Origin of the sequence: Aquimarina rhabdastrellae, assembly GCA_947387485.1 — a bacterium.
In the GTDB taxonomy this organism is placed as follows: domain Bacteria; phylum Bacteroidota; class Bacteroidia; order Flavobacteriales; family Flavobacteriaceae; genus Aquimarina.
Window position 1 is genome coordinate 173,014 of record CANDNT010000003.1, and the last position, 100,802, is coordinate 273,815.

General features: G+C 30.9%; 94 protein-coding genes (1 of these 94 running past the window's edge). 37 read left to right on the forward strand and 57 right to left on the reverse strand.

What is annotated here, in order from left to right:
- Positions 1-26: the 5' portion of a gliding motility protein GldC gene (gene gldC, locus ACYEKI_RS08215; protein ID WP_459210696.1), read on the reverse strand. It extends 313 nt beyond the left edge of the window; only the first 26 of its 339 coding nucleotides appear in the window; it begins with the start codon at positions 24-26; its stop codon lies beyond the left edge, outside the window.
- A complete protein-coding gene (gene gldB, locus ACYEKI_RS08220) occupies positions 26-988 on the reverse strand; it encodes a gliding motility lipoprotein GldB (protein WP_459210697.1) in 963 nt (320 codons plus the stop codon). Before gldB ends, gldC begins: the two co-directional genes overlap by 1 nt.
- A gap of 157 nt (positions 989-1,145) precedes the next feature.
- Between gldB and nadE the strand changes: the two genes are divergently transcribed.
- Both nadE and ACYEKI_RS08230 read left to right on the forward strand, forming a co-directional pair.
- Entirely contained in the window at positions 1,146-1,934 is a 789-nt protein-coding gene (nadE, locus tag ACYEKI_RS08225) for an NAD(+) synthase (RefSeq protein WP_459210698.1), read from the forward strand.
- Positions 1,935-2,081: 147 nt separating this feature from the next.
- The gene (locus tag ACYEKI_RS08230; RefSeq protein ID WP_459210699.1) at positions 2,082-2,714 is read left to right on the forward strand and encodes a response regulator; all 633 of its coding nucleotides are present in this window, start codon (positions 2,082-2,084) and stop codon (positions 2,712-2,714) included.
- On the opposite strand, the gene dnaG is transcribed toward ACYEKI_RS08230, so the two are convergent.
- Positions 2,711-4,792, reverse strand: a complete 2,082-nt coding sequence (gene dnaG / locus ACYEKI_RS08235) for a DNA primase (RefSeq protein ID WP_459210700.1) — start codon at positions 4,790-4,792, stop codon at positions 2,711-2,713. The two genes, ACYEKI_RS08230 and dnaG, sit on opposite strands and share 4 nt — an antisense overlap.
- An 89-nt stretch (positions 4,793-4,881) precedes the next feature.
- Here dnaG and ACYEKI_RS08240 point away from each other — a divergent pair, with 89 nt between their 5' ends.
- Complete coding sequence (locus ACYEKI_RS08240; RefSeq protein WP_459210701.1) at positions 4,882-6,846, forward strand: tetratricopeptide repeat-containing sensor histidine kinase; 1,965 nt, start codon at positions 4,882-4,884, stop codon at positions 6,844-6,846.
- A gap of 2 nt (positions 6,847-6,848) precedes the next feature.
- Here ACYEKI_RS08240 and ACYEKI_RS08245 read toward each other — a convergent pair whose 3' ends face one another.
- On the reverse strand, positions 6,849-7,220 hold the full coding sequence (locus ACYEKI_RS08245; RefSeq protein ID WP_459210702.1) for a VOC family protein: 372 nt from the start codon (positions 7,218-7,220) through the stop codon (positions 6,849-6,851).
- A gap of 201 nt (positions 7,221-7,421) precedes the next feature.
- Here ACYEKI_RS08245 and ACYEKI_RS08250 point away from each other — a divergent pair, with 201 nt between their 5' ends.
- Entirely contained in the window at positions 7,422-7,571 is a 150-nt protein-coding gene (locus ACYEKI_RS08250; protein ID WP_459210703.1) for a hypothetical protein, read from the forward strand.
- 80 nt (positions 7,572-7,651) lie between these two features.
- Here ACYEKI_RS08250 and ACYEKI_RS08255 read toward each other — a convergent pair whose 3' ends face one another.
- From ACYEKI_RS08255 to ACYEKI_RS08350, 20 genes are all read right to left on the reverse strand, one after another.
- Complete coding sequence (locus ACYEKI_RS08255; protein WP_459210704.1) at positions 7,652-8,695, reverse strand: porin family protein; 1,044 nt, start codon at positions 8,693-8,695, stop codon at positions 7,652-7,654.
- Positions 8,696-8,755: 60 nt separating this feature from the next.
- On the reverse strand, positions 8,756-9,556 hold the full coding sequence (locus ACYEKI_RS08260; protein WP_459210705.1) for a hypothetical protein: 801 nt from the start codon (positions 9,554-9,556) through the stop codon (positions 8,756-8,758).
- Entirely contained in the window at positions 9,537-10,106 is a 570-nt protein-coding gene (locus ACYEKI_RS08265) for an RNA polymerase sigma factor (RefSeq protein ID WP_459210706.1), read from the reverse strand. Before ACYEKI_RS08265 ends, ACYEKI_RS08260 begins: the two co-directional genes overlap by 20 nt.
- A 170-nt stretch (positions 10,107-10,276) precedes the next feature.
- A complete protein-coding gene (locus ACYEKI_RS08270; RefSeq protein ID WP_459210707.1) occupies positions 10,277-11,254 on the reverse strand; it encodes a polyprenyl synthetase family protein in 978 nt (325 codons plus the stop codon).
- 66 nt (positions 11,255-11,320) lie between these two features.
- Complete coding sequence (gene rlmN, locus ACYEKI_RS08275; protein WP_459210708.1) at positions 11,321-12,364, reverse strand: 23S rRNA (adenine(2503)-C(2))-methyltransferase RlmN; 1,044 nt, start codon at positions 12,362-12,364, stop codon at positions 11,321-11,323.
- Between the two features lie 99 nt (positions 12,365-12,463).
- Positions 12,464-13,405: a chalcone isomerase family protein gene (locus ACYEKI_RS08280; RefSeq protein WP_459210709.1), complete on the reverse strand. Its 942-nt coding sequence runs from the start codon at positions 13,403-13,405 to the stop codon at positions 12,464-12,466.
- Positions 13,406-13,804: 399 nt separating this feature from the next.
- Positions 13,805-14,854: a tRNA preQ1(34) S-adenosylmethionine ribosyltransferase-isomerase QueA gene (queA, locus tag ACYEKI_RS08285; RefSeq protein ID WP_459210710.1), complete on the reverse strand. Its 1,050-nt coding sequence runs from the start codon at positions 14,852-14,854 to the stop codon at positions 13,805-13,807.
- A 74-nt stretch (positions 14,855-14,928) separates the two neighbouring features.
- Positions 14,929-16,158: a 3-phosphoshikimate 1-carboxyvinyltransferase gene (locus ACYEKI_RS08290; protein ID WP_459210711.1), complete on the reverse strand. Its 1,230-nt coding sequence runs from the start codon at positions 16,156-16,158 to the stop codon at positions 14,929-14,931.
- 2 nt (positions 16,159-16,160) lie between these two features.
- Positions 16,161-16,409, reverse strand: a complete 249-nt coding sequence (locus ACYEKI_RS08295) for a hypothetical protein (protein WP_459210712.1) — start codon at positions 16,407-16,409, stop codon at positions 16,161-16,163.
- Between the two features lie 8 nt (positions 16,410-16,417).
- Entirely contained in the window at positions 16,418-16,744 is a 327-nt protein-coding gene (locus ACYEKI_RS08300; protein WP_459210713.1) for a nucleotide pyrophosphohydrolase, read from the reverse strand.
- 2 nt (positions 16,745-16,746) lie between these two features.
- Positions 16,747-18,765: a transglutaminase gene (locus ACYEKI_RS08305; RefSeq protein WP_459210714.1), complete on the reverse strand. Its 2,019-nt coding sequence runs from the start codon at positions 18,763-18,765 to the stop codon at positions 16,747-16,749.
- A gap of 22 nt (positions 18,766-18,787) precedes the next feature.
- Positions 18,788-20,695: a DUF3857 domain-containing protein gene (locus tag ACYEKI_RS08310; RefSeq protein WP_459210715.1), complete on the reverse strand. Its 1,908-nt coding sequence runs from the start codon at positions 20,693-20,695 to the stop codon at positions 18,788-18,790.
- Between the two features lie 17 nt (positions 20,696-20,712).
- Positions 20,713-21,165: a D-aminoacyl-tRNA deacylase gene (gene dtd / locus ACYEKI_RS08315; protein ID WP_459210716.1), complete on the reverse strand. Its 453-nt coding sequence runs from the start codon at positions 21,163-21,165 to the stop codon at positions 20,713-20,715.
- A complete protein-coding gene (rsgA, locus tag ACYEKI_RS08320; protein WP_459210717.1) occupies positions 21,162-22,112 on the reverse strand; it encodes a ribosome small subunit-dependent GTPase A in 951 nt (316 codons plus the stop codon). The genes dtd and rsgA overlap by 4 nt, the downstream gene beginning before the upstream one ends.
- A 112-nt stretch (positions 22,113-22,224) precedes the next feature.
- Positions 22,225-23,307 (reverse strand): chorismate mutase, encoded by a 1,083-nt coding sequence (locus ACYEKI_RS08325; RefSeq protein ID WP_459210718.1) that lies wholly within the window; start codon positions 23,305-23,307, stop codon positions 22,225-22,227.
- A 24-nt stretch (positions 23,308-23,331) separates the two neighbouring features.
- A complete protein-coding gene (locus ACYEKI_RS08330; protein ID WP_459210719.1) occupies positions 23,332-24,180 on the reverse strand; it encodes a prephenate dehydrogenase in 849 nt (282 codons plus the stop codon).
- A gap of 2 nt (positions 24,181-24,182) precedes the next feature.
- Entirely contained in the window at positions 24,183-25,340 is a 1,158-nt protein-coding gene (locus ACYEKI_RS08335; protein ID WP_459210720.1) for a pyridoxal phosphate-dependent aminotransferase, read from the reverse strand.
- Entirely contained in the window at positions 25,337-26,167 is an 831-nt protein-coding gene (locus ACYEKI_RS08340) for a prephenate dehydratase (RefSeq protein ID WP_459210721.1), read from the reverse strand. Before ACYEKI_RS08340 ends, ACYEKI_RS08335 begins: the two co-directional genes overlap by 4 nt.
- A 253-nt stretch (positions 26,168-26,420) precedes the next feature.
- A complete protein-coding gene (gene kbl, locus ACYEKI_RS08345; protein WP_459210722.1) occupies positions 26,421-27,611 on the reverse strand; it encodes a glycine C-acetyltransferase in 1,191 nt (396 codons plus the stop codon).
- A gap of 17 nt (positions 27,612-27,628) precedes the next feature.
- Positions 27,629-28,579, reverse strand: coding sequence for an NAD-dependent epimerase/dehydratase family protein (locus ACYEKI_RS08350; RefSeq protein ID WP_459210723.1), 951 nt, complete (start codon positions 28,577-28,579; stop codon positions 27,629-27,631).
- Positions 28,580-28,740: 161 nt separating this feature from the next.
- Between ACYEKI_RS08350 and ACYEKI_RS08355 the strand changes: the two genes are divergently transcribed.
- The 8 genes from ACYEKI_RS08355 (at position 28,741) to ACYEKI_RS08390 (ending at position 38,119) form a co-directional block, all read left to right on the forward strand.
- Positions 28,741-29,202: an Lrp/AsnC family transcriptional regulator gene (locus tag ACYEKI_RS08355; RefSeq protein ID WP_459210724.1), complete on the forward strand. Its 462-nt coding sequence runs from the start codon at positions 28,741-28,743 to the stop codon at positions 29,200-29,202.
- Positions 29,203-29,290: 88 nt separating this feature from the next.
- The gene (gene gldA / locus ACYEKI_RS08360) at positions 29,291-30,187 is read left to right on the forward strand and encodes a gliding motility-associated ABC transporter ATP-binding subunit GldA (protein WP_459210725.1); all 897 of its coding nucleotides are present in this window, start codon (positions 29,291-29,293) and stop codon (positions 30,185-30,187) included.
- 101 nt (positions 30,188-30,288) lie between these two features.
- On the forward strand, positions 30,289-30,810 hold the full coding sequence (locus ACYEKI_RS08365; RefSeq protein ID WP_459210726.1) for a YceI family protein: 522 nt from the start codon (positions 30,289-30,291) through the stop codon (positions 30,808-30,810).
- A gap of 103 nt (positions 30,811-30,913) precedes the next feature.
- Positions 30,914-32,047, forward strand: a complete 1,134-nt coding sequence (locus ACYEKI_RS08370; protein ID WP_459210727.1) for a DegT/DnrJ/EryC1/StrS family aminotransferase — start codon at positions 30,914-30,916, stop codon at positions 32,045-32,047.
- Between the two features lie 140 nt (positions 32,048-32,187).
- Positions 32,188-35,112: a DEAD/DEAH box helicase gene (locus ACYEKI_RS08375; RefSeq protein WP_459210728.1), complete on the forward strand. Its 2,925-nt coding sequence runs from the start codon at positions 32,188-32,190 to the stop codon at positions 35,110-35,112.
- A gap of 83 nt (positions 35,113-35,195) precedes the next feature.
- Complete coding sequence (locus ACYEKI_RS08380; RefSeq protein ID WP_459210729.1) at positions 35,196-35,975, forward strand: hypothetical protein; 780 nt, start codon at positions 35,196-35,198, stop codon at positions 35,973-35,975.
- 90 nt (positions 35,976-36,065) lie between these two features.
- A complete protein-coding gene (locus ACYEKI_RS08385; protein WP_459210730.1) occupies positions 36,066-37,346 on the forward strand; it encodes a metal-dependent hydrolase family protein in 1,281 nt (426 codons plus the stop codon).
- A gap of 11 nt (positions 37,347-37,357) precedes the next feature.
- Positions 37,358-38,119 carry a DUF5995 family protein gene (locus tag ACYEKI_RS08390; RefSeq protein ID WP_459210731.1) on the forward strand — a complete coding sequence of 254 codons (762 nt, stop codon included), beginning with the start codon at positions 37,358-37,360 and terminating at the stop codon, positions 38,117-38,119.
- 51 nt (positions 38,120-38,170) lie between these two features.
- Here the strand turns inward: ACYEKI_RS08390 and fabD are convergent, their stop codons facing one another.
- From fabD to ACYEKI_RS08405, 3 genes are all read right to left on the reverse strand, one after another.
- Complete coding sequence (gene fabD, locus ACYEKI_RS08395) at positions 38,171-39,052, reverse strand: ACP S-malonyltransferase (protein ID WP_459210732.1); 882 nt, start codon at positions 39,050-39,052, stop codon at positions 38,171-38,173.
- Positions 39,053-39,117: 65 nt separating this feature from the next.
- The gene (locus ACYEKI_RS08400; RefSeq protein ID WP_459210792.1) at positions 39,118-39,597 is read right to left on the reverse strand and encodes a dihydrofolate reductase; all 480 of its coding nucleotides are present in this window, start codon (positions 39,595-39,597) and stop codon (positions 39,118-39,120) included.
- Positions 39,598-39,669: 72 nt separating this feature from the next.
- Positions 39,670-40,095: a 2TM domain-containing protein gene (locus tag ACYEKI_RS08405; protein ID WP_459210733.1), complete on the reverse strand. Its 426-nt coding sequence runs from the start codon at positions 40,093-40,095 to the stop codon at positions 39,670-39,672.
- A gap of 99 nt (positions 40,096-40,194) precedes the next feature.
- On the opposite strand from ACYEKI_RS08405, the gene ACYEKI_RS08410 reads away from it, so the two are divergent.
- The gene (locus tag ACYEKI_RS08410; RefSeq protein WP_459210734.1) at positions 40,195-41,292 is read left to right on the forward strand and encodes an aminotransferase class V-fold PLP-dependent enzyme; all 1,098 of its coding nucleotides are present in this window, start codon (positions 40,195-40,197) and stop codon (positions 41,290-41,292) included.
- Positions 41,293-41,369: 77 nt separating this feature from the next.
- On the opposite strand, the gene egtD is transcribed toward ACYEKI_RS08410, so the two are convergent.
- The 8 genes from egtD to ACYEKI_RS08450 all read right to left on the reverse strand — a co-directional run bounded on the left by egtD (position 41,370) and on the right by ACYEKI_RS08450 (position 49,292).
- The gene (egtD, locus tag ACYEKI_RS08415) at positions 41,370-42,335 is read right to left on the reverse strand and encodes an L-histidine N(alpha)-methyltransferase (RefSeq protein WP_459210735.1); all 966 of its coding nucleotides are present in this window, start codon (positions 42,333-42,335) and stop codon (positions 41,370-41,372) included.
- An 8-nt stretch (positions 42,336-42,343) separates the two neighbouring features.
- On the reverse strand, positions 42,344-43,504 hold the full coding sequence (egtB, locus tag ACYEKI_RS08420) for an ergothioneine biosynthesis protein EgtB (protein ID WP_459210736.1): 1,161 nt from the start codon (positions 43,502-43,504) through the stop codon (positions 42,344-42,346).
- Positions 43,505-43,597: 93 nt separating this feature from the next.
- The gene (locus tag ACYEKI_RS08425) at positions 43,598-44,020 is read right to left on the reverse strand and encodes an energy transducer TonB (RefSeq protein WP_459210737.1); all 423 of its coding nucleotides are present in this window, start codon (positions 44,018-44,020) and stop codon (positions 43,598-43,600) included.
- A 20-nt stretch (positions 44,021-44,040) separates the two neighbouring features.
- The gene (locus ACYEKI_RS08430) at positions 44,041-44,865 is read right to left on the reverse strand and encodes a thymidylate synthase (protein ID WP_459210738.1); all 825 of its coding nucleotides are present in this window, start codon (positions 44,863-44,865) and stop codon (positions 44,041-44,043) included.
- 137 nt (positions 44,866-45,002) lie between these two features.
- On the reverse strand, positions 45,003-46,709 hold the full coding sequence (locus ACYEKI_RS08435) for a NupC/NupG family nucleoside CNT transporter (protein ID WP_459210739.1): 1,707 nt from the start codon (positions 46,707-46,709) through the stop codon (positions 45,003-45,005).
- A gap of 64 nt (positions 46,710-46,773) precedes the next feature.
- A complete protein-coding gene (locus tag ACYEKI_RS08440) occupies positions 46,774-47,379 on the reverse strand; it encodes a bifunctional nuclease family protein (protein ID WP_459210740.1) in 606 nt (201 codons plus the stop codon).
- 90 nt (positions 47,380-47,469) lie between these two features.
- Positions 47,470-48,435, reverse strand: coding sequence for an electron transfer flavoprotein subunit alpha/FixB family protein (locus ACYEKI_RS08445; RefSeq protein ID WP_459210741.1), 966 nt, complete (start codon positions 48,433-48,435; stop codon positions 47,470-47,472).
- A 110-nt stretch (positions 48,436-48,545) separates the two neighbouring features.
- Positions 48,546-49,292 (reverse strand): electron transfer flavoprotein subunit beta/FixA family protein, encoded by a 747-nt coding sequence (locus ACYEKI_RS08450; RefSeq protein ID WP_459210742.1) that lies wholly within the window; start codon positions 49,290-49,292, stop codon positions 48,546-48,548.
- Between the two features lie 166 nt (positions 49,293-49,458).
- Between ACYEKI_RS08450 and ACYEKI_RS08455 the strand changes: the two genes are divergently transcribed.
- The 5 genes from ACYEKI_RS08455 (at position 49,459) to ACYEKI_RS08475 (ending at position 57,510) form a co-directional block, all read left to right on the forward strand.
- Positions 49,459-50,436, forward strand: coding sequence for a pyruvate dehydrogenase complex E1 component subunit beta (locus ACYEKI_RS08455; RefSeq protein WP_459210743.1), 978 nt, complete (start codon positions 49,459-49,461; stop codon positions 50,434-50,436).
- A 68-nt stretch (positions 50,437-50,504) separates the two neighbouring features.
- A complete protein-coding gene (locus tag ACYEKI_RS08460) occupies positions 50,505-53,021 on the forward strand; it encodes a DUF5686 and carboxypeptidase-like regulatory domain-containing protein (protein WP_459210744.1) in 2,517 nt (838 codons plus the stop codon).
- A 193-nt stretch (positions 53,022-53,214) separates the two neighbouring features.
- Entirely contained in the window at positions 53,215-53,745 is a 531-nt protein-coding gene (locus tag ACYEKI_RS08465; RefSeq protein ID WP_459210745.1) for an inorganic diphosphatase, read from the forward strand.
- Between the two features lie 354 nt (positions 53,746-54,099).
- Complete coding sequence (locus tag ACYEKI_RS08470; RefSeq protein WP_459210746.1) at positions 54,100-56,391, forward strand: sodium-translocating pyrophosphatase; 2,292 nt, start codon at positions 54,100-54,102, stop codon at positions 56,389-56,391.
- Between the two features lie 117 nt (positions 56,392-56,508).
- Entirely contained in the window at positions 56,509-57,510 is a 1,002-nt protein-coding gene (locus tag ACYEKI_RS08475) for an App1 family protein (protein WP_459210747.1), read from the forward strand.
- Here ACYEKI_RS08475 and ACYEKI_RS08480 read toward each other — a convergent pair.
- Complete coding sequence (locus tag ACYEKI_RS08480; RefSeq protein WP_459210748.1) at positions 57,500-58,294, reverse strand: XRE family transcriptional regulator; 795 nt, start codon at positions 58,292-58,294, stop codon at positions 57,500-57,502. The two genes, ACYEKI_RS08475 and ACYEKI_RS08480, sit on opposite strands and share 11 nt — an antisense overlap.
- A 117-nt stretch (positions 58,295-58,411) precedes the next feature.
- Between ACYEKI_RS08480 and ACYEKI_RS08485 the strand changes: the two genes are divergently transcribed.
- Together ACYEKI_RS08485 and ACYEKI_RS08490 are read left to right on the forward strand one after the other, a co-directional pair.
- Positions 58,412-58,792, forward strand: a complete 381-nt coding sequence (locus tag ACYEKI_RS08485; protein ID WP_459210749.1) for an endonuclease domain-containing protein — start codon at positions 58,412-58,414, stop codon at positions 58,790-58,792.
- Positions 58,793-58,886: 94 nt separating this feature from the next.
- A complete protein-coding gene (locus ACYEKI_RS08490) occupies positions 58,887-59,282 on the forward strand; it encodes a hypothetical protein (protein WP_459210750.1) in 396 nt (131 codons plus the stop codon).
- A gap of 80 nt (positions 59,283-59,362) precedes the next feature.
- Here ACYEKI_RS08490 and ACYEKI_RS08495 read toward each other — a convergent pair whose 3' ends face one another.
- Both ACYEKI_RS08495 and ACYEKI_RS08500 read right to left on the reverse strand, forming a co-directional pair.
- Positions 59,363-60,322: a PorP/SprF family type IX secretion system membrane protein gene (locus tag ACYEKI_RS08495; RefSeq protein ID WP_459210751.1), complete on the reverse strand. Its 960-nt coding sequence runs from the start codon at positions 60,320-60,322 to the stop codon at positions 59,363-59,365.
- 170 nt (positions 60,323-60,492) lie between these two features.
- Positions 60,493-61,059 (reverse strand): nitroreductase family protein, encoded by a 567-nt coding sequence (locus ACYEKI_RS08500; protein ID WP_459210752.1) that lies wholly within the window; start codon positions 61,057-61,059, stop codon positions 60,493-60,495.
- 82 nt (positions 61,060-61,141) lie between these two features.
- On the opposite strand from ACYEKI_RS08500, the gene ACYEKI_RS08505 reads away from it, so the two are divergent.
- Both ACYEKI_RS08505 and ACYEKI_RS08510 read left to right on the forward strand, forming a co-directional pair.
- Entirely contained in the window at positions 61,142-61,837 is a 696-nt protein-coding gene (locus tag ACYEKI_RS08505) for a methyltransferase domain-containing protein (RefSeq protein WP_459210753.1), read from the forward strand.
- A 14-nt stretch (positions 61,838-61,851) separates the two neighbouring features.
- Entirely contained in the window at positions 61,852-62,280 is a 429-nt protein-coding gene (locus ACYEKI_RS08510) for a hypothetical protein (RefSeq protein WP_459210754.1), read from the forward strand.
- A 45-nt stretch (positions 62,281-62,325) separates the two neighbouring features.
- On the opposite strand, the gene ACYEKI_RS08515 is transcribed toward ACYEKI_RS08510, so the two are convergent.
- The 4 genes from ACYEKI_RS08515 to ACYEKI_RS08530 form a co-directional block, all read right to left on the reverse strand.
- Complete coding sequence (locus ACYEKI_RS08515) at positions 62,326-63,480, reverse strand: pentapeptide repeat-containing protein (protein ID WP_459210755.1); 1,155 nt, start codon at positions 63,478-63,480, stop codon at positions 62,326-62,328.
- 401 nt (positions 63,481-63,881) lie between these two features.
- Positions 63,882-64,529, reverse strand: a complete 648-nt coding sequence (locus ACYEKI_RS08520; RefSeq protein WP_459210756.1) for a helix-turn-helix domain-containing protein — start codon at positions 64,527-64,529, stop codon at positions 63,882-63,884.
- Positions 64,530-64,906: 377 nt separating this feature from the next.
- Complete coding sequence (locus ACYEKI_RS08525) at positions 64,907-65,659, reverse strand: LytR/AlgR family response regulator transcription factor (protein WP_459210757.1); 753 nt, start codon at positions 65,657-65,659, stop codon at positions 64,907-64,909.
- A gap of 39 nt (positions 65,660-65,698) precedes the next feature.
- Positions 65,699-68,617, reverse strand: coding sequence for a sensor histidine kinase (locus tag ACYEKI_RS08530; RefSeq protein ID WP_459210758.1), 2,919 nt, complete (start codon positions 68,615-68,617; stop codon positions 65,699-65,701).
- Positions 68,618-68,894: 277 nt separating this feature from the next.
- Here ACYEKI_RS08530 and ACYEKI_RS08535 point away from each other — a divergent pair, with 277 nt between their 5' ends.
- Positions 68,895-69,101, forward strand: a complete 207-nt coding sequence (locus ACYEKI_RS08535; RefSeq protein ID WP_459210759.1) for a hypothetical protein — start codon at positions 68,895-68,897, stop codon at positions 69,099-69,101.
- A gap of 62 nt (positions 69,102-69,163) precedes the next feature.
- Here the strand turns inward: ACYEKI_RS08535 and ACYEKI_RS08540 are convergent, their stop codons facing one another.
- Genes ACYEKI_RS08540 through ACYEKI_RS08550 form a run of 3 tightly spaced genes read right to left on the reverse strand, consistent with a single transcriptional unit; the run spans position 69,164 to position 73,276 of the window.
- Positions 69,164-70,951, reverse strand: coding sequence for a hypothetical protein (locus tag ACYEKI_RS08540; RefSeq protein ID WP_459210760.1), 1,788 nt, complete (start codon positions 70,949-70,951; stop codon positions 69,164-69,166).
- 12 nt (positions 70,952-70,963) lie between these two features.
- The gene (locus tag ACYEKI_RS08545; protein WP_459210761.1) at positions 70,964-72,784 is read right to left on the reverse strand and encodes a hypothetical protein; all 1,821 of its coding nucleotides are present in this window, start codon (positions 72,782-72,784) and stop codon (positions 70,964-70,966) included.
- Positions 72,785-72,790: 6 nt separating this feature from the next.
- Positions 72,791-73,276 (reverse strand): T9SS type A sorting domain-containing protein, encoded by a 486-nt coding sequence (locus ACYEKI_RS08550; RefSeq protein ID WP_459210762.1) that lies wholly within the window; start codon positions 73,274-73,276, stop codon positions 72,791-72,793.
- A 248-nt stretch (positions 73,277-73,524) separates the two neighbouring features.
- On the opposite strand from ACYEKI_RS08550, the gene ACYEKI_RS08555 reads away from it, so the two are divergent.
- From ACYEKI_RS08555 to ACYEKI_RS08575, 5 genes are read left to right on the forward strand one after another with little or no spacing between them, the layout of a single operon-like run.
- Positions 73,525-74,406: a nucleotidyltransferase domain-containing protein gene (locus ACYEKI_RS08555; RefSeq protein WP_459210763.1), complete on the forward strand. Its 882-nt coding sequence runs from the start codon at positions 73,525-73,527 to the stop codon at positions 74,404-74,406.
- A 9-nt stretch (positions 74,407-74,415) separates the two neighbouring features.
- The gene (locus ACYEKI_RS08560; protein WP_459210764.1) at positions 74,416-75,885 is read left to right on the forward strand and encodes a B12-binding domain-containing radical SAM protein; all 1,470 of its coding nucleotides are present in this window, start codon (positions 74,416-74,418) and stop codon (positions 75,883-75,885) included.
- Entirely contained in the window at positions 75,878-76,660 is a 783-nt protein-coding gene (locus ACYEKI_RS08565; protein ID WP_459210765.1) for a class I SAM-dependent methyltransferase, read from the forward strand. Before ACYEKI_RS08560 ends, ACYEKI_RS08565 begins: the two co-directional genes overlap by 8 nt.
- Positions 76,657-78,042 carry a B12-binding domain-containing radical SAM protein gene (locus ACYEKI_RS08570; protein ID WP_459210766.1) on the forward strand — a complete coding sequence of 462 codons (1,386 nt, stop codon included), beginning with the start codon at positions 76,657-76,659 and terminating at the stop codon, positions 78,040-78,042. The genes ACYEKI_RS08565 and ACYEKI_RS08570 overlap by 4 nt, the downstream gene beginning before the upstream one ends.
- Positions 78,039-78,800: a class I SAM-dependent methyltransferase gene (locus ACYEKI_RS08575; protein WP_459210767.1), complete on the forward strand. Its 762-nt coding sequence runs from the start codon at positions 78,039-78,041 to the stop codon at positions 78,798-78,800. The genes ACYEKI_RS08570 and ACYEKI_RS08575 overlap by 4 nt, the downstream gene beginning before the upstream one ends.
- Before the next feature lie 7 nt (positions 78,801-78,807).
- On the opposite strand, the gene ACYEKI_RS08580 is transcribed toward ACYEKI_RS08575, so the two are convergent.
- Together ACYEKI_RS08580 and ACYEKI_RS08585 are read right to left on the reverse strand one after the other, a co-directional pair.
- Positions 78,808-80,211, reverse strand: coding sequence for a B12-binding domain-containing radical SAM protein (locus ACYEKI_RS08580; RefSeq protein ID WP_459210768.1), 1,404 nt, complete (start codon positions 80,209-80,211; stop codon positions 78,808-78,810).
- A 61-nt stretch (positions 80,212-80,272) separates the two neighbouring features.
- On the reverse strand, positions 80,273-80,995 hold the full coding sequence (locus tag ACYEKI_RS08585; protein ID WP_459210769.1) for a class I SAM-dependent methyltransferase: 723 nt from the start codon (positions 80,993-80,995) through the stop codon (positions 80,273-80,275).
- A gap of 95 nt (positions 80,996-81,090) precedes the next feature.
- Here ACYEKI_RS08585 and ACYEKI_RS08590 point away from each other — a divergent pair, with 95 nt between their 5' ends.
- The 3 genes from ACYEKI_RS08590 to ACYEKI_RS08600 are packed head-to-tail and all read left to right on the forward strand — an operon-like array spanning position 81,091 to position 84,449.
- Positions 81,091-82,518, forward strand: a complete 1,428-nt coding sequence (locus ACYEKI_RS08590; RefSeq protein ID WP_459210770.1) for a hypothetical protein — start codon at positions 81,091-81,093, stop codon at positions 82,516-82,518.
- Positions 82,519-82,525: 7 nt separating this feature from the next.
- Positions 82,526-83,509, forward strand: a complete 984-nt coding sequence (locus tag ACYEKI_RS08595) for a polysaccharide deacetylase family protein (protein WP_459210771.1) — start codon at positions 82,526-82,528, stop codon at positions 83,507-83,509.
- A gap of 4 nt (positions 83,510-83,513) precedes the next feature.
- Positions 83,514-84,449: a GNAT family N-acetyltransferase gene (locus ACYEKI_RS08600; RefSeq protein ID WP_459210772.1), complete on the forward strand. Its 936-nt coding sequence runs from the start codon at positions 83,514-83,516 to the stop codon at positions 84,447-84,449.
- A 19-nt stretch (positions 84,450-84,468) separates the two neighbouring features.
- On the opposite strand, the gene ACYEKI_RS08605 is transcribed toward ACYEKI_RS08600, so the two are convergent.
- Positions 84,469-85,170: a hypothetical protein gene (locus tag ACYEKI_RS08605; RefSeq protein WP_459210773.1), complete on the reverse strand. Its 702-nt coding sequence runs from the start codon at positions 85,168-85,170 to the stop codon at positions 84,469-84,471.
- Between the two features lie 69 nt (positions 85,171-85,239).
- On the opposite strand from ACYEKI_RS08605, the gene ACYEKI_RS08610 reads away from it, so the two are divergent.
- The 6 genes from ACYEKI_RS08610 to ACYEKI_RS08635 are packed head-to-tail and all read left to right on the forward strand — an operon-like array spanning position 85,240 to position 91,415.
- Positions 85,240-86,286: a glycosyltransferase gene (locus ACYEKI_RS08610; protein ID WP_459210774.1), complete on the forward strand. Its 1,047-nt coding sequence runs from the start codon at positions 85,240-85,242 to the stop codon at positions 86,284-86,286.
- Complete coding sequence (locus ACYEKI_RS08615) at positions 86,279-87,442, forward strand: hypothetical protein (RefSeq protein ID WP_459210775.1); 1,164 nt, start codon at positions 86,279-86,281, stop codon at positions 87,440-87,442. The genes ACYEKI_RS08610 and ACYEKI_RS08615 overlap by 8 nt, the downstream gene beginning before the upstream one ends.
- Positions 87,402-88,280, forward strand: coding sequence for a class I SAM-dependent methyltransferase (locus ACYEKI_RS08620; protein ID WP_459210776.1), 879 nt, complete (start codon positions 87,402-87,404; stop codon positions 88,278-88,280). Before ACYEKI_RS08615 ends, ACYEKI_RS08620 begins: the two co-directional genes overlap by 41 nt.
- Positions 88,277-89,251 (forward strand): hypothetical protein, encoded by a 975-nt coding sequence (locus ACYEKI_RS08625; protein WP_459210777.1) that lies wholly within the window; start codon positions 88,277-88,279, stop codon positions 89,249-89,251. The genes ACYEKI_RS08620 and ACYEKI_RS08625 overlap by 4 nt, the downstream gene beginning before the upstream one ends.
- On the forward strand, positions 89,226-90,746 hold the full coding sequence (locus ACYEKI_RS08630) for a B12-binding domain-containing radical SAM protein (protein WP_459210778.1): 1,521 nt from the start codon (positions 89,226-89,228) through the stop codon (positions 90,744-90,746). Before ACYEKI_RS08625 ends, ACYEKI_RS08630 begins: the two co-directional genes overlap by 26 nt.
- A 3-nt stretch (positions 90,747-90,749) precedes the next feature.
- A complete protein-coding gene (locus ACYEKI_RS08635; RefSeq protein WP_459210779.1) occupies positions 90,750-91,415 on the forward strand; it encodes a methyltransferase in 666 nt (221 codons plus the stop codon).
- Here ACYEKI_RS08635 and ACYEKI_RS08640 read toward each other — a convergent pair.
- From ACYEKI_RS08640 to ACYEKI_RS08680, 9 genes are all read right to left on the reverse strand, one after another.
- The gene (locus ACYEKI_RS08640; RefSeq protein WP_459210780.1) at positions 91,412-91,570 is read right to left on the reverse strand and encodes a DUF5989 family protein; all 159 of its coding nucleotides are present in this window, start codon (positions 91,568-91,570) and stop codon (positions 91,412-91,414) included. The genes ACYEKI_RS08635 and ACYEKI_RS08640 overlap by 4 nt on opposite strands.
- A gap of 17 nt (positions 91,571-91,587) precedes the next feature.
- Positions 91,588-91,995, reverse strand: coding sequence for an SxtJ family membrane protein (locus ACYEKI_RS08645; protein WP_459210781.1), 408 nt, complete (start codon positions 91,993-91,995; stop codon positions 91,588-91,590).
- Complete coding sequence (locus tag ACYEKI_RS08650) at positions 91,982-93,730, reverse strand: carbamoyltransferase family protein (protein ID WP_459210782.1); 1,749 nt, start codon at positions 93,728-93,730, stop codon at positions 91,982-91,984. Before ACYEKI_RS08650 ends, ACYEKI_RS08645 begins: the two co-directional genes overlap by 14 nt.
- 3 nt (positions 93,731-93,733) lie before the next feature.
- Complete coding sequence (locus ACYEKI_RS08655) at positions 93,734-94,738, reverse strand: hypothetical protein (protein WP_459210783.1); 1,005 nt, start codon at positions 94,736-94,738, stop codon at positions 93,734-93,736.
- 98 nt (positions 94,739-94,836) lie between these two features.
- On the reverse strand, positions 94,837-95,526 hold the full coding sequence (locus tag ACYEKI_RS08660) for a DUF2490 domain-containing protein (RefSeq protein ID WP_459210784.1): 690 nt from the start codon (positions 95,524-95,526) through the stop codon (positions 94,837-94,839).
- A complete protein-coding gene (locus ACYEKI_RS08665) occupies positions 95,516-96,094 on the reverse strand; it encodes a hypothetical protein (RefSeq protein ID WP_459210785.1) in 579 nt (192 codons plus the stop codon). The genes ACYEKI_RS08660 and ACYEKI_RS08665 overlap by 11 nt, the downstream gene beginning before the upstream one ends.
- 13 nt (positions 96,095-96,107) lie before the next feature.
- Positions 96,108-97,211 (reverse strand): L-dopachrome tautomerase-related protein, encoded by a 1,104-nt coding sequence (locus tag ACYEKI_RS08670; RefSeq protein ID WP_459210786.1) that lies wholly within the window; start codon positions 97,209-97,211, stop codon positions 96,108-96,110.
- 78 nt (positions 97,212-97,289) lie between these two features.
- A complete protein-coding gene (locus ACYEKI_RS08675; RefSeq protein WP_459210787.1) occupies positions 97,290-98,159 on the reverse strand; it encodes a hypothetical protein in 870 nt (289 codons plus the stop codon).
- Positions 98,160-98,267: 108 nt separating this feature from the next.
- Positions 98,268-100,802 (reverse strand): T9SS type A sorting domain-containing protein (locus ACYEKI_RS08680; RefSeq protein WP_459210788.1); only part of this gene is annotated, 2,535 nt, incomplete at its 5' end.

Sequence of the window (100,802 nt, forward strand, 5' to 3'; positions counted from 1 at the left end):
ATCTCTGATTTATGTAAATCTTCCATTATCTCGCGGGTTTGTATTTAGATTTTTTAAATATCGTTTCGGCATCTGCCATTAATAATTGCTGCAAAGATACATCGTTATTTTTCATATACGAATTCACTATATGCCAACCTATAAATTGACCTAATCGATCTGGAGATTCATTATCTAATTCTAAATAAAATTTAGAAAATGGTCCAGGGTGTAAAAACCTACCTAACAAACTAGTATCTGTACTATACAATAATTCTTTCTCTATAAAGTATCTCCATACTTCTTCTTCGTTTGCTAATGCCCATTCGTATTTTTCTTTTGTATATCCTATTTTTTCTTCGTCTGGAATAGAAGGAATCAAGACATCTTTAAGATAAAGTTCTTTTCCGTAATAAATCATATTTGCTAGAAACGTACGCTGTTTTGGTCGCCCTATCAATTGCTTTGCATATATAGACACCACATCTGGTGTTAATTGTGCTATTCTAAAATTATCTTTTAAAAAGACTTGAATTCCATCATAAAAATGATGGTCTTTACCTAAATAAGTATCTAGCGATATCAATAACTTATCACTAGACAATACCACTTTATTATGGTAATCAACATCTGACGTCACTGTAATTATTCTAGGTACTTTTATCCCTGGGAAATAATATTTAAGGTGTTGATAAAATGAATACAACTCATTTTTTTGTTGAGAAAAATCAGGAAAAGCTTTAGCTACTTCTTCATTGACTTCTATTTGTATAGTATCATTTAATTTATCTAACCATACTTGATCTGGATATTGCTTAGGAAATAGAAACGGATAATCTTTTTTTAGGTCTGGTAAAGTTTCTGGTGTAACTTTTGAAAAATATTGATCAAATCGCTCTATAGTGATATCTACAGGAATTTGTGCAATCTCTTTCTCTAATTTACTTTCTTTACTACATGCAAAAAATAGTATACTTAGTAAAACTACTGTATAAATACTTCTATTCATCTATTATTACTTTTGTCTTCTTTTGTCTATTAATTATTTTTTTGATTTATATGCTAATCAAATTAGATATATTCAAAACGCTTTCATTTTTTTTTAATTTTACATAGTAACAAAAAACTATGGCCTGCAAAGGTACTATTTTAAGAAACTATACTTTATGCAAACAGAAAAAGTAATTACTCATATTGTTGAATGGCTTAAAGATTATGCCACAAAAGCTGGAATGAATGGATTTGTTGTTGGAATTAGTGGCGGTATTGACAGTGCTGTAACTTCTTGTCTTTGTGCACTAACTGGACTGGATGTGCTTTGCGTAGAAATGCCAATTCATCAAGCTCAAAGTCAAGTAAATCGTGCTCAAGAACACATTAAACAATTAAAAGATCGTTTTGCAAATGTAACAGATACTCGTGTTGATTTGACATCTGTTTTTGAAGATTTTAAAACGGTTACTCCTCCTACCGAGGCTGGAGCTACTCTTGATCTTGCATTAGCCAATACAAGAGCACGATTGCGTATGTCTACTTTATATTATTTTGCGGGTTTAAAACGACTTCTCGTAGCTGGAACTGGTAATAAGGTAGAAGATTTTGGTGTAGGTTTCTTTACCAAATATGGAGATGGTGGTGTTGATTTAAGTCCTATTGCCGATCTTTTAAAAAGCGAAGTATACGCCTTGGCAAAAGTACTTAATGTTCCGGAATCTATTCAAGTAGCGGCTCCTACAGATGGACTTTTTGGTGATAGTCGTAGTGACGAAGATCAAATTGGCGCTAGTTATGACGAATTAGAGTGGGCTATGAAAATGCAAGATGCTGGTAAAACTCAAGAAGATTTTAGTGGTCGAGAACAAGAAGTTTTTATCATTTATTCAAGATTAAACCGTATCAACCAACATAAAATGGTGCCAATTCCTGTTTGTAACATTCCTGTTGATCTTAAATAGAGCACCTTTTATCGATTATTTTATAAAAAAGCTACTAAGATACAAACTATCTTAGTAGTTTTGCATAAATATCAAAACCTACCCCGATTGATATTCATAATCATTATTTTTTACTAATCAGATTTTTATCAGTCAACCTTAACCACAATGATCAATGTATTAATTGCTGACCACCATCCTATTACTAGAAAGGGAATTACCTCTCTTTTACGTAATGCCGAAGAATATGAAATCATCGGTAAAGTAGGCAATGGTAATCAAATGTATGATGTGCTTAATCAAAACACTCCTGATGTTTTAATCATGGAACTAGATCTTCCCCAGATCAATGGTATTATGGCACTTAGAACGATAAAGAAAGAATATTCTGGTATTAAAGTCATTATCTTTAGTGCTCATCCTGAAGAGATGTATGCTTTGAGCGCTATTAAAGCTGGAGCTTCTGCTTATTTATCTAAAACCGTTGAAACAAAAATCCTTAAAAAGGCTATTGACCGAGTCGCTAGAGGAGGTATTTATCTTAACGAAGAACTTTCGCAACAATTAGCCAATGGTAACACTCGTGAAAGCAGTATGGTTTTAAAATATAAAAAACTCTCTTCTAGAGAGATAGAAGTTCTTAATTTACTTTCTGCAGGAAAACGAAATAAAGATATCGCAGCAACGCTATCTATTAATGAAAAAACTGTAAGTACTTACAAAACCAGATTACTTAAAAAACTTAAAGTAGATAATCTAGCTGATTTAATTCATCAATCTAGGTTATTACACCTTAGCTAGATTACTCTATTTAGTCTATTAGAAAGTAATCGTCTTAACGCGATATAATCCATAATGTCTTGTAGGGTTTCTTGATGGCTCTTTACAGTTGTTTCTTTTGTAATTTCAGACAATTCTTTGATTTTCTGATCTATTAAGAAACCTCGCAAGTTAAGAATGGTATCACTTGTTATTTGTGCAATTGTCATATCTTTCTTTTTTACATGAATCTCGTTACGTTCCCAATCATGTAATGTATAGCGCTCTTCATTCATCAATATTGCTGTGATTTGTGATGCTACTTCGCTTGAAAGATAGTTTATAAAAGTATCTACTTTAAAGTTTTCGTCTTGATTTAATTTATCAATTAACGTAAAGTAAATTTCTCTAAAGCTTGGATTTGTAAATTCAACTTCATCATCTTGTAGGTCAAGATAGATTTTTTCATAAACCTTAGCAGTATGTACTTCGGGTTCAAGAACTAATTCTCCATCATCATCTTCTTTAAGAATTAAATCTTCAAAATCTTCTTCTTTTTGTCCATATAAAAGTAGTATCTCTATGATTTTACGTTCTAATTCATATTGTCGATCTATCTTTTCTTTAGCTTTTGGCTTAGGTGTTGACGGAGCTCCTCCTCCACTCATAGTTGCTTCCATAGCCATCATATCCATATACGCCTCTATAGGAGGTTCATTAGGATCTTGATTAGCACTTGTGGGTGCTGATGGTGTTGTATTACGCTCTACCGTAAATGGCTTTTGCTTTTGCTTATTTCTCTTTTGTTGTTCTTTGGCTTCTTTATTTCTAATTTGAGCCAACGTATCAAACACTACTTCTTCAGAGATATCCATAATACGTGAACATTCTCGTACATAGACTTCTCTTTTAATCACGTCTGGTATTTTAGAAATACTTACAACAATATCTCTTATCAGCTCAGCTTTTTTTATCGGATCATTTTTAGATTCCTCTTTAAGAATGGAAGCTTTGAATTGTATAAAATCTTGAGCATTCTCATCTAGATATGCTTTTAATTCATCCAGTGTATTTTGCTTAGCAAAACTGTCTGGATCTTCGCCTTCTGGAAACGTACAAACTTTTACGTTCATTCCTTGTTCTAGAATCAAATCAATTCCACGAATAGAAGCTCTCATTCCTGCCGCATCACCATCAAATAAAACGGTTATATTATTCGTCAATCGATTAACCAATCGTATTTGATCTGCTGTAAGCGCAGTTCCTGATGAAGCTACCACATTACTAATTCCTGTTTGATTAAACTGAATCACATCGGTATAGCCTTCTACTAGGTAGCAATTATCTTCTTTGGCTATAGCTTGTTTTGCTTGATAGATACCATATAAGACTTTACTTTTATGATAGATATCACTCTCTGGCGAGTTTAAGTATTTTGCTGCTTTTTTATCTGTTTTTAAGATTCTTCCTCCAAATCCTAAAACTCTACCAGACATAGATTGTATAGGAAACATCACTCTGCCTTTAAAACGGTCAAATTGTTTATCTCCTTTAACAATCGTTAATCCTGTTTTTTCTAGATATTCTAGTTTATATCCTTTGTCAAGCGCTGCTTTGGTAAAAGCATCCCATGTTTCTGGAGAATATCCTAAACTAAATTTTTCTATCGTTTCATCTGTAAAACCTCGTTCTTTAAAGTACGATAATCCTATAGCTTTTCCTTCTTCCTTATTCAACAGTACATCCTTAAAATAGGTATTGGCAAATTCACTAACCAGATACATACTTTCTCTTTCATTTGCCTGCTGCTTTTGTTCGTCTGTTTGTTCAGTCTCCTCTACTTCGATATTATATTTCTTGGCCAAATATTTAATCGCTTCAGGATAGGTAAAATGCTCATGTTCCATCAAGAACGCTACTACATTTCCTCCTTTTCCTGTAGAGAAATCCTTCCAGATCTGTTTTACTGGAGATACCATAAATGATGGTGTACGTTCATCGCTAAACGGACTTAACCCTTTAAAGTTTGATCCTGCTTTTTTGAGTTGTACAAAATCACCTATAACTTCTTCTACTCTCGAAGTATCAAAAACTGCATCTATGGTATTTTTTGAAATCAAGCTATCTTAATTTATTTACTAGAAATCCTTCTTTTATCTATACTTAATTGTATAAATTTGAACTTACAAATTAACTAATATTTTATGATTTGAAAGGTTTAGCTCATATCAAATTCACTTTTATATCGTACCTCTTATATTTATTTGCATTTTTTGTTTCATTACACATTCATAGTCAAACTACTACCTCTCAAAAAGAATTAACAACTGAAGTTACTGGTTTTGGTAAAGTGTTTGATCATGCAAAAAAAGAGTTTTATCTACAATTAAAAACCGAAAAAACTCCTTTAAAACGTTATACTATTATTGATTCTATAACGCAGTATCACATAAAAAGCGGTCATATAGATTCTATTCTTTATTATGGTGATTTACTACACAAAGAAGTACTTCAACTCAAAGATTCTACTACTCAAAATGGAAATTTATTATTGCATGCTTATAGTGTAATTGCCATAGGTAAACGTAGTAAAGGGTTATTAGATACTGCTATTAAATGGAATCTAAAAGGAATATCGCTTGCAGAGAAACTTCAAAACAACGCTCTCTTATTTAAACACAAATTAGGTTTAGGTGTCGTTTATCTAAAAAAACGTAAACTTGATAAAGCTTCTTCTTTATTTGAAGAATGCTTGAAGTATAAAGAGATTTCTCCCAAAATGCAATATGCAGCTCAAAAATATCTAGGAGATATCGCTTATTACCAAAAAAACATAGGTGCTGCCAAACAACTTTATACTGATGCATTACAAATTTGTACTACTCATAATCTTATTAAAGAACAATTAATTGTCAAGCTAGGGCTAGGTGCTATTGCTCAATATAACAAAGATTATACAACTGCTTTTAATTTATATAATGAAGTAAAAGATATTGCTATACAATATAAATTTTATGATCTTAATATTGATGCTCAAATTAATATGGGAAGTGTCTATTATGATATGGAGCAATATCAAAATGCAGAATTGGTATATTCTACTGCGTATACTAATACCATATCATGGGATAATTTATACCTGCAAGAACGTGTTTTAAAGGCTTTAAAAGAATTATATATTACCAAAAAAGATTATAAAAATGTCTATGGTATTATGTCTCAACTCAATCGTATTTCTAATGAATTACTGATGAGACAAAATCAAAAAGAGATTAGAGATCTACAAATTAAATATGAAACAAAACAAAAGGAAGATCAAATCAATTTACTTAAAAAAGATCAAGAATTACAAAAAGCTGACTTAACTCGTGAGAAAGCCATTAAGATAGTCATGTTGATTGCTTTTGGTATTATTTTGATTCCGATAATTGTTTTATTATATGTCTATTTTCAAAAGTTAAGGACGCAACATAAGCTCAATCAAACACTAAAAAAAGTTAGTGCTCAAGAAATATCTTCTTTACTTAAGAAACAAGAATTAAAAATCATGAATGCAGTTCTTGAAGCTCAAAACACCGAACGTAAACGCATTGCGCAACGTTTGCACGATAGTGTAGGTGGTAACCTTGCCGGGATTAAACTATCGCTATCTAACTACGCAGAAAGGGATAAGAAATTAGCTTCGGTTTCTCATCGTATTGATGATACCTATCAACAAATTAGAGATATATCTCATAATCTTTTACCTCAAAAGTTCCATAATTTTGCATTTACTGCTTTAATCGACGAATATGTTTCACAATTAAGTGAGGCTAGTGATTTACAAATTACTTTTAGTCCTTTTCCTGAATTTGATTTAAATCAAACTCAAGAAGATATTCAAGTAGAAGTCTATACTATTCTACAAGAATTATTAACTAACATTATGAAACATGCTCAAGCTACAAATGTAGATATTCATTTAAATTTAATAGATGAAACTATACAGCTTATGGTTGAGGACGATGGTGTTGGTTTTGACACCTCTAAAACTGCAAAAGGTATCGGATTGCATAATATTAAAGAACGCGTACATAATCTCAATGGAGTTTTACATATAGATTCTGCTGTAAAACGCGGTACTATAATTAGTATTGACATCCCTACTTATCCACAAATAGGTGTTGCGCAATGAATTTAAACATGTTGATCAATTAGAATAGCATTACCATCTGGATCTAGTACCACAAAACTTGCTGGTCCAGAGGTATTTTCATCTGCTTCTGTTTCTAATTTGATACCTTTATCCTTTAATTCTTTTTGAATAGTTCTAACATCGTCAAAGTTTTCAAGTATCTGTGTATTTGAATCCCAGCCTGGATTAAATGTCAAGATATTATTTTCAAACATGCCTTGAAAAAGTCCGATTAAAGTTTCTTCATTTTTCATTATGAGATAATTCTTTTCTAGATCTCCAGCAAAAACTTTAAAGCCTAAAGTTTCATAAAATGCTTTTGAAGCTTTGATATTCTTTACGCTAAGACTTATTGAAAATGCACCTAATTTCATATCATTATCATTTTGGTATTTATGTTTAAAATACTCTTTTTTAATAAGATTAGCAAGGATGTCAATTGTATTTAAATAACCTTTACTCTTATTTTAAACTTGAATTAATAAAATACTTAATAAGAAATCTAAACACTTTTGATGATTGATTTTTACTAGAATTAATGTTTAGTTTGTGCTTTAATTTTTAAATACATTATTATGGCAGTAAAACATACACCTACTGGAATTGTTCATAAAGGTCAAAAAGGAGGAACAACTGGTTGCGGAGTAAATACTACAAATCATTATGATCATTGGTCTAATACAAATCAAACAATCACTTGTGACAAAAATGGATGTAAAAATTAAGATCTCTTTATTTTTATTAATCTGTCAAAAAATAGAACCTAAAATATTTAGGTTCTATTAAACAAATTAAATTAACACTTTTAAAGATCAAATCTTAGTCCTAGTGAAATATTATTAAGTTCGGTATTAGGATCTTTAAATATAGGATTCAAATCATATTTAAGATAAAGCGACATGTCTCCAAATCCGGCATAAGCTCCAAGTCCATAGACAAAATCGTTTGTATTGTAATCTCTTTTGATTTTATCTTTGATGCGATCTCCATCTTCTTTATATTTTAATTTTTGTCTTGTACTTATATTAGCTCCAACATATCCTCCTATTCCTAGTCTAAACTTTCTATCTATATAGTATCGTATTTTTTCTTCAGACTTAAATATTCTTGATGGGCCTATTTCTAAGTATAATGGCACAACTAGATGATCCATTCTAAATTTAGATTTATCCAATTCAACTCTAAAATCTTCTACTTCTGTAAGATCTCCATTTTCTACAAAATATCTATTATCTGTAAGTTTTAATCCATTAGATACATATGATATCCCATAATTTACTCTCAGCCAATTACTATTCTTAAAAACTCTAGTTTTCCATGACCATCCAATCTCAAAAAAGCGGCTTCCTAATATCTTAAAATCAGAATCACTTAACGATTGTCCATCTGCTAATGCATTATTAAGCCCAAAAGCTACTACTAAATCTTTGCGTGTACGTCTATCATATTTTATCTTTTTGCCTTCTTTACTATTAATTTTTATACCAAAAAGAATTACTTCTTTATCCTCTTCATTATCTTTTATAATAACATCTTCTTGATTACGCTCATACAATGCTATTTTATTATCAATAATCGCCAGTCGATTTTCTATGTTTAATGCATGTTTCTTTGCTGCTGTTTCTTTTAACTCTTGTGCTGTTGCTGCTGTAATTTCATTACGCTCTAATCTTTCATTGATAACTTCTACTGCTGCTTTAAGTTTATCACGCTCTTCTTTCTTAATTACTTCTTTTTTCTTAAGTAATTGTTCTATTGTTTTTTTATTGTCTTCGGTTACTTGTGCTTGTATCATTTGGGCACCACTAAGTAGGATCGTTAATACGACCATAAGTATTTTTGTTCTCATCTGTTTTTGATTTTTTGAGGCAATCTCTCTTGCCTTTTAACTTTCTGTTCGTGTATAAGATTAAAAGTCCTTTTCTGCTACAGCTGTTTTTACTCTTTTAAGTCCTGCTTTAAGCGCTTCAAAAACACGTTGCTTAAAAGTTTCATCTAGCTCTGTTTCTACGTCTAGTAACAATGCCATTGCATCAACTGTACCTGCTTTTTCGTATTGTGTTGTTGTTATATCTCGTTGTGCTTTTAATAATAAAGCATCTATTTCTTCTTCTGTTACGTCTTTCTGTTGTTGTAGTGCTGTAATTTGTGCTACTACTTCATTAACGCGTGCTGTCATTGCATCTTCTACTGGTACTGAGAGTTGTTCTTTATTTATAAGTTTTTCGACCTTATGAATAACCTTATTCTCTTCATGAGCTATTGCTTCTACTATAGATTTCTTTTCTACTTTTCTTTGTGATTTGGACAGCTTATTTGATTTCTCTTTTTCTTCTCTTTTTGAAGTTTTTATAGTTTTACTCGCTACACTTGTTTCTAATTCTTTTTGAATAGCAATTTGCTCTGTTGATATTATCTCTAGAGGTCGAGTTGTCTCTTCCTGCTTTATTTCTTCGTTTTCTTCAATACTTTCAACTATATCAATATGATTCTGTTTTTCTATGTCTATAGTATATACAGTGCTTAATATTAATATCCCTATAAAACATGCTGCTATAGCCATATATCGCAATATCGCCTTTTTTTTAGATTGTTGTAACGGTACTTCATCAAGACGTTCTGCCAATTGCTCCCAACTAGAAACTGATGGCTTAATCACTCTTTCATCTAACTTTTCTTTTATGTCTTCTTCAAACTTCAACGGAGCCATTATATGTCTTGTTTTGTTGGTTCAACTTCTTTTGCAGCAATTTTCTTGCTTTAAATAATTGCGTTTTGGATGTACTTTCTGAGATATTAAGCATCTTTGCTATTTCTTGATGCTTATATCCTTCTATAGCATATAACACAAATACCATTTTATATCCTTCTGGTAATTTATCTATTAAGTTTTGTATTTGAGCTACCTCTAAATCAATCTGTGTGTTATTCCAGGTTTCTTGAGCATATACAGTTACATCATCTGTAAAGAATAATTGGTTCTTCTTTCTTAAAAAACTTATTGCTTCGTTAATCATTATTCTTCTTATCCATCCTTCAAAGCTTCCTTGATGTTTAAACTTTTTTAAGTTGGTAAACACTTTAAAAAAGCCATTCATCATAATCTCTTCGGCATGATGGATATCTTTGACGTATTGCCTACAAACACTTAACATTTTGGGTGCATGTTTTTCATACAATAGACGCTGTGCTTCTCTATCATGAGCTACTGCTTTTTTTATAAGCTGTTTTTCGTCTTTATAAAATTGTATTACTTTCACCCTTTACTGTTTGTTTTTATCAATCACAATTTCTATTCCTAATTTTATAAATAGTCTTCAAAACTGCTTTCTATCTATATAGACGCAATTGTTTTAAAAATGGTTGTCCACTTTTTTATTTTTTTTCAAAAAAGCAGTTAACACTATGATTTTCAACAGTAAATTTAAGCTTATTTTTTTCGTTCGATAACGTAACGCACCATAAGTTCGAGTGAATCTCTATAAGGTGATTGTGGATAAGTTGATAAAATTGTTAATGCTTCGTCTTTAAATTCGTGCATTACTTTGGTTGCATAATCAAGTCCTCCACTTATTTTCACATAATTGATAATTTCTTTTACTCTTTTTTTATCTTTATTATGATTCTTAATGGAATTGATTAGCCATTTACGTTTTTCTTTAGGGCAGTTATTAAGTGTATATATTAAAGGAAGTGTCATTTTTTGTTCCTTAATATCTATTCCTGTAGGTTTACCTATTGCTGTTTCTCCATAATCAAATAAATCATCTTTGATCTGGAATGCCATCCCGATTAACTCTCCAAACTTACGCATTTGCTCTACAGCATCTGATTCTGGTGCTACAGAACACGCTCCTAAGCTACAACAAGCAGCTATAAGTGTTGCTGTCTTTTGGCGAATAATTTCGTAATAAATATCTTCGGTAATATCTAATTTTCTAGCTTTTTCTATTTGAAGTAATTCTCCTTCACTCATTTCTCTTACCGCAACAGAAATGATTTTTAGGAGGTCAAAATCGCCATTATCAATAGATAATAATAGTCCTTTTGATAATAGATAATCCCCTACTAAAACTGCTATTTTATTTTTCCATAAAGCATTAATAGAAAAAAATCCTCTACGCCTATTAGAGTCATCTACTACATCATCATGAACCAAAGTTGCTGTGTGAATCAATTCAATTACTGATGCTCCTCTATAAGTACGTTCATTAATTTGTCCACCTGAAACCATTTTGGAAACAAGAAAGACAAACATAGGTCGCATTTGTTTTCCTTTTCGATTTACAATATAATGTGTAATTCGGTTAAGCAATGCTACCTGTGAAGTCATAGATTGATAAAACTTCTTTTCAAAAAGTTCCATCTCTTCTATTATCGGCCGTTTTATTTGTTCGACTATCTTCATGGATTATGCGAAGATACTATAAAAGTTCTTTTTTGAAAGCTATTTTTAATGTCTTTACTTATTTCTTTATACTTGTTTATTAGCCAACTGACCACATGCTGCGTCTATATCTTTCCCTCTACTTCGTCTTACATTCACTACAAAACCTCTACTTTCTAATCCATGTATATATTTATCAATAGCTTGTGAAGATGCTTGTTGAAATTCTCCATCATCTATAGGGTTATATTCTATCAAATTAACTTTACATGGTATATAACCACAAAAACGTACCAAAGCATCTATATCTTCTTTACGATCATTAATACCTTTCCACACAACATATTCGTAGGTTACCCTGCTCTTTGTCTTACTATACCAATATTCTAAAGCTTCCCTTAATTGATCTAACGGAAATGTTTCATTAAATGGCATAATTCGCGTTCGCACTTCATCAATCGCCGAGTGTAATGACACTGCTAATTTAAATCGGACTTCGTCATCTGCCATTTTTTTAATCATTTTTGGTATTCCTGAAGTCGATAACGTAATTCTTCTAGGTGCCATTCCTAATCCTTCTGGAGAAGTAATTTTATCTATTGCAGCTATTACATTATTGTAATTCATAAGTGGCTCTCCCATACCCATAAATACAATATTAGATAACGGTCTATTATGATATAATCTACTTTCGTTATCTATAGCTACTACTTGATCATAGATTTCGTCTGGATTCAAATTACGCATGCGTTTTAGTCGTGCTGTAGCGCAAAATTTGCAATCTAAACTACATCCTACTTGAGAAGAAACACAAGCTGTTGTTCTTGTAGGTGTAGGAATCAATACTGATTCTACTATTAAATCATCATGTAATCGTACCGCATTTTTAATAGTACCATCTGTACTACGTTGCATTTGATCTACGCGAATATGATTAATCACAAAGTTCTCTTCCAGCATTTCTCGAGTTTTCTTTGAGATATTTGTCATATCTTCAAAACTATGCGCTCCTTTATTCCAGAGCCACTCGTATACTTGATTCCCTCTAAATGCTTTATCTCCTTGCGCTTCAAAAAATGCTCTCAATTGTTCTTTGGTAAGCGCTCTTACGTCCTTTTTCTTTGCTTTCATGATAGTGCAAAAATATAAAGTTTCTTCTTTACTATAAAAAAAGAATCATCCATAACTGTAATGAATGATTCTTTTGTATTTATTCTTTTTCGTACTTAATTATCTAACGCGTTTCCATTGTTGAGTTCCTCCACTACCTTTATACTTTACATTAAGAAGGTTTTGGTTATCCTCATCAATCCATATCTGACAAGAAGATACTTTTCCGTCTTCTATATTAGTAAAAGTTCCTCCAGAATATTTACTACCACTCTTTCTAAGTTTTTTGATAATAACTAATCCTTCAACTTCTTGGTTTTTATCTTCACCTTTACAGTCATAACAGATAGCATCTCTTTCTGATTCTCTTAACATTCTATCAATTACTCCATATACTTCTCCTTTAATCGTATAGATTTCGATAATTGATTTTGCTACACCTGTTTCTACATAGTAAGACTTCCATTTTCCAAAAATTGGATTATCTCCGCTATCTCCTAATAAACTAGTTTTTAATTCTGCATCAATAGGATCATCTCCTAACCACATACCGAAAATAGCTTTTTTAAATTCTAATCCATCTATCTTCCCTAGCTGTCTCATATTTTTGTAAACATATAAACCATCACCTTTTTTATAGATTAATTTATAAATTTCATGCTTACTAAATACTCCTCTGAAAAAACCTAAAAACTTACGAATATCATCTTCTATTTTATAGCTATTTCCTTCTGTTGATTTTTCTAAACCATTTCTCAACATTTCTTCAAACACAGGAGGTGTAATAATATTTGAAATTACTTTAATTGTAATTCCCATTGTAGCATCCATATTCGCTACCTTCATATCATCTTGCTTTCCTTCTACTTCAAAATCCACATATAATCCTGCTGCATATAATTTTGATGAAGCATCTTTTCTTACTCCTGCTCCATTTAAAATAAGCTCAATATCTCCTATTTTTTCGCTATCGTTAAATTGCATTCCTCCTACTCTTGTCTGGGCATTACAATTTATGATTCCAATTAAAAAAATTATTATAAGTGTAAAAATGTTTCTCATCGCTATATAATTAATACTTTCTGCTTCAATTCATTAAAAAAACTTCACTATCAATTTTTTACAAAGTTTTGATATGCAAAATTTAAGGGCGGGCAAAGATAACCAAGATTCGTAAATTTTAAACGAAAAATCTCATTTTTTTAAAGTTAACATTATCATAAAACTATGATAATTGTCATTTACATGTTAAATTATCTTTAAATATTAGATGTGGTTTTTCTTTTCACAGCCTGCAAAAATATAACATGATTCCATAATTAAGTTATTAAACATGTTCTTTTCTACATTTTCTAGATATAAAACATAAAAATCTGTTAAACTACATTATTTTAAATCTTATCATAACAAAAAAAAGAGTGCTTAAAGCACTCTTTTAATATTATTTATAGCTATAGGATCTTATAGAATTAACATAGCATCACCATAAGAGTAAAACTTATATTTTTCTTTTACAGCTTGCTCATATGCTTCTTTCATGAAATCATGTCCTGCAAATGCAGACACCATCATCAATAAAGTAGATTTAGGCGTATGGAAATTTGTAATCATACTGTTTGCTATACTGAAATCATATGGAGGGAAAATAAATTTATTTGTCCATCCTCTGAATTCATTAAGCGTTTTCTCTGAAGAAACTGAGCTTTCTAATGCTCTCATTACAGTAGTTCCTACCGCACAAATTCTTCTTTTATTTTGGATTGCCTTGTTGATAGTTTCTGTTGCTGCTAATGCAATATGAGCTTCTTCACTATCCATTTTGTGCTTAGATAAATCTTCTACTTCTACTGGACTAAAAGTTCCTAATCCTACGTGAAGTGTAACTTCGGCAAAGTTTAATCCTTTTATCTCAAGGCGTTTCATTAAATGCTTAGAAAAGTGTAATCCTGCTGTTGGTGCAGCTACAGCTCCTTCGTTCTTAGCATAAATTGTTTGGTAACGTTCTTCATCTTCTGGCTCAACACCTCTCTTGATGTATTTTGGAAGTGGTGTTTCTCCTAAGTCATTTAACTTTTGTCTAAACTCCTCATAAGAACCATCATATAAGAAACGTAATGTACGTCCTCTAGAAGTAGTATTATCAATAACTTCTGCTACTAAACTTTCGTCATCACCAAAATATAATTTATTTCCTATACGAATTTTTCTCGCTGGATCAACCAATACATCCCACAGACGCGTTTCTGCATTAAGCTCTCTTAATAAAAATACTTCAATTCTTGCTCCTGTCTTTTCTTTATTACCATATAATCTAGCAGGAAATACTTTTGTATTGTTTAAAACCATTACATCATCTTCGTTAAAATAATCTATTAGGTCTTTAAACATTTTATGCTCAATAGTTTGTTCTTTTCTATTTAACACCATTAAGCGAGCTTCATCTCTATTCTCTGCTGGATATTCTGCCAACAATTCACTAGGAAGATCGAAATTAAAATGCGATAACTTCATTCGTTTTATTTTTTTATAAGGCGCAAATATACAATCTCACATAGGGGGTTGTCAAGTAATTTGCTATTTATCTTTTATTTTTCAGTAAAAAGCTTGAATCCTACAGTTTCTAAATCTGTCCAAAAATCTGGATACGATTTTGAAACCACCTCTGCCTCTACTATATTCAAACTTGTCTTTAAGCCTAATGGTGCAAATGCCATTGCCATTCTATGATCTTGATACGTTGCTATAGCTACATCAGATTTTATTTTTTCTGAAGGCTTTAAGGTCAAGCTATTCTCTGTTATCATTACTGACGCACCAAGTTTTTCCAACTCAGTTTTTAGAGCTTCTAATCGATCTGTTTCTTTAATTTTTAATGTATGTAAACCTGTAAGATAGCATCCTATACCTAAACCAAAACACGTTACAGCTATTGTTTGAGCTATATCTGGTGAGTTTGATAAATCTAACTCTTTAGGTAATTCTAGGTTATCTGTAGCTATTTTTTGAAGCGTTATACGATCTGTTCCAAATGTAGTTTCAACTCCTAAATATTTATAGATTTGAACCAATGCAGAATCCCCTTGATAACTATCTTTTTTATAGCTTCCTAGTGTGATTTTTGTTTCTTTTGATAAAGCTACTGTACTATAGAAATATGATGCAGAACTCCAATCTGATTCTACAACTATCGTTTTCTTTTCTACAGTTTCTTTAGGTTTGATCATGATCGTATTTTCATTAAAAACGCCTTCTACACCTATTGCTCTTAACAAACTTAATGTCATATTGATATATGGTATAGAAGTTACTTTTCCTTCTAAGTTAATGATTAACCCCTGTGGTAAAGAAGGTGCAATTAACATTAATGCCGATATATATTGACTACTTACATTTGCTTGTAAAGTAACTTCTTGAGTAGTGATCTTTTTTCCTGAAATCTTTAATGGAGGATACCCTTCATTTTTTTCATATTGAATATCACAACCTAATTGACGTAAGGCTTCTACCAAAATTTTTATTGGTCGTTCTTGCATACGCTTACTACCAGTAAGGGTAACTTCTCTACCTTCTCTTGTAGCAAAGTATGCTGTAAGAAATCGCATTGCTGTTCCTGCATGATGAATATCAACAAGCATTTCTTCACTATTCAACGCTTGTTGTAATACTTGTGAATCATCACTATTTGATATATTATCTATAGTGATTTGTGGATATAATGCTTGTAGAATCAATAGTCTATTGGTTTCACTTTTTGATCCCGTTATTTGTATAGTAGTATCTTGTACTGCTTCACAATTGGCTATTTTTATATTCATCTCTATTTTGCTTTTTCTTTACTTTTTTTGAACGATACGAATCCCATAAATAATCCATAGACAAAACCACCTACAATTCTAGAAACAATATACCTCTTCCATCTTCCCTCTGCTAGTTTTGTTTGTTGAAAACTTTCAAAATCAAAGCCATGATTGATTAAGAACATTATGATACTGAATACTACAGCAAACATAATTCCTGTAATCATTACACTTTTCCAATACAATTTTGAGGTTATCATTTCTTTCATCGTCTATTTTATTTTAATTTTTCATTATTATGGTGTCTATCGTGATCTCTTTTGGTTTTGATATCTAACTTTTTATTAAATGCTTCTTCTAGATTCACTCCAGTTTGATTTGCCAAGCATAACACAACAAAAACTACATCTGCTAGTTCTTCGCCCAAATCTTTATTTTTATCACTTTCTTTTTCGCTTTGCTCTCCATAGCGACGTGCAATAATTCGAGCTACTTCTCCTACTTCTTCTGTAAGTTGAGCCATATTAGTTAATTCGTTAAAATAACGAACTCCATGATTCTTGATCCACTCGTCTACAGCTTGTTGTGCATTTTGTAAATTCATATTTATTTTATTTTTTTCAAGACTACTTGTTCATTTTCTTTCTCTACAACTTGCTTATAGAATTCTTTTAATGTAGGATAATAATCTGAAGGAATTATAGGTGATTTTACCGTCTCACTTACAACTACCTGTATTACTCCATTCATTTCATTTATTCTATAACTAAAGCTTCCCATATTTTCTGGTAGCTTTAATGCTTTTGATGCTGGTAATGACGCTACTTCATATCCCTCTGGGATTTTCACATTTACCATATATGCATTTGAAAACCCATATCCAAAATCAACTGGATATAATCGCTCTTTTGACTTAAAAGGATTTTCTTCTGTTTTCAAAAATAATAAAGGAGAAAAGAACAATTCTTCTCCGATTAATTCTGTTTGATCTTCAAGTGTAAAATCAAAACGTTCATTAACCCCTTTTCCATATTCTTTTACCCCTTTACGTGTGTATCCGGCAATTTCATTTAATCCATCCTTTTCTTGGATTTTTTTAATTCTTTCTTCCTCTTTTATATTAGCATTACTAGCTCTATATCCTCTCGCGAGATATCCTAAATAACTTTTACTTTCTTTACCTTTAATATTTCCGTCCGCTGTTAATTCTGCTTGTATACTCACTCTATTACTAGAAACACGCTTAGGTCGTAAACTTACCATTTCAGATCCACCATGCTTAGTTATAACTCTTCCCATACCAAATAATATTCTATTAGGTAAAATATTAGGCATTCCGTATTTATCTGTAGCATCTAAATAAAGTACTTTACCATCTGATAACCTTACTCTAGTTATTACATAATTAAATCCATCTAAAGTAGGAAATAAAGAAATTGCCTTGTTACTAGAACTTACCAAAACAGGATCTGCATCTATACCTTTATTTTGTAACATTGATGTCAACATTAGATTTATTTCGGCAACATTACCTACCTGTTCTTTATATGCTTTTTTGACACCTACATCTGTATATACTCCATAATACTCATTCCAGTTCATTCTACTTTTAACATAGCTAAAAACTTTTGCAACTTTTGCTTGTTCACTTTCTGTAGCATTAACTATTTGATCTAAATCGTTTTTGTAATATGAATCTTTCTTTAATTCTCCTCCAAAACTTGGTCTTTCAAAAATAGTTTTGGCAACATCTTCCCAAGTAGTAGTATAAAATTTTGGTGTTTGATTTGGGAATTTCACAAATGACAATTCATAATTTAATGACGAAATATAATTTCTCATATTCCCAGCAAAAGGTTCCTCTCTAAAAGCTACAACATCTAGTGCTTCTATCTTATCTTTTTTGATGTTAAAATCTACCGAACTTCTATCAAATGTAGTTTTTGAAGCATAGAATCCTGTACGTTGTTTATTTACAAAATCAATTTTATCTCCATAAGAAGTACTCTTTAAATCAATAGGAACACCTCCACTCATTCGTTTTTTATAAGTAAAATATTCAGGAAAATGTGTTTCAACTAATAACTTTTTAATAGGAATATCATATTGTAAATATATCTTATCTATATTCTGAATATATGGGGAATTAATACTATACTTATATTCTATAACACTACCATCTTTTAAAGCAGGCATTGTAAATTTTACAGATTTTCTATTTTTGGAATGTTGATTTTTAAATATCCCATCCTTTTTTAGCTTGCTTTTTTCAATTTTACCTCCATCAAAATTATATGTAACTCCTTTTAAACCTGATAATACTTCTTCATCTCCTCCTCGTTCATACAACAATACTTGATGTGTTGCATGGTCAAATCCATCTTTGTTATATAATTTAATACGTTTAAAAACGTCTGTAACTAAGACAAACCCTTCGGATTGTGAATATTCTAGTTTTACTATTTTTTCTTCATAAAGTATTGTCGCATTGGCCGAACTATCTTTTGCGTATACTTTTTCCGTTAACTCTTCTTTTGATACTTTTCCAAACTTGTATTCTTGTGCATAACTATTCGTTATAATGATTGAAATGATAACTACTAATAATCTACTTAATGATTTCATGTCGTTTCTGATTGATTTTTAATTATTCTTTGATTAATAAAATTTTTGATTTATCTGTTTTCTTTATTTCTTTTTTTAATGTCTTATAAATTTCATAAGCTTCTTTTGGATATATACCGTCAAGAATCTTTAGTGTTCTTTTTAATTTCAACGTTCTATCATCTACTTGTCTTACCTCATATGTATATTTCCCAAAAGTATTTTCAATAACTTTATCTTCTGGTTTTATACTTAAATTATACCCCGCTGGGATTGTTATCTCATACTCATCTATGTCATAAAATCCTCTAGTGATCTCAACTTCTCGTTGTCTATCTTTATATGTTAACAACGAGCCTTGATCTCGATTAAATACATTAGGTATAAATAGTAATCTGTTTCCTATTTTTTTAGCATAATTAGCTGCCTCTATTGTTATGTTTTCTGTAAAAAGTATATTGTCTTTATCATTTTTAAATTTTATCTCTTTGAGATTTAAATTATTGATATAGTCCCAATATTCTTTATAATGTTCATCTTGATCTTTTGTATTAAGTTTATCAATATAATACCGTTGATCATATTGAATCCCTTTTGAACTCATTTCTACAGATGCTATTATAGATCGATCTTCGTTAATTGTTATAGTTCCTTTGGTTTCTAATCTATTTTCTTCGGGCGTATATTTTCTAGTCCTTTTGATAATTCCTCCTTCTGGTTTTATTACCAAAACATCTCTATCATCTGTAAAATCTCCTATAAAATTAAAAGGCATTGTTTGACTTGTACACTCTAACCAAACATCTTCTTCTCCATCTGGAACATTAAGAATAACATGATTACCTTGCATTGCCACAAAATCCTTATCTATATGCCGCTTGTTCTCTCCTGCAAAAACAACTGTATAATATGCTGGTATTTTTTGGCTATCTAATAAGGCTTTGGTATAATTGGTTAATGCTTTACAATCTCCATATCCCAATTGATCTACTTGAGATGCTTGCATAGGCAACCACCCTCCTATACCTAATTGTACACTGATATATCTCGTTTTATTTTGAACATATTCATAAATAATCTTCGCCTTTTCTTTATTTGAAGTCGCTTCACTTGTTAAGGTCGAAATTTCTTTGATTGTTTCTTCTGGTAAAACATTCCTTCCAGAAACTAAATTTTCATATTGCCATAGACCAAAACTACTCCAATCTTTAGCTTCTCCCTGAACATTTACCAATTCAAAATTTTGTAGTGCTATAGCCACCTTAGGAACAAAATTTGAAAAGCTAGGACTCATCGCTTCTGGCTCCAAAGCTCTACTATTCTCTAGCACATACCCTTTTTCTGTACTTATTACACCAAAATTTGATAAGTTATATTCTTTCTTTTTTAACGTTAAGTTTTTAGGGTTTTCTATAGTATATTTTGATTTTTCTACACTTACATAGTATCCTTTTATAGGACTCCATCGTGTTAAAAAGGCTGTAGATGTATTTACTAATTCGCTTTCATAAACTACAGTATATGGGTAACTAACAGGTGTATGTTCTATATATTTAATTCTATTGTCAGTAATAAAATTACCATCAACGGCACTTCTATCTTCAAAATCTCCTCTTTTATATTTTTTGATTTCATTTCCTATTAAATCATAAAATATAGCTTGTTGCTTTCTTATTTTTGTAGAAGGGTCGTACCATTCATAAGTCGATACATGCTTATTTCCATGAGCATTTAATACTGTAATCACTTGACGAGTTTTAACTATTACTTTATTACTACTTTCTAAATGTATAGTTACTTCTTCTAGTCGTATTACTGCATTAGCATCTTCTTTGAGCTCTGGTTTAATCGCTATACTTTGCAGTAATAACGGGTCAATTTCTTGTGTAATTCCTTTTATTGATGAAAAGCTAATCATCAATAATAACATAAATTTTATTTTTTTGATCATGATGAATGGGTTTATTACTATTCTTTATTTTTAGAATCTATAATAATTGTTACTGGACCATCATTAAGTAATGCTACTTTCATATCTGCTCCAAATATTCCTGTTTTAACTGTTTTATTTATATCTCTTTCTAATGCTTTAACAAACGCCTCATATAAAGGAATTGCAGTTTCTGGTCTGGCTGCATTAATATAACTGGGGCGGTTTCCTTTTTTGGTACTGGCATACAATGTAAATTGACTAACTACTAAAGCTTCTCCTTCTATATCCAAAATACTTTTATTCATTAATCCTTTTTCATCTCCAAAAATCCTAAGTTTACTTATTTTACCAGATAGCCATTTAATATCTTCTTGAGTATCTTCTTCTGTTATACCTAATAAAATTAATAACCCACTTTTTATTGCTGCATGCTCTTTACCTTCTATAGTAACAGAAGCATGGGTCACTCGTTGTATTACAACTCTCATTCGTTTGTGTAATTATTCTTTCTGTAATGTTCTTCTTCTCCTTCTAGAATTTGCATATAGCTTTTATACCTAGACCACGGAATTTCTTCATTATCCAAAGCTTCTTTCACAGCACATTTGGGTTCATTAAGATGCAAACAGTTATTGAATTTACATGATGATTTTAATTTAAAAAATTCTGGAAAATAATCTCCTAATTCTTCTTTTTCTATATCAACTACTCCAAATCCCTTTATCCCTGGTGTATCTATAATTTTTGCTCCAAATTGAAGATCAAACATTTCTGCAAATGTAGTAGTATGTTGTCCTTGTTTATGTTGCTCACTTATTTCTTTGGTACGTAAAGATAAACCTTCTTCTAAAGCATTTATTAATGTTGATTTCCCTACTCCACTATGTCCAGAAAACATCGATACTTTTCCTTGCATCAAGCTTTTAACTTGCTCTACATTTTTTCCAGTTTTGGCAGAAATCCCTATACATTCGTATCCGATTTCTCGATATATAGATGCTAAGTATTTAATTTCTAATATTTCTTCCTCATTATACGTATCAATTTTATTAAAAAGTAATACCGCTTTTATTCCATATGCTTCTGCTGTTACTAAAAATCGATCTATAAAAGCTGTAAAGGTAGGTGGATTATTGAGCGTTATCAACAAAAAAACCACATCAATGTTTGATGCAATGATGTGGGTTTGTTTTGATAAATTCACCGACTTACGTATAATATAATTTTGTCGGTCATGAATATTTTCTATCACCCCAGTAACCTGATCATTATTAGTTTCTAGCTTAAAATCGACTACATCACCTACAGATACTGGATTCGTACTCTTTATACCTTTAATTCTAAATTTCCCCTTAATTCTACATTCATATACTTTACCTTCTTCAGTTTTTACAGTATACCAACTTCCTGTAGATTTATAAACAACACCTTTCATTCTTTTAACGTTTCATCTGCTTATCGTTATTTTCTATGGGTCAGTTAGTTTTCTCTTAAAAAGAAAACTAACTGATTATCATTTTTCCTTTAAGATACAAAGATGCAAATATTTATGCTTTTGCTATATTTTTCTGGTGATTTATTGACTCTTGGTGTATTGCTTTAAAGATTCTAAGGATAAATTCTTCACTTAATCCATTCTCTTCTCCTTCTAGAATCATTCTTCCTAGAATTTCATTCCATCTTTTTGATTGTAAAATAGCTACATTTTGTTTTGCTTTTACTTTTCCAATCTCATCAGAAATACGCATACGTTTTGACAACACTTCTAGTAATTGATTATCTGCTACATCAATCTTTGCTCTCAATTCGCTTAACGCATTTTGATAAGCTTCATCTTCTCCTACTGTTTTTCTGATTCTTAAATCTTTCATAATCTGGACTAATGTAGCTGGTGTTATTTGTTGTTTTGCATCACTCCAAGCATTATCTGGATCATAATGTGTTTCTACAATTAATCCATCAAAATTTAAATCTAAAGCAGTTTGTGATAAATCAAAAATCAAGTCTCTTCTTCCTGCAATATGAGATGGATCTAAAATCAATGGTAAATCTGGGAAACGATTTTGTAAATCGATCGGAATCTGCCATTCTGGTATATTTCTATATTTTGTTTTTTCATAAGTAGAGAATCCTCTGTGAATCACACCTAAGTTTTTCACATCTGCAGTATAAAAACGCTCAACAGCTCCTAACCACAATGATAAATCTGGATTAATCGGATTTTTAATTAATACTGGATTATCAATTCCTTTACATGCATCTGCTATATCTTGTACTATAAATGGTGATACTGTACTTCTTGCTCCTATCCACAAAATATCTACATCATGCTTTAATGCTAATTCTACATGATGAGGGTTTGCTACTTCTGTAGCTATTTTCATCCCTGTTTCTTCTTTGGCACGTTGCAACCACTTTAAACCTAGTGCTCCTACACCTTCAAAATTTCCTGGACGTGTTCTTGGTTTCCAAATTCCTGCACGTAATACTGTCGCATCACTATCTTTTAATTGATGTGCAATTTTTAACACTTGATCTTCTGTCTCTGCACTACAGGGTCCACCGATCACTAGCGGATGCTCTAGGTTGTAAGCATCTAACCAATTGCGTAATTCTTTCTTATTCTCCATTATTAGCTTTTTTATTGTTTGGTTTTATTTTATTCCTTTTAAAATTGTTTTTATATGATTGGTATTTTCCATTTCGTTATGAATTTTAGAAAACTGATTAGTTTCCATCAATTCTTTAAACTGAGTTAGGTTTTTTATGTATTCGTCTAATGTCTTAATGACGTTATCTTTATTCTGTTCAAAAATAGGCGTCCACATTTCTGGAGAACTTTTTGCCAATCTAACTGTTGATGCAAATCCACTCCCAGCCATATCAAAAATATCGCGCTCATTTTTTTCTTTTTCGATCACTGTTTTCCCTAACATAAAAGAACTAATATGTGATAAGTGAGACACATAAGCTATATGCTTATCATGTGACAACGGATCCATATACCTAATCCTCATTCCTAACCTAGAGAAAATTTCCATAGCTTTTTCCTGTAGTTTGAATGCTGTTTTTTCTACCTCACAAATAATATTAGTTTTTCCTCTATATAGATTAGCTATTGCTGCTTGTGGTCCAGAAAATTCAGTTCCAGCAATAGGGTGTGCTGCTAAAAAATTTCTTCTCTTAGGGTGTTCTGCTACTATTTCGCAAATTCTTTTCTTGGTAGAACCCGCATCGATAACCAAACAATCATCTGTAACCTTATCTAATACCTTTGGCAATAATGTCACAAGTGCATTTACTGGAATAGCAATAACTACCACATCTGCTTTATTTAATTCCTCAAATGTTGCTTTATGCTGGATGACTCCTAATTGTAATGCTTCTTCTTGATTAACCTCATTAGCATCTATTCCGTAAATTACAGATTCATTAAATGCTGCTTTAATATCTATAGCTAATGATCCTCCTATTAATCCTGTACCTATAACAAAAACTTTCATATTTAAACTGCTACTTGTAAACGATTAATTGCTTCTTTGATTTGTTGTTCTGGTATGCATAATGAAAAACGTATATATCCATTTCCTTTATCTCCAAAAATACTTCCTGGTGCTATAAAAATATCATGTTCATAGAGTAAGTGGTCTATATATTCTTCTGCATCTTTCCCTTCTGGTAATTTTGCCCATACAAACATTCCTGTAGCTTCTCTATCAAAAGAACATTTTAATACTGTAGCTAACTCCCATATTAACTTTCGTCTTTCTTCATAAATAGCATTCATACGTTTATACCAAACTTCCTCTATTCGCAATGCTGCTATGGCTCCTTTCTGAATCCCCAGAAACATACCACTATCCATATTACTTTTTACTTTAAGCACAGCTCCTATTTTATCTGGACACCCCGTAACCATACCTACTCTCCATCCAGCCATATTAAAGGTCTTGCTTAATGAATTTAGTTCCAGAGCCACATCTCTTGCACCTTCTACTGCTAGTATGCTGATTGGGTTTTCGTTTAAAACGAAACTATATGGATTATCATTTACTAATAAGATTTTATGTTCTTTGGCAAAAGCAACTAATCTTTTGAATAATGCTAAATTACCCGAAGCTCCTGTAGGCATGTGCGGATAATTAACCCACATCATTTTTATATTTTCAAGATCCTCTTTTTCTAAAGCTTCAAAATCTGGTTCCCAGTTACGTTGTTCATCTAAATCATAATATATAGGCTCTGCTCTTAGTAGTTTTGATACCGAAGTATAGGTTGGATATCCAGGATTAGGAATCAAAACTTTATCTCCTTCATTAAGGTATGCCATTGAGATATGCATAATCCCTTCTTTTGATCCTAATAAAGGCAAAACTTCTTTTTCTACATCTAGAGAAACTCCATATTTTTGATCATAAAAATCAACAATAGCTTGTCTAAACTCAGGTATTCCTTGATAACTTTGATATTTATGTGCTCCTTCTTCAAAAAGTGCACTCTTAATTTCCTCTAACACTTTTTGTGGTGGGTCCAAATCTGGACTACCTATAGCCATATTAAGAATCGGTTTTCCTGAAGCTATAAGAGATCTAACCTCTCTAAGCTTAGTAGAAAAATAGTATTCTTTCACAGTTTCAAGCCGCTTTGCTGTTTGTATGCTCATGACTTTTGATTTTTATATTCTCCTAAAACTTTCAGTTCTAGTGCCATTATTTTTAATACCGATAATGCTTTTTGATAATCTTCGTATGCTTCAAAGGTTACGTCAACAAAAAATGAATATCTCCATGGATCGTTCACCACAGGCATTGACTGAATTTTTGTTAAATTAAGTTTACAATCACTCATCACATTAAGTACTGTAGCAAGACTTCCTCTTTTATGATCTGTTATAAATTTTAATGAAGCTTTATTGATTTCATTTTCTTGATATATTTCTGATTCTTTCTTATTCAGAATAAAAAAACGAGTACTATTGGTTTGATTCGTTTGAATATTTGCTGCCAAGATTTCTAAATCATAAATAGTTGCTGCTGTAGCTCCTGCAATTGCTGCTACTTTTTTAATTTCACGATCTTTAATACGTTTAGCTACAGCTGCTGTATCTGCATCTTCTACCAGTTTTATGTGTGGATGCTTTTTAAAAAACTCTTTACATTGCAATAGTGCCATAGGATGAGAATACACCTCTTCAATCTCATGTATTGCTTGTCCTCCCAAAGCCATTAGACAATGATGTATAGGTTGGTAATACTCTCCTTGGATATTCAAATCATGTTCATCTATATAAGCATAATTAGGTAAAATTGACCCTGCTATAGAATTCTCTATAGCCATCACTGCATCTGTACTTTCTTCTAGCTCTAAACTAGCTACCAATTCTCTAAATGACATACACTCATCTACCTGTACATCAGTACCAAAATAAGATTGTGCCACTCCGTGATGGTATGATCCTTTAATTCCTTGTATAGCTACTTTTTGCTCCATTTAGTGATAATTCTTCTTTTTTATTCAAAAAAAATCCCGATTCAATGAATCGGGATTTTTATATCTAGTCTTATACATTTTGTATTTACATAGCGATCCCGATCTTTTTTCTGTAATAGAAAAAGAAAAAATAAAATCGGTTCCAAGTATATACGTTATGCATTGTTTTTTGTTCTTGTTTGCGTGGCTAAAGTAGCTACATTATTTTAATATCAAAAACTTTTTATGATTTTTTTGGCTAACAAACGTTTGTTTAGTCAATCACTTTCAACGCTTTACCAACTTTCGTAAATGCCGCCACAGCTTTTTCTAAATGTTCGCGATCATGTCCTGCTGATAATTGTACACGAATTCTCGCTTTACCTTTTGGTACTACAGGATAGAAAAATCCTATCACATATATTCCTTCTTCTAGAAGTTTTGCAGCAAATTCTTGAGCTAGTGGTGCATCATATAACATTACTGGAACAATTGGGTGATCTCCTGGTACTATATCAAAACCAGCAGCTGTCATCTCTTCACGGAAATACTTCGTATTTTCTTCTAATTTATCTCTTAATGCCGTAGAAGAGCTTAACAGATTTAATACTTTGATAGAAGCTCCTACAATTGAAGGTGCTACTGTATTTGAAAATAAATAAGGTCTAGAACGCTGTCTTAGCATATCTACTATTTCTTTTCTTGCAGCTGTAAATCCTCCAGAGGCTCCTCCTAATGCTTTACCATAAGTTCCTGTAATGATATCTATACGCCCCATTACATCGCGATATTCATGAGTTCCTCTACCTGTTTTTCCTAAAAATCCTGTAGAATGACATTCATCTACCATAACCATAGCTCCATACTTATCTGCAAGATCACAGATTTTGTCTAACTGAGCTATTGTTCCATCCATAGAAAATGAACCATCTGTTACAATCATAATCCTACGAGAACCTTGAGCTTCTTTTAATTTTTCCTCAAGCGCTTCCATATCATTATGGTCATATCTAAAACGTTTTGCTTTACATAAACGTATCCCATCAATAATCGATGCATGATTTAAAGCATCAGAAATAATAGCATCCTCTGCACCTAATAATGGTTCAAATACTCCTCCGTTTGCATCAAAAGCTGCTGCATATAGAATACAATCTTCCATTCCTAAAAACTCAGCTGTCTTTCTTTCTAATTCTTTATGAATATCCTGAGTTCCGCAAATGAATCGCACAGATGACATTCCGTATCCATGAGAATCAATAGCATCTTTACCTGCTTGAATTACTTCTGGGTGAGATGATAATCCTAAGTAGTTATTTGCACAAAAGTTTAATACATCTGTTGTAGCTGTTGTATTGATTTGTGCTCCTTGTGGAGTAGTAATAATACGCTCAGATTTATACAATCCAGCTTCTTTTATTTCATTCAACTCCTTTTGTATATCCTCTTTTATATTTAAAAACATAATTTTATGCTGTTTATTTATTGTACGTTATATTGCTCTTTTAATTTTTCGATCATTGTTGCTGTCATCGCATCTAAATCATACTCTGGCTTCCAATTCCAATCTTGTCTTGCTGCACTATCATCAATAGTTCTTGGCCATTTTGCTGCTATATCTTGTCTAAAATCAGGCTCATATTTCACCTTAAAATCAGGGTATATTTTACGTATAGAAGCTACAATTTCTGCTGGAGAAAAACTAGTTCCTGCCAGGTTATATGAAGTTCGCACCTTTATAGCTTCTTTTGGAGCATCCATTAATTCTAAAGTCGCTCTTATAGCATCTTCCATAAAGATCATAGGCAAGACCTCATCCTCATTTAAAAAACAACTGAACTCTTCTCCCAATACTGCTTTATGATAGATATCGACTGCATAATCTGTTGTTCCTCCACCTGGTAACGATTGATACCCTATTACACCTGGATAACGTACAGATCTTACATCTAATCCATATCGCATATAATAATATTGCGCCCAATTCTCTCCAGCTGCTTTACTAATACCATAAACTGTTGCTGGATCTAGATAAGCTGTTTGCGAAGTTTCATCTTGAGGAGCATTATCTCCAAATACAGCAATAGAACTAGGGTAAAACACTTTTTCTACGCCACTTAAACGAGCCACTTCAAATACATTGAAAAGTGTTTTCATATTAATTTCCCAAGTACGCAAAGGATTCTTTTCTCCATTAGCAGATAGAATTGCCGCAAGGTGGTATATCTGGGTAATATTATATTGATCAACTGTTTTTTGTATAACTTCTATATCAGTTGCATCTATGATTTCAAACTGTCCTTCAAAATCATCTTTTTTAAATAAATCTGAAGCAATTACATTATCTGCCCCAAATTTTTCTTTTAAAGCCACGGTTAAAACTGAACCTAATTGTCCATTGGCTCCAATAATCAAAATTCTGGTGTCACTCATTTTTTAAAGTGTTATTTCCTGACTAAAATACGAAACAACCTTATTTATATAAAATTCTCAAAGCAATTCAACAATTATTATTGCTATCAATTAAAATTACAATAATTATTACTTTTACAACTTTCAATCCTAACTTTTAGAAGTAATATTTGTTTAACATTATGGAACAACTTGATCAAATTGATAAAACCATTCTTAGAATTCTACAAACAGATGCTAAGAAAACTACCAAAGAAATTGCAAAACTTCTTAACTTAACTCCTTCTCCTATTTATGAACGTGTTAGAAGACTTGAAAAGCAAGGATATATCAAAAAATATGTAGCCATATTGGACAAAAAATTAATTGACCGTTCTATTACTACTATTTGTCAAGTATCTATGCGTTATCACAATGAAGCTTTTATAGAAAAATTTGAAGAACAAGTTCAAAACCTAGATGAAGTTCAAGAATGTTATCATATGGCAGGACAAGTCGATTTTTTATTAAAAATTCACACCAAAAGCCTCGAAGAATATCATGATTTTGTGAAGTATAAACTATCCAAAATTGAAAATATAGGAGTCTTGAATAGTACCTTTGTATTGAAAGATATTAAGCAAACATCAGAGTTTTATATATAATAAAATACTTCTTTTGTAGCATTTCTTTACTGCTACTATAAGATTTGTGTATTTTTGAGCGTTACAAATCAGTATTTAATTTTTTATCATGTCAATTTCGGTTAATCAAATCACTAAATCTTATCAACAACAAAAAGCATTAGATGCTATTTCTTTTGATATAAAAGAAGGTGAAATCGTAGGTTTTTTAGGTCCAAATGGAGCAGGAAAATCAACAATGATGAAAATACTTACCACTTACCTTCCAGCCACAGAAGGTGTAGCAAAAGTTAACAATCTTGATGTAACTACGCATCAAAAAGAAGTACAACAACATATAGGGTATTTACCAGAGCATAATCCTTTATATCTTGAAATGTATGTACGAGAATACCTTTCTTTTAATTCCAAAATATACAAAGTAACAACTACTCGTATTGAAGAAGTTATTGAATTAACAGGATTATCTCCAGAGGCTAATAAAAAAATCGGACAACTCTCTAAAGGTTTTCGTCAACGTATAGGATTAGCTTGTGCGTTATTACATGATCCTAAAGTATTAATACTTGATGAACCTACAACTGGATTAGATCCTAACCAGCTTGTTGAAATTAGAGAACTCATTAAATCTGTAGGTAAAGAAAAAACAGTTTTTCTCTCTACACATATCATGCAGGAAGTTGAAGCAATGTGTGATCGTGTTATTATTATCAATAAAGGAAAAATTGTTGCCGATCAAAAATTAACCGAATTACGAGGTGAGCAAAAACAAGTTATCGAAGTAGAATTTGATTATCGTATAGAAGAAGCTTTCTTCAAAAAAATACCAAATCTAAAAGAAGTGAAAAATTTAGTTGGTTTTGTGTATCAACTTACATTTGATACTACAAACGATATGCGTCCTGCTATCTTTGATTTTGCCAATGAAAATGATTTAAAACTACTTCAACTTAAACGTCAAAATAAAAATTTAGAAAGTTTATTTAGAGAGTTAACTTCTTCATAATTCATTTATTTCTTTAATATAAAAAAGATTAAACCTGTAAGTAGGCTATCATTTTTCATACTATATTAGAATAGTGTTCTTAAATATCTAAACTAATTGTTATGAAACGTTTTCTGTGCTATCTCTTTATATGTTTAAATTCTTATTGTGCTATTGCTCAACAAGTAATCAATTCGTCACTATCCAAAGCTGAATTCGATATTAGCAATATAGGGAGAAGAACTCACGGAACTATTACTGGTATGTATGGTGATGTTTTTATAGATACCTTACAGTTATCTCAAAGCTATATAAATGCACATCTTGACATCAAAAATCTTTCTACTCAAAATGAAAAAAGAGATACGCATTTAAAAAATGAAGATTTTTTTGATATAGAAAACTATCCTTCTATGCATTTTAAATCTTCTCAAATAAGTATAGAAAACAAACGATTATTTGCGATTGGCACATTAACAATTAAATCCATTTCAAAAACCATCAAAGTACCTCTCCTATTCAAAAACAATATCCTAACTGGGCAATTTGAAATCAACCGTAAGGATTATCATGTACACAATAGTAGTTTTCTTACTAAAGGTATTGGTAAAAAAGTAAAAATTAATTTTTATATAGTTCTATAATACCTCTATTATTAATTTCTGAAATTAACATTTATAATTCGCTTTTTTCCCCTTTTACATTTTGATATTTTGTACTTTCGTGGGGTTATAATTTTAAGCGAGTATGAAGAAGATACAAATGGTTGACCTTAAAGGTCAGTACGAACATATAAAAGATCGTGTAAATAATTCTATTCAAGAAGTTATAGAATCTGCTGCATTTATTAATGGACCAGAAGTTCATGCTTTTCAAAAAGAACTTGAAGATTATCTAGACGTAGCTCATGTAATTCCTTGTGCAAATGGTACAGATGCATTGCAAATTGCCATGATGGGATTAGGGTTAAAACCTGGTGACGAAGTTATTACAGCTGATTTCACTTTTGCTGCTACAGTAGAAGTAATTGCTTTATTGAATTTAACTCCTGTATTAGTTGATGTAGAACCTGATACTTTTAATATTGATCCTGAAGCTATTCGTAAAGCGATAACACCTAAAACAAAAGCTATTGTTCCTGTACATTTATTTGGTCAAAGTGCCAATATGGATGCTATTATGGAAATTGCCAAAGAGCATAATTTATTTGTTATTGAAGATAACGCTCAAGGAATTGGTGCTAATTATCATTTTGCTAATGGAGATACTACAAAAACTGGAGCTATAGGTCATGTTGCTTCTACTTCTTTTTTCCCATCTAAAAATTTAGGATGCTATGGTGATGGTGGTGCTATCTTTACAAATGATGCCGATCTAGCTCATACTATTCGCGGAATTGTAAATCACGGTATGTATAAACGTTATCACCATGATGTTGTAGGAGTAAATTCTCGTTTAGATTCTATTCAAGCAACTGTATTACGTGCAAAATTACCTTTACTAGATCAATACAATGATGCTCGCAAAGCTGCTGCCGCAAAATATACAGCTGCTTTTGAAGGTCAAGAACATATTATTACTCCGTATATTCATAGTGACGCAGACACTCATGTTTTTCATCAATATACTTTGAAAATAACTAATGGAAAACGCGATGCACTTTCTGCTCATTTTCAAGAATTAGGAATTCCTCACGGAATTTATTATCCGATTCCGCTTCACAGTCAAAAAGCATATGCAGATGAACGTTATAACGAAGCAGATTTTCCTGTTACAAATCAATTAGTAAAAGAGGTTTTCTCTTTACCTATGCATACAGAGCTTGATGATGAACAAATCGCTTATATTACTAAAACAGTAATTGATTTTGTAAACGCTTAATCTTTCTTGAAACCATCTATTTTTTTAGATCGATTCATTTTCAAAATATTATAAACACCTCCCTTTTTAGGGAGTTGTTTGTTTTTAGGTATTAGTACCACTACTATGCAATAGTATTTAACCCCTAAATCTATTTTATCTTGCAAACTGCTGCGCCTTCATTTTGTATTTGTTATAACCTCACTACTGTTTCTTTTTCTTCAATTTTAATTCCTGTAGCTCAAATTGTATCACTACAAGAACTTAATGGAAAAACAACTTTAGGTTACATAGAAAAACAAGCACTTCCTGAAGTCTTAGACAGTTATAATATTCTTTATCAAAACACCTCTCATCAACGGTTACTGGGTATTTGCCAAGATTTAAAAACTCAAGCACTAACCCTTCGTTTTCAACCTAAAGGAAAACGTAAAATCAAAACTATAGAAGAGTTGATGCATTTGAGTGATGTAGCCAAAATGATTACTAATTATATTCATAGAAAACTCGCTATATTCTATGATGTATTATATAAAGAACAATACCCTTTAAGTTTACAGGCTTTAAGAAAAAATCCTGTAGAAATAAAACGGGTTCACTATGGAAAAAATCCTGTAGAAGCACTTCTATCATTCACAAAAACGGACGAGGGCATTGATTATTCATTTTTTCTTAAAAAAGAGGACAAACATCTTTTGCCTTGCAAACACGACATCAAAATTCTACTCAATGATCCTGCTTGGATTTATATGGATCAACAGCTTTTTTCTTTGGATCGCCTTAATGCTAATAAACTAAAGCCTTTTTTAGATAAAGATACTATTCATATTCAAGAGAAAAACACTCGTATTTATTTTGAAAAAGTGATCACATCAGTAATCAAAAAAGTGGATGTAATCTCAAAAGGTTTTAATATTATAAAAAAGAATCAAATTCACGCATTCACCTTTAAAATCGAACATGATTTTATTTCTAATACATTAATAGGCGATATTATTTTTGATTATGGTTCTGGTACTTTCGCTTATAGCGAAACTAAAAATACGATATCCGAAATTGCTTTTGATGAACATAACACTTTACAATTACTACAAACGCAACGCAATCGATCTGCTGAAACTGAAATAGCCAAAAACCTATTAGAATTAGGATTAGTTCAAACTCCTACTCATCATTTTGAAGTAGCATCCACTATAGAAGGTGATTCCTTTGCTATTTTACAATGGTTTAATCATCACAAAAACGATTTAACAAAGCTTGGTTTTGCTTTGGCTCCCATCATCATTAATAATCAAGAAATCAATAGTGATATACCTTCTCTTGATTTAACTAGTGCTACGCACGAAGATTGGTTTGATATTAAAGGGCTTGTATCTCTAGGAACTTTTGAAATTCCGTTTGCAAAACTCATCCCCTTTATTAGAGATAATAATCCCTATTATCCGTTATCAAATGGAACTCAATTTATCATTCCTACGGCATGGATGCATAAATATAAAAGATTAACTGATTTTGTTACGGTAAAGGATCATAAAGTAAAGCTCCCAAAAAGCAACTACACCTTATTAAAAAAAGTCATTGACCCTAGTAAAATTGCTTTTGATGAAAAGCAAACAATTCAATACAAGACGTCTCCTTTACTCAAGGCTACACTACGCCCATATCAATTAGAAGGTGTAACATGGTTACTTAATCATTACCAACAACAATTGGGCGCTTGTCTTGCAGATGATATGGGATTAGGTAAAACATTACAAACTATAGCCTTACTAGTAAATACAAAAGATCATCTACAACCTCAAGAGACTACTCCTGAGGTAATGCAATTTGATTTATTTGCTACACCACTCGAGGTAAAAACATATCTAAAAACACTTATCGTTTTACCTTCTTCATTGGTTTTTAATTGGGCGCAAGAGTTACTTAAATTTGCTCCTCATTTTAGCATCGCTAATTACACAGGTAGTGATCGTAAAAAATTAACTCCTTATCTTAATAATTATGATGTTATTTTAACTACCTATCATACGGTACTTAAAGATATAGAAGCTCTAGAGCGTTTTGAGTTTTCGCATCTAATCATTGATGAAAGTCAACAAATCAAAAATAAAGATTCAAAGCTTTTTAACAGTATCAATCGCATTGATGCTCAACATAAAATTTCGCTTAGTGGTACTCCTATAGAAAATTCCTTATCAGATTTGTGGGCTCAAATGGAATTTATCAATCCTGGAATGTTAGGAAGTTATGCCTTTTTTAAGCGTTATTTTAAAACTCCAATCGAAAAGCAACAAGACGAGGAAAAAATTAAAGAATTAAAAGAACTTATTGAACCTTTTATTCTTAGACGTACAAAAGAACAGGTTGCCAAAGATCTACCAGAAGTATTAGAACACGTTATCTATACAGAAATGCTTCCTGATCAAGAAAAAGTATATGAAATCGAAAAGTCAGCTGCACGTAATCATCTCTTACAAATTGACAAGTTAGTTTCTAACAATAAGATACATATCATTAATACGTTGACTAAATTACGTCAACTTTCTAATCATCCTAGATTACTTGACAAACCTATAGATTCAGGTAAATTTAATGATGTAACAAATTATCTAGAGACCTTAATTAAAGCTAATAAAAAAGTTCTAATTTTTAGTTCCTTTGTATCTCATCTCAATTTATATCAAGAATGGTGTATTCAAGAAGGGATCAAATATGCTTCTCTTACAGGAAAAGATCATAGTGATGCACGTAAACAAGCTGTGACTAATTTTAAGACTCAAGAAGATATCTTATTATTTTTTATTTCTCTTAAAGCGGGTGGAACTGGGCTTAATCTCACCGAAGCTTCGTATGTAATTCTTTTAGACCCTTGGTGGAATCCTTTTATAGAGAAACAAGCTATAGCTAGAGCACATCGTATAGGTCAGCAAAACAAAGTAATTGTCACCAAATTTATCACTAAAAATACTATTGAAGAAAAAATCATGAAACTTCAGGATAAGAAAAAAAGCTTATCAGACGATATCATCGCTACAGATGCTATTCCGCAATATATAGATCAAGAACTAGATCAACTTTTAAAATAATACAATGTAAAAACACGCATATATCCCTAGTTTGATTTTCAATATATTTATTAGCTTTATAGTACCTAATCATAAAATCAACTATGGAAACTAGTACTTTAACCCAGAAGCCTAAAGTAACTACTCAAGCTACTACCGATACTGTTCATGAAACCCCTGGAATCTCAAAACGTGTTATTCATGAACTTAGTCAAGAGATTAACAATATGCTTTCTTTTGCTGTTTATAACGGAATCACTATTAATACCGATGTAATTACATTAATACAGAATAGCTCTGTAGAAGATCTTATCCAAGCGCATAATCTTTTATGTAAAAATATAGCCCCAGCAACTCCCAAGTCAATTGAATATACGAAATCTCTTAATCAACAAAATCAGAAAAAATCATTATTTACAAAACTCCCTCTCATACGAAACCTTATTTTTTTATCTATATTCTTTTTAATAACATTTATACTTACAGGATTATCTCCAGAGGTCAACAATAACTCTCTAGCCAAAGGAATTCTCGACAACAACGGTTTTTCGCTTTTAGTTAATATTGGATTCCTCACTTCAATAGCAGGCTTAGGAGTTATTTTCTATTTACTTAAAAATGTGAGTAAAGGCGTAAAAAATGGTACCTTAATTCAAGAAGACACGGTCTATTATGTTTCTTTAATCGTTTTAGGTATTATAGCGGGACTCATCATGTCTGAAATCATTTCTTTTTATAAGAGTAATGATGTTAATGGTATTAATCTTTTTAACAAAGGGGTATTGGCTCTTATAGGTGGTTTCTCTTCTGATGCGATTTTTAGTATTCTAGAAAGTATTATCAATAAAATCAAAGGGATATTTTTAGGCGGCTCTAGTAATTAATTCTAGAAATAGTCACATTAACATTTACTTGATACTTGTTTTAAAAAGAAAGGAGTATCTTCTGCTTTTAAGAATTTTAATACTTAGTATATGAAATCAATTACTACTCTTTTGATTGCTTTTGCAATCTCTTTATGCACTCATGCTCAAAAAACCTATATACATTGCGGAAAACTTATCGATACAAAATCTGGAACTGTTCTTAAAGAAAAAACAGTTATTGTTGAAGGAAATCGTATTATCGACATTAAAGACGGTTACGCCAATACAAAGAAAAAAGGAGATCAAACTATTGATCTAAAAAATAAAACAGTATTGCCTGGGCTTATAGATATGCATGTGCATCTTGAAGAGGAAACCAATCCTAATAAATATATTGAACGTTATACAAATAATGAAGCTGATGTAGCTTATAATTCTGTAGGTTTTGCAAAAACAACTTTATTAGCAGGATTTACTACTGTAAGAGATTTAGGTGGTAGTGGAGTTAATATCGCTTTAAAAAAAGCTATTAATAAAGGTAAAATTGTAGGTCCTAGAATTTTTACTGCCGGCAAAGCTCTGGCTACTACAGGAGGGCATGCAGATCCTACTAATGGTAGTAGTAGAAAACTTATGGGTAATCCTGGACCTAAAGAAGGAGTTGTTAATGGTGTCGATGATGCAAAAAAAGCAGTTAGACAACGTTATAAAAACGGAGCAGATGTTATCAAGATCACTGCTACAGGAGGTGTTTTAAGTGTAGCCAAGAGTAGCTCTAATCCTCAATTTACTATCGAAGAAATTAAAGCTATTTGTAAAACTGCTAGTGATTATGGATTTCATGTAGCAGCACACGCTCATGGAGATGAAGGTATGCAACGTGCTGTTATTGGTGGTGTTAAAACTATTGAACACGGAACATTGATGAGCGAAACAACTATGGATTTGATGAAAAAGCACGACGCTTATCTAGTACCTACAATTACCGCAGGAAAAGAAGTTTCTGAAAAAGCTAAAATTAAAGGGTATTATCCTGAAATCATTGTTCCTAAAGCATTAGAAATTGGTCCTAAAATCCAAAATACCTTTAGTAAAGCATACAAACGCGGAGTTGGTATTGCTTTTGGTACAGATGCTGGTGTATATGAACATGGTTATAATGCCAAAGAATTTGCTTTTATGGTTGAGGCAGGTATGCCTGCTATAGAAACGATACAAAGTGCAACGGTTACCAACGCAAAAATTCTTAATATGACTGATCAACTCGGACAAATAAAAACTGGGTTTATCGCTGACATTATAGCTGTAAATGATGATCCTACACAAAAAATCAATACGCTAGAAGATGTAGTTTTTGTTATGAAAGAAGGTAAAGTGTATAAACAATAATATAAAAGCGGATGCAAGCTCAAACAATTGACGAAGTCATTTCTTTTTTAAAAACTATTATTAAAGAAAGTGAAGAAAACAACGATCCTATGGGATACTTTGCTGCTCTTTATTTAAAAGTGACTATCAAAGTTAAAGAAGGTATTGCTCAACAAAACTTCTTTGATGACAATAAACGAATGGAACAACTAGATGTTATTTTTGCTAATCGTTATCTAGAAGCTTATACTTCTTATAAAAACAATACTTCACTTAGTTCTTGTTGGCTTGTCGCTTTTAAAGCAACTCATAAATTTTGGCCTATTGTATTACAACATCTTTTATTAGGTATGAATGCTCATATCAATTTAGATCTAGGTATTGCAGCTGCTCAAGTAGCTCCAGGAGAAAGTATCGATAATTTACACAATGATTTCAATAAAATCAATACTATCCTTGCTGATTTAGTGGGACAAGTCGAGCATGAATTATCAACAATTTGGCCTACCTTAAAATGGATTTTAAAACTTTCTAAAAAACTAGACTCATTCCTAATTAATTTTAGTATGGAATTAGCACGAGATGGTGCATGGAAATTTGCTACAGAACTTGCCCCATTAAATAGTAATGATCAACATACTTTGATTCTAGATCGCGATAAAAAAGTGACTAAGATTGCTGATCTTATTATTCATCCAGGATGGATCGCTAGTACCTTATTTAAAATTATACGCTTGGGCGAACGTGGATCTGTTTCTGAAAAGATAAAGATTCTAAATTCTCAAATGAAATAACAAAAAAGCCTAAGTCATTAAACTTAGGCTTTCCTTTTATCTTTCGAAAAATTATAGTGTAGCAGACGCTGTAGTCATACTTCTATCTATTTTCTTTACTAAACCTTGCAATACTTTACCTGGACCAACCTCTGTAAATGATGTCACACCATCTGTAATCATCTGCTGTACACTTTGTGTCCATTTTACTGGTGCTGTTAATTGTAAGATTAAATTCTTTTTAATTTCTTCTGGATCAGTAACTGCTGTAGTTGTCACATTTTGATAGATTGGACAACTAGGTGTATTGAATGTAGTTGCTTCTATTGCCGCCGCCAATTCTTCTCTTGCTGGTTCCATTAACGGAGAGTGAAAAGCTCCTCCTACTGGTAACATCAAAGCTCTTCTTGCTCCTTTTTCTTTCATTACTTCGCAAGCTTTCTCAATTGCTTCAACTTCTCCAGAGATTACTAACTGTCCTGGACAATTATAATTTGCAGCTACTACAATACCTTCTATTTCTTTACAAGCATTTTCTACTACTTCATCTTCTAAGCCTAAAACTGCTGCCATAGTTGATGCTTGAAGCTCGCACGCTTTTTGCATTGCCATTGCTCTTTTGGCAACTAATCTTAATCCATCTTCAAAACTCAATACTCCATTTGCTACCAAAGCAGATAATTCTCCTAGTGAATGTCCCGCTACCATATCAGGTTTAAATGAATCCCCTAATACTTTACTTAAAATTACTGAATGTAAGAATATCGCTGGCTGAGTTACTTTTGTTTGTTTTAACTCTTCTGCTGTCCCTTCAAACATAATCTTTGTAATCTCAAATCCTAAAATTTCATTTGCCTTTTCAAATAACTCTTTGGCAACTTCAGAATTTTCATAAAGATCAAGTCCCATTCCTGTAAATTGTGCTCCTTGACCTGGAAATATATATGCATTCATTATTTTCTAAATTTAGAATTGCTGACAAAAATACACATTCTCAGCAATCAAGCAACTTTTCATTTTTATTGCTTCTTTCTCTCATATGTTAAATATGTAAAAGCATATGCATGTCTATCATCTTTTTCATGATATTCTTTCTCAACTATTTCCCAATCGTTTTCATTAATAATCGGAAAAAAAGCATCTGCTTCAAAATCTCCATGCACACGAGTTAGCTCTATACAATCTGCATATTGCATACCTAATGTGTATATTTTTCCTCCACCTATTATAAATGGATTCTCATCGTTTTCAACTTTGGCTAAAGCCTCTTCTATTGTATGTACAATAATAACTCCCTCTGCTGTATAATTTCTATCTCTAGTAATTACTATATGTACTCGATTAGGTAACAACTTGGGAAATGTTTCAAAAGTTTTACGCCCCATAATAATATGGTGTCCTGTAGTCAACTGTTTAAATCTCTTAAAATCATCTGGTAAATGCCATACAAGATCATTGTCTTTTCCTAAAGCTTCATTTTCTCCAGCAGCAGCTATCATTGTTATTTTCACTAGTATACTTTTTTTATTCGTTGATTTATTTTTATTCTTCTCTTATATTAAAACTTAAATTTATGCTTCTTCATTTTTATCATAAATGATTGTTTTGGTAGTATCTAATTGTTGCTGCTGTCTTACTCCTAGTTGTTCCTCCATTTGAGCAATTCTTTTCTTTTGTTTTTCTACTAAACGTTTCATTTGTTTTGCCTCCCATTCTTTTCCCATAAACTTTTTAAAAAAGATAACATCTATGGTATGGAAGAGCATTAAAAAACTCCAAATCAACACTCCATAAACAAACCAATCTATCCCCATTATTTTAGTATCTCCTCCTATTTTTAAAACGAGATTCATGAGAATCATAAAAAAAGAACCTAATAAAAATATAACAAAATGACGGTATAATCTTTTCTTTTGCTTGATACGTTGCTGTGCATGCTCAAACATTTCTTTTTGTGTTATATCTATTTCTTGTACTTTTTTCTTTTTAAATAACATATTCTCTATATTAGATCATGCTAAGTTAAAGATAATCTTTTTTTGTCTATGAGATATCTTAACATTAGTAGGTTATTATCACTTTTCAATCTTAGTTTTATGGAAAACATTCGGAAAGAATTCCCCATACTTTCTCAAAAAACATATTTCAATACAGCTTCTTCTGGCATTGTATTTAATGACTTAGCTAATTTTAGAAAAAAACATGATCAAGAATTCATCAATGAAGGAAGTATTTTTAGAGATGATCAGCGATTGTTTTTATCTAATGTTCGTTCTTCTATAGCTCATTTTTTTGATACTACTATCAGTCAAGTCACTCTTAATACTAATTGTTCTATAGGTTTTAATATTTTATTTGATGGTCTTTCAAAATCAAATAAAATATTATTAATTGATGATGATTATCCTTCTATTAATTTTGCTATTACCAGTAAAGGGTTTAATACTTGTTTTGTCTCTATTGATGCAGAGGTGATTGTAGAAGATGCTATTCTTAGTACAATAGAAAAAGAACGTCCAGATGTTTTTGTTTTTAGTATTGTGCAATATTTAACGGGTATTGCTCTTGATTTGTCTTTTATAAAAAAAATCAAACAAACGTATCCTGATTTGCTTTTAATTGCCGATGGTACTCAATTTTGTGGAACACAATCTTTTTCTTTTAAAGATTCTGGAATTGATGTTTTAGGTTGTAGTGGATACAAATGGTTATTAGGTGGTTATGGTAATGGTTTTCTATTATTTAAAGAAGGTATATTAGAGCAGTTAACGCCATTATCTTATCGCAACGATTCTTATAAAGATAAATACCCTGCTACATATACAGATTTACAAGCTCGCTTTGAACCTGGTCATTTAGATACTTTCAATTTTGGTAGTTTACAACGTTCTTTATCTTTTTTATCTACTATAGGAATGGATTTTATTACTGATCAACATGCTTTATTAAAAAACTACCTACAAGCAGAGTTCACAAAACTAGGATTGCTCTCTCCCATAGTTTTAAAAAGAGAAAATCACGGTTCTATAGTTCATATTAAAGGTGGTCAAGAATTACATCATTACTTAAAAGAACAACAAATAATTACTTCGTTAAAACCCAATGGAATTCGAATAAGTATACATTTTTATAATACTACAGAAGATATAGATCGTTTAGTTTTTGCTTTAAAAAACATAAAAGCACTATCATAATTATGATAGTGCTTTTATTTAACACTTAAATTCGGTTTTTCCCTTCGTTCTTTGTTCTTTTTATACTGTAAGCTAATTTACTTACTAAAAATATAGTTTTTATATTGATTTTCTATATCTGAATATGATTTTAATATCCTTAATCCTGATTGTTCTGACATCCAACGAACAGTTTTTTCATCGTATTTTTGAGAAATCTCTGTATGTATAGTTTCCCAAGCATCAAAAGTTATATTTAAAGATAATGATTTTATATCAACTTCTTGTTGTTCTAAACTTACAAGGTAACTTTTGGCTGTTCCTGTTTCTGGGTCGTATGTCTCCCAATGTTTAAATTTATCTAAATCAAAATTCCCTCCTAATTCACTATTAATTCTACTCAATACATTTTTATTGAATGCAGCTGTAACTTTACTTTCATCATTATACGCATCTAAGATTTTTTGTGGATTCTTTTTTTGATCCATTCCTATAAATACAAAATCTTGATCATGCATAGCTTCTCGCAATTGTTTCAAAAACGTTATAGCTTTAGGATGCAACAAGTTGCCTATATTAGATCCTAATACCATGATAATTTTCTTTCTATTACTCAAGGTATTTAATCGTTGTAAAACCTCAAAATACTCTCCTCTTTCTCCTTCTATATCCATAGTTGGATATTCTTCATTGAGTTTTGACACTAATCCATCAATTGCATTCTGACTTATATCTATTGGTTTATATGTAAAATCATATTGTTTATCAACCAATTCTTTTAATAAGATTCTCGTTTTTTTACCATCACCTGCTCCTAACTCTATAAGATCAAAACCTTCTCTTGAAGGATCGAAACTTTTTACAATTTCAACCTTATTATCCTTTAAAATTTGGTGTTCTAATCGAGTAAGGTAATATTCTGGTAGCTCCATGATTTTTTGAAAAAGCTCATCTCCTTTTTTATCGTAAAAAAACTTTGATGATATATATTTAGGATAGGATGTTAATCCTTCTAATATTTCTCTTTCAAAAGTATTATCAACTATTTTCTTTAGTTCTTCCATATTCTTTTTTAAACTTTAACCAAACGCAATCCTGTGAATTGCCATCTCAATTGTGGATGAAAAAAATTACGATATGTAGGTCGTGTATGATTAGATGGTGTTGCTATAGAGCCTCCTCTTAATACTTTTTGGTTAACCATAAACTTTCCATTATATTCTCCTAAAGCACCTGGTGCTTTTTTATAATTAGGATATGGTAAGTATGCACTTTCTGTCCATTCCCATCGATCGCCCCATTCAAATTTTTCTTGAGCAATTTCCCATTCAAATTCTGTAGGTAATCGATTACCTGACCACTCTGCAAAAGCAAATGCTTCAAAATACGAAATATGTGTTACTGGAGCCTGAAGGTTTATTTTCTGTAATCCAGCCAAGGTATATTGATGCCACTCGTCATCAATCTTATGCCAATATAACGGTGATTCTATTTTATTTTTTTGAATCCAATCCCAAGCTTCTGCATGCCACAATAAGGTTTGTTGATACCCCTTATCTTCAATAAAAGCAATATACTCTTTGTTTGAAACTAAGTCTTTTGCTATTTGATAAGAATCCACATATACCTTATGTAACCCTAATTCATTATCATAACAAAATCCCTCTTCTCGATGCCCTATTTCATATATCCCTTCTTCCACATTAACATAGTCGTTTGTTTTGCTAATTAATTTCGGATTCTCATTAAAAGAAGTTTTATATGCTGGTAGCAAAGGATTATTACCTAAGATATATTTAATATCTGTTAATAAAAGTTCTTGATGCTGTTTCTCATGGTGGATTCCTATTTCAAGCAATTGAGCAATCTCTTCTGTAGTATTCTTTTGCAAAACTCTCAACACAGCTTCTGTAACATAATGACGATAACGATAAATTTCGTCTACAGTCGGTCTAGATAAATTACCTCGATTAGTTCTGATTACTCGTTTTCCTACACTTTCATAATAACTGTTAAATACAAAAGCATATTCTTCATGAAATCTTTTATAATTCTCATCATATTTTACAAGAATGAATTCTTCAAAAAACCATGTAGTATGCCCTAAGTGCCACTTAGGAGGCGAAACATCTACTATAGGTTGAACAACATAATCTTCTACAGCTAATGGTTCGCATATTTTTTCTGTCTTTAAGCGGGTTTCCTTAAAAAAGGCTTGTAAATCTATATTCATAAAAAAAGTGTATACCAATTTAATGTATACACTCAAATTTAAGCTTTTTGATTTGCTCAACTTTGTGTGTTGAGTTAATCCCTTGTTAAAAGTTTATTGCGGTTTTCTAAACGTAATAGGCGTTATGTATGCCACGGATATCGGTTTTTTACCCCATTTACCTGGTTTCATTTTTGGTATTTTCCTAATAATACGGATAGCTTCTCTCTGTAAGTAACGATGCCCGCCTTGAACATCTACAACTTCAACTTTTCCTTTTTGATTAATAATAAACTCAACGGTTACAGTTCCTTCTAGCTTATCTTCTAATGCTAATTCTGGATATTGAAATGTTCTTATAATATGCAATCGCAATTGGTTATCAAAACAAATCGATGGATCTTGGTTGCTTTTTTCGCATTTTGGCCAAATCGGACTTACCCCTTTATCTGTAGCACTTTCTTTTGATAAGACAATACCTTGAGCATGTGTTAATGTTGAAAAACATAAGGTTAAGATTAGTAATACTACTCTCATAATAATTCGTTTAATTTGGGTTAAACTGCCACATTTCCTTTAATATGAGGATGTGGATCATAGTTCTCTAAAGTGAAATCATCAAAAACAAAGCCAAAAATATCTTTCACCTCTGGATTCAATCTCATGATTGGCAATTCTTTAGGGGGTCTCGTTAACTGTAATTCTAATTGCTCAACATGATTATTATAAATATGAGCATCTCCCAATGTATGGATAAACTCTCCTGCTTCATACCCACAAACTTGGGCGACCATCATTGTTAATAATGCATAAGAAGCTATATTAAATGGCACGCCTAAAAAAATATCTGCACTGCGTTGATACAATTGGCATGACAGTTTATTATTAGCTACATAAAACTGAAAAAAAGCATGACATGGGGGTAAGGCAGCTTTTCCTTCATTTACATTATCTGAAAATGATCTTGTAGTATCGGGTAATACACTTGGATTCCAAGCAGTAACAAGCATTCTTCTACTATCTGGATTCTTTTTTAAGGTCGTAATAACTTCCTTAATTTGATCTATATCTTCGCTATTCCAGTTTCGCCATTGATGACCATATACTGGTCCTAAATCACCGTTTTCATCGGCCCATTCATTCCATATACGAACACCATTTTCTTGTAGATACTTAATATTAGTATCTCCTTTTAAAAACCACAATAATTCGTGAATAATAGATTTTAAATGAAGTTTTTTAGTAGTCACCAAAGGAAAGCCTTCGCTCAAATCAAATCGCATTTGATATCCAAAGACACTCTTAGTTCCTGTACCTGTTCGATCTTCTTTTTCGTTTCCGTTTTCTAATACATGCTTTACCAGGTCCAAGTATTGTTTCATCCGATAATTTGTGGGGTTTAAAATGTTAACTTAATGCTAATATACAAAAATATAGCAACCAAAAATTCTTTTAACACTTTACCACCCCTTATCTTAAAAAAACTATCATTTCATCAGAAAAAAGCAATTATTTTTACTTATCCGATAATCATTCCTGCTATTGTAGCAGAAAGTAATGACGCTATAGATCCACCTAATAACGCTTTTAATCCAAAAGCTGATAATGTTTTTCTTTGTCCTGGTGCTAAAGATCCTATTCCTCCGATCTGAATTCCTATAGAAGCAAAATTTGCAAAACCACATAACATATAAGTAGCCATAATAACCGACTTCTCATAGGTTAAACTAATAGCACTTGCTGGATTTTTTAATTCTGCTAATTGAATATATCCAACAAATTCACTTGCTGCTAATTTGATTCCTAATAATTGCCCCATAAGCATCATATCTTCTTTGGCAACACCTATAAGCCACATCAAAGGAGAAAAAACAATACCTAATATAGATTCAAGAGAAAACTTATCATAAGGTGTATTTTCAGTTAAAAATGTATTTAGTGAAGTTACTTCTCCTATTACCCCTAATCCATGATTAATCATAGCTATAAAGGCAATAAACACTAGAAGCATTGCTCCTACATTTGCTGCTAATTTCAATCCTTCTGTTGTTCCATTAGCAATGGCATCAAGTATATTTGATCCTATTTTTTCTGAAGATACTTCTACATTTGTATTTACTTCTTCTTGTTGAGGATATAATAATTTTGAGATTACAATAGCCCCTGGAGCTGCCATTACAGATGCTGCTAATAAATGCTTTGCAAATTGTAATCTTAGTACTGGGTCATCTCCTCCCAAAAATCCTATATAAGCTGCTAGAACTCCTCCTGCTACAGTTGCCATACCACCTATCATTACAAGCAATATTTCTGAACGTGTCATTTTCTCTAGATAAGCTTTAATCATCAATGGGGCTTCAGTTTGTCCTAAGAAGATATTACCAGCTACACTTAAACTCTCTGCTCCAGATATTCCCATTAACTTTGTCAATACCCAAGCCATTCCTTTAACAACAATCTGAATGATTCCTAAGTAAAATAATACCGATGTTAAGGCTGAAAAGAATATAATTGTAGGTAATACTTGAAATAAGAAAATAAATCCAAAACTCTCTACATTCATTAATCCTCCTAAAAGAAATTCACTTCCTGACCTTGTAAAATCTAGTACTAACACAAACAGTCCTCCTACAAACTCAAAAGCTTTTTGAACAAATTCTATACGCAATACCCCTATCGCTAATAATAATTGTGCTCCAAGTCCTATTCCTATAGTTTTCCAGTTTACAGCTTTTCTATTACTACTAAAGATATATGCTACAAATAGTAGTACGATCATTCCTAGCACTCCTCTCCAAAAACTCGTAAATGTAAATCCTTGATTAGGTACTAATGTTTTTACTTCTGTTGTTGAAACAGCTGCTACTGCTTCTTTTTCTTCATGCTTAACAAAATTATATACTATCCCTTTCTTCTTTAAAACTAAAGTAGAATCTGTAAGATTAGTAATACTGTATTTTACTATAGAGTCTTCTGCTATCTGAGGAAAGAATAATAATACTTTATTTTGTTGTAAGTAATCTCCTTTAAGCGCTTCGTTTGAGCTAGAAAAATCATATTCAAAAAGACCTTTTTCTAATTGTAAAAAATCTTGTTCATTTCCTTTTTGGATCTGACCAGCTTCAGATTGTACATTCTCCAATAACCACTTGTTCTCAATCGTTTGAGCTGTCAAAGTATTTACTACTAATAAAAGCGTAAATAGCGCTAGTATTTTTTTAATCATCCTTAATTATAATGAATTTAGTGCCGAAAGATATAAAATTGATTTGAATACTTAATAGTATTGTTTATTGTCGCTTAGAAATTTCATCTCTAATTTTTGCAGCCAACTCATAATCTTCATCTTGAACTGCCTGACCTAACATACGTTGTAACTCTGTTAGAGATAATTCTTTAAAGCTAGTTTCTTCACTTTGTTCTATTTCATCTGCAATCAAATCTTCTACAGAAAAGTCTTCTTCTTGTTCTTCTCTAGGATTAACTTTGAGATATATTCCTGCTTGATCCAAAATATTTTTATAGGTAAAAATAGGTGCATGAAAACGCAATGCCAAAGCAATAGCATCACTAGTTCTAGCATCTATAATTTCTTCTATACCATCACGTTCACAAATAATACTAGAGTAAAATACTCCATCTACTAATTTGTGTATAATCACTTGCTTCACTAAAATCTCAAATCGATCTGCGAAGTTTTTAAATAAATCATGAGTCAAAGGCCTAGGGGGTTTAATTTCTTTTTCTAAGGCTATTGCTATAGATTGAGCTTCAAAAGCTCCTATTACTATAGGCAATTTCCTTTCTCCTTCAACTTCACTTAATATTAGTGCATACGCGCCATTTTGCGTTTGGCTGTATGATATCCCTTTAATGTTCAAACGAACTAAGCTCATAATTTTCTTTAAATATAAAAAGGCTGTTTGAACCATGGACTTTTACCTTAAGTTCAAACAGCCCTAAATATGGGCACAATTTAAAAAAAATTATGCGTTATTTGCTTTAAATTCTTTCAATTTTTCTATTAGTTTTGGAACAACTTCAAAAGCATCTCCTACTATACCATAATCTGCTGCTTTGAAAAACGGAGCTTCTGGATCAGAATTTACTACAACTTTAACTTTACTTGAATTAATTCCTGCCAAATGTTGAATTGCTCCTGAAATTCCAACTGCTATATATAAATTTGTTGCCACAGGTTTTCCTGTCTGCCCTACGTGCTCACTATGAGGTCTCCACCCCATATCACTTACTGGCTTTGAACAAGCTGTAGCAGCTCCTAAGATATCTGCTAGTTCTTCTATCATTCCCCAGTTTTCTGGACCTTTTAATCCTCTACCTCCAGAAACCACTACTTCTGCATCTGCAATGGATACTTTATCTGTTGCTTTATCTACAGCTGTTACTTCTACACCTAAGTTCCCTTCAATAGTTGCTTCAAAAGCTTCACTTGTAGCAGCTCCAGTGTTTTCTTTTAATCCAAAAGCATTACTAGATAACCCGATCACTTTTATATCTGTTGTAATCTCTGTAATATTAAACCCTTTATTTGTGAATGCCATACGTTTCACTTTAAATGGCGCTGTACTTTCTGGTAATGACACTGCATTTGATACATATCCTGCATCTAATTTTACTGCCATCAATGGCGCTAAATATTTACTATCTGCACTTGAACTTACAACAACAACTTTTGCTTCTTCTTTTGCTACAGCTTTAGCCAAAACATCTGCATAAGCTTTGGCATTAAAGTTATTTAAAGCATCATTTTTCACTTCTAAAACTTTATCTACACCATAAGTTCCTAGAGCCGAAGAATCTTCTACATTAATAGCTACTGCTGTTACTGTTGTTCCTAATGATTGCGCAATTTCTTTTGCGTATGAAGCTACTTCAAAAGCAGCCTTTTTTAATTTTCCTCCTTCGCTTTCTGTATATATTAAAACTGACATGTTTTTTATGCTTTTTAAATATTGAGATGTGTTCTCAATGTTTTTTAATTAAAATTTAGATTTACTATATCGATATAGTATTCGTACAAAAAATAAGATTAGCTATTTTTTTAGATTACTTTTGCTTCGTTATGTAATAAATCTACCAACTCATCTATATTGTCTGGAGATACTAATTTAACGTCTCCTTTTGGTGCTGGTTTTTCAAATTGAACACTTTTTGTCGCTTCTGAAGCAGCTGTTGCTTCTACAACCTTTAATGGCTTTTTACGAGCCATCATAATTCCTCTCATATTAGGAATACGAAGATCGCTCTCTTCTACTAATCCCTTTTGTCCACCAATTACTAATGGTAATTTTGTTGCTAAAGTTTCTTTTCCTCCATCAATTTCTCTCACTGCTGTAGCAGCCTCACCTTCAACTTCTAACCCAATACATGTATTAACAAAATTAACATCTAATATTCCTGCTAATAATCCAGGTACCATACCTCCATTATAATCAATAGATTCTCTACCTGCGATTACTAAATCATAACCTCCATCTTTTACTACTTGTGCTAATTGTTTTGCTACAAATAATCCATCTGTTGCTTCTGCATTTACACGAATAGCACTATCAGCCCCAATAGCCAAAGCTTTACGAAGTGTTGGTTCTGTCTCTGCACCACCTACATTTACTACATCTACACTTGCCCCTTGTTTTTCCTTAAACCACATAGCTCGTGTAAGTCCAAACTCATCATTAGGATTTATTACAAATTGAACACCGTTGGTATCAAACTTAGTGTCATTATCTGTAAAATTAATTTTTGACGTTGTATCCGGTACATGACTAATACATACTAATATCTTCATTTTATATGGGTGTTTTTTAAGAATTTAATAATAAGGACGAAAATACAAATAAAATATGTTATTTACTATGCACGCATAATAAATTTTTTAATATTTCTTAGGAATAAAGCAAGTATTAATTGTTACTTTTGCTTCCTTAATTATGTCAAAGATAACTATAAAATAAATGAAAACGATACAATTCAGAGAAGCGATTTGCGAAGCAATGAGCGAAGAAATGCGCAGAGATGAGTCTATCTATTTAATGGGTGAAGAAGTTGCCGAATATAATGGGGCTTACAAGGCTAGTAAAGGAATGTTAGACGAATTTGGCCCTGATCGTGTATTAGATACTCCTATTGCAGAGTTAGGTTTTGCTGGTATAGGTGTAGGTAGTGCAATGAATGGTAATCGTCCTATCATTGAATTTATGACATTTAACTTCTCATTAGTAGGTATTGATCAGATCATTAATAATGCTGCAAAAATGCGTCAAATGAGTGGTGGTCAATTTAATATTCCTATTGTTTTTAGAGGTCCTACTGCTTCTGCTGGTCAATTAGGTGCAACGCACTCTCAAGCTTTTGAAAATTGGTATGCTAATTGCCCAGGTTTAAAAGTTGTTGTTCCTTCTACACCACAAGATGCTAAAGGTTTGTTAAAGTCTGCAATAAGAGATAATGATCCCGTTATTTTTATGGAGAGTGAGCAAATGTATGGTGATAAAGGAGAAGTGCCAGAAGGAGAATACACTATTCCATTAGGTGTTGCTGATATCAAAAGAGAAGGTAGTGATGTTACTATCGTTTCTTTCGGAAAAATCATTAAAGAAGCTTATAAAGCTGCAGATGAATTAGCTAAAGAAAATATTTCTTGTGAGATTATCGATTTAAGAACGGTAAGACCATTAGATTTAGAAGCTATTTTTGCTTCTGTAAAGAAAACTAATAGATTGATTATTCTTGAAGAGGCTTGGCCTTTTGCTAATGTTGCTTCAGAAATAACGTATCAAGTACAATCGAATATTTTTGATTATTTAGATGCACCAATTTTAAAAATTAATACAGCAGATACACCTGCTCCATATTCGGCAGCTCTTTTAAAAGAATGGCTTCCTAATAGTACAGATGTAGTTAATGCTGTTAAAAAAGTAATGTATAAATAGTAATCTTACTATAAATTTAAAAACTTCATTACTCGTAACAATGAAGTTTTTTTTTAGCCCAATATTTTATGAAATATACATTTTTAGGCGTTTTATTCTTTTTAGCTTGTTGCCTTTCATTACAAGCTCAAACTAAGGTTAGCGGGCATGTTTATGATAACAACAATCAACCCGTTCCATTTGCTAATATTGTTTTCACCAATTCTACTATAGGTACCATTACAGACGAAAATGGTAATTTTTATATGGAATCTGACAAAACTTATAAAAGCATAAAAGTTTCATTTTTAGGTTTTACCACAAAAACTATCCCCTTAAAAAAGTCAACAACGTATAATCTTAAAGTTACTCTTGAAGAAGAAGCTAACTCATTAGATCAGGTTTTTATTTATAAAGGTAAAACTTCAAAAAAGAATAATCCTGCTATTGATATCCTTCGTAAAATATGGAAAAACAGACGTCAAAACGGTATTAAAAAATTCAAACAATATCGCTATGATAAATACGAGAAAATTGAGTTTGACTTAAATACTATTGACAGCGCCTTAATCAAAAGTAGAATATTTAAAGGGATGGAGTTTATCTTTAACGAAGTAGATACTTCTAAGATTACAGGTAAAACTTATCTCCCACTCTTCTTGAATGAAGCTATTTCTAAAGTCTATGGTGACAATGAGCTTAAACAAGAAAAAGAAGAATTATTAGGAAATAAAATTTCTGGTTTTAGTAATAATCAAACTCTTATTGCTTTTGTTAAAGATTTATATTCTGATTATAACGTTTATGATAATTATTTAAAGTTTTTTGACAAAAGTTTTACTAGTCCACTTTCACGCACAGGTATCAATGTTTATAATTATGTATTAACAGATAGTGCTTATATTGATAATAAGTGGTGCTACAATATTGTTTATTATCCAAGACGTAAAAATGAACTCACTTTTAAAGGAGATTTCTGGGTTAATGATACTACATGGGCTATTAAAGACATCAACTTAGAAGTTACTAAAAGTGCTAATATCAACTGGGTAAAAGATCTTTATATAGAACAACAATTTGATGTATTAAATGATTCTATATTTTTAATCACCAAAGATTATTTTCAATCAGACTTTTCTTTTAGTAAAAAAGAAAAATCAAGAGGAGTATACGGAAAGCGTACTACTTTATATGACAAATATGAATTTGATATCCCTAAAGATCCTAAGTTCTATAAAAAACGTGTTGATCCTTATGATTATGATGTTTACAATCGAGATGACAAATTCTGGCAAGAAAGTCGTCTTGAAGAGCTAAATAAAGATGAACGCAAGGTTTATAAACTTCTTGATACACTACAAAATGTAAAGGCCTTTAAACGCTTATATAATATAGGTAGTATACTTGCTACAGGTTATATAGAGATGAATAATTTTGATTTTGGTCCACTATTTAATACTGTAGGATATAATAGTATTGAAGGATTTAGGTTAAGATTAGGAGGACGTACTTATTTTACTCGTAATGATCAATGGCGCCTTGAAGGTTATGGGGCATATGGTTTTAAGGATAATAAATTTAAATATGGTCTATCTGGTAAATGGTTACTAGATAGAAAATCTCGATTCATCATTTCTGCCGGTAACCGTAGAGATGTAGAGCAATTGGGAGCTAGTCTTACGAATACTAATGATGTACAAGGACGTAGTCTTGCATCTTCTTCTATCATTTCTACTGGAGATAATAGTAGATTGACCTCTATTAACTTATCAGCTCTTTCATTGCAAATACAACCGTTTAGGAATTTTACTGTTGGAGTAACAGGCTCTTATCGTACTTTAAAAGCTGCTGATCCATCACTATTTAGTCTCGATTTTTATGATCCAGACGATCCTACTCAAATACGCTCAAAAATCAATCAAACCGAAATTGCTGCTAATTTTAAATACACTCCTGGTAGAAAAACTACGGGTTATGGTGTAGATCAAGTTATTGTAAATGACGGTGACTATGCTACATTATTTTTAAATGTAAGTCTTGGTTTACAAGATATTATTGATAGTGATTTTGAATATCAAAAATTACAATTTTACTATCAACAACCGTGGCAAATTGGTGGATTTGGAGTATTGAGAAGTACTCTAGAAGTTGGTAAAACTTATGGAGATGTTCCTCTGGGATTACTTAGTGTTGTTCCTGGTAACCAAACCTATTTATCAATTTCAAATACATTTCCATTATTAAATTTCTACGAATTTGTAACTGATACGTATACCTCATTACATTTAGAACATAATTTTAATGGACGTATTTTCTCTAGAATTCCACTTTTAAGAAAGCTAAATCTTAGAGAATTAGTAGGTATTAGAGGTGTTTGGGGAGAATTATCACAAGATAATATTAATTTAATTCCAGATTCGGCTAGAACTATCAATAGTGATATTCCTCTTGTAGCTCCTAATGATGAAGTATATTGGGAATACAGTTTAGGTGTAGGAAATATTTTTAAAATCTTTAGAATTGATTTCCACTTTAGAGGTAATTATTTTGATAATCCAGATGCCAGAAAATTTGGAGTAACAGGTTCTTTTGGTTTCTATTTCTAAACCAAAATAGTTATAATATACCGATGCCTGCAAGAAATTTCTTGCAGGCATTTTTTGTAATTCCTCTTATTTTATGTTTCATTATTATCAAATTTTTAATCTTTTTATAAAAAATACATCATTTTCTTGCTAAGATTTTCTCTAATGCCCACGAATACCTATATTTGCCGCCCAATTAAAGAAGAGAATTAATATGAGCGCAGCAACTCGCGATAGTTTTGACGTATTAGTCGAAATACCAAAAGGAAGTCGTAATAAATACGAATATGATTTTGACATCAAAAAAATAAGATACGATCGTATGATCTTTTCATCTATGATGTATCCAGCTGATTATGGTTTTATTCCAGAAACTATGGCTTTAGATGGAGATCCTTTAGATGTATTAGTAATCGTTACTGAGCCTACTTTCCCTGGTTGTGTGATCGAAGTAAAACCTATTGGTGTATTCCACATGGCTGACGAAAAAGGTCCAGACGAGAAAATTATTTGTGTACCAGTTTCTGATCCTATTGCAAACCGCATTAGTGATCTTAATGAACTTAATCCTCACTTAATTAAAGAAATTGAGCACTTCTTCCAAGTATATAAAGATCTTGAAAACAAGAAAGTTGATGTAGGTGGATGGGGAGATGTAAGTGAAGCTCGTGAAATCATCAAAGCTTGTGTTAAACGTTTTGAAGAATTAGCTGACAAGCCTAAAGGATTATTTAGTATTTACTAGATTTATTCTTATCTATAAAGATATTCAAGGAGGATTATATAGTATAATCCTCTTTTTTTTGTAACACATTAGCCATAAACATTTTACGGTTTTAATGTGGTTAAAAATTCATAAAACCGTCATGGATTGCTTATAAAACCCCTTCTGATTCCTTGATTTATTATAACAGAAACAACTAATTCACTAATTAACAACACACTACAAAATCTATATTTTTTCACTTATAACTCTTAGTTTATTTAGTTTTATCATTTAAAAAAAACATACAAGTATTCTAAAACAAACTCCCCTCCTTTTCTTTTCCTCTGATTTTCACTACATTTAAGTTCAAAATTAACTTTTAAAACTTTATTTATGGAGTCAAACATGATGTACGCACCAGCGATACTCGCGCTATTCGGTCTCATCTTTATGTGGGTTAAACGATCTTGGATTCTTAAGCAAAATTCTGGAGATGGAAAGATGAAAGAAATATCTTCTCATATCTATGAAGGAGCTCTTGCTTTTCTAAAAGCAGAGTACAAATTACTTACTCTTTTTGTTATAGGAGCTAGTATTGCTTTGGCAGGGATTTCGTTTATTGTTCCTACTACACATATCCTTATTGTTGTAGCTTTTATTTTCGGAGCTATTTTTTCGGCTCTTGCTGGAAATATGGGAATGAAGATCGCTACCCAAACTAATGTACGTACTACACAAGCTGCACGTACAAGCTTACCTGACGCTTTAAAAATTTCTTTTGGCGGAGGTACTGTAATGGGATTAGGTGTTGCTGGATTAGCTGTTTTAGGATTAACTGCTTTCTTTATTTTCTTCTTTCATTTTTTTATGAATGGTACATGGTCTAATACCGACCAAATGACAATAGTTTTAGAAACTTTAGCAGGTTTTTCTTTAGGAGCAGAATCCATTGCATTATTTGCTCGTGTAGGTGGAGGAATTTATACAAAAGCAGCCGATGTGGGTGCAGACTTAGTAGGTAAAGTTGAAGCGGGTATACCAGAGGATGACCCTCGTAACCCTGCTACAATAGCAGATAATGTTGGTGATAATGTTGGTGATGTTGCTGGTATGGGTGCAGATCTGTTTGGTTCTTATGTCGCTACAGTTTTAGCAGCTATGGTTTTGGGTAATTATGTTATTAAAGATATGGGTGGTGACATTACAGCATATGGTTTTAATGGTATTGGTCCTATCTTATTACCGATGGCAATTGCTGGTTTTGGAATTATCATTTCAATTATAGGTACACTTCTAGTTAATATCAGTTCTAATGAGGCAAAAGAAGCTCAAGTACAAGCTGCTTTAAATAAAGGAAATTGGGTTTCTATCATCTTAGTTGCTATTGCTAGTTTTGGATTAGTAAAATGGATGTTACCAGATACTATGTCTATGGAATTCTTTGGTGAAGGACTAAAAGAAATTTCTTCATTAAGAGTATTCTATGCTACTCTTGTAGGTTTAATTGTAGGTGGTGTTATCTCTGCAGTTACAGAGTATTATACAGGATTAGGTAAAAAACCTATCTTACAAATTGTACAAAAATCAAGTACTGGAGCTGGAACAAATATTATAGCAGGTCTTGCTACCGGAATGATTTCTACATTCGCTTCTGTTTTATTATTTGCTATTGCTATCTGGGCATCTTATGCCTTTGCTGGGTTTTATGGTGTGGCATTAGCAGCATCTGCAATGATGGCAACTACAGCTATGCAACTCGCTATTGATGCTTTTGGGCCTATAGCCGATAATGCTGGTGGAATTGCAGAAATGAGTGAATTACCAGATATTGTAAGAGAGCGTACTGATATTTTAGATTCTGTAGGGAATACAACTGCCGCTACAGGAAAAGGATTTGCTATAGCCTCTGCCGCATTAACTTCTCTGGCTTTATTTGCTGCTTATGTAACTTTTACGGGTATAGATGGTATTAATATTTTTAAAGCTCCTGTATTAGCTATGTTATTTATAGGTGGAATGATCCCTGTGGTTTTCTCTGCACTTGCCATGAACTCTGTTGGTAAAGCTGCCATGGAAATGGTTTATGAAGTACGAAGACAGTTTAAAGAAATCGCTGGTATTATGGAAGGTACAGGTAAACCTGAATATGATAAATGTGTTGAGATTTCGACAAAAGCCGCGTTAAAAGAAATGCTGCTTCCTGGATTGTTAACAATCGGATTTCCTATCATAATTGCTTTACTACCAATGGTTTTTGGTTACGACAATAAATTAATTGCAGAAATGTTAGGTGGTTATATGGCAGGAGTTACGGTAAGTGGTGTTTTATGGGCTATTTTTCAAAACAACGCTGGAGGTGCTTGGGATAATGCTAAAAAATCTTTTGAAGCTGGAGTAGAAATTAATGGTGAGATGACTTACAAAGGTTCAGATGCTCATAAAGCTGCTGTCACAGGAGATACTGTAGGAGATCCTTTTAAAGATACTTCTGGACCATCTATGAATATTTTAATAAAACTTACCTGTTTAATAGGCCTTGTTATTGCTCCAATTTTAGGAGGACATTCTACTAACACTACAGACAGTGATGATGCTATAGAACATTCTATTTTAATTGAAAATGATGTTGAATCTGATCAACATCAAACAACTTATGCTGTAGAAAAAATCAAAATACTTAATTAAACATATAGTCTTACGACTATACTACTTTAATAAAAATCTTATTTTAAAACCTCACATTATAGTGAGGTTTTATATATTTAGAGATTCATAATACTATTTTAGCTTGTAATTCATCTCATGTTTAAAAAAGATCCGCTACGAATTAATACTTATCGTTCTTATGGAACAGCTCAACGATTACGTGCTGCTGGTCGTGCTCTTGAAGATGAAAATATTAAACTTACTTCTAACCAAGGTCTTTTAAAAACATTAAAAAACATCTATAAACAATTTGAAAGTGATGAAATTCCTAACTCATCTATTCAATTACAAATTAAAGATGAACTCAAATTCATTGCAGAAACTGATGCCGAAGGTTATTATAAATTTGATGAACAGGTAATTGATCTTAAAAAGTATTGTGATGGTAGTGGTTGGATTTCATATCAAATGTCTTATGATATTTCATCTACACAACGAGAAATCACTTGCAACAATTTGTTTAACGGACAAATGTTGATTCCTTCTCAAGAAGCATCTTATGGTGTTATTAGTGATATCGATGATACCATATTACATACGGGTGTTGTTTCCTTATTCAAGTGGCGTGTTATTTTTAATACTTTTTTTAAAAATTTTGATAAACGTCTTCCTCTAGAAGGCACTGTAGCTTTTTATCAAAAATTACAACACGGAAAAACTAATTTTCCTATCAACCCTATTTTTTATGTTAGCAATAGTCCATGGAATCTATATGATTATCTTACTGCTTTTCTAGAAGAACATCGTTTTCCTAAAGGTCCTATTCTATTACGCGATTTTAGAACTTTTTTTGATAAAACACCAAAACCTAAAATACCACATAAACATTCAGAGATTTATACCATCTTAAAAATGTACCCTTCATTAAATTTTATCCTCATAGGTGATAGTGGAGAAAAAGATGCAGATATTTATACCTCTATAGCACGAGAGTATCCCAATCGAATACTTGCTATTTATTTAAGGAGTGTAAACCATCGTAAACGAGTAGCTCGTATAGAATCTATTATCAAATCATTTAAGATTTGTCCAATATTGTTAGTACATACTTCTGATCAAGCAGTTAAACATGCTCACAAACACGGTTTTATTTCTTAAGACTTCTTACTTCATTAGTTAATAGCGCCATAGCTTCTTGCAATTGTTGTAAACTGGAAGTATTTGTATGTGCATCAATATTAAAACTCAGTTTACTATTTACCTCCCATAATTCTTGAACTTCATGTGCTTCAATAGTTACTGGAGGATATTCTGTATTTAAAGAAATTAAAGTTAGTGTACCATCGTCATTCTTTTTAATTTTTTTGACCAACACACTGTCGACCAAGACTACGACACATATACTCGTGTTACCTATTTCTCTAATATTTGCCAAAGCCTTACCTATAACCCATTCTTTAGGTTCAAAAGCAGGTAACATACTATCACCTTCCACTTGAAATCCTCTATATGTCGCATTTCTATATTCTGGTAAAGGAATATCAAAGGCCGGCAATTCTTGATACCAATCAACATCTTGTATATTATGAGGATAACCAGCTGCTGCCTTAATATTGACCAAAACCATATTTTCGTGATTTTGAGAATCTACTGTAACAACTTTAGGTGCAACATCTACAATTTGCATTTTAATTTCCTTCTGTTGGCTTTCGCCAAAAAGCCATAATGGATTTATTCCATAAACCTGAAGTAACTTAGCTACTACTTTTCCAGAAATTTTTGTTCTTCCGCGTTCAATGTCTGCTGTAGACTTCTTTATTTCCAAAACCTGAGCAAACTCAGCTTGAGTCAAGTGATTTTCTTCACGTATTTGCTTAAAACGCTTAATTATTATTGTACTGCTATCTTCCATATTGATACTTACTATTAGGAATCTTACCATACAAAGATAGCTTATTTAGGAATTTTTCCGAATTAATTAATCAAAAAATTTGCTGAATTGGAATATTTCCATAATTTTGGAAAAAATACAAATCGATATAGTTTAAAAACAATATATATGGCAGCTTCAATTATTTTACGTCAACCAGTAGCAGAAAAAGTAATACGTCATTCGCTTAATAATTCATTTATGGCTATAGATAAATTAGCACAACAACTAACTTCTCGAGGATATCACTTTCATAGAGATCAAAACATAGGTAATTATACTTTTGATTTTTATTGCCCTAAATATAAATTAGCAATAGAGGTTGATACTTATGCACATGAATATGATGATATTTATAACAAGGATGATTTTAAATTTTTAAAAATTCATTCTTTAAATATAACGGTGCTAAGAGTCACAGATTATCAAATTCTTATCGACACAGATGAGATTTTTAGACATATTAAAAGATACACCGATAACTATACTGATACTTCTTACTTAGTATAAAACTCTCCACTTAAAAGAATTATAATAAATATATCGAATAAAATTTAAAAATAAATGTTAAATTTGCGGCTTAACCCATTAACCAAGTTCTATTATGAAAAAAATATTTTTAGGAGTAGCTGCATTAGCATTAGTACTATCTGTAACATCTTGTAGAGAAACTGCTAAGCAAACTGAAGACGCTGCTACAGAGGCTGTAGAAGCAACAAAAGAGGCTGCTGAGAGTGCAAAAGAAGCTGCAACTGAAGCTGTAGAGGCTGCTGAAGGAGCTGTAAAAGATGCAACTGAAGCTGCTGGTGAAGCTGTAGAGGCTGCAGAAGGAGCTGTAAAAGACGCTACTGAAGCTGCTGGTGAAGCAGTTGACGCTGCAAAGAAAGCTGCTGGAGATGCAGTTGATGCAACTAAAGACGCTGCAAAAAACACTGCTGATGGTGCAGTAAAAGAAGCTGAAAAAGCTGTTGATAAGGCTAAAAAAGTGATCAACCAATAATCACTTATTCACCATATTAAAAAGAGATAACTACTATTTAGTTATCTCTTTTTTTATGCAATACTATTATCACCTCCCTATTAAAAGAATCTAGGGGTGATTAATCTGTTATATTTCTTAAATAATTCGAAACGTAAGAAAATCTCATACGTTCCATCATTAAACTCAGTTTTTCCTAATTCTGTAGTTTCTCTATCATAAGCTAATCCTATCAACATAGAATCAGAGATATGAAATCCCAACATTCCTGTAAATGCAGCATCCCATCTATATCCTAAACCTAAGATAAATTTTTCATATAATAATGCATTAGCCGAAAGGTCAACTTGTAAAGGTGCTCCAGATACAGCCTTAACCAAAACTGCTGGTTTTAATTTAACGTCTTCATTTACATCAAACGTATATCCTGCAATTCCATAATAGTTGATACGTTCTTTGGCTATAAAACTAGCAGCATCTTGATTATTTAATGTTGTACTTCTATCATAGTGCTCCGTTTCTAATACATTAGGCGCACTCAATCCTACATACCATTTGTCTGTATGATAATATATCCCTAATCCTATATTAGGATTAAACTTATTATCGATCAAGTTATCAAAAACAACATCTTGTTGGTCCAGTAAACTTAATCTATTAAAATCTACATCTAATAGATTTCCACCAGCTTTTAAACCAAAACTCAATTTTCCATCAATAGAAGTTTGTATAGTGTATGACAAGTCTATATCAATATAAGTCTCTTGTGTAGGTCCAATTTCGTCTCTGATTAATGAAACTCCCAAACCTACTTTATTCTTTCTTCCTATAGGAGTATGTCCAGATAATGTAAACGTACGTGGAGCGCCTTCTAATCCTACCCATTGGCTACGATGTAATCCTGTAACACTAAACACACCTCTACTTCCTGCATAAGCTGGATTGATACTTATGGTATTATACATATATTGCGTATACTGAGCATCTTGCTGAGCGTAGGTTTGAATTACATTACATAAACTTATTCCAACAATGAATTTTAAAAGATATTTTAGCTTCATGTATAATGAAAATAATAGGGGTTATCTGTTTAATAAAGAATTATCTTTTATACTAGATAAAATCTTTTATCCAAAATAAGGATTCTTTCTTTAAAAAAACTAGTATTACCGACAAAACACTTAAAAAAAGTAAAATTTAACAACCCTGTAATACTAATCTTACTCAATCATCATATCATCCATTCAACTTTATCTTCTAATGCACTTCTTTTTCCTTCATGAAGTTGAGTTGTATCATAATTTCCCATATATAAAAAACCTAAACAACGTTCATGCTCATTTAGGTTAAAAAACTCATCCATATACTTAATTAATCCAGGACTACTCCAATAACACCCAACATCATTTGCAGTACACGTAAGCCACATGTTTTGAACAGCCATGGCTGTAGCAGCTATTTCTTCCCATTCTGGTACTCTTTCTTTAGGATCTTTTTGCATACATATAGCTATTATTGCTCCAGAAGAATTACAATTATTTTGTATTTTTTGATATTTAGCTTCAGAGAATTTATCTTCACTTGTTACAGTTTTGTATTTATGTGCCAAAAAGAGTCCTAATTCTTTTTTTTGCTCATTCATTATAACTTTAAAACGCCATGGTTCTGTCAATCGATGTGTTGGTGCCCAGCTAGCGTTTTCTAGTAGTGTTTGTATAAATTCTTTAGCAATAGGACTATCATTATATTGTATAGGATAAATAGATCTTCTCTTTTTTATCAGTTCGTTAATTGTCATTAAGTTATATTTTTATTTTCTTGTAATTACTTACTATAAACTTGCGACTAAAGTACAACTAATACCAAAAATTATTTTGTTTTTGCAATCTCGATCTTCAAAAAAAGAACAGTTAGATAATTTATCACTCTCAGGAGTTTCTCTTATTCGAACTTTGCAAAGTTTAAAATTCATCAATACCTTTTTTGGTACTCACTCACAATTAAAAACTGCCGTTTATAATTTTTGTAAACTATATCCTCGACACACTCCTATTCGTATAGTTGATTTAGGTTGTGGAGGTGGCGATAGTCTTTTTGCTGTTGCAACATATTTAGAAAAAAAAGGAATTCAAGCAACTTTTATAGGTATCGATGGTAATACTAATAGTATACATCATGCACAGCAACAAGCAACATCTTCTACTATTACATTTTTGACAGCTGATATTTTGGATCCCAATTTTTCTTTACCAGAGTGTGATCTTCTTATTAGTAGTCACTTTATTTACCATTTTGAAAATTCGGCTTTAATTACTTTTATCCAACAGTTAAAAAAAACTACTATTACTCATCTAATTTTTAGTGAACTTAGACGTAGTTATATTAGCTATAGACTTTTTCAATTTTTAAGCCCTATTTTACCTATTTCTCAAATGGCAAAAGCAGATGGTTTATTAGCACTACAACGCACTTTTTCTATGAGTGAATTACATTCCATTATTAACTCTAGTAATGTTACTCAGTTTTCTTTAAAAAAACGTCCTTGGTTTAGAATGTTAGCTTTTATCAAATTATAATATCCTTAATAATTATGAAAAAATTCTTATCTCAAAGTTTATTAAAATTAAAACAAACTCCATCGTCTTTACTATTCACCTATATCGTCGTTTACTTTTTATGGGGACTAGGTATGAATCGTTTTGGTGCCGAAGTTGAAATAGCTAAGTTCACTTATTGGTGGCAAGTCATTACTTGTTATATTTTATATATGATTCCTATTTCTTTGTTACTCAAAGATTATAACTTTTTCAATCAATATGCATATGGCTTAGTCGCTATGGGAATTCTAGAATTTCTAGGTTATGCCTTGCAAACTTCTTATGCATATCCTAATAATATTTTAGATCATTTTTTTAATATTAGAAATTTCAGTTTAGGAATGGCTCTCTTTTTTGCGCTGTATTTTCCTATAGGCAATTGGGGAGTACAAAAAATACATGCACTTATATTTAAAAAATAAAGGAGGTAATACCTCCTTTATCCTATTTATATATTATTTAGTAAATTATTTTTTTGCAACAATCGTAAACTGCTTTTTACCTTCATATGTACGTTTAACCTGGTAACGATCTTCTATAGTTTCTGCTCCTTTTATTTCTAAAGAGTCTGCCACATAAGCTACCCAATCTTTACGATCAACTATTGCATTATCCAAAACTACATCTGTCATATCTGTATCTTCTGATAATTTTACTTGCCATAAAATTGCTTCAGATAAATTTGCTTTGCTAAGGTTTGTCCCTTTAAGATTAGCATTGGTTAAATTGACACTTAATAAATCTGCATTTGCTGCATTGGCATTTTCTAGGTCTACTTTGGTTAAATTTCCATCTGATAAGTTCACTCGCTCTAATTCGCTATATTTTAAATCAGCTCCTTTTAAATTTGCTTCGGGCATAAATACATCTGCCATATTAGAATGTGCCAGTCTTGCATATCTTAAAGATACTTTACTTCCTATATTGATTCCTTGTAAGTCTGAATATTCAAAATCTGCATCATTCAGTATTCTTTGGAATGCTGTTTTGGTTAAGTTACTTTTAATCAAACTGTATAATAACTGTCCTCTTTCTTGACTTACAGGCTTTTTTATTAATTCATCTCCTTGAATATATCGATATGGTTTCATCGCCATACATAACCCTACTATTCTCGCTTCAAGCGTTTTACTGATATTGCGATCACCTATCCCTTTATATCGTAATTCTTCGTTTAAATCACTCAATAAATCTCCCATAATAAAAGACAATGAAGATCGTCTATCTGCTTCTACTAAATGTGTTTGTTGAAAAACTCTTTTATTTTGATTTTCGATCAATGAGTTTTGATTTAGTAATAGTTTAGTTTGCACTAAAAGAACTAAAGATGGTATCAATCCCATTAAAATTGTAAAGACACCTATACGCGTGAATCTCCATATCACATTAGAAGCTACTTCTGATACTGTATCTACAGATACTGTTTGTTTTTCTTTATATTCTTGAATAGCTTTTTCTATGCTATTTTTAAGCTTAGCCCCTAATAATGGTGTACTTGACTTTTTAAAAAGCCATTTACGCATCTTCTTTTTTTGTTCTTTTTGTGAAGTAATTTTAGATAATTCTTCTCTAAGTTCCTTATTCTCTTCTAATAGGTTTTTGATTTGATCTTCTTGATTCACGAATAAAACTTTTAGGGGTTTATCTTTTAATTAGTATTGTCAGTCTAATTTTATCGCTCAAGATATTAAAGTTATTTTGAATTATGGATATGAAAAAAGAGATTGCTCTAAAAAAAACAATCTCTTTAAACTTAACTCATTAATTCCATCAAATATGAATTACTTTTTAGTAAGTAAAACCTATCTATAACTTAAGTCTTTTTTTATTCAAACTCCTTACACAGCTTTTCATTTTTCACATAAAAAACACTAAAAAATGTATTGTAATTAAAGTTATGTATAAGGCTATAAAAAGAACTTCTAACCTGTATTTATTTAATATTTTATTCATTAATTAAAGATATATGAAGTTAATATATTAATCAATACGTAGTTATACTTGGTTTCTAATAACTAATCTGTTACTTCGTTTCCATCTCCTTAATATAATTTGATGGTTTTTGTCCTGTATATTTATAAAATGCTTTAGAAAAAGTTTCTGTATTGTGATACCCTAATTCTTCTGCTATCGCTTTAATTGTATATTTTCTTATACGTTGTTCTTTCTGGATTCGTTCTACAACATATTGAATTCGTAGTTCATTCAGGTAATTAGGAAATGTTTTGTTCTTATGCGTATTAATGACTCTAGAAAGGTATTTTACGTTTGTTGCCATATCCTCTGCTAATAATTGTGCGCTAATTCCTTTTGATAGAAATCTTTTTTCTTCTTCAAACTTGATTAATCCTTCCAGAATTGATCTTACATGTTTTTCTGGTATATTTCTCTTTATATTCCTAGCTTCCTTTTTATTTTCTCTTTCATATCCTTTTCTAGTTCGCCGTTCTACATTGTATAAAAACCTATCAATACGTGCACGCCTATTTTTATGTTTATAGTATTGAAAGTAGATACTGTTCCCCACAAATACTATTATAATAACGAATAATAGTATATTGATTAGAGATGAGGATGTTTGTAATATACCCTCAGGTAATTGTCCTTGTGCAAATCCTCTAGTTGATATTAATAGTATCCATAAACTTATATATTGTAGTCTTTTAAACATAGGCACTCTTTTAACTTTCTTCGTTTTAAAAAAGAAAAGATCAAAGATCAGACCATCTATAATATCTATTAAATTTTCACAAAACTTCTAAATAAATATTTATCAAAAACAAAGTATACGCTATACACGCTATCAACAAAATAACTTCTAAATAATGGTATTTATATTTCACGATATATTATTTCATATTCATAAAAAAACAGATGACTCCTCTCAATAAGCCATCTGTTCTATGTTTGTTGGTAATATTCAAAAACATTAAATCAATGTAACCTATATATTACATTAATTAGTATTTGTGTGTAAGCAATATATGCTTAAATCACTATACATAAAGCTTTCAATTGCTGAAACGTTGATTTGAGTTTCTAAATAGTTTATCCTATATGCTGAACAATCGTTAAAAACTCTTCCTTTTTGTCTTTAGAAATTGATACTGATTTTTGATTATCCATCACAATATAACCTCCATCTTTCTTAACATATTCTTTTATAAACTTAAGGTTTATTAAAAATGATCTATGCGGTCTGTAAAATGTAGATATTTTGGAGAGTAAGGTAACAAAGTGTTTTAAAGGCTTACTTACTAAAATATCAGCCTCGTTAACTGTTTGTATTTTGGTATACATTCCATCTGCTTCTAACATAATGATTTCATCAAAATTCACAAACTTTATACCTTCAGAAAAAGGTAGTCCGATTTTATTAAAATTAGATGCAGTAAGGCTTTTTTTAAGTTCTTCAAGTTTTGCCGAAATTTGAGAATTCCCTATTCCTTTAATTGCTTTCTCTACGGCTTCACTAATTTGTGTAGGCCTTACTGGTTTTAATATATAGTCTATTGCGGCCAATTGAAATGCTTGTATGGCATATTCGCTATAAGCTGTCACAAAGATGATTTCGAAATTAAAATCATCTTTATTTATATAATCTAGCAACTCTAATCCAGAATGTTCTGGCATCTCTATGTCTAAAAAAACTATATCTGGTTTGTGTTTTTTTATTTTTTCAACTCCAGAAAGTAAATCTTCTGCTTCGTGAATTGCGGTTATTTTAGGGCAATTCTCTTCTATTAAAACTTTGAGTAAACTCCTTGCTTTTCGTTCATCATCAATTATAATTACTTTCATTTGTGTGTTTTTATTTTTACTCTTTTCTATGTTTAGTTTTTATATTGTTACAAAAGGGATCATAACGATTACTTTTGTTCCTACCGATTTGTCTTGATCATTATAAAGATCAATGATTTCAACTCCAACTTTTCGTTCTCTACCATAATTTAATAGCTCAAGTCTATTTTGCGTAGCTTTTAATGCAAAAGATTGATGTTTTTTTGTTCGTTTTGAACGAAATTCTTTTGCTTTTACTCTTCCTACTCCATTATCTTCTATCTCACATTGAATATGCTCTTTGTCTGGTGTATATTGGATTTTTATCTTTAATTCTCGATTTTCTTTCTTGTGTAACAAACCATGTTTTAATGCATTTTCGACATAAGGTTGTAAAAGCATTGTCGGTATCACGATAGCTTCTGTATCTAATTGTTCTCCTAAATGAATTTTATATTGAAATTTATCTTCAAATCTATTTTTCTCTAGTTCCAGGTACATTTCTATACAATCTATTTCGTCTTGTAATGGTATTTTTCCTTTGGTACTATGTTCTAAATAAGTTCTAATCAAATCTGCAAATTTGCCTAAATAATCACTTGCTAATTCTTTTTGATTAAGAATAATATATTCTTGTATAGAGTTTAATGCATTAAAAATAAAATGCGGATTCATTTGCGATCTCAGGTTTTCTAACTTCAAAAAAACCAACTCTTTATCTAATTGAATCTTTTCTACAATTGCATTTTTTTCTTTCTCTTTTTCTTTAAGTTTTTTTCTATAATACGTAGCAATTATTATCGCTATAAGAAGGGCTATTAAAATAAAAAACCACCATTGCTCCCAGAAAGGCGATGCTATTGTAAAATGGATTTCGCGAATAGCTGATTCTTGATTAGTAAACTTTCGCTTTGCTTTAACCTGAAAGCTGTAATCTCCAGTAGGTAAACTATTATATTTTACATATCCATTGCCTATAGGTATAGTTATCCATTGATCTTTAAATCCTTTTAATCGATATTGATATTCTATAAACTCACTAGATTTAAATCCATTTGCATTGAATGTAAATTCGATTGCATTTTGATCATATTTTAATGCATATTGAGTCTGTATAATTGTATCTTTTTCTTGTATTTTAATCTCTGTAAAATATACTTCGGGTTTATTTTTATTATGTTCAAATACATTTTTTGTCTCTATACAAAATAACCCTTTATTAGATCCAAAATACACTTTGTCTCCAAAATCTACTATATCAGCAATGGTATAAGACAAAACTCCATCATTCTTAGTTAATGTTTGTATCGTTTTATTTTTATCATTGATTAATTGAATTCCTTTATCGGTTACTACCCAAAGTTTATTTTTACATGCTTTCAATTTTTGAGTTTGATTTGAAATCAAACCATTTTGAGTATTATAGACTTTAACTACTTTTCCGTCAACAATTTTCAACACTCCATTTGAAAATGTAGCCACCCATATAGCCCCATCTATTGTTTCTGCTATATCTATTGCAAAAACCTCATTCTCTTTGTATTTAATTTTATGTGCGACACCTATTGAATCATATTTCACAAATTCATCTACATATCCCACATAAGTTTCTTTTTTGTTTTTTGAATAATGACATACATATGATCTTTTGTTTTTTAAAACTTTGGTAATATTAATTTGCTTCTCATTAATATTTATGACCTGTATACCATTATATCCTGCATATAAAAATGTCGTACTATCTATCAAACTCAAATCTTTTGCATCGAGGAGTTGTTTTTTATTGGTAAGTTTTAATGTTTTTAAATCTAAAAAGTTTGATTGATTATTACTACTTATAAAAACATTCTTCTTTATAGGGTTATATAAAAACTTTTTTATGTGCCCTTTAGCTTTATATGGTATTGCAGTATATTGCTTTGTTTTATTGTTATAAAGCCCTAAATCCCCTGCTGTAGTTCCTATCAAAACACTATCTTTTCCTACTCTTGTAAGTGCCGATATGTTTTTATTTTCAATAGGAATTGTCGTTTTGTAAATATGTATATTAGGAATTACATATATTCCATTTTGTAATGTACCTATCCAGTAGTTTTTGTTTTTATCTATCAATATTTTAGTTACATACCCCTCTTCAAAATATCTTTTTACGGGTATAAAATTCTTATTTTTATATGCATAAACATTTAACCCTTTACTAGTACTAATCCAAAAATGATTAGCAATACCTTTTATATCTATAATATGGCTTTCTTCTAATTGCTTTGATAGTTCTATTTCATATGCTTTTCCATCTTGAATATCCAATTCAAAAATCGAACTTTTATTTAAAGTTCTTTTAATAAAAAAAGTATGACCATTGCACTCTATTACCTTAGATTTCCCGAACGTAGGTATTAAATCTTTATGCTTAATCTTAGTGGTTAACTTTTCAGTTTCATCCATTACCACTATCTCATCTCTAGCTAAAAAGATCGTTTGATTCTCTTGTTCTAATGGTTCACTTATAGGTTTCTTTATTCCTGAAAGCTGAATTACTTCTTTCGTTTTAAGATCAACCTTGTAGATTTCACGAATAGTAAATACAAATAAAAAATTTCCTCGTATATAAAAATCCGCTAATTCATTGATTACTTCTTTTTTAAGATCTATAAATAATTTTAATTCATCATTCTCTACATAAAAAAACTGTCCAGATATATTTGAGCACCAAACTCTACCTTCTTTATCTTCATAGGGATTAAAAACAGACAATCCTCTTTTTTGAGGATGTGTAAAGTTTTTGAATATTTTACCATCATACCTATACAAGCCTTTATTTGCAGCTAACCAGATAAACCCCTTACTATCTTCTAGCATATTATAGAATTCGATATCGGGTAATCCATCCTTTTCTGAAAGATGAACAGCTACAGGTTTTTGTGCAATAGCATTGTATCCAAAGAATACTAAGAATATATATTGAAGTAATAATTTCATAAACACTAAGCCTTATCTCAAAGCTACAACTTTATAGGTATAGTTTTTATGCTTTTTTCTGAAATAAACACTTGGGTTTCTGAATGGTATTTTTGAATTAGTAAAACCTTATTTTTCATAGTTATTCTCCTCCCTTATAAGCTCTTTTTAATTTTGAATTTATATACCAGCAGCATCAAAAACAATAATTTATCCATAATTATTTTGCGGATAAACCTCTCATTAAAAAAACATTAAATGCTTAATTTCAAGAAATTAAACTTAAATCACTTAAATCATGTTAAAAAACATTTTAAAACTATCTGGAGTTCAATCTTTAAACACAACTCAAAAAAAAGAAATCACTGGTGGAAATCTTCAAGCTGCTAAATGCTGTGATCCAGCATTAGAGTGTTGCTGGCCTTCTCCTCAACCTGTACAATGTGATATAGTTAATCCAAAAAGAGGTTGTTTCTTCCAGCACACAACAAATTGCTGTATTTAAAAAAATAAAAAAGGCATATAACGTAAGAGTTATATGCCTTTTATTATATAGTTTTAATTAATCTAATTCACTATTTCAAGAGTATGCCATATCCCTCCATCAAAGACGATTGTGATACTTCCGTATTGTTTAATATCTAAGGTAGGAAAGGAAGCTACAGGAAGATTAATAACATTAAAAGCAAATTTTAATAATTGTGCACTTTTATTAATAAAGGTCACTTCTTGTCCATCAATCCCTCCTTCTAATCTCGCAATAGTAACAACTCCTCCTGTGGAATTAAATAATACGATACTCTTACCCGCTACATCATAAGTAACATTAGTAGTTCCATTTGTAGGATCTTCAAAAACCTGTGTAGCAATACTATTATTTATCTGTAATGTATTATCTATCATCATTGTTTCCATATTTGCTGTACCTGTTACTTCTAATAATTCTGAAGGGATAGTATTACCTATTCCTACATTTCCATTATTACGTATAACCATTTTTTGAGCATTACCAATTTGAAACTCTATATTTCCATTCAAATCAACATCTGTATCAGCTTTTATTGTAGTACTTCCTGTATTTTCTGTAGAAGCAGTTCCTACAGCTAATCCTGTTAAATCTTTTCCATCACCAGTAAAAGCAGTCGCAGTAGTTGTTCCGTTTACTTCAATTTTTTCTGTTGGATTTTCTATCTGTATACCTACATTTCCACTTTCTTTAACTATTAAAGCATTGTTTGAAGCTCCTGCCATTACTTTAAACGGAGTTCTATTTGTTGGGGATAACACTTCTGAAATCGCAAAATAATCTTCGCCTCCATCTTGAAGATCATTAGCTTCTAACAGCCAATCACTCGAAGGAAAAGATGCTGTATTACTAGTATCCCAGAAATAGATTCTCAATTCATTATCTACTAAGGCTAAATCATTATCTCCAAAATCATATCCTGGTGTGATATTAGACCCTACCCCCATTGCGTTATGTGTTGTAACATCATTCACAAAAATATTATTTCTAGTCACATAATTTACGGTTCTATTACCAAATGGTATTAACTCTCCTAAATTATTATAGTAAAAAAAGATCCCTGTACCAGATGGATCATAATACAACATTCCTGGAGTAGTAACACTAGGCTGTCCTTGTTGTAATAATCCTCCTTCTATATGTAATGAAGCTCTAGTAAAATCTGAAGCATTAGAAAACCCTACACCTACATTTCCAGAATCAAAATAGGCATTATTATTTATTTTTTTCCACAAAATCTCAAAAGCTGTTCCTGCTGTTGTTCCAAATCCAGGAAATGAAGTTTTTGTTGTATTTGTAGTAACTTCGGTCGCTATTTGATCTAAATTTGTATTTGAAGTAATTGTTATATTTCCTAATTTACCTGCCTGCTCTGTAGTAATTATAGTTGGTTTATTAGTCAATGTATTATAATCTACACTATTTGCAGATGTCGCTGTATTACTTCGTATACTTTGGGTTACATATAAAAACTCTTCTACATTTTCGATAGTATAATTATTTCCTCCTAAAAGATCTATTTCTGTTTTTATAAATACGTTTGTATTTCCCCAATCAATAGTGGTTAAATTTCCGTTTCCTATAACTCCTTCACCTATAATAATTGAAGTTAATCCACTTGCGTTAGTCATACTTGCATGTACTTCTTCATATAATACAGTTCCTGTAGGTGATCTATCTAATAAACTAACTTGAACCCCTATAGTGCTATCATTTGCCAAAGTACCATCGGCATTTCTTACCACAAACTGATAATTCATTTTTTCTTGTGCATATGACCCTACAATACTCAAAAAGATCAGCACTCGTACTATTTGTTTTATTCTCATGAGATCTCTTTTTTAATTACTTAATCCTACACAAAACCAAGAAGTCCCATCATAAATAAAACTAGCACTAGAATTAGTAGTTAAAACAACATCTGTGTTATTTGTTAACAAAACAGGTTGTGTTGCAGTACCACTATTATGCTTAATCGTTACTCCTGCATTGCGCGTAGTAATTGTTATTTTTTGACCCGTAACTCCAGAAGTAAATCCATCTATAATTTGTTCTCCTATCGAGTTAAAAACCACATAGCTTTTTCCTGTTACATCATAATTTAATGTACTAGGTGTCGCGTCTGTAAAAGAAGTTAGGTTATAATTTACTATTTTAAAAGATAAAGCTTCATCAACTATTACATTTTCAAACTTAGCAGTTCCTACTACTTCTAGTTCTTGACTTGGTATGGTTGTACCTATCCCTACTTTACCTTCGTTAGTAATTGTTACTCTTGTCGTATTTTGTGTTTGTAATGCAATCTCTCCTACTGTATCCGTATCGGTATCTGCTCCTATTACAGTACTTGCTTCATTAGCAATTCCTCCAGTTCCTGTAGCAATTCCTGTTAACCCAGATCCATCCCCTACAAAAGCATCAGCTTTTATATTTCCATTTACCTCTAATGCTGTTGAAGGAGTGTTTGTTCCTATTCCTACATTTCCAGTTCCATTAATATATAACGCATTATCTGGTGCTCCTGCTAGTACTTTAAAAGGTGTAGTACCTCCTGTAATATCCAAAATCGCAAAATGAGATGTTCCACCATTCCTTGTCTCATTAGCTTCTAATTGCCAATCATTTGCTGGAAAAGTTCCCGATGGATCATCTGTATCATCAAACAATAATCTTGTATTATTTTCTTTTATAATAACCGTATTAAAACCAAAATTCTCGCCATTTACAGCATCTTGACCTACAGCAAGGCTTTCTTGAATAATTACATCATTATTAATAGTTGCGTCTCCAGCTTCAAGAGTCCATAATCCCCCATTGTAAGTGATACTTCCTCCATCTATTGCTATAGCTGTATTGGTTTCATCTATGTATTTAAATCCTCCATTACCTGAGTTATCATAGTATAATGTTCCTGGTAATGTTGTGGCAGGTGTTCCTTCAAATAAGATTCCTCCACCTACTAATAATTTGGCTCCTGCAAAATCTGCACTTTCATCAACTCCTATTCCTACATTACCAACATTGTAAAATATATTCGTATTTGATTTTTCCCAGATTACATTATCTCCTTCTAATGCTGTACCAGGAACAGTACCAAATCCAGGAAAAGAAACTTTTGCATTATTGGCTGTTACATCTGCAGCAAGTTGATCTAAATCGATATTAGTCGTAACCGAAATTAAATCTATTTTACTAGCTTGTTCTGTAGTAATCGTTGTTGGTTGATTAGTCAATGTATTATAATCTGCACTATCAGCAAAAGCTGCCGTTTTACTATGTAAAGCATATGGTACTGATAAAAGTTCATTTGTTCCAGAAATTGTATAATCTGTACCTCCCGTTGGGTCTATTTCAATTTTAAGAAAATATGCTCCACTTGTCCAATCAATTGTAGACAAATCTCCTACATTAGGAGCTACATCACCTATTCTCATTTGAATTAAACCTTCATTAGTTGTTGTCGGTGTTTGTACTTCTTCATAGACTACAGTTCCTGTATTTGATCCTTGTAGAATACTTGTTCTTATTGTTATTTGTGTATCAAGAATTAACTCATTACTCGCATTTCTTATCAATGCTTGATAACTTATTTTCTCTGTAGATTGTGCTATTGCATTAATTAGAGAAAACATCATAAATAGTAACGTAATTATTTTTTTCATCAGGCTTTATTTTTTGATAATTTTAAACGACTTTAATTTTTTATTTCCTTGATTTACATTCAATAAGTATATCCCAGCTCCTTGATTTTGTAAATTAATTTGTAATTGTTGCTGACCTACTTTTGCTTTCTCAATAAATCTTCCTTGTATATCATATAATGCATATGTTATATTATCAAGTTCCAAGTTTTTTAATGTAAGTTCTATCTTATCTACAGTAGGATTAGGATACACAACGGCTTTTAAATCAATTGCGGTAAACTCCGGATTATCCAGTGTAATCACCTCAATTGATTGTTGTAATCCTTCTGTAATCTTTCCCGTATTGCTTTCAAAATGAGAATAAAATTGTTGTCCAATAGAGAAGCTAACTGTTCCTCCATTACCTGTAATGTCTTTTCCTGCTATTACAGTACTTTGTTGTGCATAAGAATATATACAACACGTCCATAATAATAAAAAACTGATCCTTCGTAGTGTTTTCAAAATCATAATCTATTGTTTTAGAGTAGTTTCAACACAACATAAAATACATTATATCAACTATTTAATCGAGGTAAATATAATAAGAATATGGTCTAAAGATTTTTTATTTTTAAGATAATTAGTACTTCTTTATTTTCTGTACCTAAAAAACGTTTTGCCTCTTTTTTTACTTTAATTTAATGTTAAATAGCATCTTAGTCATGTAGTTTACATACATTTCTGTATATTTAGAATATCAACACAACACCATATTTTTGAATCCGTTAAAGACATTACTTTACTTTTCAATATTTAAGTACCCTCTTCTAATTGAAGAGGTTTTTGAATATTCTAACACTTCATCAATAGAAGAGACCTCTATATTTCTTGACGAATATCTTAATGAAGGAGTCATTTTTAAAATTGGTAATTACTATTTATGCGAAAATGAACCTTCTTATATTGATCGCAGATTAAAGGGTAATCAAATGGCTAAAGCTATTTTTTATAAAGCTGAAAAAGTTTCTAAGTTTATAGCCAAATTCCCCTATGTTTCAGCTGTAGGTATTTCTGGTTCTTTATCCAAAGGATATTATGATGAAAATGGTGATATTGATTTTTTTATCATTACCTCATCTAATCGTTTATGGATTGCTCGTACATTGCTAATCTTATACAAAAAACTATTCCTATTTAATTCAAAAAAATATTTCTGTGTCAATTATTTTGTAAGTGAAGATGCTCTGGAAATTCAAGAAAAAAATCAATTTACAGCGACAGAAGTTGTCACTTTGATTCCGATGTATGGACAAATTGCTTTTCAAAAATTTTATAAAAAAAATCGATGGATCAATTCGTTTTATACCAATAAAAATGTTGTTGGAATTGAACAAACACAAAGCATAAAAAAATCTTGGGCTATTTTATTATTTCAGCAATTGTTACAATATCGTATTGGAGATTATATCGATCATTCCCTTCTTAAATTAACTTTAAGAAAATGGAAACAAAAATTTAGTCATCTAGATGCTAAGAACTTTAAAGTAGCTATGAAATCCACCAAAAATATTTCTAAACACCATCCACAGAATTATCAAAAAAAGGTAATTGATATTCTTGATGAACGTTATGAAAAAGTGTTATTAAAAATTAATTAATTATTGTGTATGGAAACTTTGGATATCCTTTTTTCTCATTCATATTATTATCCTTTTGATCCTAAACAATGGAAAAATAAAACGCCATATCCTCCTCTAGGAACTTTATATGCTGCTTCATTTTTAAAGGAGGCTGGTTATGCAGTTGATCTTTTTGACACTAATCTTATTCAAGATCCATTTTTGGTTCAACCACATCTAGAACAACGTAAACCTAAATTTTTCGTACTATATGATGACGGTTTTAATTACCTAACAAAAATGTGTTTGACCGCAATGAGAGAAGCTGCTTTTGAAATGATTCAAATAGCAAAAAAACTAGATTGTCATATCATCGTTTCTAGTTCGGATGCTACAGATCATTATGATAAATATCTCAATGCTGGTGCAGATATTATTATTCAAGGAGAAGGTGAGATTACACTCAAAACACTAATTGATACCTTATCTAGTAATAATGATATTTCACATATTTCTGGTATTGTATACAAAAAAGACAATGATATAATCCAAAATCCCAAACGACCAGTATTACAAGATTTAGATCAACTACCAATGCCTGCATGGGATTTAATTGATATTGATTCTTATAAAACTATTTGGAAACAAGGTAAACATCCTTTTACACTTAACCTTGCTACTACTAGAGGTTGCCCTTATAAATGTAATTGGTGTGCAAAGCCTATTTATGGCAACCGATATAATTCGCATTCTCCTGCTTATATTGCTGATCATATTCAGTATTTAACAACTACTTTTAACGTTGATCGCTTCTGGATGTGTGATGATATTTTTGGTTTAAAACCAAATTGGGTACAAGAGTTTAATCAAGAGTTAAAGAGTAGAAACCTAGATATTTCGTACTATATTCAAAGTCGTGTAGATCTTTTACTCAAAGAAGATACTATAGATGCTCTTGCAGAAAGTGGTCTTGAAGAAGTTTGGGTAGGTGCAGAAAGTGGTTCTCAAACTATTCTCGACGCTATGGACAAAGGAACTTCTGTTTCTCAAATTTATGAAGCGACAAAATTATTAAAAGAGAAAAATATAAATGTTGCCTTTTTTATTCAGTTTGGTTATTTAAACGAAACTAAAGAAGATATTGCTAAAACAATACAAATGATCAAGGAATTAGTTCCTGATAATATTGGGATATCTGTTTCTTATCCTTTACCTGGTACAAAGTTTTATGAAAAGGTAAAAGATGACTTAAAACTAAAAGCAAATTGGACAGATTCTGATGATCTTGCAATGCTTTTTAAAGGTAGCTTCAACTCTAACTTTTATAAGAAACTACATCGTTATGTGCATAAAGAGTATCGTATAAGTCAAGCTTTACAAAACTTAAAGAAATTATTTAAACATCCATCATCAATCCATAAAAACGAGTTAAGATCTATATTTTTATTAGGCTATTACATTCCTTCAGCATTTATAGATAATATTCAACTTAAAAATATGGAACATACTAATGTCTAATGATTTTGATACTGCAGCATTACATTATGATAATGTATTTACTAATTCTAAAATTGGTAAAGCACAACGAGATATGGTTTACTCTTATCTACAATCAATATTTAAAACATCACAAAAACTCTCTATACTCGAACTCAATTGTGGTACAGGTGAAGATGCTATAAATTTTGCTCAAAAAGGTCATAACGTTATTGCTACAGATATTTCTGAGAAAATGATAGCTATAGCTAATGCTAAAAAACACCCAAACTCATTAGTATTTAAAACGCTAGATATTAATCAACTTTCGGCGCAATCCTTTGCAAATAAATTTGATCTTATATTCTCTAATTTTGGAGGGTTAAATTGTCTTAACTCTTCTCAACTTAATTCTTTTATTCGAAAAGCTTCAAAATTGTTATCTCCTAATGGTAAGTTAATCCTTGTGATCATGCCTAAATATTGTTTATGGGAACGTTTTTATTTTTTTATAAAAGGAGCATCACAAAAGGCTATTCGTAGGAATAGTTCTAAAGCAGTTTTAGCAAATGTTGACGGCATACAAGTTCCAACTTGGTATTATAATCCTAAAGATATTATTTCTTTCGCCAAAGAAAGTTATACTATAAACCAAATCAGACCTATCGGATTATTTATTCCGCCATCTTATCTAGAGGCTTCTTTTATAAGTTCTACTCCTTTTTTACATATTTTCAAGAATTTAGATCGCTATCTAAAGCATATAACTTTGGCTAAATATGCTGATCACTTTTTAATTGAGTTACAAAAGAAATGAGTATACTATTAACCCATGCATATCACCTTTATGAAGATCACAAAGAACAATCGATCATGAGACCGTATGTTCCTTTAGGGTTATTATATATTTCTGCTTATCTGAATCAGTATCAAGTTGAAAACTTTCTTTATGATTCTACGTTTTATAGTCCAGAGGAGCAACTTTCTTATATTTCAGAAAAACAACCCAAAGTTGTAGCTATATATACAAACTTAATGACTAAAATTAATGTCATTAAACTCATTAAAATATTAAAATCTGATGCTCGCTATGGCTATCCTAAAATTATATTAGGCGGTCCAGATATCACCTATAATACTTCGAATTATTTACATGCTGGAGCTGATGTTTTAGTAATTGGTGAAGGAGAACAAACAACATTAGAGTTATATCTTGCCATTGTTCAAAATACATCATTACATCTCGTTAATGGTATCGCTTTTATTGAAAATAAAGAGGTTATAAAAACCCCACCAAGAACAAAAATTAAAGATTTATCCACGCTTCCTTTGCCTAATAGAGCAGCTGTTCCTATTGATAAATATTTAAACATTTGGAAAACATATCACGGAAAAAGCTCTATGACGGTAAGTACACAACGTGGTTGCCCATATACTTGTAAATGGTGTAGTACAGCTGTTTATGGTCAAAGTTATAGAAGACGACCTGCTCATCTTGTTGCTTCAGAATTAGCTATGCTTAAACAAGCCTATCAACCAGACAGTATTTGGTTTGTTGATGATGTTTTTACTGTGAGTCATAAGTGGTTAAAAAACTTTCATCGTGAAGTAATTAAACAAGATGCCATAATTCCTTTTGAATGTATCACTAGAGCAGAACGTTTAAATGATGAAGTTTTACAACTTCTTAAAGAAATTGGTTGTTTTAGGATTTGGATAGGAGCCGAAAGTGGTTCTCAGAAAATTATAGATGCAATGGATAGGCGTGTGGATGTTGATGTAGTTAAAAGTGCTATCCAAAAAACCAATATGCTTGGTATGGAAACTGGAACTTTTATTATGGTAGGTTACCCAGGAGAAGACGAAAAAGACATCAAAGATACGATTACATATCTTAAAGCTGCCAATCCCACTCATTTTACAATTACAATTGCATATCCTATAAAAGGTACTTCTTTATATAGCGAAATTCAAGATCAAATTACGGTACAACCTAATTGGGAAACTTCTACAGATCGTGATATTGACTTTAAACGTACTTATAACCGTAAATTTTATACTTATGCTGTAAAACGTATTGTAAACGAAGTGAATTTTCATAAAGAACTACTTAAAGGTCAACATAAAAATCTCTGGCAATCTTTTAAATTAAAAACTAAATCTATTCTAGCTTATACTGGAATGAAACTCTATAAATGATAATGCACCTAAATAGTTTATACGTCAAAAATAATGTTCACTTTCTCACTGCCGTTCAATCTGACTTTTCTGATCTTTATATTGCTGTGCGAACAAAAGAACAACGTATTCTTACTGTAGCACAAATACAGTCTTTACCGTACCTGGATGCACTTTCTCCAAATGCTGCTGAGTGGAAATTAAGACAAAAATCTACTTCACGGTTTATCGATTATTTAAAAAGTAAAAAAGCTCCATTATCTATTTTGGATATCGGTTGTGGTAATGGCTGGTTTTCACACTTATTAGCAAAAGCTTCTCCTTTATCTCATGTTATTGGGCTTGATGTTAATACAGATGAACTTTTTCAAGCATCAAAAATATTTAATCGACAAAACCTCAACTATGCTTATGGAGATATTTTTAATCTCAATGCCTTTGAAGGTCAATTTGATTGTATAACACTTAATGCTTGTGTTCAGTATTTTTCTGATTTTGATCACTTATTTGCTACACTAAAGTCTTTTTTAAAACCTCATGGTGAAATTCATATCATTGATAGTCCTTTTTATCTTCAAAAAGATCTAGCTGCTGCTAAAGAACGAACTCATGAATATTATAGTCAGTTAGGTTATCCTGAAATGGCTACATATTATTTTCACCATTCTTATGCATCTATCAAAGATTTTGAAATATTATACAAACCTCAAAGAAGTGTTATCAATAAATTATGGGGTAAAAAAGATAGTCCATTTATGTGGCTGTGCTATAAAAATTGAATTCTATTTAAGATAATTCTTGTTTAGTCAAAAACAGATCTATAAGTCTCTTTTCAAATGAAAATTTAAACATATTATTTTTGCACCTCCATTGAGCTAAAACCTGAATGGGCTTATAAATGATTTTTTGCTTTGTATAAGCTAATTTTAAATAAAACTTGAATTTCTCAAAGAAAGCATATTTCTCTTGGCTTACCCATGGTCCAGATGATCCCACATAATCAAAATCAGACCACTCTTGGGTTGTTTGAGGTAACACATATCCTTTCTTTAAAACATCCTCGGTTATTTTTGAACCTGGATAAGGTTTAAAATAAAAGATTGGTGTTGAAAAATCTGGGTGCATACTATTGAGTTCTTTAGCCACTTTTACAGTACCTTCAATACTCTTTGCAGTTTCTTCAGGAAAACCTACGATAAAAGGAAATATTACAGAAATCCCTAATTGTTTACATCGTTCTGCGCATAGATACACCTGTTCTATTTTTATGTCCTTTTTTAACCAATCCATCATCTCTTGAGAACCACTTTCTACTCCTATCAATAACCTTCGTAATCCCGACGCTGCACAAGTTTTAAAATCATCCAAGCTCATTCTTGACCCCTGATCAGCTCTCATCGTTGCTGCCCAACTAAACTTCAATTTCTTTTTGATGATCAATTCTGCAATTTCGATAACTCGATCTCTATAAGTAAAATAAGTCTCATCTTGAAGGTTTAAATCTGTAAACTTATATTTATGATACAGGTTTTCTAGTTTATTCACCATTACTTCTGGTGAAATCGCAGTCCATTTTCTGTTATATACAAATGGATCTGCACAAAAACTACATCGAAAATAACACCCTGTAGATGATATGTAATCTAGTTGACGGTTACCTTTTTTTTCAAAATAAGCTTCAACGTCTATCAACTCATAATTTATATCAGCAAAAGTGTCCATTGCTATTATAGTACGAGGTGCATTTTTGATGATTTCGTTATTAGTATCTCTATAACAAATCCCTTTGATATTTTTTAAGTCTCCTTTTTTATCTAATGTATCTACTAATTCCTTAAAAGTTTGTTCTCCTTGTCCTTGAACTGTAATATCTACATTAGGTTCATCTATTAATGTTTGTTTAGGAAATAACGAAGTATGCCATCCTCCCCAAATTATCGGAATTTCTTTATTGTTATTTTTAATCTCATTTGTTATTGCCAATGCATCTTTTATAGGACTTCCTGTAAGTACTGTCATACCTACACAAATTGCTTGATCTAGATGTTTTTTAATTTCTTTAATAGGATGGTCTACTAATCGACCATCAACAATAATCACCTCATATTTATTGAAATCTAAAACTGAACCTATAGCTAATAATGCTAGTGGCATATCAAAAAATACAGCTTTAGGATTATATAATATCACTTTTTTTCTCACACTATACTTATATCTCTTAAAAATAATTATTTAGCATTACATCTTACTATTATTTTTCATTTATATCGCTTAGCTTCCATACACCTAATGACTTCTTCTTAAACTCTTTTGCAAACCTTTGCTCGCAATACTCTTCAATATATAGTATCGGTTTTGGAAAATTAAAAGGTGATTTTTCGAGATTAATTGGTCTCCATTCTCCTGTTTTTATATCATAATTAAATTTATGTTCTCTAAATGTAGTTAGTAACACATATGTCGCTGATGATTTTTTGAGATTTAAAATAGCTTCTTTAATGTCCTTATAAGAGAAATGGACCAGGCAATCTCTACATATAATCAAACCTGAAGCAGGTAACTCATCACTCAATAAATTTTTCTCTACAAAAGCAACTTTATCATCTTTATAGTCTTCATTATTTTTAGCTATCAACTCACTTACAATGTCTGCACCTATATATTCTACATCTTCTAATATCGTATGTTTCATCCAGTGATAATCTCCACAAGGAATGTCTAATATCTTTTTAATTTTATTTTGAATTACAAAATCTTGAATCCCTAATCGAACTTGTTTTGTTTGCTCAATTGAAGAACCTGGCCCCGAAACACTCTCCTTATTTTTCCAATATTCGGTATTATAAATAGTTGTAAAAATGTTTTTTACTGCTTCTTTCTGCTCACTTTTAAAAAGTACATTACTTTTTATTTTTCGATATAAATCAACACTATCTAACGGAAATACTTTTCTTACTAGTTTTTTAAAACTCATTACTTCTTCTTTTTCATATCTCTAATTTCCTAATAATTTATTATTTTCAAGAACAATTAGTTATAAGTTTTTTAGCACTATTAAGAATTTCTTTAATGATAAAAAAAATACTTTACTCAGATTCTATTTTTATTATTCTTTCTATTCTCCTTTTTATCATTATTAGAGCTATTGGTTTTGATGGTTTATATGGACAAGATGCCTATGAATATCTAAGATATACAAGAGCTTTATTAACTTTTTATCATGAAGGTATTCATCCTGGTGATTATTTTTGGCCTCTATATTATCCTCTTATAGGAAGCCTAATTAGTTTTATTACAGGTCATGAAATTCTTATTTTACAATTGTTAAGTATTTCTTCAATTGGTATTACGGCAGTTTATATAAAAAAGATATTTGCCTTGTTATATAAGAAGGAGCACTATTCTTATATTTATATCATACTATTTTTTATACTTTCTCCTTCTATCACAAAAATTGGAACGAGTATAATGAGTGATCTGCTTGCTACTTGTTTTATTACCTTATCTTTTTACCATGGTATTTTCTATATCAAAAATATAGGTGTCAAACATTTATACTTTACTTCTTTTTTTGCTGTAGCAGCACTTATGACCCGCTACGTTTCTGGAGTAGTATTATTTCCTTTATTTCTTACTGTACTTTATACCTTATTTAGGCATCGTTCTCACTTAGTTCACTTAATTCCCATTATACTCTTTTCTTTATTATTGATTAGTCCTCATCTATGGATTCGATCTACTGATCCGCTCTCATTTCTTGGACATGATGGTATTACAAAATCTAATATTAAAAACTTATTTTCTTCCTCTTTTATCAATAATGATGGAATACAAACGAATAAATTCCCCAATTTAATTTACATTACATTTAATATTATACATCCTATTTATTTGTTTTTTGGTAGCGTTCTTTTATTATTTATACGTAAAAAAGATTTTAAAAATAATTTCTCTCTTATCATCATAATTTCAATCATTACCTATGCAGTATTTATAGGCTGTATTTCTGCTCAAAACAAACGTTTTTTACTTTTATCATTCCCTTTAATTCTCGTTGCACTTTATCCCGCTTTTTTAAGAATACTCTCCATATCCATTATAACTCGTTACCGTTATTTATTATTTACAGGTTTTATAATAATTCAATTAGGTCTTAATTATATTTCGTTAAAACCCTTATTACATAGAGTGACTTTTGAAAAAGAAATGGTAGTGCTAATGAGTCCTTATCAAAATAATACCTTGTATAGTTTTGATATTGATATTGCCTTACAAGGAAGAGGTTTACAATTTGATTATCAAAATATGTATACTGATACTTATACACATTTCAATACTGGAGATCTAATCTTATTTCATCCAACCAAATTTAAACAACAATGGCGAAATAAAAATCCAATGATTAACTGGAATTATATCCAAGATCATCTAGAATTCAAAACGATAGGTGATGGCCCTGAAGGTTGGAAATTATATCAAATCGTATCTCAAAAATAATTTACTCATGTTATGGACTAAATTCAAATATAGATTAACGCTTATATACAAAATATTATTATTGCATATAGGTTTTAAGAAATACCTTTTAAAAAATCGTTACGGTGAGCGCATCTTGGTTTTTCATGGAGTTGATTTAAAAGGTGAAACATGCTATAATAGTCGATTTGTTTCCACTGCATATTTTGAAGCTTTTATACAATACATAACAACACATTTTAATGTGATTTCTATAGAAGATTATTATCAAAAAAAATTCAAAAAAGATACTTTAAATATTGCCCTAACATTTGATGATGGCTATTTAAATAATTATAAATACGCTATTCCTATTCTAAAAAAATATAATGCTCCTGCATCGTTCTATATTACTACTATACATAATGATTATTCTTTTTTATGGCCTGATTTTATTGATTTAGTTTCTTTTTATACTACTAAAAAAGAAATTTTATTTAATGGTAGTTTATACTTAAAAAACAAAAAAAATGAATTTATACATCATGGTATCTCTTTAAAAACTCAGTGTAAAAATTTATCATTTACTCAGATTCAACTTCTTTTTAATCTTTTTGAAACAGATTGGATGGATATCAAAGATTCATTATCCGATTATTGGGAATTAATGCATCCTCATCACATTAAAGAAATTGCAACTGATCCTCTTTTTACTATTGGTTCTCATGCACATACTCATGCTAATTTAGCTTCAATTACAGTAGATGAGGCTATTTCAGAAATCACAACTAGTAAATCTTTACTCGAAACATATTGCGATACTACTATAACTGAATTTGCTTTCCCTTTTGGATATTACAATCAAGAGCTAATTGATCTTTGTAAAAAGAATAATTTTGACAAAATTCTTTTGGTTGATTACACTTCTCAAAAAGACAGCACAGATGTTACATTAAGAAATCGTTTTGTTATCAACCCCTATATTTCCTTAGAATATCAACTTGTTTGTTTACTAAAAGGTTCTTATTTTTAAGACTATGAATTATTCTATTGCTCCACTATCTCATAAAAACATTAAAGATTTACTTTATCTATACGAATTTGTCTTTGGAAATACTTATTCATTAGATTTTATTTTAAAGAAATTTGACACTTCTTATCTTGGTAAAAGTTACTATGGTCATCTTGCTTATCACGACAAACGTCCTATTGCTTTTCATGGTGCTATTCCTGTATTAATGGAATATCAAGGGCGTCATGAAATTGCAGCTCAATATGGAGATGCTATGACTTTACCTACTTATACAGGTAAAGGATTATTTACTAAATTAGGACAACTTACAGATCAACAACTACAAGATGATGGTATTTCATTTGTATGGGGTTTCCCTAACCAAAATTCTGAATATGGTTATATTAATAAACTTCATTGGAATTATGTTGAACGTATGCAAGGATATAAAATTAAAACCGCTATTATTCCATTAGAAAAAATGGTTCGTAAATTTAAGTTTACAAATCAATTTTATATTAATAGAATAAAAAAAGCTTTTGAAAAATATCGTGTACCTTCTTATATTCAAGGAAGTGTGCTTAATTCTAAAAATGATATTGTTACGACTTGTCGTAATACTCATTATTATACTTATAAATCTTTTTCTGAAAATTTTACTATTAAAATAGATGATGTACTATTTTGGATCAAAATCAAAAACGGCTTATTAATTGGTGATATAGAAACTCCTTCTAAAGCAGCTTTTAATAATGCTTTAGAAAAATTAAAAAAACTTGCTTCAGATAATGGTATTGGAGAACTTATTTTCCAATCCTCTCCGAACACTCTAACTACAGACCTATTACAAGAACAATCCGATGATTATTTTGAATCATGGATTGTTGGTTTCAAAAATTTCTCTTCAAAATTTCCATTAGAAAAATTGAAACTCACTTTTGGAGATCTCGATACTTTTTAATTTAATAGAGGTCAAAAAATTATTTTTCCCTATCCTGCTTTAATTCTAATACTGATTTTTGTAGATCTTTAATTTCTTCCTGTTGTTGTATTATATATAGTGTAAGTTCTTCTATTTTTTGCAATAATTTTGCGTTCATTTCCCCTAACTGAATACCTTCATTTTTCACTTCTGTTGCCGATGGAATATTATGCAAATGCCCATGTTCTTTAATATAAGTATCTACTTCTTGTATCGTCCATAAATTATAATTTTTATCAAAAACATAATCTGGCCAAGCACTTTGTAATTGAACTTTCATTTCTTCAGCTATCACTTTACCACCTATAGCTAATTTATACCCTGATGGCGTTTCATTGGTCCCAATAGTAACTATTCCTCCGTCTAAACCTATACCTCTTAATGTCATTAAATCACCTCCTCCAAAAAAAGAAAATTTAGTATTCTTATCAAACGATAAACTATTTCCGTATTGTGTTGCTCCAATAAAAATCTTGTTTAATACATTGTTTGTTCTTCCTATAGATAAAAAACCTCCTCCACTATTTAAAATTTCCAATATAGATTGTTGAGAATCATAATTACCAGAAATTGAAGCATTACCTATTGTTACTGCATTATTACCATGAGAATAGATTACGCCTTGATTATCATAATTGTGTTGTGCGAAAGAATTAGCACATAATAATAGTATTATGCACAGAAAAGAAAGTTTTCTCATAACCTGTTTCGTTTTATAAAATTGATACTCAAATATATAAAAAAAACATATCTTACACTAAAAAAACCTTTGAAGGACTCTAATCAACATATTGTTTTTTTAACCCCAGGTTTTCCGTCTTCAGAGGCTGATTCTACTACTATTCCTGCTCTACAGGTATTCTTAAAAAGAATAAAAAAAGTCTTGCCTCTTACAAAAATGACTCTTATTACATTTCAGTTTCCATTTATAACTCATAATTATATTTGGAATGATATACATGTTATTCCTCTTAATGGCAAAAATAAGCGCTATAAAAAAATATGGACTTGGGCTAAAGCGTATAAATTACTCAAAAAAGTACATAAAGAAAATCCTATTACTTTTCTACATAGTTTTTGGATAGGAGAGTGTTCTTTAATTGGTAATTTTTTCGCTTTCAAAAAAAACATACCTCATCTTGTTACTGTTATGGGACAAGACGCCTATTCAAATACATGGTTTCATAAACTTTTAAATAATAAACACACAACTATTGTTACATTATCAGAAAAACATCACGAAACATTATTAAAGCATCATTCTTTATCTTCTAAAATTATTCCTTGGGGAATCGAAATCTCAAATTTCCCTAATTTACAACAAAATACAATTGATATTCTGGGAGTAGGTTCCTTAAATAAAATTAAAAACTATACCCTTTTTATACAACTTATCGCTAAGCTTGTTCCCTCTTTTCCTAATTTAAAAGTTGAACTTATTGGGGATGGCATAGAAAAACCTTCTATTGAGTTTTTGATTCGTACATATCATTTACAAAATCATGTGCAGCTATTAGGAAAATTATCTCGAGATATAGTACTACAAAAGATGGCTCAATCTCGCATTCTTTTACATACTAGTTCTTATGAATCCTTTGGCTTTGTATTTATTGAAGCTTTATATTCTGGGATGCATATTGTATCATTTCCTGTTGGTTGTTCACAAAAGATTCCTCAATGGAATATACATCATACCTCACAAGAAATGCTTAACACTTGTCATTATCTATTATCGTCTTCTATTACTAAAAAACGATTTTTATTATCTTCAATGAATAATACCATCAATTCTTATTTAAAAATTTATAATGCATAAGATATTCACTATAGTTATAAATACAATTCGTGGATTTGCTAATCCTATTTTTAATTTTATAACTATAGCTATAGGAATTTCTCAATTTGGTAAAGAAGATTGGGGTACCTTGATTAATATGCTCTTATGGATCTTCTTTTTAAGTTTTATTGCTGGATGGGGAAATAAAGAATTCTTGATTAGAAAATTTAGCACTTCTCCATCTACAATATATAATGATTTTTATCTAAATTTTTTCAGTAGAAGCATATTCTTAATTCTTGCTCCTATACTATTCTTTTTTTTTCCTCCTACAATTTCTTTCTTGAGTTTTTTCTTATTAATACTATTTTATTGTTATCAATCTCTAGATAGCTTAGTTGTTTATCATCAGGCTTTCTTTTCTCAACTCATAGCAGAGAGTTTAGGGTTTCTTATTGTTCTGGTGTATATTATATACGCTCCCTCTTTTAAACTCAGTTCAGTATTATTAGTATATTGTTTAGCCTTTACAATCAAGCTCTGTTATTTAATCTATCAACTTAAATTGTGGAAAACTCCTATTACGTTTCATTTTTCTATAAAAGATCTATATAGTAGTTTATATTTCTTTCTTTTAGGATTTAGTGGTTGGTTACTTTCTAAAATTGATATTTATATAGCTTCTTATTATTTACCTAAAGCGAGATTATCTGAATATCAGTTATTAATAACTGCTTTCTTAATGCTTCAAGCGATATCTGCTCTTGTAGTTGTTCCTTTTACAAAACATATTTATCGATTGCCAAAAAATAGTACCATAAAACTTAAATTCTTATTAAACTATATTGCATTACCTCTTGTAGGTATAGGTACTTTCATTATTTGGTTAGTATTAGAATATATTATTCACCTTGAAATCTCTCTGACTGCTTATATTTTAGGTGGTACCATGACATTACCATCGTTTTTTTACATTATAGATATTTATGAATATTACAAAATCAAACAAGAAAAAAAAATCATTATCTTCAATTTCTCAGCAGCTATACTTAATTTTATTCTAATATTGTTACTCATTAATACTTATCAATTTATAGGAATATTAATAAGTAATTGTATTATACAATGGGTGCTTCTAATTATTTATAAAACACATGATAAAAATCCAATGTCCTATATGTCATCAAAAAACTAGTATACATCCAACTCATATAAACTGTATTAATAATCATACATTTGAATCTAAAAATGGAGTTTATCATTTATTACCACCTAAAAGCAAAACTGATCTTGATTCTTACTTAAAAAAATTTGCCGATTATAGATCCAAAACTTTCAATCCTATAAATTCTAACAATGTTAATGAACTTCCTTTTGTTAAGTTTGACAAACATTTATGGAAACTTCGTGCAATAGATTTAAAATTAATTTTAGCTTCAATCTCTAAAAAAGAAAAAAATATTTCTATTCTTGATATTGGTGCATGGAACGGATGGCTTTCTCATAATTTATCAAAAGAAGGTTATAATGTTACAGCAATGGACTATTTCACGGCTCCATTTGATGGTTTAGAAACCGTACAATATTACACTCATAAATTCCTTGCTATTCAAGCACCAACTTATGATTTTTCAATTTTTCAATCCACTTTTGATGTTATTATAGTCAATCGTTGCTTTCCTTATTTCCCAGATATACCAACACAACTCACAGCTTTAAAAAAAATATTATCCCCTCAAGGTAAAATAATTATTACAGGATTAAGCATCGTTAAAAATCCAAAGCCTATTATCAATCATCTAAAAAAGAGTGATGAAGTTTTCAAAAAAGAATATGGAACTTCTTTATTTTTAGTTCCTTTTAAAGGATATACTGATAAAAAAGATTTATCTTTATTAAAAGATCATCAATTCATGATCAAGAGATATAAAAACTTCTTTATAAAATCCCTTTTATCAAAAATTGGAATTACTCAAGTAGATTATCTTTATGCTATTTTCGATAAGAACTTATCAAATAAAAAACAGTTTTGAAAAATCAAAATTCAATCCAACATTTAACTTTTGTTTGTCTAGCAATATTAATTGCTCTCATTGATAGAAATCCATTATCATTAGATCAACGAATTGGAACTAATTACATAGAAAATGGTTTTTATCTTATGTATGATGGTATTTTAAATCAAAGCATTGGTGAACCTTATTCTTATCGTATATTAACTCCTTATCTCATTAAAATATTATCTTCTTATACAAATATCTCTCCTATAAACATTGCTTTCTTACTTAATATCATTTTTCTATATTTTGTTTTATTCTTGTTCACAAAATATAGCAAGCAATATCTTTCTCCATTTCTATCTTTTTTGACTAGTATTATACTTTCTTTTTATATAACAATTATACAATCTCAAGTATTAGGCATAATTATTATTGAAACACAAGACATTCTTAATGCTCTTTTTATCATTATCTTGTTGATATTAGCAAAAAAAGAGAAATGGTTTTTATTTGGAAGTATTCTCTCCTTAAGTATTGTGAATAGAGAAGTTCCTATTATTTTAATTCTTCCATATTCTTACATTTTGATTAAAGACAAAAAATATATACCTTTTTTATTCATTAATATTAGTAGCTTCTTAGTATATTTTTCTATTCGTTTTTTAATTAATATAGAGCAAAATAATTATCCCGATTTTCATAATTTAAAAACGAATTTCCCTGGATTGAATCTAAAATATTTTACAACGGCTTTAAAATTTAATTTGCATTTATTAGTATTATTATTTCCTATATTATATCTTTCTTTCAAGAACTTAAAATCAAAAATTTCACAAGTAAAAGTACTTATACTGACTTCTATACCATTTATGATTATTCATTATGTAATGGGGTCAATTATTGAGTTACGCTTATTTTTACCCTTGATCATCATACTTTTACCTATTGCTATTTTTAATCTAAAACAAAATTTTGAAGTTGAAGCAAAAAATCCTCATTTTTAATCCTCGAAGTGCAAATGCTAAGCATAGAATTCCTAATTCTATTCTGCAAGTAGGAGCGGCTATACATGGGGTTTATGATTATGTTTTTGTGGATGGTAATCTAGAAAATGATCCCTGGCAAACTATTGTGTCTTACTTTAAAACTGGAACATTCAAATATTTTTGTTCTACAGTAATGCCAGGTCCTCAATTAAAACAAGCTATACCGTTTACTAAACAAATAAAAGAACTCTTTCCAGATTGTATTACTATCTGGGGTGGTTATTTTGCTTCTAACCAATATAAGGTCTCTCTTAATTCTGGTTATGTAGATTATATTGTTAATGGTCCTGGAGATCATACATTTCCTAAATTACTCGACGCATTAGAGCAACAACAATATGATCAATTAATACTTATTCGTAATCTAATTTTTAAAAATGAGAAAGGTAAAATCATACAAACTACAAAAGAAGCCTTATTAGATCAAGATGCTTTACCTAGATTACCTTATAAATATTTAGATTCTTTTTATCCATTAGAAAATTATCTTGCAAGGACCTTTATGGGCAAAAAAACGCTTGCGTATCATTCTAGTATGGGATGTCCTTTTACCTGTTCGTTTTGTGCTGTAGTACCTATTTATAACGCTAGGTGGAAAGGTAAATCTGCTCATTCTATATATAAAGATGTACGCTTCTTTAAGGAATCTTATGGTATAGATGCTATTGAGTTTCATGATAATAATTTCTTTACCTCAAAAAAACGGGTTTTAGAATTTGCAGCACTTGTTCAACACGATAATATCAAATGGTGGGGAGAAGGTCGTATCGATACTATTAATAAATATAGTGACGACGAATTACGCCTAATGCAAAAAGCTGGATGCTCTATGATTTTTTTGGGAGCCGAAACTGGAAATGACGAAGTGCTTAAACAAATGAATAAGGGTGGGACTCAAACGGGAAAAATGATCGAAGAGTTTGTTCTACGTATGAAAAACGTCAATATTGTTCCCGAACTCTCTTTTGTTTTAGGGCTTCCTGGAGAAAATGAAGCCAAAGTCTATAAACAGATTCTTTGGGATATCAATTTCATTAAAAAAATTAAAGCTATCAATCCCGATGCAGAGATCATTATCTATCTCTACAGTCCTGTACCAACTGAAGGGTCTGAATTATATCAACAAATTATAGATGCTGGTTTTTCTTTCCCTCAAACTTTAGAAGAATGGATCGCTCCTAGTTGGGAGAATTTTGATCTACGAAAAAATCCTTTAACCCCGTGGTTGACTCCTAAAATGATTGACACCATTAAGAATTTTGAAACGGTGCTTAATGGTTATTATCCTACTGCTTCAGATTTTAGAATCAAAGGCTATAAAAAGAAAATTTTAAAATTATTTTCTGGTTATCGTTTTAAATATGGTATTTATCAATTTCCATACGAAATCAAAGCATTACATAAATTATGGAAATATCGCCAACCCGAAATACAAGGTTTTTATTCTGAATAAAATATGATCGTACGTTCTTTAGTAAAAAAACTTATTCATCCTTTTTTAAAATTAGGTTATAATCTTTATTATTTAAAACCTAGACCCTATCGCTATCATGATATTGAGGTATTAGTACATCCTAAAGTATTCTCTCCAAAATTTACAATCAGTACAAAAATACTTTTAGATTATATAGATGCTCTTACCTTAAAAAATATTTCTTTTTTAGAGTTAGGTTGTGGTTCTGGAATTATTTCGCTTCTCGCCGCCTCTAAAGGTGCAATGGTTACGGCTTCAGATATTAATAATTTTGCTTTAGAAGCACTAAAAAAAACTAGTCAAAAAAACAATTTGCCCTTATCTATAGTATATTCTGACTTGTTTGATGAGATTACTCAAGAGCATTTTGATTATATTATTATAAACCCTCCATATTATCCTCGTAAACCAAAAAATGAAAAAGAACACGCCTGGTTTTGCGGTGAAAACTTTGAGTACTTCTATAAATTATTCAATCAATTACCTAATTACATTCATAAAAATATTGTTCTTATGATTTTGTCTGAGGATTGTAATATTTCTCATATAAAAAAAATAGCATCAGAAAATGGATTGACTATGCGTTGTATTTTTGAAAAAACAGTAGTCAAAGAAAAAAACTTTATTTTTTCTATTGAAATTTCTTAAAACAAAGAATATACAAATGGTGATATCACCGAGTTTTCTGTAAATACAACTATAACTCCTAGCAATACCAAAACAATAACTATTGGTATTAACCAATACTTTTTACGTTTCATTAAAAACTTTATAAAAGCGATAAATATTTCCGATTTATTCATGTTTATTTTTTAAATAATTAAGGGCTTTCATAATCTATATCTTCCTTTTTATCTATCCATCCTGCTTCATAAATAGTCTTTTTATTGAAGATTCTCATTAAAATAGTAATAGGCGAAAAAATCAAATAATACAGTATTCCTAAAATTACGAAAGAGCTTATTTGTCCTAATACTTCTCCTATAATAAACCATACATACAATATCGGGAAAAATACTTTAGGTAAAATTAAAGCTACTCCTAAATTCAATAGTATAAGGCTACTCAATACTATTTGTTTAATATCCCAAATAAATCCGTTTTTATAAATACTCCATCCTAAAACACAACATAAGATTCCTGAAATCAAATACCCGAATTGTTTTTGTTTTGTAGTATTACTACTATTTTGTAATATTTTATTAAATACTTTTTTAATCCAATTCATAATTGCTATTTTGAATTAAATTTTCATGTGGTATACTTCCTTTTTCTTTTTGTATAATAAAATCCTCAATCACCAATATATCCATACCTGTTTGATAAAAACATCTTAAAGCATCCGCAGGTGAAGCAACAATAGGTTCTCCTCTTACATTAAATGAGGTGTTGATTAAAACTGGACAAGCCGTTTGTTCTTCAAATTTGGTAATAACATTATGTAATCTACTATTATCTTCTTTATTTAAAGTTTGTACTCTTGCTGTACGATCTTCATGAATACATGACGGAATGGTCATTTTTTGTTCACTTTCAAACGTAAACAACATATATTTAGATATCTTATCACCAATAAACCAATCTCCAACTTTTTCTTCTAGAACTATTGGTGCAAATGGCCTAAAACCTTCTCTTTTTTTAATACTGAGATTCACATGCTTTTTCATATCTTCATATAGCGGACTGGCTAAAATACTTCTATGTCCTAATGCTCTAGGTCCAAACTCCATCTTACCTTGAAACCAGCCTATAATTTTCTTTTCTTTAAGTGCTCTTGTTACAGTAGTTGTTAATGTTTCTTCATCTGCTTTGATGTAATCAATATCATACTTTGAAAATACTTCTTTTATTTCTTTATCTGTATAGCTTACGCCTAAATATATTTGATCTTTTAAACTGTCTTTTAAATATATTCTTTCTTTTTTCAAATATTGATACCAACCTACATATGCTGCTCCTACTGCTCCTCCAGCATCTCCAGATGCCGGTTGAACCCATATCTCTTTAAAGATATTTTGTTTTAATAATTCTCCATTTGCCTTGCAATTAAGTGCAACTCCTCCTGATAAACATAATTGATCTAAGCCTGTTATTTTTTTTGTATATACAGCTAGTTTAATAATGATATCTTCGATTATCGATTGTATCGAACTAGCTACATCACAATAAAATTGTTCCATTTTACTTTCGGGAACTCTTGCTTTTTTTCCTAAAACATTACAGAAACTAGTATTAATCATATACTGCCCTTTTTCGAAAGCAAAATGTTCCAGATTGAGTTGTATTGCTCCTTCTTCTGTATAAGAAACTATATGTTTTAATATTGTGTCTTTATATAATGGAGTTCCATAAGGAGCTAATCCCATAAGCTTATATTCTCCAGAGTTCACTTTAAATCCACAATACAACGTAAACGCAGAATATAACAATCCTATAGAATGTGGATAATGTTGTTCTTTTATAATTTTTAATGTATTTCCTTCTCCTATTCCTATCGTTGTACAAGCATGTTCACCAACACCATCTATCGTTAAAATAGCACTTTTTTTAAATGGTGATGTAAAAAATGTTCCCGCAGCATGTGATTCATGATGTTCTGAAAAAATAATTTTACCGTTATAATCCAATTCTTTTTTTATGTAATTAGGAATCCACAGTTTTTGCTTAATCCATGAAGAAATGGTTTTTCTAAACGTATTAAAGGTATAGGGTGTTTGATGTTGAAATGTTGTTATTATTCGCTCAAATTTTAAAAACGGTTTTTCATAAAAAACAATTAAATCAATATCTGCTATAGCTATCTTTTCTTCTGCTATACAAAAGGTTATTGACTGAATAGGAAACGAAGGATCATGTTTTATTCTAGTAAATCGCTCTTCTTGTGCTGCTGCGACTATCCTACCATTTTTTAAAAGACAGGCTGCAGCATCATGATAAAAAGCTGAGATTCCTAGTACATACATAGTTTAGAAAAGTTTATTATTTAGAAATTCAAAAAGTACTTTATGTCCTTCTATATTAAAATGTGGATCATTTGCATAATACAATCTTCTTGTTATGGTATCTTTTTGTTTTAAAAACGGTAATGGGTTTAAAAGAGTTACGTTCTTATACGCTTTAAAATCTTCTTTTGCCTTTTTATAAAACGTATATTGTTCTTGCGCTATCTGATCTGTATTTCTTATTGAAACACCTAATTGCTCCATATGCTCTTGATAGTATGAATTTAATTGTATACAATGCGGAATAAAAACAATATGGACAGCACTTGTGGGTGGAATCTCTTTTATTAATTGTTCCATTTCATATTTCCATCGATGATATTTTTCTAGAAAATCATCGGTAAGCGTTACTGTCTTTTCTAAATGTGCTGAATCAGCTTTAATAAGTATTTTTTGCCTACTCGTATACTTATTTTTATCAAACTCATCTTCTATATGAATTGGTATAACTTCATCTTTGTTATTTTGTTTTAAAAAAGAAAGTTTTCTATTTAGATATGCTATAGACAATAGTTGATCTGATATTGTCCAATATATATTTCTTAAAAAGGAAAGTGTTTCCCAATTGGTTAAATGTGAAACATCTAACAAATCATTCCCAACATACACTTGATATATTATTGTCTTAGGATTTGTTTTTTGTATCCTATTCTGTGCAAAAAGACGATGTTGCCGAATACCAATACCTGCTACCGAAGCATTTAAAATAGTTTTATCTGGATTATGCTTTTGTAAAAAAGAAACATAACTATCTCTTGCTGCAGAAAAAGAATCTCCTAAAACCAAAACATCTATATTTTGACTTTCTATATTTTGAGAAGCATTTAATGCCTGCCAAGAATCTTTATAAAAATCTATGATATAATAACGGTAACTCCATTCAAATAGTAGTACGACAATTAAAAGTATAATTATAAGTTGGATTGTCTTTTTCGTAAATACTAGTATCCATTTTAATATTTGATTCATATTTACGAGAATTCTTTAAGTACCTATTTTAAGAGTATTTTAATTTATACTTCTCTAAATTTAATTAAAAGAATTCAACAATTCGTTTATTTTGGATATCAAATCTTGATATACCATCCTATACTTAACCAAAATTTATTTTTAGCTTTTCCTTCTATAAAAGAACTCAATCGATAATCTATACCTGTTTCTATCTTATTATTATCAGAAAAAACATATCCTAATAGCGGGACTAACCGAAGTTCTAAATCATACTCATCACCTTCAAAGGCATTTAAATACTCATTATTTACTTTTACATACCATTCTTTAGGGTCTACACTTTCTCCATTTAAGGCAAACTCGGTCGTTAAACGATAACGTAAACGCAATACCATATCTTTATCTGCCGTAAAGGTTTCATCTGCTGCAAATCGATGTGCTAATCTTATTCCGTTTAAATGAGCATTTATTATTGTAAATTGTTGTATGAGTCTATGAACTATTTTCTCGTCTCTTATTCTAAACTGATATCCAAAAGCTACTTTATTATTCACCCCTACTTTTTTTGATCCTATCAAGGCAAAATCTGTAAGAATATGTTCATATGCTATTGTTGGTTTTCCTGAAAAAGCTCCTGCTATAAATGCATCCCTAGATCCTAACTGAAAATTCAATCCATATCCTTTGCCTATTTTTTTACTCAAATTAACAGTAGGCAGTATTCCTGCTTCATAAGTAGCTTGCGCAAATCCTGTAATTCCAATACTCCATATTATTGCGCTTATAACTAATATTCTAATATTCAAGATTGTCTGTATTTCTAAATATTATTTCTGAGATTTCTATGATTTCCCCTTTAACATTCATAGCTATCTCAAATAATTTCCATTCTTTATTCTTTCTTGCTTTTAACACAATTTCATAGGCATAATTACAGATTTCATTTGGAGATTTTGCACTCTCAAAAGTTGCTAATGTTGTAATGTCACCTGTATATTGTTTCTGTATTTTTTTGATTTTATATGATTCAAATGATTTTTTTAAACTCTTAGTGATATTTTTTTGTTCAGCTTCGGTTAATTCTTTATAATCATATACAATCTCAATATCTTGAAGGTTTCCTATTGTATCAAACTCTACACTATATTTCTTTTTGTTTAATTTAAATTTAGCTTCTATAGAGTTTCCTTTAAGGTTTTCTTCAAAAAACCATTTTTGCTTGATCTCTTTATCTAATGAATTTATAAACTGTAGTGCCTTAGACGGAACTTTTTCTTGTTTTAACCGAGATTCTTTTTCATACTTTTTTTGTCCTATTGCTGTAATTGCAATAAGCATAAAGAGATTACATAAAACAATTGCTTTTAGATTCATTATATAGAGATTACTAAAGTTCAATTTTATTTATCGTAAACACAAGTGTTGAGACATCTTCTTTTGCTTCATGAATTCTAGAATTGGTATAGTATAGTGCCCCATCATAAATACTAAATGTATCCGCCCATTTTACTTTTTCGCCTTCTAAAATTGTCGTAAGAGTTCCTTTTACATCTCGCTTCATGATTTTATGTTGTTCAAGATCTGCATAATACAAATTACCTTGATCGTCAAAAATCATCCCATCTGGTGCTGCCGTTTTTTGAACAAGTGTTACTGCTGCTTCAATAGTTGCCTTATCTCCTTCGTTTAATACGCTTAACGGCACCGCATATAGATTATATCCTGTAAGTGCATGATAATATAACTTTTGATTTCTCCCATCAAGCGCTATTCCATCAGAATGTACTGTGTTATTCCATTTTTTACCGTTTATAGTAAGATGATCTACTTCTGCCAGTGTTGATTTATGATTATCTAGTACTCTCTTAGATTTACCACTTACCATATCAATCACAACTAACCCCGCATGTCCAGAATCTGTGAGATATATTTTATTATTCTTACCATCTACTCTCAAATCATTGATATATGAATCTTTATGGTAGCTATCTGATTGTAATTTAATAATAGTATCTAGCTTATCTGTAAGAAGATTAAAAACCACTAATCTAGGAGCGTCTTGCACTCCTTTAAATAATGGATTTCTAGTATCTAATACAAAAAGCTTATCATTAAACGCTACTACAGATTGTACTGCTACAAAAACACTATCATTAATTTCTTCACCTATTTCCCACGAATTCCATGAATCATTAGGATATGCTTTATATTCTTTATTTTCTGTAATAGTCACAACCGAATGTTTCACTCCTTTTCTCCATCTAGGAAAATTAGCAAATACCTTTCCTTTATTACTTACAGTTACTCCCGTTACTTGTTGCCCCTTAAACGAAGCTACTTCTATTACTTCTTTTTCTGTTGTTTGTTCTGTTTTTAAAGGTTCTTTAGGAGTTTCTTTTAAAGGTTCTTTAGGAGTTTCTTTTATAGGTTCTGGGTTCTTTTTACAAGCTATTACTGCTGTAAGTGCTAAAATTCCTGCAATTGTTCTCATCGGGTTGCAAATTATTCTTTTTCTATAGTTCAAAAATACGGCTTTCTATTTTCCTTTTCAATAAGAATATTTAGATATCTAGCACATTAGACTCCAATATGGAGTCGCCATCAAAAATTGTTTAAACGTTAACCTTTTAGTCTTTTTTATTTTATTTTTAAATTCAAACTGCCCATTAACTCTATTCCATTTTAAAACAATCTCTTGATAAATTATCTTAGTATATGTATTATATATTGCTTTTATCTTTTTAAGGTTTTTTGATACCATTTCTATGCTCAAATCATCATTCATTTTTATGAAACCCTCCACTATCTTATATTCTTCAGGTGCTATTTCTTGAAATTTCTCTTCTATCAATGCTATTAATGTTTCTTCTTTTACTCTTTGTGCCAAAGTATATATATCGTAGAAAGATTTCTTGTGTCCTTCCTCTTTAAATTCAAAAGGATTATTCATTTCTGTTTTTAGCCCTATCGGAGTCGGAAGTATATTTATTTTTATATCCGTCCCCTTTTGTGGAAGCACAATATCTAGGTAAAAATATCTCGTATCATTTATAGCTATTCGCTTTGCAAAAAAAGCTTGTATTATTTCTTTTGGGAATACTGTTTTTATTGGTTTTGATGCCGTTACCTTATACTTCCATGAACAATTCAAATATTCTTCTTTTAAAAACACATAAGATAAATCTGCCTTTTTAAATGCTGCTACTGTATTTTCACAACTACAGCCACATGTAGGCCAGCTTCCTGCTATTTTTAAATATCCGTTTTTTGTATCATCTATCAAAGTGTCATAATCCACTTTGCCATCACCATCCATATCTTCAAGCTTAGCATGACATTCTTTTACTTTATTCCAAAGCTGTGTACTAAGCTTACTTTGTCCAAAAAACATTTGAGAGCACATCCCTAAAAAAAGTAGACCAATTATTTTTATTCTCATATCAATGTTTATTTATACTATAACAAATTTAATAGCTTTTATTCTAGTAAAAACAAAAGGCTTCCTGAAATTCAGGAAGCCTTATATATAATAGTATAACTACTTTATTTATTCAATTACCAGCTTACGTTGTAGTTCTTGACCCTCATAATTTAGTTTATATACATAGATACCACTTGATAATACATGTTCTTCTGTAATACCATTCCAATCAACTGTATGTAATACATTTCCTTTTACTGTATCTGATACAAAAGTATATACTTTTTGTCCTAATACATTGTATAAGCTAATGTCTACATGTCCATCTTCTGGAATACTATAACTGATTTGTGTAGCATCGGTCATAGGATTAGGAATATTTTGTCCTAAACTTAATCCTAATACACCGTTTAACACTACTTCTTCAGTTTCACTATTAGGCGTATAATTTAACACATAAGGTGTTTTCATCGCTCCTAATAATACAGTATGATCAAAAGCTTCTTCATTATCTAAGGTGATTACTTGCTCTCCATCAAATAATTTAAAAATAACCTCTGCATTTTCATTACCTCCTATTCCCATAAAATAGTGATATTGCCCATCAATTAATTGTGGTTTGGCTACACCTCTTACTTCATCTCCTATAAATGCTGCTATAGTATATTCTCTAGAAGCATCTAATTGATCTGCATCTACTACCGCCGTCATATACATAAAATATGCATAAGCATTAGGGTTGATTTTCCATCCTAATATACGTGCCTTATCTAAGTATGAGACTTCAACTTCTCCATTACTATTCGCCTGGCTTGCAGCACTAGCACTATTTGAAGCTACTCCTCTATAATTTAATATACCATCATTTGTTGCTATATAGAAGTATCCTAATCCTGGTGTTAAGTGTGTTAAACTTCCTACCCAACCATCTTCTGCTGTATATTCTGCACTCAATCCTCTTCGCTCTATTCGGTCTCCTTCTCTTATAGTTGTCGAAGTTAGTGATCTTAGTGCTACTGGTACTCTTAATAATTCATTTGGTAAATACCCTAAACTATTAAAAATAGGATTTGTCTCAAGATTAGCACCACTTCCTATTATGGTAATATCTGTATCGATAGGAACTGGAATACCTTGAATTTGTATCATACTATTGGCTGCTTGAGTAGATTCAATTACATATGCTTTTCTTACATCTAAACTGGTTGTGTTTGGATCTGTAAAAGTATACGTTCCATCTGAAGCTACTGTTGCTATAATTGAACCATCAACTGCATCTGAAATCTCATCTCCACTAACTAATCCAGTAATCGAAGTAATTGATAAGTCATTTGATGATGCATTATCTCTTACATTAAAACTCAACTCCTGGAATCCTGGTACTATTGGAATCCTTCTACTCAAACGTTCTCCTACGGTAAAGCTTACTGGAACTGCTCTTGATCCAAATCGCCCTCTAAAACTGTATGGATAGCTCTCCATGATTCCTTCATACTCTGTACACTCTGATGCATCCCAGACTCTAAAACTTAAATTACCTGATTCACCAGTATTACCAAAGACTGCCAAGTTTACTAGCCCATTACGATCTACATTAGCTGATCCTCTAAATTCTCCATTAAGATACGCTGCTACTATATCTCCTTCATCCATAGATTGAATACCTCTTCCTTCTATAAACAATTCTCCTGTAAAACTCATATTTCCTCTAAATAATCCAGAATTAAATCCTGAGCTATATGCTGGTGCTGTACAGAATACATCTACTTCTAACTGGAATACTTCTGTTCCTAAAGGTAATCCTGTTGTAGCATTAAATGTTTCTAGATATACATTAGTGGTATGTATTCCCGGATTAAGGAATGGTGCTACTACAAATTCTAGATCTCGCTCTACTTGTAACGCTTCTATACGTTGTGTATCTCCTGCTGGTATTGCGGTTGTACCTGTACCATTTCTTTGCTCTACACTTAACCACGCTGGTAAGTTTGCAAAACGATATGTAATTGCTATTCCTCCTGCTGAGTTATCTAAATCTATCGTAGTTACCCTAGAAGAGGTTCCTTGTTCTTGTCGAATTCGTATATTGTTTTGACTCCAAGCCAAGGTATTACGATTGACTACAAAATCCCATGAAGCTCCTGTCACTCTATTTCCTGCTGGATCTTCTACTCTATTAGTTATCATTGCAGTTAAACTAGCTCCCTCTATTTGTCGAGGCGTAAACACAGGTATAATATTTACAGTGGTATCACTATTTGATACTTCTATATTAAACTGTAAATCTTGAACTGCTCTAGTAATATCTAATGGTGCTGCTACTCCTTCACCTGTAACAAAAGTTAACCCTGTAGCTGTAGTTCCTATAGCATGTCCTGTAAAATCTCTAATAGCCTCATTTGGTGCGCCATCTATTCCATCTAGGGCGTTTTCATCAAATACAAAATACGCCATTAAATTTACTTCGTTTCCTATAAGCTGACGATCCATATTTGTTACAATCTCTAAAGGTGATCGCATCTCTGTCCATATACGTACTTCGTCTAATAATCCTACATATGCGTCTCCACTACTAACTCCAGCAATTTGAATTGGTTCAGAATTAGTTACTAATCCTGTAGTAAAGTTTCCTGATCCTACAGAAGCTCCATTATAATATAC

What these genes read in the sequence shown, in the direction of transcription:
- gldB (WP_459210697.1), bottom strand. Translation starts at nt 988, where the DNA reads ATGAATAGAAGTATTTATACAGTAGTTTTACTAAGTATACTATTTTTT.
- nadE (WP_459210698.1), top strand. Translation starts at nt 1,146, where the DNA reads ATGCAAACAGAAAAAGTAATTACTCATATTGTTGAATGGCTTAAAGAT.
- ACYEKI_RS08230 (WP_459210699.1), top strand. Translation starts at nt 2,082, where the DNA reads ATGATCAATGTATTAATTGCTGACCACCATCCTATTACTAGAAAGGGA.
- ACYEKI_RS08245 (WP_459210702.1), bottom strand. Translation starts at nt 7,220, where the DNA reads ATGAAATTAGGTGCATTTTCAATAAGTCTTAGCGTAAAGAATATCAAA.
- ACYEKI_RS08250 (WP_459210703.1), top strand. Translation starts at nt 7,422, where the DNA reads ATGGCAGTAAAACATACACCTACTGGAATTGTTCATAAAGGTCAAAAA.
- ACYEKI_RS08255 (WP_459210704.1), bottom strand. Translation starts at nt 8,695, where the DNA reads ATGAGAACAAAAATACTTATGGTCGTATTAACGATCCTACTTAGTGGT.
- ACYEKI_RS08260 (WP_459210705.1), bottom strand. Translation starts at nt 9,556, where the DNA reads ATGGCTCCGTTGAAGTTTGAAGAAGACATAAAAGAAAAGTTAGATGAA.
- ACYEKI_RS08270 (WP_459210707.1), bottom strand. Translation starts at nt 11,254, where the DNA reads ATGAAGATAGTCGAACAAATAAAACGGCCGATAATAGAAGAGATGGAA.
- rlmN (WP_459210708.1), bottom strand. Translation starts at nt 12,364, where the DNA reads ATGAAAGCAAAGAAAAAGGACGTAAGAGCGCTTACCAAAGAACAATTG.
- ACYEKI_RS08280 (WP_459210709.1), bottom strand. Translation starts at nt 13,405, where the DNA reads ATGAGAAACATTTTTACACTTATAATAATTTTTTTAATTGGAATCATA.
- queA (WP_459210710.1), bottom strand. Translation starts at nt 14,854, where the DNA reads ATGAAGTTATCGCATTTTAATTTCGATCTTCCTAGTGAATTGTTGGCA.
- ACYEKI_RS08290 (WP_459210711.1), bottom strand. Translation starts at nt 16,158, where the DNA reads ATGAATATAAAAATAGCCAATTGTGAAGCAGTACAAGATACTACTATA.
- ACYEKI_RS08295 (WP_459210712.1), bottom strand. Translation starts at nt 16,409, where the DNA reads ATGAAAGAAATGATAACCTCAAAATTGTATTGGAAAAGTGTAATGATT.
- ACYEKI_RS08300 (WP_459210713.1), bottom strand. Translation starts at nt 16,744, where the DNA reads ATGAATTTACAAAATGCACAACAAGCTGTAGACGAGTGGATCAAGAAT.
- ACYEKI_RS08305 (WP_459210714.1), bottom strand. Translation starts at nt 18,765, where the DNA reads ATGAAATCATTAAGTAGATTATTAGTAGTTATCATTTCAATCATTATA.
- ACYEKI_RS08310 (WP_459210715.1), bottom strand. Translation starts at nt 20,695, where the DNA reads ATGATCAAAAAAATAAAATTTATGTTATTATTGATGATTAGCTTTTCA.
- dtd (WP_459210716.1), bottom strand. Translation starts at nt 21,165, where the DNA reads ATGAGAGTTGTAATACAACGAGTGACCCATGCTTCTGTTACTATAGAA.
- rsgA (WP_459210717.1), bottom strand. Translation starts at nt 22,112, where the DNA reads ATGAAAGGTGTTGTTTATAAATCTACAGGAAGTTGGTATACTGTAAAA.
- ACYEKI_RS08325 (WP_459210718.1), bottom strand. Translation starts at nt 23,307, where the DNA reads ATGGAGAATAAGAAAGAATTACGCAATTGGTTAGATGCTTACAACCTA.
- ACYEKI_RS08330 (WP_459210719.1), bottom strand. Translation starts at nt 24,180, where the DNA reads ATGAAAGTTTTTGTTATAGGTACAGGATTAATAGGAGGATCATTAGCT.
- ACYEKI_RS08335 (WP_459210720.1), bottom strand. Translation starts at nt 25,340, where the DNA reads ATGAGCATACAAACAGCAAAGCGGCTTGAAACTGTGAAAGAATACTAT.
- ACYEKI_RS08340 (WP_459210721.1), bottom strand. Translation starts at nt 26,167, where the DNA reads ATGGAGCAAAAAGTAGCTATACAAGGAATTAAAGGATCATACCATCAC.
- kbl (WP_459210722.1), bottom strand. Translation starts at nt 27,611, where the DNA reads ATGTTTTTAAATATAAAAGAGGATATACAAAAGGAGTTGAATGAAATA.
- ACYEKI_RS08350 (WP_459210723.1), bottom strand. Translation starts at nt 28,579, where the DNA reads ATGAGTGACACCAGAATTTTGATTATTGGAGCCAATGGACAATTAGGT.
- ACYEKI_RS08355 (WP_459210724.1), top strand. Translation starts at nt 28,741, where the DNA reads ATGGAACAACTTGATCAAATTGATAAAACCATTCTTAGAATTCTACAA.
- gldA (WP_459210725.1), top strand. Translation starts at nt 29,291, where the DNA reads ATGTCAATTTCGGTTAATCAAATCACTAAATCTTATCAACAACAAAAA.
- ACYEKI_RS08365 (WP_459210726.1), top strand. Translation starts at nt 30,289, where the DNA reads ATGAAACGTTTTCTGTGCTATCTCTTTATATGTTTAAATTCTTATTGT.
- ACYEKI_RS08370 (WP_459210727.1), top strand. Translation starts at nt 30,914, where the DNA reads ATGAAGAAGATACAAATGGTTGACCTTAAAGGTCAGTACGAACATATA.
- ACYEKI_RS08380 (WP_459210729.1), top strand. Translation starts at nt 35,196, where the DNA reads ATGGAAACTAGTACTTTAACCCAGAAGCCTAAAGTAACTACTCAAGCT.
- ACYEKI_RS08385 (WP_459210730.1), top strand. Translation starts at nt 36,066, where the DNA reads ATGAAATCAATTACTACTCTTTTGATTGCTTTTGCAATCTCTTTATGC.
- ACYEKI_RS08390 (WP_459210731.1), top strand. Translation starts at nt 37,358, where the DNA reads ATGCAAGCTCAAACAATTGACGAAGTCATTTCTTTTTTAAAAACTATT.
- fabD (WP_459210732.1), bottom strand. Translation starts at nt 39,052, where the DNA reads ATGAATGCATATATATTTCCAGGTCAAGGAGCACAATTTACAGGAATG.
- ACYEKI_RS08400 (WP_459210792.1), bottom strand. Translation starts at nt 39,597, where the DNA reads ATGATAGCTGCTGCTGGAGAAAATGAAGCTTTAGGAAAAGACAATGAT.
- ACYEKI_RS08405 (WP_459210733.1), bottom strand. Translation starts at nt 40,095, where the DNA reads ATGTTATTTAAAAAGAAAAAAGTACAAGAAATAGATATAACACAAAAA.
- ACYEKI_RS08410 (WP_459210734.1), top strand. Translation starts at nt 40,195, where the DNA reads ATGGAAAACATTCGGAAAGAATTCCCCATACTTTCTCAAAAAACATAT.
- egtD (WP_459210735.1), bottom strand. Translation starts at nt 42,335, where the DNA reads ATGGAAGAACTAAAGAAAATAGTTGATAATACTTTTGAAAGAGAAATA.
- egtB (WP_459210736.1), bottom strand. Translation starts at nt 43,504, where the DNA reads ATGAATATAGATTTACAAGCCTTTTTTAAGGAAACCCGCTTAAAGACA.
- ACYEKI_RS08425 (WP_459210737.1), bottom strand. Translation starts at nt 44,020, where the DNA reads ATGAGAGTAGTATTACTAATCTTAACCTTATGTTTTTCAACATTAACA.
- ACYEKI_RS08430 (WP_459210738.1), bottom strand. Translation starts at nt 44,865, where the DNA reads ATGAAACAATACTTGGACCTGGTAAAGCATGTATTAGAAAACGGAAAC.
- ACYEKI_RS08435 (WP_459210739.1), bottom strand. Translation starts at nt 46,709, where the DNA reads ATGATTAAAAAAATACTAGCGCTATTTACGCTTTTATTAGTAGTAAAT.
- ACYEKI_RS08440 (WP_459210740.1), bottom strand. Translation starts at nt 47,379, where the DNA reads ATGAGCTTAGTTCGTTTGAACATTAAAGGGATATCATACAGCCAAACG.
- ACYEKI_RS08445 (WP_459210741.1), bottom strand. Translation starts at nt 48,435, where the DNA reads ATGTCAGTTTTAATATATACAGAAAGCGAAGGAGGAAAATTAAAAAAG.
- ACYEKI_RS08450 (WP_459210742.1), bottom strand. Translation starts at nt 49,292, where the DNA reads ATGAAGATATTAGTATGTATTAGTCATGTACCGGATACAACGTCAAAA.
- ACYEKI_RS08455 (WP_459210743.1), top strand. Translation starts at nt 49,459, where the DNA reads ATGAAAACGATACAATTCAGAGAAGCGATTTGCGAAGCAATGAGCGAA.
- ACYEKI_RS08460 (WP_459210744.1), top strand. Translation starts at nt 50,505, where the DNA reads ATGAAATATACATTTTTAGGCGTTTTATTCTTTTTAGCTTGTTGCCTT.
- ACYEKI_RS08465 (WP_459210745.1), top strand. Translation starts at nt 53,215, where the DNA reads ATGAGCGCAGCAACTCGCGATAGTTTTGACGTATTAGTCGAAATACCA.
- ACYEKI_RS08470 (WP_459210746.1), top strand. Translation starts at nt 54,100, where the DNA reads ATGGAGTCAAACATGATGTACGCACCAGCGATACTCGCGCTATTCGGT.
- ACYEKI_RS08475 (WP_459210747.1), top strand. Translation starts at nt 56,509, where the DNA reads ATGTTTAAAAAAGATCCGCTACGAATTAATACTTATCGTTCTTATGGA.
- ACYEKI_RS08480 (WP_459210748.1), bottom strand. Translation starts at nt 58,294, where the DNA reads ATGGTAAGATTCCTAATAGTAAGTATCAATATGGAAGATAGCAGTACA.
- ACYEKI_RS08485 (WP_459210749.1), top strand. Translation starts at nt 58,412, where the DNA reads ATGGCAGCTTCAATTATTTTACGTCAACCAGTAGCAGAAAAAGTAATA.
- ACYEKI_RS08490 (WP_459210750.1), top strand. Translation starts at nt 58,887, where the DNA reads ATGAAAAAAATATTTTTAGGAGTAGCTGCATTAGCATTAGTACTATCT.
- ACYEKI_RS08495 (WP_459210751.1), bottom strand. Translation starts at nt 60,322, where the DNA reads ATGAAGCTAAAATATCTTTTAAAATTCATTGTTGGAATAAGTTTATGT.
- ACYEKI_RS08500 (WP_459210752.1), bottom strand. Translation starts at nt 61,059, where the DNA reads ATGACAATTAACGAACTGATAAAAAAGAGAAGATCTATTTATCCTATA.
- ACYEKI_RS08510 (WP_459210754.1), top strand. Translation starts at nt 61,852, where the DNA reads ATGAAAAAATTCTTATCTCAAAGTTTATTAAAATTAAAACAAACTCCA.
- ACYEKI_RS08520 (WP_459210756.1), bottom strand. Translation starts at nt 64,529, where the DNA reads ATGTTTAAAAGACTACAATATATAAGTTTATGGATACTATTAATATCA.
- ACYEKI_RS08525 (WP_459210757.1), bottom strand. Translation starts at nt 65,659, where the DNA reads ATGAAAGTAATTATAATTGATGATGAACGAAAAGCAAGGAGTTTACTC.
- ACYEKI_RS08530 (WP_459210758.1), bottom strand. Translation starts at nt 68,617, where the DNA reads ATGAAATTATTACTTCAATATATATTCTTAGTATTCTTTGGATACAAT.
- ACYEKI_RS08535 (WP_459210759.1), top strand. Translation starts at nt 68,895, where the DNA reads ATGTTAAAAAACATTTTAAAACTATCTGGAGTTCAATCTTTAAACACA.
- ACYEKI_RS08540 (WP_459210760.1), bottom strand. Translation starts at nt 70,951, where the DNA reads ATGAGAATAAAACAAATAGTACGAGTGCTGATCTTTTTGAGTATTGTA.
- ACYEKI_RS08545 (WP_459210761.1), bottom strand. Translation starts at nt 72,784, where the DNA reads ATGAAAAAAATAATTACGTTACTATTTATGATGTTTTCTCTAATTAAT.
- ACYEKI_RS08550 (WP_459210762.1), bottom strand. Translation starts at nt 73,276, where the DNA reads ATGATTTTGAAAACACTACGAAGGATCAGTTTTTTATTATTATGGACG.
- ACYEKI_RS08560 (WP_459210764.1), top strand. Translation starts at nt 74,416, where the DNA reads ATGGAAACTTTGGATATCCTTTTTTCTCATTCATATTATTATCCTTTT.
- ACYEKI_RS08565 (WP_459210765.1), top strand. Translation starts at nt 75,878, where the DNA reads ATGTCTAATGATTTTGATACTGCAGCATTACATTATGATAATGTATTT.
- ACYEKI_RS08570 (WP_459210766.1), top strand. Translation starts at nt 76,657, where the DNA reads ATGAGTATACTATTAACCCATGCATATCACCTTTATGAAGATCACAAA.
- ACYEKI_RS08575 (WP_459210767.1), top strand. Translation starts at nt 78,039, where the DNA reads ATGATAATGCACCTAAATAGTTTATACGTCAAAAATAATGTTCACTTT.
- ACYEKI_RS08585 (WP_459210769.1), bottom strand. Translation starts at nt 80,995, where the DNA reads ATGAGTTTTAAAAAACTAGTAAGAAAAGTATTTCCGTTAGATAGTGTT.
- ACYEKI_RS08590 (WP_459210770.1), top strand. Translation starts at nt 81,091, where the DNA reads ATGATAAAAAAAATACTTTACTCAGATTCTATTTTTATTATTCTTTCT.
- ACYEKI_RS08595 (WP_459210771.1), top strand. Translation starts at nt 82,526, where the DNA reads ATGTTATGGACTAAATTCAAATATAGATTAACGCTTATATACAAAATA.
- ACYEKI_RS08600 (WP_459210772.1), top strand. Translation starts at nt 83,514, where the DNA reads ATGAATTATTCTATTGCTCCACTATCTCATAAAAACATTAAAGATTTA.
- ACYEKI_RS08605 (WP_459210773.1), bottom strand. Translation starts at nt 85,170, where the DNA reads ATGAGAAAACTTTCTTTTCTGTGCATAATACTATTATTATGTGCTAAT.
- ACYEKI_RS08615 (WP_459210775.1), top strand. Translation starts at nt 86,279, where the DNA reads ATGCATAAGATATTCACTATAGTTATAAATACAATTCGTGGATTTGCT.
- ACYEKI_RS08620 (WP_459210776.1), top strand. Translation starts at nt 87,402, where the DNA reads ATGATAAAAATCCAATGTCCTATATGTCATCAAAAAACTAGTATACAT.
- ACYEKI_RS08635 (WP_459210779.1), top strand. Translation starts at nt 90,750, where the DNA reads ATGATCGTACGTTCTTTAGTAAAAAAACTTATTCATCCTTTTTTAAAA.
- ACYEKI_RS08640 (WP_459210780.1), bottom strand. Translation starts at nt 91,570, where the DNA reads ATGAATAAATCGGAAATATTTATCGCTTTTATAAAGTTTTTAATGAAA.
- ACYEKI_RS08645 (WP_459210781.1), bottom strand. Translation starts at nt 91,995, where the DNA reads ATGAATTGGATTAAAAAAGTATTTAATAAAATATTACAAAATAGTAGT.
- ACYEKI_RS08650 (WP_459210782.1), bottom strand. Translation starts at nt 93,730, where the DNA reads ATGTATGTACTAGGAATCTCAGCTTTTTATCATGATGCTGCAGCCTGT.
- ACYEKI_RS08655 (WP_459210783.1), bottom strand. Translation starts at nt 94,738, where the DNA reads ATGAATCAAATATTAAAATGGATACTAGTATTTACGAAAAAGACAATC.
- ACYEKI_RS08665 (WP_459210785.1), bottom strand. Translation starts at nt 96,094, where the DNA reads ATGAATCTAAAAGCAATTGTTTTATGTAATCTCTTTATGCTTATTGCA.
- ACYEKI_RS08670 (WP_459210786.1), bottom strand. Translation starts at nt 97,211, where the DNA reads ATGAGAACAATTGCAGGAATTTTAGCACTTACAGCAGTAATAGCTTGT.
- ACYEKI_RS08675 (WP_459210787.1), bottom strand. Translation starts at nt 98,159, where the DNA reads ATGAGAATAAAAATAATTGGTCTACTTTTTTTAGGGATGTGCTCTCAA.